The organism is Pseudomonas sp. DD1, from assembly GCF_044510355.1.
GTDB lineage: Bacteria > Pseudomonadota > Gammaproteobacteria > Pseudomonadales > Pseudomonadaceae > Aquipseudomonas > Aquipseudomonas shahriarae.
Genome location: NZ_MSAJ01000011.1, coordinates 1 through 115343, shown reverse-complemented (window position 1 = coordinate 115343; position 115343 = coordinate 1). Strand labels below are relative to the sequence as shown.

At 60.3% G+C, this 115343-nt stretch carries 89 protein-coding genes and 6 pseudogenes (1 of these 95 running past the window's edge); 32 read left to right on the top strand and 63 right to left on the bottom strand.

The window, feature by feature from the left end; all coding sequences use genetic code 11:
- Positions 1-326, top strand: the 3' portion of a protein-coding gene (locus tag PSFL_RS08475; protein WP_057438466.1) for an Lrp/AsnC family transcriptional regulator. 118 nt of this gene lie to the left of the window's left edge; only the last 326 of its 444 coding nucleotides appear in the window; the start codon falls outside the window, past its left edge; the stop codon is at positions 324-326.
- A 71-nt stretch (positions 327-397) separates the two neighbouring features.
- On the opposite strand, the gene PSFL_RS08470 is transcribed toward PSFL_RS08475, so the two are convergent.
- The 3 genes and pseudogenes from PSFL_RS08470 to PSFL_RS08460 all read right to left on the bottom strand — a co-directional run bounded on the left by PSFL_RS08470 (position 398) and on the right by PSFL_RS08460 (position 1391).
- A complete protein-coding gene (locus PSFL_RS08470; protein ID WP_258558623.1) occupies positions 398-529 on the bottom strand; it encodes a hypothetical protein in 132 nt (43 codons plus the stop codon).
- Positions 530-533: 4 nt separating this feature from the next.
- Positions 534-760: pseudogene (locus tag PSFL_RS08465) on the bottom strand (hypothetical protein).
- An 85-nt stretch (positions 761-845) separates the two neighbouring features.
- Positions 846-1391, bottom strand: coding sequence for a hypothetical protein (locus PSFL_RS08460; RefSeq protein WP_057438464.1), 546 nt, complete (start codon positions 1389-1391; stop codon positions 846-848).
- Positions 1392-1766: 375 nt separating this feature from the next.
- On the opposite strand from PSFL_RS08460, the gene PSFL_RS08455 reads away from it, so the two are divergent.
- From PSFL_RS08455 to PSFL_RS08445, 3 genes are all read left to right on the top strand, one after another.
- The gene (locus tag PSFL_RS08455; RefSeq protein ID WP_057959664.1) at positions 1767-3176 is read left to right on the top strand and encodes a circularly permuted type 2 ATP-grasp protein; all 1410 of its coding nucleotides are present in this window, start codon (positions 1767-1769) and stop codon (positions 3174-3176) included.
- A 2-nt stretch (positions 3177-3178) separates the two neighbouring features.
- Positions 3179-4129, top strand: a complete 951-nt coding sequence (locus PSFL_RS08450) for an alpha-E domain-containing protein (protein ID WP_029299950.1) — start codon at positions 3179-3181, stop codon at positions 4127-4129.
- A 621-nt stretch (positions 4130-4750) separates the two neighbouring features.
- Positions 4751-5182, top strand: a complete 432-nt coding sequence (locus tag PSFL_RS08445; protein WP_057444786.1) for a nuclear transport factor 2 family protein — start codon at positions 4751-4753, stop codon at positions 5180-5182.
- 3 nt (positions 5183-5185) lie between these two features.
- Here the strand turns inward: PSFL_RS08445 and PSFL_RS08440 are convergent, their stop codons facing one another.
- From PSFL_RS08440 to PSFL_RS08430, 3 genes are all read right to left on the bottom strand, one after another.
- Complete coding sequence (locus PSFL_RS08440; protein WP_397469900.1) at positions 5186-6121, bottom strand: alpha/beta fold hydrolase; 936 nt, start codon at positions 6119-6121, stop codon at positions 5186-5188.
- An 80-nt stretch (positions 6122-6201) separates the two neighbouring features.
- Positions 6202-8454 carry an ATP-dependent DNA helicase gene (locus tag PSFL_RS08435; protein ID WP_200657338.1) on the bottom strand — a complete coding sequence of 751 codons (2253 nt, stop codon included), beginning with the start codon at positions 8452-8454 and terminating at the stop codon, positions 6202-6204.
- On the bottom strand, positions 8451-10100 hold the full coding sequence (locus tag PSFL_RS08430) for a VRR-NUC domain-containing protein (RefSeq protein WP_170059122.1): 1650 nt from the start codon (positions 10098-10100) through the stop codon (positions 8451-8453). The genes PSFL_RS08435 and PSFL_RS08430 overlap by 4 nt, the downstream gene beginning before the upstream one ends.
- A 188-nt stretch (positions 10101-10288) precedes the next feature.
- Here PSFL_RS08430 and PSFL_RS08425 point away from each other — a divergent pair, with 188 nt between their 5' ends.
- A complete protein-coding gene (locus tag PSFL_RS08425; RefSeq protein WP_057438460.1) occupies positions 10289-10513 on the top strand; it encodes a YgdI/YgdR family lipoprotein in 225 nt (74 codons plus the stop codon).
- Positions 10514-10557: 44 nt separating this feature from the next.
- On the opposite strand, the gene PSFL_RS08420 is transcribed toward PSFL_RS08425, so the two are convergent.
- The 10 genes from PSFL_RS08420 to PSFL_RS08375 all read right to left on the bottom strand — a co-directional run bounded on the left by PSFL_RS08420 (position 10558) and on the right by PSFL_RS08375 (position 28036).
- The gene (locus tag PSFL_RS08420; protein ID WP_273870300.1) at positions 10558-12405 is read right to left on the bottom strand and encodes a polyurethanase; all 1848 of its coding nucleotides are present in this window, start codon (positions 12403-12405) and stop codon (positions 10558-10560) included.
- A gap of 101 nt (positions 12406-12506) precedes the next feature.
- Positions 12507-15638, bottom strand: coding sequence for an autotransporter domain-containing protein (locus PSFL_RS08415; RefSeq protein WP_397469899.1), 3132 nt, complete (start codon positions 15636-15638; stop codon positions 12507-12509).
- A 31-nt stretch (positions 15639-15669) separates the two neighbouring features.
- The gene (locus PSFL_RS08410; RefSeq protein ID WP_057438457.1) at positions 15670-18594 is read right to left on the bottom strand and encodes an autotransporter serine protease; all 2925 of its coding nucleotides are present in this window, start codon (positions 18592-18594) and stop codon (positions 15670-15672) included.
- A gap of 66 nt (positions 18595-18660) precedes the next feature.
- Complete coding sequence (locus PSFL_RS08405; protein WP_397469898.1) at positions 18661-19998, bottom strand: TolC family outer membrane protein; 1338 nt, start codon at positions 19996-19998, stop codon at positions 18661-18663.
- 2 nt (positions 19999-20000) lie between these two features.
- A complete protein-coding gene (locus PSFL_RS08400; protein WP_115128203.1) occupies positions 20001-21323 on the bottom strand; it encodes an HlyD family type I secretion periplasmic adaptor subunit in 1323 nt (440 codons plus the stop codon).
- Positions 21320-23071, bottom strand: a complete 1752-nt coding sequence (locus tag PSFL_RS08395; RefSeq protein ID WP_057959672.1) for a type I secretion system permease/ATPase — start codon at positions 23069-23071, stop codon at positions 21320-21322. Before PSFL_RS08395 ends, PSFL_RS08400 begins: the two co-directional genes overlap by 4 nt.
- 177 nt (positions 23072-23248) lie before the next feature.
- Complete coding sequence (locus PSFL_RS08390; RefSeq protein WP_390897840.1) at positions 23249-23617, bottom strand: AprI/Inh family metalloprotease inhibitor; 369 nt, start codon at positions 23615-23617, stop codon at positions 23249-23251.
- 72 nt (positions 23618-23689) lie between these two features.
- Complete coding sequence (locus PSFL_RS08385) at positions 23690-25138, bottom strand: serralysin family metalloprotease (RefSeq protein WP_397469897.1); 1449 nt, start codon at positions 25136-25138, stop codon at positions 23690-23692.
- A gap of 426 nt (positions 25139-25564) precedes the next feature.
- On the bottom strand, positions 25565-26662 hold the full coding sequence (locus PSFL_RS08380; RefSeq protein ID WP_170044900.1) for a P1 family peptidase: 1098 nt from the start codon (positions 26660-26662) through the stop codon (positions 25565-25567).
- Between the two features lie 9 nt (positions 26663-26671).
- Complete coding sequence (locus tag PSFL_RS08375) at positions 26672-28036, bottom strand: APC family permease (RefSeq protein ID WP_057444785.1); 1365 nt, start codon at positions 28034-28036, stop codon at positions 26672-26674.
- A gap of 212 nt (positions 28037-28248) precedes the next feature.
- Here PSFL_RS08375 and PSFL_RS08370 point away from each other — a divergent pair, with 212 nt between their 5' ends.
- Positions 28249-29043: a helix-turn-helix transcriptional regulator gene (locus PSFL_RS08370; RefSeq protein ID WP_057959676.1), complete on the top strand. Its 795-nt coding sequence runs from the start codon at positions 28249-28251 to the stop codon at positions 29041-29043.
- 214 nt (positions 29044-29257) lie between these two features.
- Here the strand turns inward: PSFL_RS08370 and PSFL_RS08365 are convergent, their stop codons facing one another.
- From PSFL_RS08365 to PSFL_RS08350, 4 genes are read right to left on the bottom strand one after another with little or no spacing between them, the layout of a single operon-like run.
- Complete coding sequence (locus PSFL_RS08365; RefSeq protein WP_057959677.1) at positions 29258-30337, bottom strand: polyamine ABC transporter substrate-binding protein; 1080 nt, start codon at positions 30335-30337, stop codon at positions 29258-29260.
- A gap of 60 nt (positions 30338-30397) precedes the next feature.
- Complete coding sequence (locus PSFL_RS08360; RefSeq protein ID WP_057438450.1) at positions 30398-30739, bottom strand: cupin domain-containing protein; 342 nt, start codon at positions 30737-30739, stop codon at positions 30398-30400.
- Between the two features lie 27 nt (positions 30740-30766).
- Entirely contained in the window at positions 30767-32173 is a 1407-nt protein-coding gene (locus tag PSFL_RS08355) for an FAD-binding oxidoreductase (protein WP_057444789.1), read from the bottom strand.
- 48 nt (positions 32174-32221) lie between these two features.
- Entirely contained in the window at positions 32222-33046 is an 825-nt protein-coding gene (locus PSFL_RS08350; RefSeq protein WP_057438449.1) for an AraC family transcriptional regulator, read from the bottom strand.
- Positions 33047-33303: 257 nt separating this feature from the next.
- Between PSFL_RS08350 and PSFL_RS08345 the strand changes: the two genes are divergently transcribed.
- Positions 33304-33576 carry a DUF1652 domain-containing protein gene (locus PSFL_RS08345; RefSeq protein WP_057438448.1) on the top strand — a complete coding sequence of 91 codons (273 nt, stop codon included), beginning with the start codon at positions 33304-33306 and terminating at the stop codon, positions 33574-33576.
- A gap of 47 nt (positions 33577-33623) precedes the next feature.
- Here PSFL_RS08345 and PSFL_RS08340 read toward each other — a convergent pair whose 3' ends face one another.
- Positions 33624-36089, bottom strand: coding sequence for a UvrD-helicase domain-containing protein (locus PSFL_RS08340; RefSeq protein ID WP_397469896.1), 2466 nt, complete (start codon positions 36087-36089; stop codon positions 33624-33626).
- A gap of 227 nt (positions 36090-36316) precedes the next feature.
- On the opposite strand from PSFL_RS08340, the gene PSFL_RS08335 reads away from it, so the two are divergent.
- On the top strand, positions 36317-37012 hold the full coding sequence (locus PSFL_RS08335) for a pirin family protein (RefSeq protein ID WP_057438447.1): 696 nt from the start codon (positions 36317-36319) through the stop codon (positions 37010-37012).
- Between the two features lie 130 nt (positions 37013-37142).
- Here PSFL_RS08335 and pgm read toward each other — a convergent pair whose 3' ends face one another.
- The 4 genes from pgm to PSFL_RS08315 form a co-directional block, all read right to left on the bottom strand.
- On the bottom strand, positions 37143-38789 hold the full coding sequence (pgm, locus tag PSFL_RS08330; protein WP_115128198.1) for a phosphoglucomutase (alpha-D-glucose-1,6-bisphosphate-dependent): 1647 nt from the start codon (positions 38787-38789) through the stop codon (positions 37143-37145).
- Positions 38790-38903: 114 nt separating this feature from the next.
- Positions 38904-40310 carry a PLP-dependent aminotransferase family protein gene (locus PSFL_RS08325; protein WP_397470069.1) on the bottom strand — a complete coding sequence of 469 codons (1407 nt, stop codon included), beginning with the start codon at positions 40308-40310 and terminating at the stop codon, positions 38904-38906.
- Positions 40311-40347: 37 nt separating this feature from the next.
- The gene (locus tag PSFL_RS08320) at positions 40348-41757 is read right to left on the bottom strand and encodes a hypothetical protein (protein WP_170044897.1); all 1410 of its coding nucleotides are present in this window, start codon (positions 41755-41757) and stop codon (positions 40348-40350) included.
- A gap of 701 nt (positions 41758-42458) precedes the next feature.
- Positions 42459-43481 carry a zinc-dependent alcohol dehydrogenase family protein gene (locus PSFL_RS08315; RefSeq protein WP_057438444.1) on the bottom strand — a complete coding sequence of 341 codons (1023 nt, stop codon included), beginning with the start codon at positions 43479-43481 and terminating at the stop codon, positions 42459-42461.
- A gap of 247 nt (positions 43482-43728) precedes the next feature.
- On the opposite strand from PSFL_RS08315, the gene PSFL_RS08310 reads away from it, so the two are divergent.
- Positions 43729-44643: a LysR family transcriptional regulator gene (locus PSFL_RS08310; protein WP_057959684.1), complete on the top strand. Its 915-nt coding sequence runs from the start codon at positions 43729-43731 to the stop codon at positions 44641-44643.
- 351 nt (positions 44644-44994) lie between these two features.
- Here the strand turns inward: PSFL_RS08310 and PSFL_RS08305 are convergent, their stop codons facing one another.
- The 8 genes from PSFL_RS08305 to PSFL_RS08270 all read right to left on the bottom strand — a co-directional run bounded on the left by PSFL_RS08305 (position 44995) and on the right by PSFL_RS08270 (position 55247).
- Positions 44995-47238: a TonB-dependent siderophore receptor gene (locus PSFL_RS08305; RefSeq protein WP_115128195.1), complete on the bottom strand. Its 2244-nt coding sequence runs from the start codon at positions 47236-47238 to the stop codon at positions 44995-44997.
- Between the two features lie 150 nt (positions 47239-47388).
- Entirely contained in the window at positions 47389-48372 is a 984-nt protein-coding gene (locus PSFL_RS08300; protein ID WP_115128194.1) for a siderophore ABC transporter substrate-binding protein, read from the bottom strand.
- Positions 48369-49151, bottom strand: coding sequence for an ABC transporter ATP-binding protein (locus tag PSFL_RS08295; protein ID WP_397469895.1), 783 nt, complete (start codon positions 49149-49151; stop codon positions 48369-48371). Before PSFL_RS08295 ends, PSFL_RS08300 begins: the two co-directional genes overlap by 4 nt.
- A complete protein-coding gene (locus PSFL_RS08290; protein ID WP_115128192.1) occupies positions 49148-50098 on the bottom strand; it encodes an iron chelate uptake ABC transporter family permease subunit in 951 nt (316 codons plus the stop codon). Before PSFL_RS08290 ends, PSFL_RS08295 begins: the two co-directional genes overlap by 4 nt.
- Positions 50095-51039, bottom strand: a complete 945-nt coding sequence (locus tag PSFL_RS08285; RefSeq protein WP_397469894.1) for an ABC transporter permease — start codon at positions 51037-51039, stop codon at positions 50095-50097. The genes PSFL_RS08290 and PSFL_RS08285 overlap by 4 nt, the downstream gene beginning before the upstream one ends.
- On the bottom strand, positions 51036-52805 hold the full coding sequence (locus PSFL_RS08280) for an ABC transporter ATP-binding protein (protein ID WP_198848746.1): 1770 nt from the start codon (positions 52803-52805) through the stop codon (positions 51036-51038). Before PSFL_RS08280 ends, PSFL_RS08285 begins: the two co-directional genes overlap by 4 nt.
- Positions 52799-54592 carry an ABC transporter ATP-binding protein gene (locus PSFL_RS08275; RefSeq protein WP_115128190.1) on the bottom strand — a complete coding sequence of 598 codons (1794 nt, stop codon included), beginning with the start codon at positions 54590-54592 and terminating at the stop codon, positions 52799-52801. Before PSFL_RS08275 ends, PSFL_RS08280 begins: the two co-directional genes overlap by 7 nt.
- 127 nt (positions 54593-54719) lie before the next feature.
- Entirely contained in the window at positions 54720-55247 is a 528-nt protein-coding gene (locus tag PSFL_RS08270) for a sigma-70 family RNA polymerase sigma factor (protein ID WP_170059115.1), read from the bottom strand.
- A 228-nt stretch (positions 55248-55475) separates the two neighbouring features.
- Here PSFL_RS08270 and PSFL_RS08265 point away from each other — a divergent pair, with 228 nt between their 5' ends.
- Positions 55476-57632 (top strand): condensation domain-containing protein, encoded by a 2157-nt coding sequence (locus PSFL_RS08265; protein WP_115128188.1) that lies wholly within the window; start codon positions 55476-55478, stop codon positions 57630-57632.
- A gap of 43 nt (positions 57633-57675) precedes the next feature.
- Here the strand turns inward: PSFL_RS08265 and basC are convergent, their stop codons facing one another.
- Both basC and PSFL_RS08255 read right to left on the bottom strand, forming a co-directional pair.
- The gene (gene basC / locus PSFL_RS08260; protein ID WP_315492670.1) at positions 57676-58992 is read right to left on the bottom strand and encodes a putative histamine N-monooxygenase; all 1317 of its coding nucleotides are present in this window, start codon (positions 58990-58992) and stop codon (positions 57676-57678) included.
- Between the two features lie 84 nt (positions 58993-59076).
- Positions 59077-63405: an amino acid adenylation domain-containing protein gene (locus PSFL_RS08255; protein WP_315492671.1), complete on the bottom strand. Its 4329-nt coding sequence runs from the start codon at positions 63403-63405 to the stop codon at positions 59077-59079.
- Between the two features lie 133 nt (positions 63406-63538).
- Here PSFL_RS08255 and PSFL_RS08250 point away from each other — a divergent pair, with 133 nt between their 5' ends.
- Genes PSFL_RS08250 through PSFL_RS08235 form a run of 4 tightly spaced genes read left to right on the top strand, consistent with a single transcriptional unit; the run spans position 63539 to position 68143 of the window.
- The gene (locus tag PSFL_RS08250) at positions 63539-64714 is read left to right on the top strand and encodes an isochorismate synthase MenF (RefSeq protein ID WP_115129396.1); all 1176 of its coding nucleotides are present in this window, start codon (positions 63539-63541) and stop codon (positions 64712-64714) included.
- A 26-nt stretch (positions 64715-64740) separates the two neighbouring features.
- A complete protein-coding gene (locus PSFL_RS08245; RefSeq protein WP_115128185.1) occupies positions 64741-66576 on the top strand; it encodes a (2,3-dihydroxybenzoyl)adenylate synthase in 1836 nt (611 codons plus the stop codon).
- A gap of 39 nt (positions 66577-66615) precedes the next feature.
- Positions 66616-67785, top strand: a complete 1170-nt coding sequence (locus tag PSFL_RS08240) for a histidine decarboxylase (protein ID WP_170059112.1) — start codon at positions 66616-66618, stop codon at positions 67783-67785.
- 34 nt (positions 67786-67819) lie between these two features.
- Positions 67820-68143 (top strand): isochorismate lyase, encoded by a 324-nt coding sequence (locus PSFL_RS08235; protein ID WP_115128183.1) that lies wholly within the window; start codon positions 67820-67822, stop codon positions 68141-68143.
- Between the two features lie 113 nt (positions 68144-68256).
- Here PSFL_RS08235 and PSFL_RS08230 read toward each other — a convergent pair whose 3' ends face one another.
- Entirely contained in the window at positions 68257-69036 is a 780-nt protein-coding gene (locus PSFL_RS08230; protein ID WP_397469893.1) for an AraC family transcriptional regulator, read from the bottom strand.
- Between the two features lie 98 nt (positions 69037-69134).
- On the opposite strand from PSFL_RS08230, the gene PSFL_RS08225 reads away from it, so the two are divergent.
- Positions 69135-69386, top strand: a complete 252-nt coding sequence (locus PSFL_RS08225; RefSeq protein WP_057438437.1) for a hypothetical protein — start codon at positions 69135-69137, stop codon at positions 69384-69386.
- Positions 69387-69527: 141 nt separating this feature from the next.
- Positions 69528-71018: an MFS transporter gene (locus PSFL_RS08220; protein ID WP_397469892.1), complete on the top strand. Its 1491-nt coding sequence runs from the start codon at positions 69528-69530 to the stop codon at positions 71016-71018.
- Between the two features lie 29 nt (positions 71019-71047).
- On the opposite strand, the gene PSFL_RS08215 is transcribed toward PSFL_RS08220, so the two are convergent.
- A complete protein-coding gene (locus PSFL_RS08215) occupies positions 71048-71662 on the bottom strand; it encodes a helix-turn-helix domain-containing protein (RefSeq protein WP_057959698.1) in 615 nt (204 codons plus the stop codon).
- Between the two features lie 181 nt (positions 71663-71843).
- On the opposite strand from PSFL_RS08215, the gene PSFL_RS08210 reads away from it, so the two are divergent.
- The 3 genes from PSFL_RS08210 (at position 71844) to PSFL_RS08200 (ending at position 74551) form a co-directional block, all read left to right on the top strand.
- Complete coding sequence (locus PSFL_RS08210; protein WP_170059304.1) at positions 71844-72980, top strand: FAD-binding oxidoreductase; 1137 nt, start codon at positions 71844-71846, stop codon at positions 72978-72980.
- Positions 72981-73006: 26 nt separating this feature from the next.
- Positions 73007-73387 carry a RidA family protein gene (locus tag PSFL_RS08205; RefSeq protein WP_057959700.1) on the top strand — a complete coding sequence of 127 codons (381 nt, stop codon included), beginning with the start codon at positions 73007-73009 and terminating at the stop codon, positions 73385-73387.
- A gap of 96 nt (positions 73388-73483) precedes the next feature.
- Positions 73484-74551 (top strand): hypothetical protein, encoded by a 1068-nt coding sequence (locus tag PSFL_RS08200; protein WP_397469891.1) that lies wholly within the window; start codon positions 73484-73486, stop codon positions 74549-74551.
- A 66-nt stretch (positions 74552-74617) separates the two neighbouring features.
- Here the strand turns inward: PSFL_RS08200 and PSFL_RS08195 are convergent, their stop codons facing one another.
- The 8 genes from PSFL_RS08195 to PSFL_RS08160 form a co-directional block, all read right to left on the bottom strand.
- Complete coding sequence (locus PSFL_RS08195) at positions 74618-75865, bottom strand: OprD family porin (RefSeq protein ID WP_397469890.1); 1248 nt, start codon at positions 75863-75865, stop codon at positions 74618-74620.
- A gap of 39 nt (positions 75866-75904) precedes the next feature.
- Entirely contained in the window at positions 75905-77239 is a 1335-nt protein-coding gene (locus PSFL_RS08190; RefSeq protein ID WP_273865615.1) for an MFS transporter, read from the bottom strand.
- A gap of 53 nt (positions 77240-77292) precedes the next feature.
- On the bottom strand, positions 77293-78054 hold the full coding sequence (locus tag PSFL_RS08185; RefSeq protein WP_169990109.1) for a 1,6-dihydroxycyclohexa-2,4-diene-1-carboxylate dehydrogenase: 762 nt from the start codon (positions 78052-78054) through the stop codon (positions 77293-77295).
- Positions 78055-78064: 10 nt separating this feature from the next.
- Complete coding sequence (gene benC / locus PSFL_RS08180; protein ID WP_397469889.1) at positions 78065-79087, bottom strand: benzoate 1,2-dioxygenase electron transfer component BenC; 1023 nt, start codon at positions 79085-79087, stop codon at positions 78065-78067.
- 10 nt (positions 79088-79097) lie between these two features.
- Entirely contained in the window at positions 79098-79586 is a 489-nt protein-coding gene (benB, locus tag PSFL_RS08175) for a benzoate 1,2-dioxygenase small subunit (protein ID WP_057444779.1), read from the bottom strand.
- Positions 79583-80959, bottom strand: a complete 1377-nt coding sequence (locus tag PSFL_RS08170; RefSeq protein WP_397469888.1) for a Rieske 2Fe-2S domain-containing protein — start codon at positions 80957-80959, stop codon at positions 79583-79585. Before PSFL_RS08170 ends, benB begins: the two co-directional genes overlap by 4 nt.
- A 107-nt stretch (positions 80960-81066) precedes the next feature.
- The gene (locus PSFL_RS08165; RefSeq protein ID WP_057959707.1) at positions 81067-82014 is read right to left on the bottom strand and encodes an AraC family transcriptional regulator; all 948 of its coding nucleotides are present in this window, start codon (positions 82012-82014) and stop codon (positions 81067-81069) included.
- Between the two features lie 294 nt (positions 82015-82308).
- A complete protein-coding gene (locus tag PSFL_RS08160; protein ID WP_169960286.1) occupies positions 82309-83763 on the bottom strand; it encodes a TrkH family potassium uptake protein in 1455 nt (484 codons plus the stop codon).
- Between the two features lie 424 nt (positions 83764-84187).
- Here PSFL_RS08160 and PSFL_RS08155 point away from each other — a divergent pair, with 424 nt between their 5' ends.
- Positions 84188-85954: a penicillin-binding protein 2 gene (locus PSFL_RS08155; RefSeq protein WP_315492678.1), complete on the top strand. Its 1767-nt coding sequence runs from the start codon at positions 84188-84190 to the stop codon at positions 85952-85954.
- Positions 85955-86095: 141 nt separating this feature from the next.
- Here PSFL_RS08155 and PSFL_RS08150 read toward each other — a convergent pair whose 3' ends face one another.
- Both PSFL_RS08150 and PSFL_RS08145 read right to left on the bottom strand, forming a co-directional pair.
- Entirely contained in the window at positions 86096-87751 is a 1656-nt protein-coding gene (locus tag PSFL_RS08150; protein WP_170045591.1) for a methyl-accepting chemotaxis protein, read from the bottom strand.
- 324 nt (positions 87752-88075) lie between these two features.
- Positions 88076-88960, bottom strand: a complete 885-nt coding sequence (locus PSFL_RS08145) for a LysR family transcriptional regulator (protein ID WP_273870261.1) — start codon at positions 88958-88960, stop codon at positions 88076-88078.
- Between the two features lie 113 nt (positions 88961-89073).
- Between PSFL_RS08145 and argC the strand changes: the two genes are divergently transcribed.
- Both argC and PSFL_RS08135 read left to right on the top strand, forming a co-directional pair.
- The gene (gene argC, locus PSFL_RS08140; protein ID WP_397469887.1) at positions 89074-90030 is read left to right on the top strand and encodes an N-acetyl-gamma-glutamyl-phosphate reductase; all 957 of its coding nucleotides are present in this window, start codon (positions 89074-89076) and stop codon (positions 90028-90030) included.
- 240 nt (positions 90031-90270) lie between these two features.
- Entirely contained in the window at positions 90271-90687 is a 417-nt protein-coding gene (locus tag PSFL_RS08135) for a hypothetical protein (RefSeq protein WP_170045593.1), read from the top strand.
- Positions 90688-90865: 178 nt separating this feature from the next.
- On the opposite strand, the gene PSFL_RS08130 is transcribed toward PSFL_RS08135, so the two are convergent.
- Positions 90866-91756, bottom strand: a complete 891-nt coding sequence (locus PSFL_RS08130; RefSeq protein ID WP_057438424.1) for a LysR family transcriptional regulator — start codon at positions 91754-91756, stop codon at positions 90866-90868.
- A 165-nt stretch (positions 91757-91921) separates the two neighbouring features.
- On the opposite strand from PSFL_RS08130, the gene PSFL_RS08125 reads away from it, so the two are divergent.
- The 4 genes from PSFL_RS08125 to PSFL_RS08110 all read left to right on the top strand — a co-directional run bounded on the left by PSFL_RS08125 (position 91922) and on the right by PSFL_RS08110 (position 97125).
- Positions 91922-93004 carry a 4-oxalomesaconate tautomerase gene (locus tag PSFL_RS08125; RefSeq protein ID WP_057959716.1) on the top strand — a complete coding sequence of 361 codons (1083 nt, stop codon included), beginning with the start codon at positions 91922-91924 and terminating at the stop codon, positions 93002-93004.
- Between the two features lie 43 nt (positions 93005-93047).
- Positions 93048-94355 carry a dicarboxylate/amino acid:cation symporter gene (locus PSFL_RS08120; protein ID WP_397470068.1) on the top strand — a complete coding sequence of 436 codons (1308 nt, stop codon included), beginning with the start codon at positions 93048-93050 and terminating at the stop codon, positions 94353-94355.
- A gap of 125 nt (positions 94356-94480) precedes the next feature.
- A complete protein-coding gene (locus PSFL_RS08115; protein ID WP_057438421.1) occupies positions 94481-95785 on the top strand; it encodes a CitMHS family transporter in 1305 nt (434 codons plus the stop codon).
- An 86-nt stretch (positions 95786-95871) separates the two neighbouring features.
- On the top strand, positions 95872-97125 hold the full coding sequence (locus PSFL_RS08110) for an OprD family porin (protein WP_271043482.1): 1254 nt from the start codon (positions 95872-95874) through the stop codon (positions 97123-97125).
- 87 nt (positions 97126-97212) lie between these two features.
- On the opposite strand, the gene PSFL_RS08105 is transcribed toward PSFL_RS08110, so the two are convergent.
- A complete protein-coding gene (locus PSFL_RS08105) occupies positions 97213-98457 on the bottom strand; it encodes a M20/M25/M40 family metallo-hydrolase (RefSeq protein WP_397469886.1) in 1245 nt (414 codons plus the stop codon).
- 322 nt (positions 98458-98779) lie between these two features.
- Between PSFL_RS08105 and PSFL_RS08100 the strand changes: the two are divergent.
- Positions 98780-98899: pseudogene (locus PSFL_RS08100) on the top strand (hypothetical protein); the annotation flags it as partial.
- Positions 98900-98908: 9 nt separating this feature from the next.
- Here PSFL_RS08100 and PSFL_RS08095 read toward each other — a convergent pair.
- The 4 genes from PSFL_RS08095 to PSFL_RS08080 form a co-directional block, all read right to left on the bottom strand.
- Positions 98909-100123 carry an aldose 1-epimerase family protein gene (locus PSFL_RS08095; protein WP_397469885.1) on the bottom strand — a complete coding sequence of 405 codons (1215 nt, stop codon included), beginning with the start codon at positions 100121-100123 and terminating at the stop codon, positions 98909-98911.
- A gap of 275 nt (positions 100124-100398) precedes the next feature.
- On the bottom strand, positions 100399-100878 hold the full coding sequence (locus PSFL_RS08090; protein ID WP_120733003.1) for a YbaK/prolyl-tRNA synthetase associated domain-containing protein: 480 nt from the start codon (positions 100876-100878) through the stop codon (positions 100399-100401).
- Positions 100879-100894: 16 nt separating this feature from the next.
- Positions 100895-101653 carry a TSUP family transporter gene (locus tag PSFL_RS08085; protein ID WP_032859412.1) on the bottom strand — a complete coding sequence of 253 codons (759 nt, stop codon included), beginning with the start codon at positions 101651-101653 and terminating at the stop codon, positions 100895-100897.
- A 4-nt stretch (positions 101654-101657) separates the two neighbouring features.
- Positions 101658-102743 carry a TauD/TfdA family dioxygenase gene (locus PSFL_RS08080; protein WP_397469884.1) on the bottom strand — a complete coding sequence of 362 codons (1086 nt, stop codon included), beginning with the start codon at positions 102741-102743 and terminating at the stop codon, positions 101658-101660.
- Between the two features lie 109 nt (positions 102744-102852).
- Here PSFL_RS08080 and PSFL_RS08075 point away from each other — a divergent pair, with 109 nt between their 5' ends.
- Positions 102853-103785: a LysR substrate-binding domain-containing protein gene (locus PSFL_RS08075; protein WP_397469883.1), complete on the top strand. Its 933-nt coding sequence runs from the start codon at positions 102853-102855 to the stop codon at positions 103783-103785.
- Positions 103786-103789: 4 nt separating this feature from the next.
- Here the strand turns inward: PSFL_RS08075 and PSFL_RS08070 are convergent.
- The 4 genes and pseudogenes from PSFL_RS08070 to PSFL_RS08055 form a co-directional block, all read right to left on the bottom strand.
- Positions 103790-104022 (bottom strand): annotated as a pseudogene (locus PSFL_RS08070) (transposase); the annotation flags it as partial.
- 87 nt (positions 104023-104109) lie between these two features.
- Positions 104110-104520, bottom strand: coding sequence for a VOC family protein (locus PSFL_RS08065; protein WP_169961036.1), 411 nt, complete (start codon positions 104518-104520; stop codon positions 104110-104112).
- Between the two features lie 124 nt (positions 104521-104644).
- Positions 104645-105088, bottom strand: coding sequence for a GNAT family N-acetyltransferase (locus PSFL_RS08060; RefSeq protein WP_169961035.1), 444 nt, complete (start codon positions 105086-105088; stop codon positions 104645-104647).
- Positions 105089-105500: 412 nt separating this feature from the next.
- Positions 105501-106394: a LysR substrate-binding domain-containing protein gene (locus PSFL_RS08055; RefSeq protein WP_057959722.1), complete on the bottom strand. Its 894-nt coding sequence runs from the start codon at positions 106392-106394 to the stop codon at positions 105501-105503.
- 94 nt (positions 106395-106488) lie between these two features.
- Between PSFL_RS08055 and PSFL_RS08050 the strand changes: the two genes are divergently transcribed.
- The gene (locus PSFL_RS08050) at positions 106489-107655 is read left to right on the top strand and encodes an MFS transporter (protein WP_397469882.1); all 1167 of its coding nucleotides are present in this window, start codon (positions 106489-106491) and stop codon (positions 107653-107655) included.
- Positions 107656-107706: 51 nt separating this feature from the next.
- Here the strand turns inward: PSFL_RS08050 and PSFL_RS08045 are convergent, their stop codons facing one another.
- Together PSFL_RS08045 and PSFL_RS08040 are read right to left on the bottom strand one after the other, a co-directional pair.
- Entirely contained in the window at positions 107707-108192 is a 486-nt protein-coding gene (locus tag PSFL_RS08045; protein WP_057959725.1) for an ATP-binding protein, read from the bottom strand.
- Positions 108193-108467: 275 nt separating this feature from the next.
- Positions 108468-109322, bottom strand: coding sequence for an EamA family transporter (locus tag PSFL_RS08040; protein ID WP_128593695.1), 855 nt, complete (start codon positions 109320-109322; stop codon positions 108468-108470).
- Between the two features lie 425 nt (positions 109323-109747).
- On the opposite strand from PSFL_RS08040, the pseudogene PSFL_RS08035 reads away from it, so the two are divergent.
- Positions 109748-109960, top strand: a pseudogene (locus PSFL_RS08035) (helix-turn-helix domain-containing protein); the annotation flags it as partial.
- On the opposite strand, the gene PSFL_RS08030 reads toward PSFL_RS08035, so the two are convergent.
- The 3 genes and pseudogenes from PSFL_RS08030 to PSFL_RS08020 all read right to left on the bottom strand — a co-directional run.
- Positions 109957-110538, bottom strand: coding sequence for an HD family hydrolase (locus PSFL_RS08030; protein ID WP_057959727.1), 582 nt, complete (start codon positions 110536-110538; stop codon positions 109957-109959). The pseudogene PSFL_RS08035 and the gene PSFL_RS08030 sit on opposite strands and share 4 nt — an antisense overlap.
- Before the next feature lie 107 nt (positions 110539-110645).
- A complete protein-coding gene (locus tag PSFL_RS08025; RefSeq protein ID WP_143110355.1) occupies positions 110646-111203 on the bottom strand; it encodes a helix-turn-helix transcriptional regulator in 558 nt (185 codons plus the stop codon).
- A 157-nt stretch (positions 111204-111360) separates the two neighbouring features.
- Positions 111361-112641 (bottom strand): annotated as a pseudogene (locus PSFL_RS08020) (methyl-accepting chemotaxis protein); the annotation flags it as partial.
- 502 nt (positions 112642-113143) lie between these two features.
- Here PSFL_RS08020 and PSFL_RS08015 point away from each other — a divergent pair.
- Positions 113144-113926, top strand: coding sequence for a nucleotidyltransferase domain-containing protein (locus PSFL_RS08015; RefSeq protein WP_397469881.1), 783 nt, complete (start codon positions 113144-113146; stop codon positions 113924-113926).
- Positions 113927-113966: 40 nt separating this feature from the next.
- On the opposite strand, the gene PSFL_RS08010 is transcribed toward PSFL_RS08015, so the two are convergent.
- A complete protein-coding gene (locus PSFL_RS08010; protein WP_397469880.1) occupies positions 113967-114506 on the bottom strand; it encodes an adenylate kinase in 540 nt (179 codons plus the stop codon).
- A 274-nt stretch (positions 114507-114780) separates the two neighbouring features.
- On the opposite strand from PSFL_RS08010, the pseudogene PSFL_RS08005 reads away from it, so the two are divergent.
- Positions 114781-115218, top strand: a pseudogene (locus PSFL_RS08005) (alpha/beta fold hydrolase); the annotation flags it as partial.
- Between the last annotated feature and the right edge of the window lie 125 nt (positions 115219-115343).

The following is a 115343-nucleotide window of genomic DNA, read 5'->3' as shown; positions in this document are numbered from 1 at the left end:
GCCGCCTGGAGGAGCGCGGGGTGCTCAAGGGCTATACCGTGGAGGTCGACCCCAAACATTTTGGCTACTTGCTGCAAGCCATCGTGCGCATCCGCCCCCTGCCCGGCCAATTGCAGGAGGTTGAACGGCAGATCCAGGCGATCCCGGAATTCACCGAGTGTGACAAGGTGACCGGCGACGACTGCTTTATCGCGCGGCTGCACGTGCGCACCATGGATCAGTTGGACACCTTGCTTGACCGCCTCAACGGCTATGCCGAAACCAACACCGCCATCGTCAAGAAAACCCCGGTCAAGCGCCGGCTGCCGCCGTTGGCAGGTGGGTGATGCCAGGGTTGATGCACGCTCCTCTCGCTTTGGATCACATAACAAGCTGGCTAGCTGATGCGGCGCTGACGCTAGGCACCAGCACTGCTCTCGTCCGCCACCTCATCCTCCTCAATCAGCGGCACTTGCGCATCATCCATCAACGATCCGGGGTCTTCATTGCCCGGATCATTGATCGGTTCCTCTTCGGCTGGAATGTGCATGGCCTTAGCCGCCCGGGGTATCAATATCAGCGTCGGTCTGCGGCTTGGGCTCGCGCTCTGGCTTGAAGTCCGGGCTGTACTCATTGTCCCTGGCCACCTTGTCGGTGCGGGTTGTGGGTCCTTGGGGGCGGCGGCTGCGGTGCCGGGAGCGGGCACTTGGTGAGTCTCGTCATCGATGGCCGGATCGTTCCTGCCGCTGACGTGTGGGTCTGGGCTGTGACGGGTGCTCATGGGAACCTCTTTATCCGATGGTGTAAGGTTAAGGTGCCGCACTGGTGGATGAAGTTCATTCCGGATGACCTGTACTGATCAATGGTCACGCCCCCGGATTGTCCACCTGGATATAGAACGCAAACGCCGCCAGCAGTATCCAGAACACCATGAACAGCCACGGCGTGCGCACCGAAAACAGCAAGGACTTGCGATAACCCTTGTGCGACGACTCGGTCTCGCAGAACAGCGGTGACTCATCGTAGGCCATGCCCATCACCGGCTCGCTGCGCAACAACTCGCTTTGCTTGAAGTGCCAGTGATCAATGATGTCGTAGGCTGCGCGGATGCCCGGCCAGGCATTGAGCGAGCTGAACACCCCGAGCATCGACAACAGCAGCGGAACCACCAGGGTAAACAGCTTGCCCCACTCCGGGTTGAGGTTGCCCATGCACGACACAAAGGCAATCACCAAAAACGACTGCGCCGTCAGGTAGGCATCGGTGCGGTTGGCGAGGATGGTGGTTTCGTACTGGATTTCCCGGCGATAGAAGTCCAGCCGGTCCTTGGGCGATCCGAAAATCTTGGCGTTGTGTTCGGTGTGGTCAGTCAGCGCCGATTCCGGGCTGTGCGGGGAGATGATTCTGGGCACAATCGTTGATCCTCAAAGTGCTTAATCTCCTTAGAAGAACCGCCCATGGCCGAAGTTCAGGTCAATCGCCCGCACCGTTATAGGGCGCAGACTGCGCATATCACGCACTGCACTTGCGCAGTCTGCTCCAGTAACGGGCTGATACACCGTGTAATCCCAATAAACGCGGTTCCGGCACAGCCATTGCTTTACTCCTGTAACCCCCTGCCTGCCCAGGTGAACACAGGAGCAACTGTTACCCCCCGACTCAGAGCCGACTCCAAAAGAAAGTAAGGACCCGGTCCGTTGGCGCCAAAAGCCACGGGCTCATAACAATGCGTTTTCTAAAGCGGCAGTGCCTGCAGCCTTTCACCCGGCACTGACAAGGTAATTGGAATGGCTCGATCTTTCTTTGATGAGATGAATGACGCAAACGGCGTATGCCGTGCGCACTACCAGGATTTTTCCCGCTGGCTGGCCAACACCCCGCCGGAACTGCTGGCCCAGCGCCGCCGTGAGGCCGACCTGCTGTTCCACCGCGCCGGCATCACCTTCACCCTGTACGGTGACGAGCAGGACACCGAGCGCCTGATCCCCTTCGATATCATCCCGCGCAGCATCCCCGCCAGTGAATGGAGCGTGATCGAACGCGGCTGTATCCAGCGGGTCAATGCGTTGAACATGTTCCTCGCCGATATCTACCACGACCAGCGCATTATCAAGGCCGGGATCATTCCCGCCGACCAGGTGCTGGGCAATGAAGGCTATCAGAAGGCCATGGTCGGCCTGGACCTGCACCGCAATATCTACTCCCATATCTCCGGTGTCGACCTGGTGCGCGATGGCGATGGCACCTACTACGTCCTCGAAGACAACCTGCGCACCCCCAGCGGCGTGAGCTACATGCTCGAAGACCGCAAGATGATGATGCGCCTGTTCCCGGAAGTGTTTGCCAAGCAGCGCATCGCGCCGGTGGATCACTACCCCAACCTGCTGCTCAAGACCCTGAAAAGCGCCAGCCGCCTGGACAACCCCAATGTCGTGGTGCTGACCCCGGGGCGCTTTAACAGCGCGTTCTTCGAACATGCGTTCCTGGCCCGGGAAATGGGGGTGGAGCTGGTCGAAGGCGCCGACCTGTTCGTGCACGACCTCAAGGTGTTCATGCGCACCACCGACGGCCCGAAAGCCGTGGATGTGATCTACCGGCGCATCGACGATGCCTTCCTCGACCCCCAGGCCTTCAACCCCGAATCCATGCTCGGCGTGCCTGGCCTGGTGGCCGCCTACTGCGCCGGCAATGTGGTACTGGCCAATGCCATCGGCACCGGGGTGGCCGACGACAAATCCATCTACCCCTATGTGCCGGAGATGATTCGCTTCTATCTGGATGAAGAACCGGTGTTGCAAAACGTGCCGACGTTCCAGTGCCGCAAGCCTGAAGAACTGTCCCATGTACTGGCGCACCTGCCCGAGCTGGTGGTCAAGGAAACCCAGGGCTCCGGCGGCTACGGCATGCTGGTGGGCCCAGCCGCCTCGGCGGCCGAGATCGAGGACTTCCGCCAACGCATCAAGGCCCGGCCCCATGCCTATATCGCCCAGCCAACCTTGAGCCTGTCGACCTGCCCGACCTTTGTCGAAAACGGCATCGCGCCACGGCATATCGACCTGCGTCCGTTTGTGCTGTCGGGCAAGGAAACCCGCCTGGTGCCAGGCGGCCTGACCCGGGTGGCATTGCGTGAAGGCTCATTGATCGTCAACTCGTCGCAAGGCGGCGGAACCAAGGACACCTGGGTGGTGGAGGGCTGAGTATGCTGAGTAGAACCGCCGCAGATCTGTATTGGATGTCGCGCTACCTGGAACGCGCGGAAAACCTGGCGCGCATGCTGGAGGTCAGCTACTCGCTGTCGCTGATGCCCCAGGCCGGGCGCAGTGATGGCCTGGACGAACTGGCGATGTCGCTGCTCAGCAGTGGCACCCTCGACAGCTACCTGGAGCGCCATCAACAACTGGACGCCGAGCGCATGTTGCACTTCTTCGCCCTCGACGAAGAAAACCCGGCCAGTATCTACAACTGCCTGCGCGCCGCCCGGGGCAATGCCCATGCGGTACGTGGGCGGATCACCGCCGACATGTGGGAAAACCTCAACGCCACCTGGCTGGAAATGCGCAGCATCGCCGCCGGCGGCCTGGCGCGCCATGGCATCAGCCACTTCTGTGACTGGGTCAAGCAACGCTCGCACCTGTTCCGAGGGGCCACGTCCGGCACCATCATGCGCAACGATGCCTATCGGTTTATCCGCCTGGGCACCTTTGTCGAGCGCGCCGACAACACCCTACGCCTGCTGGATGCACGCTACGAGATGTTTGGCGAAGAGTCCGAAGAAGTCAGCGACCTGTCCGCCCGCGGCTACTACCAGTGGAGCGCCCTGCTGCGTGCCTTGTCGTCGTTCGAGGCCTACACCGAGCTGTACCCCAATGCGCTGAATGCGCGTTCGGTGTCGGAACTGCTGCTGTTGCGCAGCGACGTACCGCGCTCGTTGCATGCATGTATCGAGGAGTTGAGCCATATCCTCGCCGACCTGCCGGGCAGTTACGGCCGTACGGCCCAGCGCTTGGCGGCCGAGTTTGAGGCGCGGCTGCGTTACACCGGTATTGATGAGATTCTCGAAGAAGGCTTGCACAGCCGGCTGACCGAATTTATCGACACCGTGCGCGAACTGGCGCGGGCGATCCACAGTTCCTACCTGGAGGTGGTTTGACCCCCCATATCCCGCTGTAGAGGTGGGCCCGTTATAGCCATAGGTATCTATTTTTTTAGTGTTTCTTGGGTTTGTGTACATATCCGTTGCTGCGGTTACGGCGGCTATTGGTTCCGCTCTTACAGCGGGTCACTTTTGGAAAAGAGCCCCAAAAGTAACCAAAAGGGCTCTTGCCCCACCACTCGGTGCCTCGCCTAGGCTCGGCATGCCCGCAGTCAGGCATTGCTCCGTGGGCCCGCCGCGATCGGCCATCCATGGCCGTGTCGCGGCTACCCCGGCATCCATGCCGGGGTGCCCACTGCGCAATACCTGCCTGCGGCCATCGTGGTTTAACGGGGCGCCTGAGATCAAGATCAAAAGCCAGATCAAAAGCAGAGCAACAGCAAAGCCGGGGTGCGAAGCTGCATTCCCCTGTGGGAGCTGGCTTGCCTGCGATGGCGGTGTATCAGTCGATAAATGTATTGGCCGGTACACCGCCATCGCAGCGATGCGGCGACCCCACAAGCCCGCTCCCACAGGTGTGGTGTTTGCTCCAGACATATAACTGTCAGTTTGGATCATTGATCCCACCTCGTGGCTGCTCTTATGGTTGTTCGACACTCATAAGAACAGGTACAGACCATGTCCGACGCTCTGCAATTAGCCACCCCGGCCGCCCATACCCTGAAACGCTGGCACACCATGCTGGCCACTGCCGATCTCAAAGCCCTGCCCGAACTGCTGGCGCCGGAGGCGGTGTTTCGCTCGCCCATGGCGCATACGCCCTACCCCGGCGCGCCCGTGGTGTCGATGATCCTCAACACCGTGTTTACAGTGTTTGAAGACTTCCAGTACCACCGCGAACTGGCCAGCGCCGACGGGCACAGTGTGGTGCTGGAGTTCAGCGCGCGGGTGGGCGACAAGCAGCTCAAGGGTATCGACCTGATCCGCTTCAACGAACAGGGGCAGATCATCGAGTTTGAGGTGATGGTCCGCCCCCTGAGCGGGCTACAGGCTCTCGGTGAAGAAATGGGCCGACGCCTGGCGCCGTTCCTGGCCAAGGCCAAGGGTTGATAGTCAACGCCAGAGGAATTCCAGCAACCGGGCGTTGACCTGCGCCCCTTGCTCCACCTGGATCCAGTGCCCGCAGTTGGCCAGTACCTGCTGTTCCAACTGCGGTACCACCTCGGGCATGCGCTTGAGCGTATGTGCCTCGAATACCCCCACCGGATCGCGGTCGCCGATCAGGAACAGCGTCGGTTGTAACACCTGCCGCCCGGCCAGGAACTCGGTGCGCTGCCAGTTGCGCTCGAAGTTGCGGTACCAGTTCAACGGCCCGCGAAAACCCTGGGCGAAGGTTTGCACATAGATCTCCAGGTCGTGCTGGCTGCACCAGGCCGGCAAGGCGCCCGGCAGCGCGACACCCTCGAGCAAGGTCGCCGTGGCCGGCTTTTGCTGCAGGAATACATCCTGGTCCTGCATAAACAGGCGCAAGGTGCGTTCGATGTCCGCTTCCAGCTCCTGTTCGGCCACGCCGGGCTCCTGGAAGTACAGGATGTAGTTGAACCGCTCGGCGTACAGCTCGCGCATGATCTCGATCACCGGCCTGCGGGAGCGACCGGCAAAGGGCACCGACATTGTGACCAGGGCGCAGATGCGCTGCGGTTCCAGCAAGGCCAGGTGCCAGGCCACCACGGCGCCCCAGTCATGGCCGACCATCGCCACCCGACGATGCCCGAACAGGTCCATGGCGCCCTGGATATCTGCGCACAGGGTCAGCAGGTCGTAGTCAGCAATGTCTGCAGGGGCACTGCTTGGCCCGTAGCCGCGCATCTGCGGGGCGAACACCCGATAGCCGGCTGCCGCCAGCGCCGGTATCTGCAGTCGCCAGGAGTGCCAACACTCGGGAAAGCCATGGAGCAACCACACCGGCGGGCCGGTCTCGGGGCCGGCGATATGCAGGCTCAATTGAATACCGTTGACCTGGATCGTCTGTTGCTCGATAGCACTCATCACGCGGCTCCATCAGAGGGACTGCTGCAGACTGCCCCAGCAGCACGGCCTGCGCCAGCATCATTGATCGGGCAAATACCTCAGGTCACCGACCACCAGCGCGGCAGCAGTGGCCGCACCTTGGGCTCGGCAAAACGGTCATCAATCAGCATCACTACCCCCTGGTCCTGCTGGGTGCGAATAACCCGGCCGGCCGCCTGCACCACCTTCTGGATCCCGGGATACAGGTAGGTGTAGTCATACCCCGAACCGAAGATCGCGCCCATGCGCAGCTTCATCTGCTCGTTGACCGGATTAAGCTGCGCCAGGCCCAGGGTGGCGATAAAGGCCCCGATCAGACGCGCCCCCGGCAGGTCGATACCCTCGCCGAACGCCCCGCCCAGCACGGCAAACCCCACGCCCTGGCTATGCTGGGTGAACTGCTCAAGGAAGGCCTGGCGCTCGGCTTCGGCCATGCCCCGTGATTGATGCCAGGTCGGGATCGCCGGATGCCGCTCGGCCAGTAATTGCGCCACTTGCTGCTGGTAATCGAAGCTGCTGAAAAACGCCAGGTAGTTGCCCGGGGTACGCGCAAATTGCTCGGCGATCAACGCCACGATGGGCTCCAGAGACGCCTGGCGATGCACAAACCGCGTGGAGATGCGATCGATGATGCGCACCTGCAACTGCGCGGCCTCGAACGGTGATTCGACGTCAATCCACGCGGTATCCGCCGGCAACCCCAGCAGGTCGGCGTAGTAATGCCGGGGGCTGAGGGTCGCGGAAAACAGCACGCTGCTGCGGGCTGCGGTCAAACGTGGGCGGATAAATTCGGCCGGAACCACGTTGCGCAGGCTCAAGCGCGAGAAGCGGCGCTTGGCCAGCGGGTCGCGCTGGCTGATATCAAAAATAAACTGCTCGTTGAACAACTCCGCCACCTTGGCGAACTGCAAGGCCTCGAAGTAAAAGCTTTGCAGTTCGCCCGTGAGCGCCTGCGGGTGGTCGTTGAAATACTCGCCCATGGCGCTGGTGCACAGGGCCAGGGCCTGCAACAGCTTTTCCGGTTTGCTGGCATAGGCCTGGTACACCGTGACCTGTTCCTTGTGCAGCGCATTCCATTCACGGTTGAGCCGCTGCAATGGCTTGTGCAAAGGCTCGGGGGCGCTATCGCGCACGCTCTTCAGGGCAAATTGATCAAGGTCGGCGCTGTACATCGCCCGGCCCCGCTCCACCAGGTTATGGGCCTCGTCCACCAGCACCGCGACCCGCCATTGGTTGAGTTGGGCGAGGCCAAACAGCATCGCGCCAAAATCGAAGTAATAGTTGTAGTCGGCGACCACCATGTCGCACCAACGCGCCATCTCCTGGCTCAGGTAATACGGGCACACCTCATGGGCCAGTGCCACCTCGCGCAGCGTGGGTTGATCCAGCAGGCGCACCTTGGCTGCGGCCTCGCGCGCGGCGGGCAGGCGATCATAAAAGCCTTTGGCCAGTGGGCAGGAATCACCGTGACAGGCTTTGTCCAGGTGTTCGCAGGCCTTGTCCCGCGCCACCAGCTCCAGCACCCGCAATGGCAGGTCGGCGCTGGCGTGCAGCACTCGCACCGCGTCCAGCGCCAGTTTGCGGCCGGGGGTCTTGGCCGTGAGAAAGAACAGCTTGTCCAACTGTTGTGGCGCCAGGGCCTTGAGCATCGGAAACACCGTGCCAATGGTTTTGCCGATCCCCGTGGGTGCCTGCGCCATCAGGCAGCGCCCGGTACTGACGGCCTTGTACACCGACTCGGCGAGGGTGCGCTGGCCCAGGCGAAAGTCCGCGTGGGGAAAAGCCAGGGCCCTGGCTGCGGTATCACGGGCCAGGCGCTGCTGCGCCTGCTGCTCGGCCCAGCCGAGAAACAACGCGCACTGCTGATTGAAGAACTTCTCCAGCTCATCCGCAGGGCACAGCTGGTTGATCACGGTTTCGCGCTCGCTGACGATATCGAAATACACCAGCGCCAGCCCGATCTCAGGCAACCCCAGCTTGCGGCACATCAGCCAGCCATAGACCTTGGCCTGGGCCCAGTGCAGTTGCCGGTGGTTGGCCGGCTGGGCATCCAGGTCGCCACGGTAGGTCTTGACCTCTTCCAGCACGTTGCGATCCGGATCATAACCATCGGCGCGGCCGCGCACGCTCAGCTGTTGGTAGCCCCCTTCCAGCGCCACCTCACTCTGGTAATGCGCGCTACGGCGGGACGCCACCGTGCGGTGGCCGAGCATGCCTTCCTGGGCACTGGGCGAAGGGGTAAACCGCAGGTCGAGGTCACCGACCTTGGCCGTGAACTCGCACAATGCCCGCACGGCGACCGTATAGCTCAAGCGCCCTGCTCCGCCCAGCGGACATAACAGACGGTGACCGGCATCTGGTGCTCGCCACAGAACTCCAGCCAGCGCAATTGGTTGTCCTGCAGGCGGTCGCCCGGGCCTTTGACTTCGATCATGCGATAGGTTTTTTGCGCCGGCCAGAACTGGATCAGGTCCGGCATCCCGGCGCGGTTGGCGCGGATATCCAGCAACAGGCGGTCGAACCAGTGCCGCAGGTGCTCGGCTGGCAGGCAATCGAGGGCCTGCTCGAGCAACTCTTCGCTCAATACATTCCAGAACACAAAGGGTGACTGGATCCCCCATTTTTCGGCGTAGCGCTGGCGGATCGTGGTTTTGTAGCGCTGGTCGTGCAGTTGATCCAGGCAGGCGGCAAACAGTTCGGCGCGGCGCTGCTGGAAGTCCTCACTGTGCAAGTCCACCGGCCCGCGCTGGAACGGGTGAAAAAACGAGCCGGGCAACGGCGCGAAGATCGCTGGCCAGCACAACAGGCCGAACAGCGAGTTGATCAGGGTGTTTTCGACGTAGTGCACCGGCCCCGCGTCATCTCCCAAGTGCGCCTGCACGCAGAACTCCACGGCGGCCAGCGGTTGCGGGAATGGCAGTTCCAGGTCCAGGCGCTGGATCACCGGGGGTTTGGCCTTGGGCAGCGCCGGTTCGCCCAGCTTGCGCCGCAACCGTGGCAGCACCCGCAACAGGTGCTGCTGCTCGGCCGCACTGTGGGGCGCTGCCTGCGCCTCCAGGGCCAGGTCCATGGCCTGGGCGAACGCCTCTTGACGCTCCAGCACCCGGATCAGCCGTGCACGCGCGCCGGGGTAGGCACAATCGCGGTAGATCGCCTCGGCCAGGGCCAGTTCGGCGACCCGTTCGCAATGCTGGCCGACCTGGAACAGCAGCTTGGCCCGGCGCTTTTCCAGCCAGGGGTTATCAGTGGTCAGCGTGGCGATCTGCGCCAGCACCTCCGCCAACGGTTCACCGGCCTCGAAGGCCTGCTGGCATTGGTGCAGGAACAGCAGGCCAGACACATCGTCGCGATGGCGCAGGCCACGGGATTCGGCACAGAACTCAACCTTTTCGTAGGTGTAGATCCCCAGGTCCGCCAGTACAAACTCCGACCAGTCCTGGTACAGGTTGCCGAAAAACATCAGCCGCAGGCGGTCACACAGGTCCATCACCGTAAGGCTGTACAGCCGGTCGTCCAACTGCGGGCACCACTGCGCAAACGTCCGCGGCTCGGTAAATTGGCTGGATAAACCGGGCAGCCAATCGGACTTCTTGCCCCTGGGCTGCTCGATCCACGGCTTGAACGCTTGCAGCACCTCGCCTTTTTGCAGTTGCCCCCACACCTCATCCAGCGCCAGCAGGCCCTGCTCATTCACCCAACCGTGAGCCAACAGTGGTTGCACGGCCACGTCGATCGGGCCGATCTCGAGGTAATTGAGCTTGCTCGCCCGAAAATGCAGGCCCTTGCGCATCACCATGCGCACCAGCAACGCCTGGGCCGGTTGCGGCAGCTGGGCGAACTGCGTAATAAAGCGCTGCTCTTCATCGTCCAGCACATCGGCATAGCGCTGCTCCAGCCAGTCGAGCACTTGCTGGAAGTTATGCAGGTAGTAAAACGGGTCTTCGAGGGGATTGGACATGACGGGCACTTGGGCAAACACTGGTTATGCATACAGATTGCCGCTGCCAGGCCTGCGTTGCAATCGCTAATAGATCAGTGGCGCACGCAACTTTTTGCATAAAAGTGATCAGATGGGGGTGGATCCGCGTAACATTTGTTGCCCGCAGCCGTTGAGCACGGGGTTTTCGAAGGATGAGAGTAAGGGTTATGAACATGAAGAACTGGGGCCTGCCGCTGGCTGCACTGACGTTTCTGGCATTGGCCGGTTGCTCGACGCCGACCGTCGTGACCTTGCAAAACGGTACGCAGTACCTGACCACAGACACGCCGAATGCCAAGACTCCCGATGGTTTCTACGAATTCACCGATATCGCCGGCAAACGCGTACGGGTCAAGGCGGCGGATGTCGCGACCGTGCGCAAGGAAGACTGACCGAATCACCGTAGGAGCCGGCAAGCCGGCGCCTACGGTTTGTTTCAGGTAATCACGAACGCCTCCGCCGACAGGCTGCCCAGCCCTACCCCCACCAGCGTCACCGAGTTATCGCCGAAGGTCAGCAGCGTATCGCTGCCCACTGCCTTGGCATGGTCGAGGTAGTTGTACTGCCCGTCCACCCCCGCCACGCCCATAAATACCAATTTGTCCGTCGACTGGTAACCCAGGATCCGGTCCTGGCCGAAGTCGCCGTCGAACAGGAAGGTATTGCGCCCGCCACCCGCTTCCAGCAGGTCATTGCCGGCCCCGCCCACCAGAACATCGTTGCCTTTACCGCCGATCAGGTGGTCATTGCCGTCCAGGCCAAACAGCCACTGCCCGCTATCGCCGGCCTTGAGCAGATTGGCGCCGGCATCGCCCTTGAGCGACGCCGCATAGGCGGTCAGGTCCTTGCCCGCCAGCAACCCCTTGTCGGTCACGCTGTGGGTCACCTCTTTGCTGAACAGCAACAGATAGCTTTCCTTGCTCACTATCGCGCCCATATCGCGGGTCATGCTGATACCGCCTTGGCCGTCGCGGATGTACAGGGTGCCTGCGCCATCGTTGGCCACTTCGACGTTTTTCAGCGACTGCTGCAAGTCCAGGGTGTTGAACCCCTTGCCGCCCAGCAGGATGTTGTAGCCGCCGCCATCACGGAAGGTATCGTTGCCGGCGCGACCTTCCAGGTAGTCGTTGCCCCGGCCACCCTGGATCAGGTCATTGCCGTCGCTGCCGATAATGAACGTACTGCCCTGGTGGGCTTCGGCGTTGCGGTTGAGGTCCTGCACCCAGGTGTTGGCGCGCGCCGGGTCCGACAGATTGGCGACGATGATCGTCGAATCACGGCTGGTCAGGTCATAGAACTTGGATTCGAGGATGCGGCTCATGCCATCGCCATAACCCGTGGGTAAATGGGAAATCCACGTCGGCAGGTTGAGGATGGAAAACGGCAGGATGTTCCAGAGCGTCGAGGCGTAGTGGTCGTTGAAGCTGACGATGTTATCGGCGCTGGAGGCATGCGGTTGGTCATGCACCCCGAGGGACGACAGATTGAACGACGAACCGTCGAGGGCGCGATAGACCGGGTCGTTTTCATAACCGATGTTCAACACCTTGTCGCCGCTGCTCTGGGTCGGCGAGGCATAGGCCACGTAGTTGGCGTCCTTATAGAAACCCGCCCAGGTGGTGTTGCTCAAGTCGGCCATGCTGTTGACCGCCAGGCCACCGAGGCTATGGCCGCTGACCAGTACATCCTGGCCACTGAGCCCCTGCGCGCCGGCATACGCGGCGACTTTGCCGAGCAAGTCGCCAAACGCCTGGCCCGCGTAGTTTTTCGCATAGTCCGCAGGGCCGAAGGCTGCCAGCAAGTCGCTGATCACATCGCCGATTGAATCGACAATCAGGTTCTCCCTGGGCCCCGAGGTGCCACGGAAGGCGATGCCGATTTCCAGCAGTTTGCCGGCGTCATCGTATTTGCCCAGGACTTCCACCTGGGCACTGGTATAGCCGGTTTTCTCACCAAAGAAGGTGCCCCGGGCATCGACCTTGCCGCCGTAGTCGAGGGTGCTGGCGCTGATGGGGGTCCAACCGGCCTTTTGCACCGCGTCGAGGGCGGCCTTTTCCGAGTCGGGGTTCCATGGGATACCGGGGATCACGCCCTGGGAGTCGGCGCTGCCCAGCAACGCCTGCACCAGGGTCACCGGCAAGCCAAGCCCCAGGCCATGCTGCTGGTAGCCCACGGCAAAGCCGTTATCCAGGTTGTGGTAGGAGTACAACGTGATCGCCATGGCATCGGCGAACAGTGCTTTGGAGTCCTCAGTAGTAAGGTTTTTGTAGTCGTAGACACCCATGGTATTGCCTCTCTTTTGTTGGAATTGTCGAGAAAGCCAAAACGGTTGGAATGCTGTAACTGTGGGAGCAAACCTGCTCCCACAGTTTGGAGCTGCGGTGTTTAGAAGGCCCAGTCCAGGCTCAAGCCCACACCGTGGATTTTCTCCTTGCTGGCCAGCAGGCCGTTGTAGTCAAAGTTCAGCCGCGCATCCTTGGTCAGCGCCAGGCTGGCCCGCGCACCGACCAACGCCGCATCGCGCACCATCGGCGAGCTTTCCACGGCAAACGCAGTGCTACCCGAAGCAAACGCCAGGTGGCGCTCGGAATCAGTGGCGCTGAGGTTGTGCTGCCAGCCCAGGGTGCCGGAAACGTCGAGGGCCTGATGGTCGGTGACGTTGAAGGTCTTCAAGGCCCGTACGCCCAGGGTGCTGAGCACCAGGTCGCGGGTGTCATCGCCGCCCTTGAGCGCCGCTGCATCGCCTTTCTCGCTGAAGCCATCGCTGTCCAGATGCACATAGGCCAGGTTGGCGAATGGCTCCAGCGCCAGCGGTTGCAGGTTCAGGCGGTAAGCCGCTTCGGTAAAGACCTGGGTGCTGCGGGCATCGACCTTGGCTTTCTGCTTGCCGGCGACTTCGCCGTATTGCAGCTCACGCGTCACATCAGCACGGTGCCAGCTGTAGGTTGCCCCGCCGCTCAGGCGCCAGGCGCCGATGTCGTGACCGGCATAGGCGCCAAAGTGGTAACTGTCCACCGATGCCCGCGAATGGGTGCCATCGCCCATGTTCAGCGAGGTATCGCTGTAGCCGGCGACCAGGCCCAGGCGCGTGTCGTCATCCAGCGCACCGTCCACACCCGCCAGCAGGCCGCCGATGGAGGTGGTGTAGCCCGCCGTATCGCTGGCGCTGTTGGTTTTACCCCAGGCGCCGAGGGCCTTGATCCAGACGTTGCCACGCGAGTCGAGGGTTTGCGCTGAAGTGCCCATTTCCCCCTGCTGCAGGCGCTCGCCTACGGCTTCACGCAGGTAGCGGTTGTCGTTGACCAGCGCGGTTTCCAGGGCGGGGTAGATTTCCCCCGACAACTGTTGGAACGCCCCTTGCGCCGAGGCCGCACTCGGCGCCAGCAGCAGGCTTTCATACACCCCGTTACCTGCACCCAGTTGCTCGGCAGCCGCCGCCACCGCACGTTGGTTATCGGTCGCTGCGACGCTGGCAAAGCTATTGGCCGTGCGCGCAACATCCAGTTGCACGCCGTTGGCGCCATAGTTCAGGTTGCCGCCGACAAACAGGTAATTGGGCAGTACCGAGGCAAAACTACCGGTAATCCCCCCGGCCGCCTGCAGAATATTGTACTGGCGACCAATCAGGCTTTGCGCTTCGGGCTGGCTAAGCAAGGTCGGGCTGTTCTCCAGGGCCAGGGTCACAGTGCCGCCGTTGAGGGTCGCCTTGCCACCGGCGACGATGCGGTCGCTGCTGGTCGTGGACAGCTCTACCGCATAGGTGGAGCCCGCATCGAAATTGACATCCCCAGCCACATTCAAGGTGCCGATGGAGTTGCCCGGCGCGACCGTACCGCCGCTTTTCGCGTTTAGCGCGCCGATGCTACCGGCCCCGCCCAAGACCCCGCTGTTGCTGACAGTGACCTGTGATGTAAGCGAGCCATTGACCGCCAGCAAGCCTTGATTGACCAGGGTCGGCCCGCTGTAGGTGTTGCTGCCGGTCAGCACCAGTGTGCCGATGCCCTGCTTGGTCAGGCCGCCGTGACCGGAAATGTTGTTGCTCCACACGTCCCGCCCGCAGTGCACATCGGTGCACAGGCGCTCGGTGGGCTTGCCGGCATCGACCACCGCCCCAACCCCGGGCAAGTCCGCGACAAACTGGCCGCTGCCATAGCCACCGTCGATGCGAAACTCGGCCGGAATATCCTCGGCGGTGATAAACATCCCCGGGCCGTTGACCGCCTTGCCCAGGTTGATCATGCCCCAACCGTACAGGGAGTCGATGCCCGGTGCACCAAGGTCGGTGGCGGTAGTCTTGAGCAGCGTGGAAATCTGCTCGCCGCTCATATACGGGAAACGCTCCATCAACACCGCGGCCGCGCCCGCCACATGGGGCGCGGCCATGGAGGTACCGCTTTTATTGTTCCAGCCCAGGTTCATGTTATCGACGGTGGTGCCGACCATCACCGAGCTGTAGATCGCCGTGCCCGGTGCCGATACGCAGATGCTCGCGGCATACCCGCAACGCGAGGAGAAGGTGCTGATCACATAGGGGTTAGGGCTGTTGACGTCCGGGTTGCGCTGCAACGCCGCCACCGACAGCCAATTGGGCGCGATCTCGGGGACGAAATACGCCAGGCCGGAAATCGCATCGGGGTTGTTCAGGTTGTAGTCGTTGCCGGCGGCAAAGATTGTCAGCACGCCGCTACGCGCCGCATTGATCGCGCCCGAATAAGCGCCCCCTGCAGCGGTGCCCAGCAAGGGTTTGATCTGGTCGAACTGCGCCTGCGCCTCGCTGAGGCCGAAATGGGGGGACGCCGGGTCCTTGCCGCCCTGGGCAAACTGATCGCCAATGCCGATGCCCCAGCTGTTGTTGATGATGCGCGCACCATTGGCCACCAGGCTGTCCCAGCCGGCCTGGTACACCGCGCCGTCGTTGCCCAGGATGATCCCGTCTTCGGGGCCGGGGTCACCGTTCTCGGCGCTGAGGATCTGTGCGTTGTAGGCCACGCCGTGCATCGGCCCACCGTTACGGTCGCCGGCGGCAATGCCACCGACATGGGTGCCGTGGTCGCCCAGCTTGCCATTGGAGCCCTGGGACGGTGTGCCGTCATAGCGGAACGGGTCACCGGCCTTTACCGGGATGTACGGGTCGGTGTACTGGCGGATCCCTTCAGTGACCAGGGTCTGCACCTTGCCCGGGCTGGAGAACTCAGGGTGCAAGGCGTACACCGGCTGGTCGAAAATCCCCAGCTTCACGCCCTTGCCGCTGTAACCGGCGGCATACGCCACATCGGCATTCACCGCCCCCAGGCCCCAGTCGGCCTTGAACTCATTGCTGCGCCAACTGGCGACATCCCCCAGCTTGCCGGTTTCGACGTAGGGTGCGGCCTGGGCGGTACCCAGGCTGGCCAGGCAACACAGCAACGCGCCGTATGGCACGCGACTCAGGGCCTTGAGCGGGTAGCCCGGGCCTGTTGGGATGGCGGAGTGAAACCCTCGTTGTTTTACGTTCACGGTGACCTTCCTTAGTTTCATTGCGTTTGTTGTTCTTTTTGTTGGCGCCGCTTCAGAACTGCCAGTCGAGGCTCAGGCCCACGCCCTGGTTGTTCTCCTTCGCACCCAATTGGCCGCTGTAATCGAGGTTGACCCGCGTGGTCTCGCTCAATGCCAGGCTGGCCTTCAAGCCCACCAGCGCGGCGTTGCGCTGCAACGGCGTGCTTTGCACGGCAAACGATGGGCCTCCGGCAACAAAGGCCAGGTGCTCCTCGGATTCAACCGGTGTCAGGCTGTGCTGCCAGCCGAGCGAGCCGGAGAGTTCCAGTTGCTGGCGGTCATTCAGCGGCACTGTTTTAAGGGCGCGCAGGCCCAGGGTGCTCAGGGTCGCGTCGCGGCGATCACTGCCGCGCTGCAGGGCGGCGGCATCGCCTTTTTCATGGAAGCTTTCGCTGTCCAGGTGCACATAGGCCAGGTTGGCAAACGGTTCCAGGGCCAGCGCTTGCAGGTTCAAGCGGTAGGCCGCCTCGGTGAACACCTGCAGGCTGCGTGCATCCAGCTTGGCCTTTTGCTTGGCGCTGACGTCGCTGTATTGCAGGTCGCGCTGCACATCGCCGCGATGCCAGCTGTAGGCGCCGCCCACACTCACGCGCCAGTTGCCCAGCTCACGCCCGGCATAGGTGCCCAGGTGGTAGCTGTCGACATCGGCCGACGAGTGCGTGCCATCGCCCATGTTCAGCGAGCTGTCGCTGTAGCCCGCCATCACGCCGACGCGGGTCTGTTCGTCCCACTGGCCATCGACCCCCAGCAGCATTCCGCCGATAGAGCGGGTGTACCCCGCGTATTCGCTGCTGCTGTCGGCCTTGCCCCAGGCGCCGAGGGCCTTGATCCAGAGGTTGCTTTCGCCGGTCGCCGGCACATGGCGCAGGCGCTCACCGACGGCCTCGCGCACATGGCGGCTGTCGTTGATCAGCATCGCGCCCACCGCAGGGTAGATTTCGCCAGACAACTGCTGGAAGGCCTGGCGCGCGACCACTGCGGAGTCGGCACTCAGCACGCTTTCATACACCGGGTTGCCGGCCCCCAACTGCTCGGCAGCGGAAGCCACGGCAAGCTGGTTGCGGGTCGCCGCGACGCTGGCAAAGCTTGCGTCATTGCGCGCGATAGCCAGTTGCACGCCGTTAGTGCCGTAATCGAGGTTGCCGCCCAGAAACAGATAGTTGGGCAATACCGCAGCAAAACTGCCGGTCACTCCGCCCGCCGCCTGCAAGATGTTGTACTGGCGGCCGATCAGGCTTTGCGCCTGGGGCTGGCTGAGCAGGGTCGGGCTGTTTTCCAGGGCCAGGGTCACAGTGCCGCCGTTGAGGGTGGCCTTGCCGCCCGCGACGATACGATCGCTGCTGGCGTCCGACAGCTCCACCGCATAGGTGGAACCGGCGTCGAAGCGCACATCCCCGGTCACGTTCAAGGTGCCGATGGAATTGCCCGGCGCAATCACACTGCCGCTGTTGGCCTGCAATGCGCCGATGCGCCCGGAACCGCCCAGGGTCCCGCCAGGGTTGACCGTGACCGCCGAGGTCAACGAACCATCGACCTTCAAAACACCGCCATTGACCGTGGTCGGGCCGCGATAGGTGCTGTCGCCACTGAGCAGCAGGCTACCGGCGCCGGACTTGATCAGGCTGCCTTGGTAAATGCGCTGGGCCGCCGCCGCATCCCGGGCCATGCCTACCGCGTAGTCGGTCTGCTCCTGCTGGCTGGCGCCGGCGCCAGGACCATTTTCCCAGCCCTTGTCCTGCACGGTCTGTTGCCATGCCAGGTGTTCGGCGCTGTCTTCCGCCTGGCGCTGCAGCAGCGCCTTGTCGGAAATGCCATTGCTCCACACATCGCCCTGCCCGGCCGCCAGATTGACGTCCATGGTGCCCAGTAACTGCCCCGGTCCATGCATCGCCCGGCCAAGGTCCGGCACGCCCCAGCCGACCTTGGCGTTCGGCGCGTCGGTCACCGAACCGTCCAGTTGCGTGGCCGTCGTCAGCAACACCTGCAAGGCCTGCTCGTTGTTCAAGTACGGGTAGCGCTCCATCACCAGCGCCAAGGCGCCTGTGGCATGGGGCGCCGACATCGAGGTGCCGGACTTGACCGCATAACCGCCGCCCGGGATGGTGCTGTCGATCTTCGCGCCGGGGGTGGAGATGCACCAGTACTTGGCGATGCCGCACTGGTTGTACTTCTGGTTATTGGCCTGGTCCAGGCCCGACACCGCCAGCCAGTGGCCTTCCAGCGCCGGCTCAAAGTACGGTAAGGCCGAGCGCACGCTGGCGTTGGCATACCCGCTGTTGCCGGCGCTGAACACGTTGATCACCCCGGCGCGGGCCACATCGGCGGCGGCGTCCAGCCAGGTGCCCTGGTTGAAGTGTTGCGCGTAGGCGGCGTGTAGATCACCCAGGGTCTGGTAGCTGACATCCTTGGGCTGGCTGCCCCAGCTGTTATTGATCACGCGTACCCCGGAATCGACCATGGCGCTGTACACCGCCTTGAAGTACTTGGGGTCGGGCGTCGGGCCAAACAGGAAGCTGTCGTTGGCGTTGGTATTGCCCACATAGATCTGCGCGTTGTAGGCCACGCCATGCATACCGTTGCCGTCCCGCGCAGCCGCCATGGTGCCGGTGACGTGGGTGCCATGGGAGTCGTTGTTGGGATTCAGCGCGCCGGTGGTGGAAAACGGGCTGCCATCCACGTAAGTGCCGCTGGCGGTCACCGGGTGAAAACGCTGCGGGGAGGCTTCCGGGTGGCTGGCATCAAAACCCGAGTCCAGCGCGCCGATCTTCACCCCGGCACCGCTGATCCCGGCGGCATAGGCTTGATCAGCCTGCATGCGGCCCAGGCCCCAGTCCCTTTGGTATTCCGCCGAGCGCCAACTGGCGGGGTCGCCCAGCTTGCCGGCCTCTACATAGGGCGCGGCCTGGGCAGTGCCCAGGCTGGCCAGCCCACACAGCATGACGCAGTGATAGCCTCGTTGTTTCGCGTTCACGGTGACCGTCCTCACTTTTATTGTGTTTTTTATTCAGCGCGGGCCTGGGCCAAAGGCTTCGTCGACCTTGGCCAGGTCGGTGTCGCGCAGGTTGCCCGCGTAGTAATGCAATTTGGTCCAGGCCATCAGGTAGTCGTAACGGGCCTGGGCCAGGTCGCGACGGGTGCTGTACAGCTGCTGCTCGGCGTTGAGGGCATCGAGGTTGACGCGCTCGCCGCCAAGGATGCTTTGCTTGGTCGACACCACCAGCGCTTCAGCCGAGGCCAGGGCCTTTTGATAGGCGCGCAGCTTGCTGACCCCCGACAGGCAGGCACTGAACTGGCGCCGCAGCTCGATCAGGGTCTCGCGGGTCTTGCCCTCCAGCTCGTACTCGGCCTGCTCCATGGAGCGACTGGCCTGGCGGGTGGACGCCGAGACTCCCCCCCCGGCATACAACGGCACGCTGACTTCAATGCCGATGGTGTTGGTGTCGTAGCGCTGGTTGTAGGTGTTGCCACTGTCGGACTCCTGCTGGCGCGAACTGGCATACGCGGTGATGCGTGGCAGATGCCCGGCGCGGTTGCGTTCCACCTCATAGCGCGCCACTTCCACGGCCTGGCGCTGGGAGGCCAGGGTCGGGTTGTTGGTCAATGCCAGTTCGTGCCAGCTGTCGTAGTTGGCCGGGGCCAGGGTCAAGGCGGCGAAGTCCTGGTTCAGTGGCGCGAGGTCGGCAATGTCGACGCTCTGTACGCCAAGCAAAGCCCCCAGTTCGCGCAGTGACGCGTCCTGCTCGTCGAGCGCCTGGATCTCTTCGGCCGTCGCCAGTTCATAACGGGACTCGGCCTCCAGAATGTCGGTGCGGGTGCCCTCGCCTTGCTGGAACAGGTGCTGGTTCTGCTGGAACTGTTGCTCGTAGGCCTTCTTTTTGGCCCGGGCGATGTCGATCTGGTCCTGGGCGAACAGGGCCTGGGTGTAATAGGTCAGCACCCGCACCAACAGCGCCTGGCTCTTGTCGCGAAAGCTCTCATCGGCAAACAGCGCCTGGGCCACGCCCTTGCGGTAATTGGCATAGGCTTCGTAGTCGAACAGCGGCTGTTGCAGGGTGAAGGTCGAACCGAAACTGTTGTAGTTGCGGTCGTCGTGATAGTGGCCGCCACGGCCATCGGGCAGGTTGGCCTGGGAGTTGTTGCGGCCCTTGTTGTAGTTGTACGACAGCCGGGGCAACAGGCCGGCGCGGCCGATGGTGCGGTTTTCCAGGCCGGCGTCACGCTCCTTGATTGCGCCAAGGAAGGCTGGATCGTTACGCAGGGCCTGTTCATACACATCGAACGGGCCCATGGCTGCCTGGGCGCTGGTGCAGGCGAGAAACAAGGCGATGAACACAGGCTTCATGCTCATTCCTCGGTCAACGCTGAGCCGGCACGGTCGAGCAGCGGCTTGAACAGGTAGTTGAGCAGCGAGCGCTCGCCGGTGCGCACGAACATCTCGGCGGGCATGCCCGGCTTGATCACCAGGCCCTGGAGTTTTTCCAGGGCGTCATCGCTGACCGTGGTGCGCAGCACGTAATACGGCACACCGGTTTTTTCGTCGAGCAACTGGTCGGCGGAGATCAGGCTCACCTCCCCCGGCACCCGGGGCGTGCGGCTCTGGTTGAAGGCGGTGAACAGGATATCCACCGGCAGATCGGTGCCGACCTTGTCCACCAGGTTCACCGGCAGCCGCCCTTCGACTTCCAGGCGCGTGCCCTGGGGCACGATTTCCAGCAGGGTTTCCCCGGCCCGCACCACCGCACCGATGGTGTGCACGCCGAGGTTGACCGCAATGCCATCGGCCGGCGCGTTGATTTCACTGTGTTGCAGGTCAAAGCCGGCGGAGGTCAGTTGCTGCTCCAGGGTCAGGCTGCGCAGTTGCGCGTCGGCCAATTGGCTGCGGACTTCCTTCTGGTACTCCTCGCTGTGCTGTTGCAACTTGAGGCGCGATTCGAGGATGCCCTGCTCCAGGCGCCCGCTTTCGCCGCTGTTCTGCGCCAGGTCCTGTTGCACCTGGGACAGTTGGCGCTGGTACTCCAGCAGGCGGTTGCGCGGGATATAGCCGTTGTCTGCCAAAGGTTGCAGGTTGGCCAGTTGATCACGCAGCGATTGCGCCTGGGCGCTGAGGTCCGTGCGGGCGCGGCGCATGCCGTTGAGCTGGGCGCTGGCGCCTTCGATATTGGCGCGGATCCCCGATTGCTCGCGGGCAAAGGCCTCGCGCCGGCTGCTGAACAGTTGGCGCTGGCCTTCAAGTACCAGGGCTAGCGCAGGATCGGGGTTGGCACTCAGTTCAGCGGGAAAGGCCACGGCAGGCAAGCTGTCGCGCTCGCTCTGCCAACGGGCGACGCTGGCCCAGGCCATGCGGTACTGGGCTTGCAGGGAATGCACATCGGCCTGGCTTTGGGTCTGGTCGAGGCGAAACAACGGCTGGCCCTGTTTGACCACCTCGCCTTCGCGCACCAGGATCCGGCTGACCACGCCGGGGCTCAGGGTTTGCACGGCCTTGCGCTTGCCGGACACCACCACCGTGCCCTGCACCGGGATCCCCTGGTCCAGCGGCGCAAGGCTGGCCCAGAGGAAGAATCCCCCAGCGCCAACCACCGTCATCAGCCAGCCCATGCGGGAGAAAAAGCGCGCATCGCGCTCGGGAAAGGTCTGCTCGAGTGGCAGGCTGTTATCGGTACTCATTGGCCTGGATTCCTTGCCGCAGGATATTGACGGTTCAAGCTGACGCCGGCCTTTTCACGGGGGGGCTCCGTGTGGCCGGACAGTGCCCGCAGCACCTCCTGGCTGGGGCCAAAGGCTTGCAGGCGGCCTTCATTGAGGACCAGCAATTTGTCGGCCTGGGCCAGGGCCGAGGAGCGATGGGTCACCAGGATCACGCTGCTGCCCTGGGCTTTCATCTGCATGATGGCGCTGGCCAGGGCGGCTTCGCCTACGGTGTCGAGGTTGGAGTTGGGTTCGTCGAGCACGATCAGGCGCGGCCCGCCATACAACGCGCGGGCCAGGGCCACCCGCTGTTTCTGCCCGCCGGACAAGCCGCTGCCGTCGTCGCCCAACACCGTGTCGTAGCCCTGGGGCAAGCGCAGGATCAGGTCATGCACCCCGGCTTGCTGGGCGGCCTGCACCACCCGCTCGGGGTCAGCCTGGCGAAAACGTGCAATGTTGTCGGCGATGCTGCCGCTGAATAGTTCGATGTCCTGGGGCAAGTAGCCGATATGGGGGCCGAGGTCGTCGCGGTCCCAGCGATGGATATCGGCGCCGTCCAGGCGCACCGTGCCGGCCAGGGTTGGCCACACCCCCACCAGCACCCGTGCCAGGGTCGACTTGCCGGAGCCGGAGGCACCCAACACCCCCAGCACCTCACCGGCCGCCAGCTTGAAGCTGACCTGATGCAAGGTCGCCGCCCGCCGCCCCGGCGGCCCGGCGCTGACCTGCTCGAAACTCACCTGGCCCTGAGGCGCCGGCAACGCCATGGCCTGCGCCCCAGGCGGGAACTCCTGCAACAGCTCATCAAGGCGTTGATAGGCCAGCTTGGCCGAACTCCATTGCTTCCACACGGCGATCAACTGGTCAATCGGGCTCAGCACCCGGCCCATCAGAATGGTGCCGGCAATCATCATCCCGGCCGTCATCTGCCCCTTGATCACCAGCAAGGCGCCCAAGCCCAGCACGAGGGATTGCAGGAGCAGGCGCAGGGATTTACTCAAGGAGCTGATCACCGAACCGGTGTCGCTGGCCCGGTTTTGCAGGCCGAGGAATTGCGAATGCACCTGGAACCAGCGACTGCGCAACGCCCCCAGCATGCCCATGGCCTGGATGGTCTCGGCGTTGTGCAAGTGGCTGGTGGCCAGTTGGGTGGACTGCTGGGAGTAGCCGCTGGCTTCGCGCAACGGCTTTTTGGTCAGGTATTCGTTAAGGCACGCCAGGCCGATCAACAGCACCGCACCCGCCGTGGCCAGCACGCCCAGCCACACGTTGAACAGGAAGATCACCAGCAAGTAGATCGGGAACCACGGCGCATCGAAGAACGCAAACAACGCCGGCCCCGTGAGGAACTGGCGGATATGGGTCAAATCCCCGAGCGATTGCCCGGCGTGCCCCTCACCCCGTTGCAGGTTGCGTTCGAAGGCGGCCTTGTACACCTGCAGGTTGAACCGCCGCTCCAACTGGCTGCCGATACGAATCACGATAAAGCTGCGGACGATTTCCAGGGTGCCGATAAAGGCAAAGAAGCCCACCACCATCAGGGTCAACATCACCAGGGTGGTTTCATTCTGCGAGGACAGTACCCGGTCATACACTTGCAGCATGTAAATGGACGGCACCAGCATCAGCAGATTGATCAGCGCGGTAAAGCAACCGACGCTGATCAGGATACTTTTATAATCGCCGAGGGCTTTAAACAGTGGTGCAGTGGGAGTGGTCTTCGCCATGTTGCCTGATCTTCCCTGGACTGAAATACGCGCAATAGTCTGCCGAGCGCCCCAAACAATGGGGCGGGCAACTATTTCAATAGTGTTTAATGCGTTGGAAGTGACAGGTCGATAAAGGTCACGACCAACAAATACCTCTATACCCGGCAGTTATAAGCATATAACCGCAATACTTAATTAGTGTGTGCGTCGCAGTAACAGCTCTACTCCAGAAGCAGAACGCGCGGTGTATTCGCCTTCTTTCTGTCGATTCAAATGGGTAATACCGGTGCCCTCGGTATTCATCAGCCAAATGCCATCCGGGGTGGGCAGCCAGGTCAGGGGTTTTTGCCCCAGCCACTGTTGCGCGCACTCAATATCACCGGCCAGGCTATTGGGTTCGGCGATCAGATCCAGCTCGCACACCTGCTCCTGCTGGCGCAGTTGCCAGTGCCCCGCCAATTGCGCGGTGCTGGGTAAAACAAGACTGCTTGCCATTGCGTTGGCTCCTGCCGACACGAGCAATGCCAGGATCAACCAGGCGATTGCGTTGCGAAAATTAGTCATCACCATTACCCGTTTACGGGGCTGTTGCAAGGGAAGAGCAGCGCCGGGGCGCCACCCTTCGTTACGCCTTGATCAAGCCACGATGTCGCTATACATCGCCTGGCCTACGGTGGTGACGAGGAAATCCGCCACGCCGTGCCCGGAGAAGTCCACCGCCAAGGTGCCCAGGTTGGTACCCGAGGCATAAGTCAGCACGGCATCACCGATAGCGCCGGTAAAGGCGTTGACGAAATGCAGGCCGCTGCCGTTGGTGATGCCGGTCAGGTCGATCTTGTCCGAACCCGAGGTGAAATCAAGAATCTGATCCGCTGCACCCGGCTTGGAGTCAGAGCTGGCACCGAACACAAAGGTGTCCGAACCCGCGCCGCCCCACAGTTTGTCGGCACCGCCACCGCCGTAGATCAGGTCATTGCCGGCGCCACCCTTGAGGGTGTTGGCCACGGCGTTGCCGATCAGCAGGTCGTTGCCCGAGCCACCAAAGGCGTTTTCCATGGTCACGCCCTGGGCGATCGACACGTTACCCACCAGGCCACCCACATCGGAGAACGAAGTCGCGTTGAGGTTGATTTTCTGGTTCTGGGTAAAGCCGGAGAAGTCCAGGGTGTCGTTGCCGCCACCGTCCCATACCGAGAATACCAGCTTGTCGGCGTTGGACGTGGCGCTGAGGTGATCGCGCCCGGTGTTGGAGTTGAAGCCGTAGGTGGTGTCACCGGCACGGGTGTTGTAGTTGGCACCGTAGAGCTTCTGGATCGCCGCAATATCGTCGATCAGCGGGCCGGACGCATAGGCCTCGACCCCGCCTTTGGTGAAGTTCAGGTTGGTGTTGTTTTCGCCCCAGTAGCTCATGACGCTGTAGCCACGGGTGTCCTGGCCGTAGTCCGCGTCTTTGTAAGACGGGTTGCCGGTCCCGGCGTTGTAGTCGCCAGGGTGATCCAGGCCCAGGGTATGGCCGATCTCGTGGGTCAGGGTCTGACGCCCGTAGTTGTTCAGGCCAGGGTTGATGTTGGCGGTGTAGCTGTTGTTGATCAGGTACCACGAGGTGCCATCCGTGCCACTCGTGTGGTACTTCTCATTGGTGCCAGGCAGGTAGGCAAACGCCGCGGCGCCGTCCTGGCCTGCGCTGTAGTTGCCGAAGGTCATGTGGAAGTCGCCGCCCGAGGCTTTCTCGGTGAAGGTGACATTGGCCACATCGGCCCAGGATTGCATGGCCAGAACGGCCTGGCCTTTTTGCAGGTTGCTGAACTGGCTGAACCCGGAGATACCATGCTTGTTCATGGTCGCCGAGGAAGCCGAGGTCAGGAAGGTGTAGGTCAAGTCGATCCTGCCGTTACCGTCAACGTCCCGGTATGCCGCGTTTTCGCGCAGCAAATGGTCGGCTGCCTGGTCGACAGAGAACGAGGGTTTGCCATTGACCGTGAGATTGCCGCCACGGTCATACAAATGGCTAAAGCTATCGACTTGTGAATAGGCACTACTTGCTTGAGCTGCCGAGACAATAGCTTTGTCTTTTACTTTCGACATAAACGTACTTCCTTGTTTGCAAGTGGAACAGTTTTTGTCCGATAGCGACGCTCTCGGGCGAGATCGTCCTATCACTCGCCTCTTATGAAGGCGAAAAGAAACTGACACAATTCGAAATCACACGTCCAGTATTTTTTTTGTTGGAAAAGTGCGTGGACGGAATAACGACTGCAAACATTGGGAATCAAGTGTTTATATTCTTTGTTTTGGGCTGGATGGCGGCAAGCGGGCTATTTAAATATTAAATAGTGCTAAATAGTTAAATGCCAGACACGTCACACTTTAGTGCTAAGTGGATCCAATATATTGAGTGGGGTGCACTTTTAAAGTGCCACCGTGTCATTGGTAAATATTAAATAGCCACTGTTTAAATATCGACAGCTTGCGGCCGCTATCACCGGCAAGCCGGCGATAGCGAGGTCAAGACTAGCCACGCCACCCCGTTTGGCGCAGGGCCTCCAGCAGCGTCTGCCCCTCCAGCCCCGGTACCAGCACGCCATCGGCGGTGGTCATGTCCTCCCCGGCGAGGATCGCGTTGATGATCGCCTCTTCCACCGCCTCGGCCGCGGCGCTGAACAAGGGCGAAATATGATCGTTATTGACCATGCTCAACGTTGTGCTCAGGGGCAGGTCCTTGCGCCCGTAATCCGCCGGCGGGAGGTCGTGGTTGCCGGTGGCAAACGCGAGGAACAGATCACCACTGGAGTCCTCGGTGCCACCGCCGGTGCGGGCAATGCCGATGGAGGCGCGTTGCGCCAGGCGCTGGCACTGGTGCGGCAGCAGCGGCGCATCGGTGGCGATAATCACCACGATGGAACCCATGCCCGGCGTACCACGCTCGGCAAATGGCGAGGCGATTTCCATCAGGTGCCGCCCCACCGGGTAGCCATCCACCCGCAGCTCCTGGCGCTTGCCGTGGTTGGCCTGCACCAGCACGCCGACAGTCCAGCCGCCCTGCTCCGCCGCCAGCTTGCGCGAGGCGCTGCCGATGCCGCCCTTGAATTCATGGCAGATCATCCCGGTGCCACCGCCCAGGGCGCCCTCCTGTACCGGGCCGGATTCCGCGTTGGCCACGGCCTGCAGCACATGCTCGGGGCCGATATGCTGGCCCCAGATATCGTTGAGCAGGCCGTCGTAGGTTTCCATCACCACCGGCATGCACCAGTACACCGCCGGGTCCGCCAGGCTGTCGCGCTCCAGGGCAATCAGGGTGTCGCGCACAATGCCGATACTGTGGGTGTTGGTGATCGCCAGGGGCGTGGTCAGCAGCCCCGCTTCGCCGATCCACTCAAGGCCGGTGGCGTCGCCGTTGCCGTTGAGCACGTGGTACCCGGCAAAACACGGCTGCAGCCGCGCTGCACCGGCCCGCGGCTGGATCAGTGTGACCCCGGTGCGCACCTGTTTGCCGTCGATCTGCTCCTTGAGCGTGCTGTGGCCGACCCGAATCCCGGGGACGTCGGTAATCGCATTCAATTCGCCGGGCGTACCCAGCCCCAACGTGATGCCCAATTGACGTGCGCGCATAACCACTCCTTACAGTTTCTGAAACGCCGGACTCGACCGGCCGCTGATGCAGTACAGGATCACCGACAAGGCCAGCAGGCCGATGATAATCATGATGTCGCGCATGGACGCCGCGCTAAACAAGGTAAACAACAGATAACCCGCGCCCGCCACGGCCAGCAGTGCCGGCACCGGCCACAGGGGCATGCGGTACGGGTGCTCGCGGTCGCGCAACAGCACCCGGCTCATCAGCGCGCTCAGGGCGACGATCAGGTACACCAGCATGATCAACAACACGCTGAAGGACGTCAGGTCTGCCAGGTTGGAGCTGAAGCTGAGCAGTGCCGATGGGATCGCCAGAAACAGCGTGGCCAGCCATGGCGAATCCCAGCGTGGGTGGATGCGGGTGAAGAGTTTATTGATGGTCGGCGTCCACAGCGCATCACGGCCGCTGCTGAACACCACCCGGCCGATCTGGATCACGATGGCAACGATGGCGTTGAACACCGAGAGGAAGATCCCGGCGCTGACCAGGCGTGACAGGGTTTCATTACCATGGCTGGTCAGCAGGTAGCCGATGGGGTCCGGGCTGCTGATCATCTCGCTCAGGGAGGGCGCGCCGATCAACAGCGCGGTGATTGGCACCAACTCGATCACCACCACCAGGCCCAGGGACCACAGCACCGCCTTGTGCACGCCCTTGCCGCCGCACTTCATGTCTTCGGCCAGCAACACCGCCGGGCCGTAGCCGTTGAACGAGAACAGGCCGATGCCCACCGCGCCGATCACCAGGGCCCAGGGCGCCAGGTGCAGCACGCCGTTTTCGACGATCTGCGGTTGGAACAGCACACTGGCCGGCTGTACCGGGTTGCCAAAGCCGATAAACACAATCACCAGCAACGCCGCCACTTCCAACAGCAGGCAAGTGCCGGTGATCCAGGCGTTGAGCTTGATATTGAGAATGCCCAGGGCGTAACTGCACACCACAATCACCAGGGCCACGGTTTGTGAATCGAATTTCGTGCCCAGGGCGTTATTGAGGTAGGTCGCGGCGCCGGTGGCCAGGACTGGCGGGATAAACAGCAGCATCACCAGTACCGTGAGGAACGTCGCGTAGCCGGCCATGCCGCCAAACACGCGCTTGGCGTACACGTATTCGCCACCGGCACTGTTATGGGCACGCCCCAGTTCCGCGTAGCAAAAGGCAAACATCAGCGCCAGTAGCCCAGCCATCACAAATGCCAGGAACACCCCGCTGCCCGCTTGCTGGATCGCGAACGGTGCAATAACAAATACGGAACTGGCCGGGGTTACCGCCGAAACGGTAATGGCCACCACATCGAACACACTCAAGGTAGGTTTCAGCACGCCGTCGGGTGCGGGGGTTGCGCTCATGTCGTTATCCTCGTGGTTATTCTTTTTATTGGAAAGCTGGTTGAGGCAGGAACGAAAAGGGAATGCGTGTGCGGGATATGTTTCCCGCTGAATGCCAGGGAATCTAGGCGCTGCGCCGGCACCCGCCAATTCCCCTATTGGAGTACTCCCCTTGACGGGCTCGTGCAAAAGCCGAACCCTTGGCCGATCTTTCAGCCATCGGAACCCATCACATGAGCCTGTTCAGGGAAATCGGCATGCATGCGGGGCTGGGTCGGACGGTGTCGCAAATTGGCACCGAGCGTTTCTGGAAGCAACTGGTGTTGCTGCTGCACCAGAACCTGGCGTTCGATAACGCCCTGGCAATCTTCTACCCGCTGGATGGCCCGCCCCAGGCGCTGGAGGAGTACGACGCGCAGCCCACCAGCAAACCGGCGTCGATGCTGGTGTACCTCAATGGTTTGTACTTGCTCGACCCGTTCTTCCAGGCCTGCCGCGAAGGCTATGCCAGCGGCGTGTATCGCCTGGAAGAGGTGGCGCCGGACCATTTCCGCCAGAGCGAGTACTTCCTCAATTACTTTCACGACAATGTGCTGGAGGATGAGGTGCAGTTCATCCTGCAACTGCCGGGGGTGGGCACCTTGTCGTTGTCCCTGGGGATGCAGCGGGTGTTTACCGCGTCTGAAACCGGGCTGCTGACCCTGCTGGCGGCGTGGGTGCTGCCACTGATGCAGCAGCACTGGCAGCAGAGCACCCGGCGCGCACCGGCCGGCGAGGCCATGGCCAGCCAGATTCGCGATGCGTTGAGCCATTTTGGCAGTGGGGTGTTGTCCGAGCGCGAACTGGAAATCGCCCGCCTGGTATTGCGCGGGTTCTCATCCAAGGCCATGGCCGAACGCCTGAGCATCTCGCCGGACACGGTCAAGGTGCATCGCCGGCACCTGTACGCCAAGCTGGATATCTCGTCGCAGCCGGAGTTGTTTTCGTTGTTTATCCAGTCGTTGGGGCATGACCTGGATAACCCATAGGGCAGGCACGCGGGAGTGGTGGATCCAGTAAGGATGTGTCGACTGGCCTACCGCCATCGCAGGCCAGCCAGCTCCCACATTTGACTTGTGGTGTAGCCACAATTTTCTGCTCGCCGAGTTCCCCCTGTGGGAGCGGGCTTGCCCGCGATGGCGGTGTGTCAGTCGCATTTATCTAACCTGACACTCCAGCCCCCACCAGGGTAAGCCTGCTGCCTTAGCGCCCGGTACGGATGGTGTTCCAGATCCGCGTGCGAACACGGTCGATCTTCATCGGCATGGCTTCGAGGGCGAAGAGCTTGCCCATCATTTCCTCGCTCGGGTACACCTTGGTGTCGCTCTTGATCACCGGGTCTACCAGGCTGTCGGCGGCGCTGTTGCCGTTGGCGTAGTGCACGAAGTTGGTGATGTCGGCCATCACGTCCGGGCGCAGCAGGTAGTTCATAAAGGCATAGCCGGCCTTCTCATCCGGGGCGTCGGCAGGCATGGCGACCATGTCGAACCAGATCGCGGCGCCTTCCTTGGGGATGTTGTAGCCGATCTTCACGCCATTCTTGGCTTCCTTGGCGCGGCTTTCGGCCTGCAGCACGTCACCCGAAAAACCCACTGCCACGCAGATGTCGCCATTGGCCAAGTCACCGGTGTATTTCGAGGAGTGGAAGTAGGCAATGTACGGCCGCACTTTGATCAGCAGCGCCTCGGCCTTTTTATAGTCTTCGGGGTTCTTGCTGTGGTGCGGCAAGCCCAGGTAATTCAGGGCAATGGGCAGCAGTTCCGGACCGTTGTCGAGAATCGCCACCCCGCACTTACTGAGTTTTTCCATGTATTCGGGCTTGAAGATCAAGTCCCAGGAGTTGACCGGCGCGTCGTCGCCCAGCACTGCCTTGACCTTGTCGATGTTGTAGCCGATGCCGGTGCTGCCCCACAGGTACGGGAAGCCGTGTTCATTGCCCGGGTCGTTGGTTTGCAGGGCCTTGAGCAGCACCGGGTTGAGGTTTTTCCAGTTCGGCAGCTGGCTCTTGTCGAGTTTTTTCAGGGCCCCGCCCTGGATCTGCCGGGCCATGAAGTGGTTGGACGGGAACACCACGTCGTAGCCCGAGTTACCGGTCATCAACTTGCCGTCCAGGGTCTCGTTGCTGTCGTACACGTCGTAGCTGAAACCGATCCCGGTTTCCTTCTGGAAGTTCTTGGTGGTGTCCGGCGCGATGTAGCTCGACCAGTTGTAGATTTTCACCGTTTCGGCGGCCTGGGTCAGGGACGCCACCAACATCAAGGGCAACAGGGCAATGGGTCTCATGGTTCGATTTCCTGGCGGTTATAGGGCTGTTTTTATGGCAGGCGATCAAGGATCAAAAGATTAGAGGATCAACACATAGGTCTTGCGCACGGTCTCCTGGATATCCCAGATGCCGGTGCTGTTGGCCGGCAACATCAGTGCATCGCCGGCTTCGATATGCAGGGTTTCGCCGTCATCGGGAGTGAAGGTGCAGCGGCCCTGGATAAAGTGGCAGAACTCCTGGGCCACGATCTGGCGCCGCCAGCGGCCCGGGGTGCATTCCCAGATACCGGTTTCGACGCCGTCGTTGCGCTCAACGCTGAGGGTGGAGGCCACGGCAACCGGAGTGCCCAGGGGCACGGCGACCGGGTTTGAGTCCGGCAAGTGGCGGTTAAGGGTGTCTTTGAATTGGGTAATGCTCATGGTCATACCTGTGGTGATTGAAGCGACTTAATGCATGAAACCTTCCATGAAACCGGCAATCCCGCTGGCCAGCTTGCGCCGCCAGGGCGCGGTGTTCGGGTCGGCCAGGGTCTGGTCCTCATGGACAAAACTGCGAATTATGGCGTTGTAGCCCAACCAGCGGCACGGCTCCGGCTCCCAGCCCCGGAGGGTATTCAGGCCGCCGTCGCGCAACACCCATGGCTGCTGGACCAACGGCGTGTCGCGCCCCAGGATCAGGTCGGCCAGGGTCCGGCCACCCAGGTTGCTGGCGCCCACGCCCTCCCCGCCATACCCGCCGGACAAGGCGATGCCACTCTGTTGGTCGCACAGCATGTGCGGCCGGAAACGCCGCGACATGCCGAGGTTACCGCCCCAGGAGTGGGTGACCCGCACATGCTTGAGTTGCGGGAACAGCTCGCAGAACAGGTAGCGGCGCAGTTCCACTTCGCTGTCGGTGAGGTCGAAGTTGTGGCGCAGCTTGCCGGCAAACTGATAGCCGCCGCGGGCCCCGAACACCAGGCGGTTATCGGCGGTACGCTGGCCGTAGGTGACCTGGCGGCTGCTTTCACCGAAGGCCTGGCCCTGATTCAGGCCGATTTCCTCCCAGGTACTGGCCGGCAGGGGTTCGGTGGCGACGATCAGGCTCTGCACCGGCAGTTGATAGCGGCCCAGGGGCTTGAGCGTCGGCGCATAGCCCTCCACCGCCGGCACCACCCACGAGGCACGGACCTGGGCCTGCTCGGTGCGCAGGCTGCCGGACTGCCAGTGGGTGACCGGGCTGTTCTCGTAGATCGCCACGCCCATGGCCTCGACCACCCGCGCCAACCCGCGCACCAGCTTGGCCGGGTGGATCGTCGCGACGTGGGGGGTGTAGACCGCACCATAGGCCGAGGCGATGCGGATCTGCCCGGCCAGTTGTTCGGGGCTGAGCCAGCGGTAGTCGTCGTCGGTCAGGCCTTGGCCATGCAGTTTGGCCAGGTATTCGCGCAGGCTGGCTTCCTGCTCGGGGTACCGGGCGGCGCAGTGCAACGCCCCGCCTTTGCGGTAGTCGCAGTCGATACCTTCGCGCTGCAACACCTGCCCGACTTCATCGGGGATGCCGTGCAGCAGGTCAAACGAGGCCCGGCGCTGCTCGGCGGGCAGCCCTGCCAGCAAGCGATCTTCGCCCAGCAGATTGCCCATCAGCCAGCCACCGTTGCGCCCGGAAGCGCCAAAACCGGCGGTCTGCGCCTCGATGATCACCACCTTGAGCTGCGGCGCGTGGCGCTTGAGGTAATAGGCGGTCCACAACCCGGTGTAGCCGGCGCCAATAATGGCCACATCGACATCCAGGTCCTGCCCGAGGGACGCACGCGCCTCCAGCGGCTCTTGCAGCTGGTCCATCCATAAACTGATCTTGCGCCATGCCGGCATGCCGAACTCCACCACCAAACGTCGATGGCGTGATCCTAGTGCCTGGCTTCAGTCGTCGTCTTGCGCGCGTGCACGCAGGGAAATTTGTTTGACGTAGGCCTTGGGCGACAAGCCAGTGTGCTGGCGGAAACAGCTGTAGAACGCCGACAAGGAATTGAAACCGGCGGCAAACGCCAGCTCGTCGATACGGATCGGCGGCGTGGCGCCGTCCAGCGCCGCCAGTAAATGCTGCAGGCGGGCCTGGTTGACGTAGCGGTAAAAGCTCTGCCCCAGCACCTGGTTGAGCAGATAGGAAATCTGGTTGCGGCTGTAACCACATTCCTTGGCCACCCGCTGCAGGTCCAGTTCCGGGTCGAGATAGGGTTGCTGGCGCTGGAAGTACTGCTGCAGATCGTTGGCCAGGTAACTCAGTTGCTGGGGCGACAGGCCCAGGCGGCTGACGGTCGGCCGCGTGGCCTGGGACTGGGAGCGGCTGGTGGCGGGCTCGTGCACCAGGGACGCGTATTCGTTGACGCGCCAGATCAGCCCGTCGCGCACGGTGATCGCCTCACTGGTGCGAAACGACACCAGGCCCTGGCCGCCACGCAAGGTCACGCGATACTGGATAAAGGCGGTATCGCCGTCGGTGCGAATGCGGTCGGTGTGTTCAATGCCTTCGTCGGGGTCGCGGGGCATGCTGGCTTGCAGGTACTCGCGCAACTGGTCGAAGCACACCACGCGGTTCTGGAAGAAATCGTGGTACTGGATATCCGGGTGATAGTGCGCCATCACCCCGTCCAGGTCCCGGTGTTTCCAGCAAAGATGATGGCGCAACACCACCTCGGCAGTCGCTTGCGTCTGTTGCGGGCTATCGGCCGGGGCGGTCTGTGGCATACAACGCTCGAAAACGGCTAAAGCCTGGAGCTTGCACAACTTTACCAAGGGCTTCAATGGCAACGTGACAGTTTTAAGTAGTGGCCTTTTGCCTAAGCATTCGTAAGACATGACCCACATCAAACTTCTTGCAAGCAACTGCCGAACGGATAGAAAAAACTCCGGTGTTCACTGCGAGTGAGTGCTATTTTTTAAGCTTCACGGTCAGCGCCATTGATGGTTCTGACGCCCTTGCCGCGAGCTAAAGGAAGCGCTCAATGAACAAGGTGGGCCACATGAACAAAGTGACGTTCCCCAACGCATGTCAGTTGATGCGCTGGCATTTTCATCCGGTCGGTTTTGAAGGCAGCATGGACGCACCCGGCAGCCTGATTGCGCGCCTGTTTGACCGAGAGAGTGGTGAAACCCTGATTGCCATCGCTGGCATTCCCTGCGCCACGGTGATGAATGCCACGGATGTGGAGCGGATTATCGAGGCGATCGAGGCTGAGCTGGAATCGTTTGTGCGGCCAAAGTTGCTACAGGCCTGAAGGGTGTGGGAGCTATCTCGCCCGGCGAGACAGCTGCCACATTTGATTTATTGCGCTTTAATGGCGCGGCGATCATCAAAGAACGCCTTGCCCCCCGCCACCCGATCCGACGCCCTGGGCGCATGCCCCACCTGGCCATCCTGCCCCTCGACATACCAATAGCAATGGCTCACCGCCCGGGTAATCCCGACATAGGCCAGGCGCAGCACTTCGTCTTTTTGCGCATTGTCGTAAGGCTCGGCATCCCCGTCCTTGCCAAGGCCGGCCATGCGGTACACCTGGTTCTTGTAGGGCGAACGGGTCAGGTGCTGGCAGTCGCCGAGCAAAAACACAGCATCCGCCTGTAGCCCCTTGGCGCTGTGGTAGGTCAGTTGCTTAAAGCGGCGCATGCCCGGCGGCAAGCTAGAATCAAGGTTAACTACAGACTGAATATGTTCCTGAATCAATAGCTTATCGCTGCTTTTTCGATACAACATCAACACCGACTCGCCCCGTTGATAGTGCGCCAGCAACCGCTGCGCCAGGCCCGCCTCGTCACGATCCAGCACCTGTACCGGCACCAGCGCCCTGGCTGCGCCGCTGGCCTTGGCCTTCTTGCCGCTGATTGCCGGTGCGGCTTTAACGATATGTTCGGCCGCATCAATGATGTGCTGATGACTGCGGAAGTTCTCCCCGAGCATCACCCGCGTGGTGGTCGGCGACGGGAACTCCTTGTTGAACTCCATGAAGTACTTGGGCGAACTGCCGCGCCAGCCATAGATCGACTGCCAGTCATCACCGACACAGAGCAGCGAAGAATGCTGGGCCGCGCGCCCCACATGCAGCGCCGGCCCACGGCTGCGGATCTCGCGCAGGCTGGCGCGGATCCACGACACGATCTGTGGCGAGACATCCTGGAATTCGTCGATCATCAAGTGCGACAGCGGGCGCAACAGCCCGTCGCTGAGCAGCTTGAGGTTTTCTGGCGTGTTCTCGCCAAACAGCGAAAACATGCGGTTGTAGGTCATGATCGGCGGCGACTGGTCCAGCAGATGATCTTCCAGGGCCTTCCAGAAAATACTCAGGGCCTCGAAGAAGCCGCGGTCCGGGTCATCCTTGGCAAAGCTCATCTGGCCCACCGCCGTGGGCACGTCCAGGCCGAGGTTCTCGATAAAGCCGGCGGCGCTCACAAAACAGTCCAGCAATGGCGCTGAAGCCAACTCACCTTTGACCTTGTAATCAAACCCGGGGCCGGAGCTGGCATCCCCCGCCAGGCTGCTCAACAGGCGCTTGGATGATTCGTAGTTATCCAACCAAATCAATGGCTTGCGGCAGAATGCTTGAAACAGGGTGCGTTTTACCGCCCATTCAGCCCGCACCGACAGCTTGGCCCCAGGGCGGGCGATCTGTGGGTTTTCCCTGGCGTCGAAGCCCAGCACCACCCAGGCATCCAGCTCGGCGCTGTAGCCATGGCAATGGAACGACGCACCATTGATTTCAACACGCTGGCGGTTCGGCTCGATGCCCTTGATCGGCCATGCGCCGGCCCGGAACCACAGATCCTCGATCACATCGCACAATTCTTCATCGCGCTTGGCCGCCAACTCGGTGACGGCCACGCGTTTTTGCACATCCGGGTGGTCGCGTTCCAGCTCCTTGAGCTGCAAGGCATGGCGGGCCATCGGTGCAATCAACTCGCGAAAACGTGCATGCCGGCCGTAGAGGCCGTGGTAGCAGGCATTGAGCTGCTGGCGTTGGGCATCGTTGATGCGCAGATCGAAGGGGTTGCTGTCGGCCTCGTCATCGTAGAGGCCGCTGCGCAGGTTTTCGAAGGCCTGCAACCGCTCAAAGCCCGGAAGGCTACGAACCATAGGCAGGATGCGCGAGTGAAAGGTGCGCACTACCGCCTGGGCTTCTTTCAAAGCAAGGGGTTGGCCCCACAGGTGGAGAATCTCCATGAGCTTGCGGATAAAGTCCTGGCGCGACTCGCGGGTGAAGGTCACCACGGTCATGGCGCTCAGCTCAAAGCCCAGGTAATGGGTCAACAGCAGGATCCGCAGGACCAGCGAGGTAGATTTGCCAGCCCCGGCCCCGGCAATCACCGAAGTTGAAGGGGTATCGCTGAAGATCATCTTCCACTGCGCCGTGCTGGGCTGCGCATGGGCCGGCAGCAGGCGCGCCACATCGGCTTTGATGCGTTTTTTCAGTTCGGGGGTCAGTGGCAGGCGCCAATCGTCGAACAGGCTGTCGTCCACGCCCGGGGCGCGGTGCTCATCGCTACGGAAGTCGCGAATCAACAGAACCTGACGGCCCTCCTCGATGCCATCGCGCCGGCCTTCCTGGTAGCCATACTCCACGCCGGCCTCATGCCCGCTGCGAAAGCCATCGGCCTGACCGTGCAACCACGAAAAACGATGCTGGGCCCGCAGGCGCGTCAACCCATGGCCAAACAGCCGCGCAGCCAGGCGTTTGAACAGCGGCATTTGCGCCAGGGGGCGCAGTTCGGGAGGCAGATCGGGGGTGTGTTGCGGCACGCGGACTCCTGCGGGGGCTTGAGCGAACAGAGGCCCTATGGTCGCCGGAATCCCTCGACAGTTCCAGCCAATTGCTTTGGCTTCATGCAGTTAGGCGATGAACTGAAGCTGGGGTCTAGTTCTGGGGCTGGAAAAACAATCGAATAATCTGATAAGAATCAGGCATTTTTTACGCTTTTTGTCGATGATGCCCTGGCGGATGATACGCCCATCAACAGGAGACGATCATGCTTGAACTTCGACCTTTTACCTCCCTGGGCGGCGCCAATCACGGTTGGCTGGATGCTCATCACCACTTCTCGTTCGCCGAGTACCATGACCCTCAACGTATGCATTGGGGCAACCTGCGGGTGTGGAACGACGACATCATCGCGCCGGGCACCGGCTTTCCGCAGCATCCGCACCGGGACATGGAAATCATCACCTATGTGCGTGAAGGTGCCATCAGCCACGCCGACAACCTTGGCAACAAGGGCCGCACCGAGGCGGGCGACGTGCAGGTGATGAGCGCCGGTACCGGGATCGCCCATAGCGAATACAACCTTGAAGCCACGGCGACCAAAATTTTCCAGATCTGGATCATTCCCAATGAAGCGGGCTTGCCCCCTTCCTGGGGCGCCAAACCTTTTCCCAAGGGTGAGCGCGAAGGGTTCGTGACCTTGGCCAGCGGCAAGCACGGTGACCATGAAAGCTTGCGGATCCGTGCCGACGCACGCCTGGTGGCGGCCAATCTGAAGGCTGGGGAAAGTGCCGAGTATCACCTGGATGCAGGCCGCCGGGCGTACCTGGTGCCGGCGACCGGGGTGATCGAGGTCAATGGTCTGCGAGCGCAGGCGCGTGACGGCGTTGCAGTGCAGGATGAGCGGGTGTTGCGGGTAACGGCGGTCGAAGACAGCGAAGTGGTGCTGGTGGACCTGGCCTGATCTCGAGCCAGACTCAAAAACCAATGTGGGAGCGGGCTTGCCCGCGATGACGATGGGTCAGTCACACATGTATTGACTGATCCACCGCCATCGCGAGCACGCCCGCTCCCACATTTTTTACAACTGTGTGTCAGTTCGCGGTGATGGCGCCATCCACCAACACCTGAGCCTCTTCCACCAGGCGCTTGAGGTGATCTTCGCCAATAAAGCTCTCGGCGTAGATCTTGTAGATGTCCTCGGTGCCCGACGGCCGTGCGGCAAACCAGCCGTTTTCGGTCATGACTTTCAGCCCGCCAATCGCCTGGTCATTCCCCGGCGCATGGCTGAGGATTTGCTGGATGCTCTCCCCGGCCAATTGCGTGGACGTGACCTGCTCCGGTGCCAGTTTGCCCAGCAGCGCCTTCTGCGCCGGCGTGGCCTTGGCATCCACCCGAATGGCGAACGGCTCGCCCAGGGCGTCGGTCAGGCCACGGTAGATCTGGCTGGGGTCCTGGCCTTTGCGCGAGGTCATTTCTGCGGCCAGCAAGGCCGGGATCAGACCGTCCTTGTCAGTACTCCACACGCTGCCGTCCTTGCGCAGGAACGAAGCGCCCGCGCTTTCTTCGCCGCCAAACCCCAGGGAGCCGTCGAACAGGCCGTCGGCAAACCATTTGAAGCCTACCGGCACTTCGTACAGGCGGCGGCCGATGCGTGCGGCCACGCGGTCGATCAAACCACTGCTGACCACGGTTTTACCCACGGCAGCATCCGCCCGCCATTGGGGACGGTTCTGGAACAGGTAGTCGATCGACACCGCCAGGTAGTTGTTCGGCGCCAACAGCCCGCCCGACGGAGTGACGATGCCGTGGCGGTCGTGGTCGGGGTCGCAGGCAAAGGCTACATCGAAGCGTTCTTTAAGGCCGATCAGGCCTTGCATCGCGTAGCTGGAGGACGGGTCCATGCGGATCTGGCCATCCCAATCCACGCTCATGAAACGGAAGGTCGGGTCGACTTCGGTATTCACCACGTCCAGGTTCAGACGGTAATGCTCGGCGATGGCCGACCAGTAGCGCACCCCTGCTCCACCCAGTGGGTCCACGCCCAGGCGCAGATCGGCGCTGCGGATGGCGTCCATGTCGATGACATTCACCAGATCGGCCACATAGGTGTTGAGGTAGTCATGGCGATGGGTGGTGTCGGCTTTCAGCGCCTGCGCGTGGGTGATGCGCTTGACCCCGGCCAGCTTGGCCGCCAGCAGTTCGTTGGCCTTGGCCTCGATCCATTTGGTGACGTGGGTATCGGCCGGGCCGCCGTTGGGCGGGTTGTACTTGTAGCCGCCGCTCTGGGGCGGGTTATGGGAGGGCGTGATGACAATGCCGTCGGCCAGCCCGCTGGTACGGCCACGGTTGTAGCAGAGGATGGCGTGGGAAATCGCCGGGGTCGGCGTGTATTCATCGCCTTCGGCGAGCATCACATGCACACCGTTGGCGGCCAGCACTTCCAGGGCGCTGGCGCCGGCCGGCGTGGACAGCGCGTGGGTGTCGAGGCCGACAAACAGCGGGCCATTGATGCCTTGCGCCTCACGGTACAGGCAAATGGCCTGGCTGATGGCCAATACGTGCCACTCATTGAAGCTCAAGTCAAAAGAACTGCCACGGTGCCCGGAGGTACCAAAAGCCACGCGCTGAGTGGAGATCGCTGCATCGGGCTGGCCGGTGTAATAGGCCGTCACCAGTCGCGGGATGTCCACCAGCAATTGAGCTGGCGCCGGTTTGCCCGCAAAAGGACTGAGAGTCATGCAAAAACCTCTGAAAAGAAGGATTCGGAAAAGGAATGCAGTTTACTGGGTGTTCGACCGCCACGCGACGGTATCTATCCCACAATAATCAGTGATATTTCCCACAAAACCAATTCATCCGTGCTGCCCCTGCTTGAGGGCCTGGGCCAACTCCTCCAACACCAGGTCCAGGCTGTGATGAGTGCTGACCACATGGCTCAAGCGAAAGTGCTGCTGGTACAGGCCCGTCACGCTGAATAACTCGCCCGGGGCGATCACCACCTGGCGCGCCAGCATGTTCTGGAACACCCGGCGCATATCCACGGCCTCGGTCGAACGCAACCAGAAGGTGGCGCCAGCCTGCGGCGCCCGGTACGTCACGCGCTCGCCCAGATGCTGGGCCAGGCGTGCCTGCATCGCTGCAGCGTGTTCCTTGAGCACTATGCGCAAATCATCCAGGTGCTGGTCAAAGCGGCCACTGTGGTACAGCCGGGCAATCGCACGCTGGCGAATGGACGATAAACGAAACGCACGCAACAGGAACTGACGCTGCAAGGGCGTGCTCAGGTGTCGCGAGAGTAGATAACCGTAGGGCGCCTCCGGGCCCATGGCTTTCTCGAAACTGGAAAACACCATCAGCCGCTCGGGGTTCACCAGGTCCCGCAGGTAGCGGGTGCACGCCTCAAACGCCAGCCCGCCATGGGTGTCGTTTTCCAGCAGCCAGCAGTCATATTGCTCCAGTAACCCGGCCACCTGCGCCTGATCCGCCACACTCAAGGCGTTACCCGTGGCAAGGCCTGGGGTCGAGGACAGCAGCGCCAGTTGCACCCCCTCGGTCCGCAGTTGCTGCTCCAGATACCCAGGATCGAGCCTGCCCTGCTCGTTGCATGGCCACTCGATCACACGCACTCCGGCATCTTGCAACAGGCGCAGGATAAGCCAGTCACACGGCGACTCCACCAACACCGTCGCCCCTTTGAGCGCCAGCACCTCGATCAGAATGGCCAGGACACCTCGCAGGTCCGCGCCGATGTACACGTCATCCGCCTGCCAGCAACGTGTGGGCGAACGGGTATAGCGCGCCGCCAGTGCCGCACGCAGTTCCCAGATACCACACGGCTGGGAATAGGGTTGCAACTGGCGCGGATACTGGCGCACCAGTTCACGCTCCAGTTGCAGCAGCGGCGCGTCCAGGGACAACAGCTGTGCCGGCTCATCGGCACTGAGTACCAACATCCCCGGCCTGCGTGCCCCTACATACAAGCGCTCCAGCAAATCCCCCGTGGTACAGCACGCAGTGCTACCGGCAATGGGCAAGGCGTAGTAGCCGGACTTGGCTACCGAGTACACCCTGCCCTCCTTTTCCAGGAGCGAGTAGGCGTACTGAATGGTGGAAATCGACACATTCAACCGCTCTGCCAGGTGTCGCAAGGACGGCAGCTTGACCCGGCCCTCGGTGCCCACTTCATTGATCAGGTTGATCATGTAGCGATACACCGCCTGATAGGCGAAGTCTGCCTGTTTATCGTCCCTCATGAGGATTCCTGCCCGAGCAACGGCTGCCGTCGCGCAACCACCCTCAGTACCCTGTTACGCCGCACGGTCCTGTGGCCGGCTCCTCGACATTGATACAGGCCGCATTGGCCGCAACATGGGTGCCGTACAAATGCTGCAAAAGCGCCAGGGGCAAACCGCTGGTATCGACAATCCAATGCTGGATCAGCTCTGCCGACGCCTTGCCCTCAAGAGCTTTGTGCAGTTCGGGCAGCGCCACCAGCATGCCCGGGTGACAGCGACGCAAGAAGGCTTCCAGCCGCTGTCCTTGCTGGATAAACGGTGAAAACAACAGGCACACCAGTTGGCTCTCCTCCAGGCCAAAGAACTCGCGGGCGTAGGTCGCCGCCAGCATGCGCCCATCCTTGGTGCCGGCTTGGGCAATCAGCAATTCGGGGATTTTTTTACGGCGCATAAAGCCGCTGGCGTGTTCGATAAAGCGCGTGACGCCCTCTCGATAATCAAGGCCCAGCAGCACTTCGGCCTGCAGGCCATGCATATGCGCCATCAGCAAGGGGTTGGCGTAGGCCGGGGTGCTGAACTGAAAGGCGAATTCATCCTGTTTGTAACCCATAAAATCGTAAAGCAGTGCCGTGAAATCCTGCCCGGCCGCGCGTAACAGATCGGCCACGCCGATATAGGTCAGGTGACGATGCACCTCTTTGGAAGCGTTATCCTCCGACGCGTAATGTTCGCCATAGACATCGCGGTAATAGCCGGCGCTGCAATCATCCATCCGGCAAAACAGGGCATTGAGCGCCAGTGGCTGGCCGGCGTGGCCTTTCATGCCAGCAGCGCGGGTGGTCCTGAACAGCCACGCCAGGTATTGGTTCTGCTGGCGCGGCGAATCACTGCTGACCAGGGCGTGCACCCCGCCGTCCCATGCCGTGATACGGCGATAGAAATCCCCCAGGGACAAGTATCTGTCGTTGCACACGCTGGCGCGGATATCCCCTGAACGCTTATGCCCGATCATCAACATGTTGCGCCGGCCGATATCCTGGCCCGCTGCTGAAGCGGGGCGCAGGTGGTTGAAGGGCAGAACTTCCTGGTTTTCCACCATCAGCAGCTCGACCCTGGGGTCGTCGTGGAAAAACAACGCACTGTAGCCCCGATGAATGCTGTCCAGCGCCGCTTGCGTCATCCCGGTATGGCGCAGGGTTGCGACTCGCAATTGAAAACTCCTCGGCGCCCGGCCGGCGATGGTCAATTGGGCGGCGCGCAAGAAGGCCAGTGCGTAACTGCTGCCTTTGCCGCCCCCGTGGGTGACCAGTACTTTGTAGTCGCCGATCTGCTCGATGCCACCTGCCGCTACAATCAACCGCTGAATCAATAACTGAAGTGCGGTGCGCTCCGCTCGCGAGAAGTAGCCCTGCAACCGTTGCAATACCTGCTGGTAAACATAATTCATGGCTTGTTCGTGAATAGCGCTCATAGCTTTACTACCTGAGGTTAACTGTCAGTTCCGAGCAAGCAGTTGCGCGTGCCTGTCCGACCTGCTGTTTGCTTAGAGTTGACGTCTGTTGCGATTAAAGCTGATAGCTAAATGTTAGCACCGCACAACAAAACGCCAGTTGGAACATCCCGACGAAGATGCCACCACCTGCTGAAGAAAGCCCCTACAGCGGCCCAATGACCACCTTAGGAACGGTCTTACAACTTCCTACTAGTCTTTAACTCAAACATTAAAGAATGATCTGACATATGCAGTGCAGGGCAAAGTCGGGATTCAGTTCGCGCGCACTTTAAGCCTCTCTCTACAGGCCAACGTCCTTGAGCCGGTATACAAGACGACTTATTAGTTACAGCGAACCGCTGTTTGGATTTGATTTCTGCAATCATTGCTCAGTCCTTGAGATGAAAGTGACTGGGCAATTATCAGCGCTTGTTTGATGATTAAAAGATACAGACTCGGCGCGAAAACCAGTGCAGTTTGGCGAGCCGGTGTTTACCGCAGTGCCCATGTAAAACGCCGCTGCTCTGGGATTCAGGGCAGCGGCGGCATTAAAGGCAGGTTTTGCAGGGGAAGAATCCCGGCGGCAGATTCAGCAGGCGCGGAGATCCTGTCCTTCTAAATGGCGTATTTGCCCCATGGCAAACACCGGCGAAATGTCCGTTTACGAACATTCCCACAGATCAAACAGCTTCAACCTGCAACGCCACCCGCTCGCGGCATGGGCATTCGTCCATATAGCGATGGGCTTCGACGAACTGGCTGAACGCAAACACCCGGGTCTTGAGCGGCACCAGCATGCCGTCGGCGGTCAACTGGTTGATCTCGCGCAGGGCCCGTTGCAATGCGGCCTGGTCCTGGGCAATGCCCAACTCCGGCTTGCCGGTGAAGTTGCCGATGCAGTGCACAAAGAACTGGATGTTTTTCTGGAACGCGGCACAGGCCGGGAACGGGGTCTGGTTGCCACCTTGCAGGCCATACAACACCAGACTGCCACGGGGTGCGAGAACATCGCCCAACAGTGACATCTGGGGGCCACCGAGGCCGTCGAACACCACATCCACACCGCGTCCATCGGTGAACTTGTTGATTTGCATCAGCAAGTCCTGCTCTTCAGTGACGATGACCTTTTCCGCGCCCAGGGACAGCAGGTATTCACGCTCGTCCGGCGACTTGGTGGCGGCAATCACCCGCGCCCCCAGGGCCTTGCCCAATTGTACGAACGAAGGCCCGGCACAATGGCTGGCATCCGTGACCAGGGCGAATTGCCCGGGCTTGACCCGCGCCAGGTCGACATAGGCAAAGTAGGCAATCAACAACGGCGTGTAATGCACGCTGGCCTGCACCGGGCTCAAGACATCCGGGTAACGGGTCAGGGCTGAACGGGGCAGGACAATCAGTTCGCCGTACACTGGATAGTCATTCGGGCTTTCGGCCGGAAAACTGGCAACCTTGTCGCCAATGGCCAGGTCTTCAACGCCCTCGCCCACAGCCACCACCACACCGGCCATTTCATGGCCAAGGCCCGACGGCAAGCGCGCATGGGAAGACGCCAGGTTCTGCCGCCAGAGAATGTCGTACCAGCTGATGCCAATCGCTTCGACACGCACCTGCACTTCGCCCGGTGCGGGCAACGTGGCTTCATGCTCTTCGCACTTGAGCACCTCGGCCGGACCAAACTTGTGAAAACGGATCGTGCGGGACATCGCAAACCTCGCCAAAGTAACCTCTAATGCCATGAACTTTATCTGGGCTTTCGGGGCAAGGCCACCAGTCGCCATTAATAGTCGTCATGTCTGTCATTGATTCCGCCCCTTCGGAAAATACCCCAGGCAGCGTAGGAAATCTGAATTAGCCGGTGCAGAGTACCAGCCTTTCCCCGTAAGATTCATGCCGGCCATTGTTATCATGTGGCCGCTCACGTCAAGTTCGCTGAATCTGCCAGGACACAAGATGAACCGTAACGACCTGCGTCGTGTCGACCTGAACCTGTTGATCGTATTCGAAACCTTGATGCATGAGCGCAGTGTGACCCGCGCTGCCGAGAAGTTGTTCCTCGGCCAGCCGGCCATCAGCGCCGCCTTGTCGCGCCTGCGCGGGTTGTTCGATGATCCGCTGTTCGTGCGCACCGGGCGCAGCATGGAACCCTCGGCCCGGGCGGTGGAGATTTTCGCCCTGCTCTCGCCGGCCCTGGATTCGATTTCCACCGCCGTCAGCCGCGCCGCCGAATTCGATCCGGCCACCAGCACCGCAGTGTTTCGCATCGGCCTGTCGGACGATGTAGAGTTCGCCTTGCTGCCACCCCTGCTCAAGCGCCTGCGCGCCGAAGCGCCGGGCATTGTGCTGGTGATCCGCCGCGTCAATTACATCCTGATGCCAGGCCTGCTGGCTTCCGGGGAAATCTCCATCGGCGTCAGCTACACCGCCGACCTGCCGGCCAACGCCAAGCGCAAGCTGCTGCGCCGCAGCCTGCCCAAACTGCTGCGCGCCGACAGCGTGCCCGGCTCCCTGAGCCTGGACGACTTCTGCGCCCGCCCCCACGCCCTGGTCTCGTTTGCCGGCGACCTCAGCGGGTTTATTGATGAAGAGTTGGAAAAACTCGATCGCAAGCGCCATGTGGTGCTGGCCGTCCCGCAATTCAACGGCCTGGGCACCCTGCTGGCGGGCACCGACATCCTCGCAACCGTGCCCGACTACACCGCCGAAGCCCTGACCGCCGCAGGCGGCCTGCGGGCTGAAGACCCGCCGTTGCCTGTGCGCAGTTTTGAATTGCATATGGCATGGCGTGGTTCACAGGACAATGATCCGGGGGAGCGCTGGTTGCGGTCGCGGATACAGATGTTTTTTGGGGATCCTGAGAGTCTTTAGGCGTTGTCGGGCAGGCTGTTTAGCTGATCATTTCTGGCTTTTCATAGGCCATGGAGATCCATTCACTTCCAGTGGATTGCTACATTGGGGGCACATCGAGGGCATGCTTTGGATGGTTTGAAAAGGATGCCCCCCAGCCTGAGGATCATGGCCCCCTTTTTCAAAACATCACCCGTTGCGGTTCCCAAAAACGCCGCCGAGCGCTACCCGATCATTGAAGTCGAGCGATCGCCAATGATGATGCGCAGGGAAAACGTCAACCTGATCGGTACCGCTCGGCGTTACGCGCCACAGGCAAAAAAAACGCCTGCATCGCTGCAGGCGTCTTTGTATGCGTTGCTCCAGGCACCGTCAGAAATCTACGGTACCCGAGACCAGCAAGGTACGCGGTGCACCCAAACCACCGGAAAGGCCGCTGCCGTCACCGCCGTTCCACGAGCCGAGCCAGTACGCCTTGTTGGTGACGTTCTGCACGGTGGCGCGCAGGGTCACCGGCTTGGTCTCGACCTTGAACGCATAACGCGCGCCCACATCGTAGGTGGTGTAAGCGTCCAGCGAGACCCGATGGTCGTTGGTCGCGTATTGCTTACCGGTATGGTTGACGTTACCGGTCAAGGTCAGCCCAGGCACGTCAAGCAGGTCGTATTCGGTGCCCAGCTTGGCGATCACCTTAGGTACGCCGGTGACTTGCTCGCCTTTGACGCCGCCGGCGACCACCTTGGTCATTTCCGCCTGGGTATAGGTCGCGCCCCCCATCAGGCGCAGGCGCGGTAGCGGCTCACCGAAGAACGACCACTCCACACCACGGTTACGTTGCTCGCCGTAGACGCCGAAGATATTGGTGGCCGGATTGGTAAAGGCACTCGGCTTCTCGATCTGGAACAGGCTGGCGGTGTGGGCGAACGTGCCCAGGTCGACCTTGGCCCCCACCTCGTATTGCTTGGTCTGGTAAGGCTGCATGACTGCACCGCGATTCGCTGCCGTATCAGGTGCCGTAGCGCCCTGGCTCAGGCCTTCGATGTAGTTGCCATAGAGCGACACCTTGTCCGTCACTTTGACCAACAGGGCAGTGGCCGGCGAGACGCGGCTTTCGTCGTAGCTGACTTTCGACGCCCAGTCACCGAAGTTCTCGGTGGTGTTCTCCACGCGCTGGCGGCGGGCGCCCACGGTCCATTGCACGCGGTCATCGGCGAAAGACAGGGTATCGGCCAGCGCATAACTGCCCAGGGTCGCGCGGGTCTGCGAGGTGGTCACGCCATAACCCGGGAAGGTCGGTGTGTCGCCAAAGTCCAGGTTGTCGAAATGGGTGGTACCGGGAATACCGGCCCTGGCGTCCTTGAAGCTGTTGTCGGAGGTGAAACGGGTGGTGGCGAGGGTCCAGGTGTGGCCCACAGGCCCGGTCTGGAATTTGCCCTTCAGGCCTAGTTCACCGGATTGCTGGGTGCCGCTGCGGGTCGAGCGAATCGCCGAAGAACTGATGTCACCCACATTGTTGATCAGGGTACTGGAGTTGATCAGCGCGTTGTAACCCCCATCGCGCTGCCCCCATGCCGCGTAGGCCGTGACGGAATCTGACAGGTCGTACTCACCGCGTACCATGGTGGTAGTGGTGTTGTTGATCGTGTAGGCCCAGTCTGGCGCCAGTGAATGGTCGCCCTTCTTCGGGCTTGGCAGGTGGGTCACGTTGGTGCCGATCGTATTGATACCGAAGTAGTTGAGGCCGTCGACACGCTCGCGTTGCTTGTAGAAGTCGAGCGAGATGCGCGCACGCTCGCCGCGCCAATCCAGGCCCAGGGACGACAGCGCCATTTTGTGCTGCTGGTTATCCACGGGCGTGTCGCCGTCACGGTAGACACCGTTGAAACGGATACCGAACTGTTTCTTGTCACCGAAACGTTGCCCCAGGTCCGCATGCACGCCGCCCAAACCACGGGATTCATACGTGGTAGTCAAGCGTGCAAGAGGCTCATCGCCCGCGCGCTTGGGCACCAGGTTGATGCTGCCGCCGACGGTGCCGCTGGGTGGCATGCCGTTGAGCAACGCCGATGGCCCCTTGAGCACCTCGATACGCTCGGCCAGTTCGGTGGAACCGCGCATGTTCGGCGCCATGCCGACCAGGCCGTTGTAGGTGATGTCATCGGCGTTACTGTAGAAGCCGCGAATAAAGAAGGTTTCAAAGTTGCTGCGCTTGGTTGGCACATATACCGAAGGGTCGGTGGCGCCGATCAATGAACCGATGTCCTGAGCCTGGCGGTTCTGAATGTACTCATCGGTGTAGCTGATGATGTTGAACGGCGTCTCCATGAAGTCCTTGTTGCCCAGCAGCCCGACACGACTGCCCGAGGCGACCTGCCCACCCGCATACACCGGCGGCAAGTCGTCGGCGGAGTCCATGCTGCCTTCCACCAGCGTTTCGCCCAGTTCCAGCGTTTGCTGTTTTGACGGCTCGGCAGGTGGCGCAGCGACCGCCCCCATGGAGGTGGTGCCCAACCCCAGCAATAGCGCCATGTGAACGGCAGTGAATGTGCGATTGAAGGTAAAGCGTTGCGCAGCCTGCAGTAAATCAGGAGTGGCGTGGCGACAGCGTTCCGACATGCTGGATTCCTTTCAAGGCGGAGAGTTAGTGGATATTCACTAGGTACTCCGAACCAGAAGGTCAAACCCTCAATAGCAATCATTAGCATTTGGATATTTTTCAAAGAACGCGGATGCCTGAACGGCACCCGCCCTTTTTTGCCGCAGCGATTAGCCCTTGTAGCCCTGGACCACCTCGTCAGCCATGCGATCGAGGCACGTCACGCTGGCGGTACACAGGTACCAGGTCTGGGCATCGACAAAGATCACACGCCCACTGCTCCAGGCCTTGGTCTTGCGCAGCAGCGGGTTATCCAGGCTCTTCAAGTCCAGCGCCGGCCGGCGTTCCATCACCGCCGTGCGGTCGATCACATAGAGGATGTCGGGGTCGGCCTGCTGGATGAATTCATTGGAAATCGGCTGGCCATGCAAACCGGCCTCGATGTCACTGCTGGCCGGCTTCACGCCCAGGGTGTCGAACACAAAACCGTAGCGCGACTTCACGCCATAGGAGGTGAACGCGCCATTGTTATGCAGCACGATCAACGCTTTCTCCGGACGCCCTTCGGTGACGCGGCGAGTCTGCTCGACCTTGGCGTCCATTTGCGCAACCTTTTGGCGAGCCAGTTCTTCCTTGCCGAAGATGCGCCCCAGGCTGGTCAAATGGTTTTTGGCCGTGGTGATGAAATTGCCGTGCTGGTTGGTCAGGTCCACGTCGTCATAGACCGTCGGCGCGATCTGGCTCAGCTCCGCGTAGCTTTGTGCCTGGAGCGGCGAGATCAGGATCAGGTCGGGCTTGAGGGCATGCAGGCGTTCGAGGTTGGGCTGGATCGTGGTGCCGACGTCCATGATGTTCGGGTCGTCGCGGTACTTGACCAGGAAACTGGCGACGTAATCCTTGGCAATACCCACCACCGGCGCGCCCAACTGGTCGAGGGTGTCCAGTTCACTCATGTCAAAGGCCACCACCCGCTCGGGCAGCTTGCTAATCAGCGTCGTACCCAATGGGTGTTCGATCTTGATCGGTTGGTAATGCGCCTGGGCCGTCGCAGCCGGCGTGGCTTGTGCTGCCGGTTTGTCACAGCCTTGCAGCCCCGCCGCTATCGCGATTGCCAGCAGTGCTCCACAGCATCTTGTTGCGTTACCGGTACTCATATCAGCTCCCTTGACGGTGTTGGATTGAAGTAATTGCAGATGAACCTTTGCTCGCTGTGCAGGATCTCGAAATCCAGGTCGAACAGCTCCCGCAGGCGCGCCTCGGTGACGACTTGCCTGACCGGGCCACGGCAATGCACCGCGCCGTTTTTCATGGCCACGATGTGGTCGGAATAGTTGGCGGCGAAGTTGATGTCGTGCACCACCAGAATCACCGTGCGCCCCTGTTCGTCACACAAGCGCCGCAGGGCGCGCATGATCTGTACGGCGTGCTTCATGTCGAGGTTGTTGAGCGGCTCGTCCAGCAGCAGGTAATCGGTTTGCTGGGCGATGGTCATCGCCAGAAACGCCATCTGCCGTTGCCCGCCGCTGAGTTCGTCGATGTAAGCCAGGCGCAGCCGCTGCAACGACAGGAACTCGATAGCGTCATCAATAGCCTGGCGGTCCTGAGCGGTGAGCGCGCCACGGCTGTAGGGGAAACGTCCGAAAGCCACCAGTTCCTCGACGGTCAGGCGCAGGTTGAAATCCGGCGATTGGCGCAAGGTGGCCACGCGCTTGGCGTAGTCGCGGATCGGCACTTCAAGGAGATTGCGGCCGCCAATCAACAGTTCGCCGCGCGTTGGCGCCAGCAGGCGTGCGATCAGCATCAGCAGCGTGCTTTTGCCGGCGCCGTTGGGGCCTATCAGCGAGGTGACCTGCCCCTGGGGAAACTGCACGCTGACGTCACTCAGGACGTGCTTGTTGCCATAGGCCTTGTAGACGTGACTGAGGGAAATCATGGTGCGCCTCGGGTTCGAACCATCAGCGCGAGAAAATACCCGCCACACACCAGGTTGATGAGAATGCTGACGGAGGTGTTGTAGTTGAACAGCTGCTCGACCAGGTACTGGGCGACGATGAAGATGCCGATGGCGATGGCGCAGCTCATCGGCAGCGTGACCCGATGCCGGGCGGTTCGCGCCAGCGCATAGGTGATGTTCGCGACGAACACGCCCATGAACGCGGTCGGCCCGACAAGGCTGGTGGACACCGCCACCAGAATCGCGATCAGCGCCAGTTGCAGGCGCACACTGCGCTGATAGTCGACCCCCAGGGAGATCGCCTGGTCACGCCCCAGGGACAGGACGTCGAGCGTCGGCAGGCTGCGCTGGGCGATCAGGCACACCGTCGCCACCAACAGGCCCGAGTAGATCACTTGCGCCGGTTGCGCCTTGTTGAAAGAGGCATAGTTGAAGCCCTGGAAAATCGAGAACTCGCCGGGGCTGATTTTCAGCTGGATAAATTGGGTAAATGTCGCCATCACCATGCTCAGCACCAGCCCCAACAGAAGCAGCAGGTAGACGTTGTTGCGCCCGTCGCGAAACAGCCAGCGATGGATCTGCCACGAATAGCCGAGCATCAACAGCACCGACAGCAACACATTGCCGTTACGCCCCAGCAGCACCAGGCTCTGGGTGCCCAGCCACAGGATCAGCAGGGCCTGGAACAACAGGTAGATAGCTTCATAGCCCATGATCGCCGGGGTGAGGATCCGGTTGCCGGCGATGGTCTGGAAAATCACCGAGGAATAGGCAATGCAGACCCCGGTTATGCCCATCGCCGCCAAGCGAGTGAGCCGCTTGGGAATGACGTACGCGAAGTCAAACCCCGAGCCCAGCAACAAGAATGCAAGCGCCAGGGCCAGGACCACCAGCCAGACGCCGAAGCGGGTTGCCATAGCGTTCATGTGTACTTCCTGATCAGCAATACAAGGAACAGCACCCCGCCCACACTGCCCGCCGTCAGGCCTATGGGTACTTCGAAGGGATAGATCAGCAGCCGGCCGAGGATGTCGCAGGCCAATAGCAACGACGCGCCGCACACCGCAACGATGGGCAAGGTTCGCTCCAGGTTCTCGCCATAATGCAGCGCCACCAGGTTGGGAATCACCAGCCCCACAAAGGGAATCGCGCCCACGGTGATTACCGTGGCGGAGACGGTGACCGCCACCAGTATCAGCCCCAGCGCGGCGTTGGCCGCGTAGTTCAAGCCGAGGCTGCTGGACATGCCCTCGCCCATGCCCATCACAGTGAAGCGATGGGCGAAGAGGTAGGTGAGGACCACGATCGGCAGGATCAGGTAGATGATTTCGTAGTTGCCCTGGACGATCTTCGAGAAGTCGCCGAGCATCCAGCCCTGCATGCCCTGCAGCATGTTGTGCCGGTAGGCATAGAACTCGGCGATGGCGCTCAACACGCTGCCGTACATCAGGCCGATGACGGGCACCATCACGGTGTTCTTGAACTTGATACGGCGGATGATCGCGACATACAGCAGGCTCGCCCCGAAGCAGAACGCCAGGGCAAACAGCATCCTGCCGGCCGCCCCCGTGGCAGGCGCCACTGTCAGCGAAATCAGAATGCCCAGCTTCGCCGCATCGAGGCCGCCGGAGGTGGCGGGCTCGACGAAGCGATTGCGCACGATTTGTTGCAGGATCACGCCGCAGATGGCCAGCCCTACGCCGGTCAGGATCAACGCCGCCAGACGCGGCAAGCGGCTGGCCGTGAGGGTCAGCCAGGCATCATCGGAGAAGGTCAGCAGCGCGGTCCACGAGACCTGCTTGACGCCCACCATCAGCGACAGGCAACACAGCGCGGCAAACAGTAGCAATAAAGCTGCACGACTCAAGAACCGCCCTCACTGTCCAACGCTCCGGCAATCCGCCAGCCTTTCGCGGCCCGGCGTTGCGCGAGGAAATGCGCGTAGAGCCCAGGCTCGGTACTCAGTGCCGAGTGGGCACCGCGCTCGCTGATGCGGCCTTGGTCGAGCACCACGATCTGGTCGGCCATGGCTACCGTGGACAGTTGGTGGGCAATCACGATCAGCGTGCGGGTGCCACGCAGACGTGCCAACGCATCGGCAATGGCGGCCTGGTTTTCGGCATCGAGGGCCGCGGTGGCTTCGTCGACCAACAGAATCGGCGCGTCCTTGATCAGCGCACGGGCGATGGAAATTCGCTGGCGCTCTCCGCCGGACAGCCGCGCGCCGCCCTCACCCACCGCTGTCTCCAGGCCCTGTGGCAAGCGTTCGATGATCTCGATGACACCGGCCTGCCGTGCCGCCTCCAGCACCTGGGCATCGTTGGCATCGGGTTTGCCGATGCGGATATTGTCGGCAATGCTGCCCTGGAACAGGTAGGCATCCTGGAAAATCTGACTGATCTGGCCGGCCAGTTGCTCACTGGACATCTGCCGAACATCCACACCGCCCAGGATCACGCTGCCCTGCGTCACGTCGAAAAACCGCGCAATCAGGCGCACCAGGGTGGTCTTGCCGGAACCTGAGGCACCCACCAGCGCGGTCATGCTGCCCGGTTCGATACGCAGGCTAATATCGCGCAGAACCTCAGGCTGATCCTCGGCGTAACGAAAGCTCACGTTGCGCAGTTCGACCGAGCCATCCACCGGCGCTTGCGGCGCCGCTGGCTGTGGCAGTGGCTGGACCGCAAAGATCCCGCGCACCGCCTCCAATTGGCCACGCGCACCCCGTAGCACTTCGCTGTAACCGGCGACTTCGAGCAGCGGATCAATGAAGCGGCTGACCAGCAGCAACGACACGATCACGGCAATCACCGAACCCGCTTGCAGGTTGGCGCCCACCTGCTCGCCCAGCGACAGCGTGGCGGCGACCAGCAAGGCGGCGAAACCGGCCTGCACCGCCCAGGCATTGAACACCACGGACATCGCCGAGACATGAATCAGGCGCTTGGCCGACTGCTGCTGGCGTGCGATGGCCTGTTCCAGAAACTGAGTGCCGCCGTCCTCGCCGTTGAAAGCGCGCAGCACCGATTGCGCCTGGGCGAACTCGACCATGCGCTGGCTGGTGAGGGCCGCATTGTGCTGGAAGCTTTGATCGGCACGCTGGCCCAGGTGAGCGGTAAGCACGAAGACACCAAACAGGATCGGCAGCGTCACCAGCGCGATCAGCCCCATCTGCACATTCAATGCAAACAGCGCGACAAGGATCACCAGCGGCGTGACCACGCCGGTGATCAGAGGGGTGAACACGTGGGCGGGCAACTGGGCCATTTCCATCATGCCCTGGGACGCCACATGACTCAGCCGCGCGGTGTTTTGCGCGCTGAACCAGCCTACCGGCAGGCGCGCCACATGGTCGCCGAGCCGATGACGGCCACCTTGCAGGACGGCGATGCCGACCCGGATACCGGCCTTCTCCACCGTGCGCCGCAGCGCCCAGCACAGCGCCACGCCGATCACCAGCACCACCAGCCATTGCGCCGCCGAACGCAGCTCGCTACCCAACAGGTGGGTGAGTACCGGCACCAGGGTGACTATCGTCAGCCCGCAAAGCAGGCCATAGACCAGCGTCATCCACAGGTAGCGGCGCAGTACCGGGGCCTCTTCGCCCAGCAGTTGAATAAAGGTGTTCAGCATGACGATACCGCCTGTTCAGAGCCTTGTTCATAGCCGCCCAGCGCCCACAGTCGGGCGTATCGGCCGTTGCGCGCGAGCAGTTCGTGATGACGGCCCTGCTCGCAGATCGTGCCGTTGTCGATCAGGATGATCTGATCGGCATGCATCACCGTATCGAGACGGTGAGCGATCACCATCAAGGTGCGGCCCTGGGCGAATCGCGACAGCGCTTGCTGCAGCTTCACCTCGTTTTCGGCATCGGCTGCCGCCGTGGCTTCGTCGAGCACCAGCACGGGCGGGTCGAGCAACACTGCACGGGCAATGCTCACGCGCTGCAGCTCGCCACCGGAGAGCTGCACGTCCTCGCCGATCACCGAGTCGTAGCCCCGTGGCAACGCAAGGATGCGTTCGTGAATGTTGGCGGTGCGCGCGGCGTCTTCGATTTCCTGCTGGCTGGCCGAAGGACGGCCCAGGGCGATGTTGTCGCGCAGACTGGCATGGATAAGGCGTACTTCCTGCAGCACAAAGCCGATGCGCCGATACAACTGCGCGCTCTCGATCTGCCGCAGGTCGACGCCCCCCAGGGTGATACGTCCCTCGCTCGGATCGAAGAACCGCAACAGCAGACGCGCCAGGGTCGACTTGCCGGAGCCGGACGCGCCGACAATCGCCGTGACAGTGCCGGGCTTGAGCGTGAAGCTGACGTCGCTGAGTACCGGGTGCTCTGCGTCGTAGCTGTAGCCGACGTGTTCGACGCGTATTTCAACCCGTTCAGGTAACGTTGTTGCCTCGCCCGCCAGGGTTTGCAGCACCGGGGTTTGCAGTAACTTGTGTACGCGCTGGGCGGCGCCGGTGGCGTTGTTCAAGTCGTGGGTGATGTAGCTCAGCAGCAACAGCGGCGCACAAATGCCCGGCGCCACCAAGGCGAAGGGCAACACCTCCACTGGCGTGATCCAGCCCAGGCTCACGAACAACGTGCCAAAGGCCAACACCACACCGAGCACCGCCACCGGGGCGATCATCGCGTGGGCGTTGGCCATTGCGCTGACCAGGGGCCGGGTGAAGTCGGTGAACGCGTCGGCAAACCCATCCACCGCTTCACGGTAACTGCCGTGGGCCTTGCCCTCGACGCCAAAGGCCTTGACCACGGGGATGCCGTTGACGAACTCGACCACCGCATTGTTGATACGCGCCATGCCGGCGCCAAACGACTGCATGTTCGCCCCGCTGGCTTTGGTGGCCCTGGAGAAAAACAGGAAAAACAGCGGGAACGGCAGCAGCGAGACAATCGCCATGCGCCAGTTCATGGCAAACAGGTAAATCATCGAGATGAGAATCGCGCCGAGGGTGCGGCCCAGGGTGGTGTAGAAATGTGCCGTCAGGCTGTGCAGCGTACCGATGTCATCCTGCATCGCCTGCTTGACCTCGCCCGATGCCCGGCTGGTAAACCAGCCCAGTGGTACCTTGGCCAACCGGCGGGTAATCGCCAGGCGCAAACGCCCGGTGATGTGATTGTCGGCCAGGTGCGCAACCATTTCGCCCATCGAGATCAGCGTCAGCCCCAGGAACAGACACCCCAGGCTGATGATCACCACGCGCCAGACGGGGCCCTGCATCTGCGCCCAGGCCGTGGCCAGTTCTGCCTGGCCCATCGCGAACTGGGCAATGTGCGCGATGCCGGCCAGGGGCACCATCGTCAGCATGGTGCCGATGGCGGCCAGCAGGCCCGCAACGATCAGTCGTCCGCGTATGGGATTGAGGACCTGGGACACCGAGCCGTTGGCTGCGGATGGTTCGTTAACACTCATGAGCTCTCCTGAATAACCACTGCAGGCAACCTGAGGGCATGCCTGACTTCCTTTGCGCTCGAAGGCTTTACGCACTGCGTACCTTGTATTCCGGACAGCAGCGCAAAATCCTCAAGCGAAACGTTCATTAATCGGTGAGGGGGCACGCCCCGGAAAGAAACGGAGAGCAGGCCCGCAGACCACTGGCGATGTACTTTTCGACGGAAGACACCGACACCTTCAACTCGGTGGCGATGTCGCGATGGCCCATGCCATGCAGCTTGCACAGCAGCAGTGCCTGGCGGGTCTTGACGGGTTTGCGGTGCAGCGCGCGATCGATCTGGGTTAGGGTTTCCGTGGCCAGGGCGCGGACTTCTTCAGAAGGCGCCAACGGCTCTGCCTGCAGCTTGAGCCTTTCGAGGTGGCACGCTTCAAGGCGACGGCGGCGGTAGAGGTCGATCACCATGCCCTTTGCGATTTGGGTCAAGTGACAGCGCGAGTCTTCGATCGAGGGCACGCAGCCTTTTTTGATGAGGTTGAGATAGACGTCTTGGGCGAGGTCCGCAGCATCGACCGGGTTGCCCAGCTTGCGCCGCAACAGGCTGCACAGCCAACTGTGATGGTCGATATACAGCCTTTCAAATTGCTGCTTAAACGCGAACGCTCCGTTGTCCACTTCACCTCTCCTGAGACGCTGATATTCGCGATCAGCTTTTGACTAATGCGAATAGGTATGATTATTATTTGAATCATACGGCGTTCATAGAGCCCCTGCAATGCAACGTGCCTGCGCCTCTTCTTGTGCCCGGAATCCCGGGCGTTACCCCAGACTCCGGATGGGTCTGTCGGCACTCGGTGCCATCTCTACTTCTGACTGTTCAGTTTGATAAGGCGGGAAATTTCCATGATGGAATCCAATCCAGATACGTTTTCGAAACTATCTGCCACACGTTACGAAGAGCATATCTGGCTCTTGCAGCAGCAATATCCCGAACGCATTCTCAAACACTTCAGCGCCTGGCAGCTCGACGCGGACATCGATGTTCCAAAGCTTGAGCTGGCGATCAAGACTGTTATCGAACACTTGCCTGATCTGAACGCGCGCTATCAGTTCAACGACGACGGTGAAGTGGACAAAGTTCACGCCATTGACTGGCAAGCCTGCGTTGAGCTCATTGGCTCACACTCCGAGGCCGACGCCACCGGGCAATTGCTCGCGCAGCAGGCGGCGCCCTGGAATGCGCAGACCCAGCCACCGCTCAAGGTGCTGATTATTCAAACCGGGCAGCACGTGATCCTGGCGTTCGTGGTGCACCAGATCCTCGACCAGACTTGCCAGGTCATCGATCTGTATCGAGGGGTGCTGAACGCCTATGTCGGGTACTCGGCCAGCGACACACCGTGGTTGCAGCACCAAGCGGATGGCACTATCGGTGCACCTACCGTCAGCGCCCTGCCAACGACTGTCAACCATGACGTCGAGGCCATTATTCTTGGCGAATTCCGTGGCGCACTGGCCGAGCCCGACATGCAACTGACGGACGATTTTTTTGATTTCGGCGGCCATTCCCTGCTGGCGACCCGCATCATCGGCAAGCTGTTGAGCAACCACGGCATTGAAGTCCAGTTCAATGACTTCTTCAGTGCTCCGTCTGCAGCGGCCCTGGCCTCACGGGCCAACGTCATCGCGCAGAACGCTGGGGTGACGACTGCCGGGAACGTGCCGCAAGATGTGCAAAAAGCACCGTTCGCCCTCGCCCAGGCGTCCCTCGGCCGAGCCTATGCGGCCTATGAGTTCGGGACGATTTTCAACCTGCCGTTTGCCCTGGACTTTCTCGACGATGTGGACGAGGCGCTGTTCGAGCAGGCCTTCAGCGACCTGCTCAAGCGCCACGCGAGCCTGCGTACCACCTTCCACTTTGAGGGCGATGAGGCTTACCAGCAGATCGTGCCTATCGCACAACTGTCGGACTACAAGTGGTTCTGGTCCAGTCATGAAAGCCTGCGGGCGACGCTGGAAAGCGAGGCCACTTATCAATTCGACCTGTCCCGCGAACTGCCCCTGAGGGTTCGCTTTATTTACGACGTAGAACGCCAGCGCCAGACCCTGTCACTGCTGGTACATCACATGGCCATTGATGAGTGGTCACTCAATGTCATGATGGAAGAGCTGGCACAGGCCTACCTCGCCCGCGCCGCCGACAAGACACCCACCTGGGCAACACCCGCACGCTCATTCCATGAGTTTGCATGGCGCGAGCAGGCCACCGGCATCAATCAACACCATCTCGACTATTGGACGGGTATGTTGCGCGATGCCACCCGTGGCTTGACACTGCCCTCCCCTGGCTCCCAGGCGAGCGCGCCCATTACGGTGTCGTCGAAAGCCCAGTGGTTTGAGATCAAGCCGGACCAGGCGCTCACCGACAACCTCTACACCTTCGCCAGGCAGAACAATTCGTCTTTGTTCGGTGTGGTCTATACCGCCATTGCGTTGTCCCTGCACAAGCTGGGTGACTTGAAAGAGCTGGTGATCGGCACCTCGGCCTCCGGCCGGACCGACCCCGGCTTCTACGAAACGGTGGGCTACTTCACCACGATGGTCGCACATCGGGTGCAGTTCGATCCCCAACAAGCCATTGGCGCCCTGGTTGAAAACGTCACCCACCTGATCAACGACTCCATGGCCTATGCCGACGTGCCCCTGGAACTGATTCAACAGGCCCTGGGCATGACGCCCGCCGACGGCCTGCTGTTTGACGTGTACATCCAGATCCACGCCAACAATGCCTTGAACGGTGCCCTGCAAACCCCCGACGCCAGGACGATCCGCTACCGCCAGATTGACCCGGACAAGAGCCAGTCGATGTTCGGGATTCAGTTCGAGATCATGGAAAACATGATTGATGGCAAACGCTCGTTGCGCCTGGTGACTACTTACCTGTCAGACCGCTACAGCGCCGAACAGATGGCGCGCCTGAGCGCGACGATTGATCAGGTGTTCACGCTGTTCACCACACCCGATGCCGCCGGCGTCGTGGTCGATCACATCCGCGTATAACCCTCCAGCCGGGTCTTGTAAACAAGACCCGGCATTTCAACTTCTACCCTTCATGCATCCCGTAACGCTGGAACGATGAGCGCTTGGGCAAGCGGTAGTGCGGCTGGCCCAGCAACTGGTTGGCAATCGTCGCATTGCGAATGGCAGAAATCCCCAGGTCCGGTGAACCCACGCCATGCTGGAAGATTTCCGCGTTCTGCACAAAAATGCGACCCGCGCCTGCATCGCAGCGACGCGCCGTAAAATCCTCGTCGACGATGCAGTCACCGTACTCATCGGTTTGCAGCACACTGCCCTTCAGCCGTTCAAACCACTGCGGCCAGACATGCCCGTACCCCGTGGCCGCCACAATCGCATCGGCTTCGAAGGTGCTGACCTGGTCCAGTTCGCGGTGCCGGTAGGCAATGCGCAGCGTGCCGTCGACATCCTCCACGGTCTCCACCTCGCAATTGGAAAGCAGCGTCAGGCCCGGGTCACTACCGCCAATCGAACGCTCGTAGATCAGGTCGTAGATGTCGGCGATGGTCGAGAAACTGATGCCCTTGTACAGCAAGCCCTGCCCCGCCACGATGTCTCGGCGGCGCTCGCGGGGAATGCTGTGGAAGTACTCCATATAGGACGGCGTAAAGCACTCCTGACCAAGCTTTGAATACTCCATGGGGTGAAAGCCCGGCGAACGGGTGACCCAGCGAATCGAAGCGCCCGCCGCGATGCGTTCCGGGGTCAGTTCGTTGAAAAGCGCCAGCACGCACTCCGCCGCACTCTGGCCGGACCCGATCACTGTGACCCGCTGACACTGCGCCAGTTGCGCCTGCCGTTTACCGAATTCCGCCGAATGCATCACCGGCGCCGTGCTCTTCACCTGCGCCCACTTCGGCAACAACGGTACGGTGCCTATGCCAATGGCCAGGTCGCGGCTGTAGTAATGACGTTTGAAGCCCGACACCGACTGGCTCTCGATGAGGAACCGGTCGACGCTGGCGTCATAGCTCACCTCGCAGATGTCTTCACCGAAGTGGCAGTCCGGCAGTTGCTGCGACGCCCAGCGGCAGTAATGGTCATATTCGCGGCGAGGCACCTGGAAGTTTTCGTAGTAATAAAACGGGTAGAGGCGATCGTGCTGATGCAGGTAGTTCAAATAACTCAGTGGGTGCGTGGGGTCGGCCATCGTCACCAGATCCGCCAGAAACGGGACCTGCAGCGTGGTACCGGGTAACAGAAGCCCTTCGTGCCAGCGAAACTCTGCTTTGCGATCGAGGAAAATACTTGTCACGCCAGGATGTCTGGACAGTAACGCGGCCAGCCCCAGATTGAAGGGCCCGATGCCGACTCCGGCAATATCAACATGTGGTGTATCCATCATCCCATCCATCTCCATAGGTACTGGTTGGCAGTGGCACGGCGTTCAGACGCCCACTGCGCTCATATCAAATCCGCTACCGGCTCAGGCGCCCTCGGCCATGAGCAGGCGTTCAACGTCTTGTGCATTGCGGCAACGCAAGAGTTGCCCGGGTGACAGTGCGACCGAAAAGTCTTCGCGCACCCGCGCCGAAATAGCCTTCAGATGCTGGGGACGCAAGCCCAGGCTGATGAAGTCCACCCCGTCATTGGCGCCGTCTTCCAGCGGCCGGCCCAGCACGCTCAGGTAAATATCCAGCACCTTGTTGCGCGGGGTCGCGCTAGGTTCGGCGGCGTCATTAGTTGTTGCGCTGAGCAGGTTGCGCGCCCGCTGGCGATCCGGCTTGCCGTTTTGCGACAGCGGCAACGCATCCACCCTCAGGAACCGCCTCGGTACGTGGGACTGCGGCAGATGCTGACGGGCATATTTACGCAACGCGGCGGTCGTCAGCTCGGCAGCGTCCGGATGTGCGACATACAGCGCACCAATGCCGACCTCGCCCTGGCGCTGCTCGCCAACATCGACCACCAGCACGTGTCGGACCCCGGGGTGATTGATCAGCTCGATCTCGATATCCGGCAGCGATACGCGCACACCGCGCACTTTCACATAGCCATTGACGCGGCTGTCGAAGATCAGGGTGCCGTCGCGGCGGTAGCGCCCGCAGTCGCCGGTGCGAAAGGTACGAACGGGCTGACCGCACTCATCGAGCACTGTCACGAACTCGCTCTGGGCCAGCGCGCCGTTTTCCAGGTAGCCCAGCGCGAGGTTGACGCCGGCGGTGTGGATTCGGCCCACCACGCCCGCGGGGCAATGCGCGCCCTGAGGGTCGAGAACGAAGTAGCGGTTACCGGGCAACGGCCTGCCATAAGGGATCAGCGCACGGTCGTGAGCCGAGATGTCGTGCCAGATGCTCCAGATCGTGGTTTCCGTCGGCCCGCCCAGGGAAATCAGACGTGCAGACGGCAGCAACTCGCGCAACTCGGCAATCACGCCGGGCTTGATGTAGTCACCGCCCTGGGCAATCAGGCGCAGGCTCTTCAAATCATGAGTCGCACGGCAAGACAGGAGCATCTCCAGGATCGCCGGCACCGAGCACCACAGTGTCACCTGATGCCGGGCGATCAACTGGTTCCAGCGCACGGCGTCCTTGTCTTCGCCGGGCTCCGGAAGCACCAGTGTCGCCCCTGCCGTCAGGCAGCCCAACACGTCGAACACCGACATGTCATGGTGCAGCGGCGTCACGGACATAAACACATCACGCTCGGTCACGGCCCAGTGTTCGAGGGTGCTGCCGATCACGTTGGCCGTGGCGCGGTTGCTCAGCACCACGCACTTGGGCTTGCCGGTGGTGCCCGAGGTATAGAGGTAATACGCCGGTGCTTCGCTCAACGACAGGTCATCCAGCGCGGGCGCGGGCACTGCCGGCCCCGCCAGCAGTTCGTCCGGTGTGGCGAAGGGATGCGCGACCGGCTCGCCTTGCGCAATCACCACCAGGTCGGGTTGACAGTTTTCCAAGAGGTACTGCCGTCGCTCGCCAGGTGCCGAGGCATCAATCGGCACCCAGATCAGGCCGGTCAAGGCGCAGGCCAGGGTCACTATCGTGTGTTGCGGGCTGCGCGACAAGCAGATCGCGACCACCTGGCCGCGAGACAGTCCGCGCATTTTCAAGGCCGCAATGACTCTGCCGACAGCGTCGCCGAGTTCGGCGTACGTGAGGTGCTGGTCCCCGGCGATGAGGGCGGTTCGGGTGTTTGCGGGATCAAAGATGTGGCTCGCGATTCGTTCGAGAAAACCCGTTCGCGACGCATCACTGACCGGGCTGTTCAACCGGTAGTGGCGGCTGTCGATAATCGTCGAGGTATCCAGAGCGAACACTGCGCTTGCAGTGACAAGGCTGATGGCCTTTTCGAGCGCACTCAAGATATCGCTGACCATCGCAGCGTCCATCACCTCCCGTGCGTAATCGATGTCGAACACCAAAGCCCCGTCGGCATTAGCCGAGAAGCGGATATCCATCGCCACTTGAGGCGTTTGAGTCAGCCCGCCACACAGGCTCATGGGGCTGTCCAGCGACGTGGCCGGCCAGGAAAACCCGTTGGTGATCACCACCGGCAGCACGGGACCCGGGCCATGGGATTCAAACAGCAATCGCGCCAGGTCCACACCGGAAAATGCCAGATGCTGCAGCCCTTCCAGCACGTCCACTTGCAACTGGGTCGCCCGCTGCGCAAAACCGCCTGGCTCGGCGCGCCAATTGATCGCGATAAAGCTTGAACGGTTGGCGAATGCACCTGTGGTTTGCGGCGCAACAGGTACCGCGACACACAAGTCGCCCTCATCGACCCAGTGGGACAGCACTTCCAGCACCAGCGCCATCAGGGTGGAGTTCTTGAACAGTCGCTGCCGCGCACCCAGTTTGCACAACGCACTGAACGCTGGCTTTGGCACCAGCTGGCTCTGTCGCTCATAACGCGAAGTACCCACCTTGTCCAGCGGTGTAGTCCATGGCAAGCGTGGCGCACCGCTGACGGCGGCGAGTTTGGCTTTCCAGTAAACGGCATCCGCCTTGCGTTGGTCGGTGAGGTCTTGCGGCTCGGACGCACTCTCTGCGATGGGCTCTTCGTCTGTTGCACCGTCGAACAGCTCGACCATCAGCCTGGCGATTGAGCGCCCATCGAGGATCAACGCATCCAGGCGTACAAAGACGTGCAGCTGGTCTTGCGGCAGCTTGAACAGCGTGACGTTCCAGGGCGAACGGTCGAGCTCGAACAGCCCGTGCGCATATGCCTCGCGCAATGCTGCAATGTGCTCCAGCGCATCTTCCGGCGACCTGTCGGTGAGATCGACTTCATCCAGGTTCAACTCCCCTACCTCACTGACACGCTGCACGAGCTTCTGCGCATCGATGCGTGTCCGCAGGCTAGGGTGACGCTGCACCCTCTCGGCCAAACGACCGCGCAGCAGCGCAGGGTCCATGGCGCCGCGGTACTCGCGAAACTCTTGCATGGCCACGCCACCGAGCGGCATCTGTGCGCTGCGTCCCAGCAGATAAGCTTGCTGAAGCGAGGTCAATGGCTGTTCGACAACCGCCTGACGCAAGGGTTGATCCAGCACCGAGGCGCATACCGCAACCTCGCGCACGATTGCCACGAAACGGTCGAACAGGTCCGACACCCATGCCTGCGGCAGCGCATCCAGACGGATGTCCCAATTGATCAGAATGCCGCCGTCAGCGCAGGCGATCTGCGCATCAAGTGCCACTTGCGGCCCCTGGGAAATAACCCAGTTCATGGGCCCGAACACACGCCGCACGCGCGCTGAAAGAAGATCGCCACCGGGCATGTCCAGCGCCGCCGTAAATACCACCGGTGCCAGTTGCGGCGTGCCATGGTGGCGAGACAGGTCGCGCATCAGGTTCACCCCTGGATAGGCGCAATGTTCGAGCAGTTCGACCATCTTGCCCGCCAGTTGCGTACACAGCATGGCCGGGCTGCGGGCGGCCGCGATATCCACGTCGAGTATCAGCACGTTGGCAAAATCGCCGATCACACGCTCCACATCATCAACCAGCGGCGGGCGCCAGAACGTCGGGACGTTGAGGCGAAAGACGCGGTCGCCGGTGTGCGTCCCAAGGGTCGTTGCAAACAGCCCCATCATTAAGGTGGACAGAGTGATTCTGCGCTCGCGGGCTATCTGCTGCAGCGCGTGACGCTCGTCGGCGCCGAGCCAAGTACTGAGACGATGACTTCGCGCCTGATCCGGCTGCACGTCGAGAAACGGCAACGTCGGCGCGGGGGCGACATCCGCCAGCCGAGCACGCCACCAGAGACGGTCGCGCTCGCGGGCTATTTTCAGTGATGGGTCGGTGCGCGCCTTGTCGTACCAATCGAAGAAGGACGGCGTAGGCAGCGCGGCGCCTTCGGGGTCCTCGTAGAACTGTGCGAGGTCCTCTAGCAGCGTGCGGAAACTCGATGGGGCGATGGCGATCATGTCGGTATCGACATGCAGGCGGAACGCATCGTCTGCCAACAGGCTTACGGAAAATCGGGCCCCGCCCTCCTGGCTCAGATCCAACTGCTGGTGGGTCCATTGTTCACGCTTGGATAGCAGATGCTGCGTCACTTCCTGCTCGGTCAGCGCACGCAGGTCTTCGACCTCAAGCGGCGGTGACGCGTCTGGCGCGGCAATGGATTGCAGTCCTTCGGCATTCACTCTAACCCGCAGCATTGGGTGCAGCAGGCAGACCCGTTCAAGTGCTTTGCGCAGCCGCTCAAGATCAATGGCGAGGCCATCGAACTCGGCATACAGATGAGCCGAAACTCTCCCTAAAGACGCATGAGCAGTGCGCCCGATCCAACAGGCGGCTTGCATTGAAGTTAACTCTCTCATGGCTCACTCATATGATTGACAAATCTAAATGATTAGCGTCCCCTATTAGAAACGATAATGATTATATTTCAACATTTAATTTTTTGACTCAATGGCCACGGAGGCTTTCCCCAAAATGAGAACGGGTACCCTTAGAACGAACGCGATAGATGAGGTGCAAGTCTTTGATGAAAAACGAAGTTTTTCATTCACTTCCGGCGACCGTGAGCTAGCGGTCACCGGGACACTGCAGAGAATCGAAACACCGGCCATCGGCGGCGATGACGCCAATAGCCTGTTTCAAAAAACCATTGCGCAGGCCTTCAAGCGGGCGCGCAAGGCCGGCCAGAGCAACCCTATTATCGTCGGTGCAATCCCCTTCGATCCCTGCGAAGCCTCTTGCCTCTACATCCCCGAGCATGCGCACTGGCAACCCCGCAACACCCTCGCGCCCATTAACACGGCCACGTTGCCTGAACTCATCGAACAGAAAAATATGCCGGACGAGCACGCCTTTAAGCGCGCGGTGGAACACGCCATCGTCAACTTCCGCCTGAGCGACGTACGCAAGGCTGTGCTGTCTGTGCAGCGCGAATTGGTCTTCGCCCAGGATGTGGACGTGAATGCCATGCAAACCAACCTGCGGGCGCAGAACCCCTGCGGCTATCACTTCCGTGTACCGATGCCCGATGGTTCTACGCTGATCGGCGTCAGCCCCGAGTTGCTGGTGCGCAAGGAAGGCCTGAGTTTCCTGTCCAACCCGCTGGCAGGATCGGCCAAGCGCATGGCCGACCCGCAAGCCGACCGCCGCAACGCCGACTGGCTGTCAACCTCGGACAAGGATCATTACGAACACGGTTTTGTGACGCAGGACATCGTCAGCCAACTTGGCGAGCTGTGCACCCAACTACACGTGCCACCGCGCCCCTCCCTCATCAGCACGCCTGCACTCTGGCACCTCTCCACCCGCATCGAAGGCACGTTGGCCGACCCAAGCGTGTCAGCCTTGCAGCTTGCCTGCCGCCTACACCCGACGCCCGCCGTCTGCGGCTTTCCCACTGAGCGCGCGCGACGCCTGATCCGCTTTGTCGAGCCCTTTGAGCGCGGCCTTTTCACCGGCACGGTCGGCTGGTGCGACGCCCAGGGCAATGGCGAATGGGTTGTGACGATCCGTTGCGGCACCGTCAAGCGCAACAGCGTTCGCCTGTTCGCCGGCGCCGGCATCGTCGAAGCGTCCAGCCCCGACGCCGAATGGACAGAAGTCCAGACCAAACTCGGCACCATGTTGCGCGCCTGTGGATTGGCCCACTAACTCGAACTTTCTGACCTGTGAACACTATGACTATTGAATTTAACCACTGGCCCCTGGACAGAGCGCAACGCTATCGGGACGAGGGCTACTGGATCGACAAACCGCTGACCCACATTCTCCAAACCCGCAGCCAGTCGCAACCCCACGCACTGGCGATCGTTTGCGGTGAGCGCCGCTTCAGCTACGCCGAGCTGGATCAACTCTCCTCCAACCTGGCCACCCGACTGGCCGCTAGCGGGCTAGGCAAAGGCGACACCGCCCTGGTGCAACTGCCCAACATCGCAGAGTTCTACATTGTCCTGTTTGCCCTGCTAAAGGCAGGGATCGCGCCCCTCAACGCGCTCTACTGCCACCGAAAACTGGAGCTCAAGAGCTACGCCAGACAAATCGTGCCACGGCTGCTGATCGCCTCCCGCGAGCACGAAGTGTTCCGCAACGACAGCTATATCGCCGACTTTAAGGAGGTCGGTACCAACCCTGAGATCACCTTGCTGCTGGGTGAATCACGTCACGAAAACAATCTGGCTGAGTGGATTGAAACCTCAGGCCGACGCGCCGCGAACTTCTCCCCCACCGAGCCCGGTGAAGTGGCGTTGTTCCAACTGTCGGGCGGCAGCACGGGCACACCCAAACTTATCCCGCGTACGCATAACGACTATCACTACAACGCCCGGGCGAGTGCGCAAGTCTGCGAGCTCACAGCACAGACGCGCTTTCTGTGCGCCCTCCCCGCAGCGCATAACTTCCTGCTCAGCTCGCCCGGCGCTCTGGGCGTCCTCTATGCCGGCGGCGCTATCATCATGGCCCCCAGCCCGGAGCCGCTGACCTGCTTTGCGCTCATCCAGCGTCATGAAGTGAATACAGTGGCCCTGGTGCCCAGCGCCGTCGCGTTGTGGTTGCAGGCAGCGCCGGAACATCGGGAACAGTTGCACTCCCTGGAATTCCTCCAGGTCGGTGGCGCCTGCTTTGCCGACTCGCTGGCCCAGCAGGTTCCCGGCGTACTCGGTTGCAAGCTGCAACAGGTGTTTGGCATGGCTGAGGGATTGATCAACTACACCCGCCTGGACGACTCCGACGAACAGATCTTCACCACCCAAGGCCGGCCCATCAGCCCTGGCGACGAAATCAAAATCGTCGACGAACAAGGCATCCCCGTCGCCGACGGTGAGCCCGGCATGCTCGCCACCCGTGGCCCCTATACCTTCTGCGGCTACTACCGCAGCCCCGAGCAGAACGCCCAGGCATTCGACAATGAGGGTTACTACTACTCCGGCGATCTCGTCCAGCTCACGCCCACCGGCGATTTACGCGTGGTCGGCAGGGTCAAGGACCAAATCAACCGTGGCGGTGAAAAAGTTGCCTCGGAGGAAATCGAAAACCTCATCGTTCTGCACCCGGACGTGACCCACGCCGGGTTGGTGGCCATGCCCGACGACCGCCTGGGGGAGAAGAGCTGCGCCTTCGTCGTGTCGCGCAACCCCAACCTGAAACCGCCCACGCTGCGCCGTCACTTGATGGAACTGGGCATCGCCGAATACAAGCTGCCGGACCGCATCCGGCTCATCGAAACCATGCCACTGACGGCCGTGGGCAAGATCGACAAAAAGTACCTGCGCCAGCTCCTGGCAGCGGAAACCACGCGCACCTGGTTGCAAACCCGCGTGCTGCAACTGGTCGAAGACTGCGAAGACCTGGACCCGGAAGAAAACCTGATTTTCTACGGTCTCGACTCCCTGCAAGTGATGAAACTCGCCGCCGAACTCAAAGAGCGTGGCATCGCCGTCAGCTTCGAAGAGCTGGCTGACTCACCCACGCTCGCCAGTTGGTGGTCGCTGGTAGACACACGGCAGAAAGCCGCCTGATCGAGCGGCTTCGCCCAGTCAATTTAAAAGGAGTTGAAAATGACCTTGTCCACTGCCGACCAACGTAAGCTTGAGAGCTTCTGGCAGCACTGCGTGACGAACCAATATTTCAATATCGGCTACCCCGAATCCGCCGACTTCGACTATTCGCAGCTGCATCGCTTCCTGCAGTTCTCGATCAACAACTGCGGGGACTGGAACGAGTACAGCAACTACCTGCTGAACTCGTTCGACTTTGAGAAGGACGTCATGACCTACTTCTGCGAACTGTTCAACATCGCACTCGAAGACAGCTGGGGCTACGTCACCAACGGTGGCACCGAAGGCAACATGTTCGGCTGTTACCTGGCCCGCGAACTGTTCCCGGACGGCACCCTGTACTACTCCAAAGACACCCATTACTCCGTGGCGAAAATCGTCAAACTGCTGCGCATCAAATGCCGTGCCGTCGAGTCCCTGCCCAATGGCGAAATCGACTACAACGACCTGATGGTCAAAATAGCCGCTGACCAGGAACGCCACCCGATCATCTTCGCCAATATCGGCACCACCCTGCGGGGCGCCGTCGATAACATCGCGCTCATCCAACAACGCCTGCAACAGGCGGGAATTGCCCGTCACGATTACTACCTGCACGCCGACGCCGCGCTGAGCGGGATGATCCTGCCTTTCGTCGAGCACCCGCAACCCTTCTCGTTCGCCGACGGGATCGACTCCATCTGCGTCTCCGGCCACAAGATGATCGGCTCGCCCATTCCCTGCGGAATCGTCGTGGCCAAACGCAAAAACGTCGCGCGTATTACGGTGGAGGTGGACTACATCCTGGCTCACGACAAAACCATCAGCGGCTCGCGCAATGGCCACACCCCGCTGATGATGTGGGCGGCGCTGCGCAGTCAGTCACTGGCCGATTGGCGCCACCGGATCAAGCGCAGCCTGGACGCCGCGCAATATTCGGTCGAGCGCTTCCAGGCTGCGGGGATTGATGCCTGGCGCAACAAAAACTCCATCACTGTGGTGTTCCCCTGCCCGTCAGAGCAAATCGTCAAGAAATACTGCCTGGCCACCTCCGGCAATACGGCCCACCTGATCACCACGCCCCATCATCACGACAACAGCATGATTGATGCCTTGATTGATGAGGTGATTGCCGAGACCCAACTGACAGCCTGGCAATCCGGGAAAACATCCAAACGAGCCATCGGTTAAAGACGGCTCACTCATCTATTGATAGAGACACACCATGCAGCCACTCAAAGCACCTGACGCGTGCGAAAACCTCAACGACATTCGAGCAGGCATCGACTTCTTCGATCGCCAGATCCTCGAATCACTGCAAAAACGCCTGCGCTATGTAAAAGCTGCCGCACAATTCAAAGCCAATGAACAAGACATCCCGGCCCCGGAGCGGGTGGCGGCGATGCTGCAAGAGCGGCGGGAATGGGCAATGGAAGCGGGGTTCGACGTAGCGTTTGTAGAAAAACTCTACGAGCAGATTATTCACTGGAACATTCAGGAGCAGATTCTGCACTGGCGCGCGACCTATCCCGAGAGGGCCCAAGCATAAAGCCCGATCAAGCGGCCAAGGCGCGGGGGGCACAGCAATCCCCCGCCCCGAGCTTTACATACAATTGACCGCTGCCCGTATGGGACCGGATCCCGGCTAGGGCGCGCCCGGCCTCAAAGGTAGTTTGCAAAGTAGCGACCCGGTGTAACACCGAACGTGCGACGAAACAGTGCAATAAAAGCGCTGACGTTTTCGTAGCCCAATTCCAGGGCCACACGGGTGACCGACATGTCCGCCGCAAGCATTTCCAGGGCCCTTAGCAGGCGCACCCGCTGACGCCATTCGGTAAAGCTGAAACCGGTCTCCACCACAAAGCGCCGTGTCAGCGTGCGCGGTGCCATCCCCACCCAGGTCGCCCAGGCCTGCAGGCCGCGCTCGTCATCGGGGTGATCCGACAGCGCCTGGGCAATCTTGCGCAACCGGGCGTCCTGAGGTATCGGCAAACCCAGGGCCACCCGGGGCAGAGTCTGTATTTCATCAAGCACTACACCGGCCAAACGCGACTGCGCCTGGTCCAGAGGCTTGGCTCCCCACCCCGCAGCACGGGCAACTACTTCTCGCAGAAGCCCGGACACTGCAAGGATGCATGGCGTTTCAGGTAAATCAATGCACGCCAGTTCGCGCACGTAAACGCTCCAACCGGCAAACGGCCCATGGGAACGCACGCCGTGGGGGACATTGGGCGGGATCCACACGGCATGTGTCGCAGGCACCACCCACTGACTGGTACCGGCATCCACCGAAAGCAGGCCCGACGTTGCGCCAAGCAACTGGCCCCGCGCATGGCCGTGGCGCTCGGTAACCCGTGGTTCACGCTCCTTGCGGATCACTGCAACAATCAACGGATCCTCGGCCGAGGACGCCTCGGCGGGGGAAATCAAGGCAGCTGGCATGAGTGGCCTCATTGGGATATTGATTGTCTTCAATAACGTAAATCAGCCAACACTACGCCCTTATAGTCAAGGTCTTCAACACCTAGCGAGGAAACACCATGCGCGCAGAAGATATGCTGCCCGATGACAAAAACCAGGTACAACGCAACGGCGTCATGATTCGTAAAGGCAGCGTTGGCGCCTTCCTGATCAACGCCAGAGTGTGGACCGCCCCTACCTCCACGCCCGCGGCGCGCAGCGCTGCCGAGCAGGACCTGATCGACAGCCTGCCGGCCCTGCGTGCCCTGGGACTATTTGAAGTGCTTGCGATCCGTGATGGCGCCTTGCAGCGTCTGGTGGATGCACATTGATGGGCTTTTGCCCACAGCGCTATCCCTTGCAAGGTCTTTTGAAGGGCCAGTTGTATTTGGAGATGGAGGCTGACCCGTGTCTTGACCTTAACCTTACTTGAGGTTTTATAAGGAGTGCCTGAATCGCAACGTGGCCTCCCTATGAATACCCACCACACCTCACCAGATCAACTTTCGCAACCGGTACCAGAGGTCGATGATCCTCCAAATGCAGGTTGGGCCACCCTCCTTTCTGGCGCCAATGGCGTGCGCTCCCTGGCGTTGGCAGGGGGCGTCGTGCTCCACGCGATCAACGTCTACATTGCGACTACGATCCTGCCCTCAGTTGTCCGGGACATTGGCGGTATCGACTACTACGCGTGGAACACCACACTGTTCGTCACCGCCTCGATCCTTGGCTCAGCATTGTCAGCCAGGCTCCTGGTCGGCTTGGGGGCACGCGGCGCCTACACCCTCGCCACGCTGGTGTTTGCAGCCGGTGCGCTGATCTGTGCGTTTGCCCCATCCATGCCCGTGATGCTGGCCGGCCGTCTGATCCAGGGGTTGGGTGGCGGTTTTCTGTTCGCGCTCTCTTACGCGATGATCCGCCTGGTGTTCCATGAAACCTTGTGGCCGCGAGCGATGGCGTTGGTCTCGGGCATGTGGGGAGTGGCCACGCTGATCGGCCCGGCGGTCGGTGGCGTCTTCGCTGAACTCGGCGTATGGCGCGCGGCTTTTTGGTCGCTCATCCCTGTCGCCGGGTTGTTCGCTCTGTTGGCTGCCGTGGTGTTACCCAAACGCAACGCCATCAGATCACAACGCTTGCCGCTCCCTCTGGCCCAGTTGGTGTTCCTGACGTCGGCCGTGCTCGCTGTTTCAGCCGCCAGCGTCTCGTCAACACTCGCCTGGAACATCGCCGGCCTGGGTGCCGCCGCGCTCCTGACTGGCCTGCTGATAGTCACAGAAAGCCGCGCCCGCCATCGACTGCTGCCAACGGGCGCCTTCAGGATCACCTCCGCGCTAGGAGTGCTGTATGCAACCCTGTCCTTGCTTGCGGTGGCCGTTACCAGTGGCGAGATCTTCGTGCCACTTTTCCTCCAGGTCCTGCACCATCAATCGCCGCTCGCCGCCGGCTACCTCGCGGCGCTTATGGCGGGCGGATGGACGCTGGGCTCAATCGCAAGTTCCGGGGCGCGCGGCAAAGGCATCAGGCGCGCGATCCTTGCCGGCCCGATCCTTGGCTTGACGGGCATGGCTGCGCTGGCCGTTTTGATTCGCGTCGAAAGTAGCGGTGGTTGGCTGACGGTCACGCCGATCTGCCTGGCGCTCGTCGCCGTCGGGTTTGGCGTCGGGCTGGCGTGGCCGCATTTGCTGACCCGGGTATTTCAGGTGACGCCTGCCAGCGAGCAGGACTTGGCAGGCGCGTCGATTACTACTGTGCAACTGTTCGCCACCGCCCTCGGTGCGGCCCTCGCCGGCATGGTGGCAAACCTTGCCGGCCTTACGCATCCCGCAGGCATCGCCGGCACGGCCAATGCTGCCGGCTGGCTGTTCGGTGTGTTTGCGGTCGCGCCCGGCGTTGCCATTTTTACCGCCCTGCGGGTGATCCGGTGTTACTCCAAAGACCACGCAATCACTGCAGGGCACCGGTAGAGGTCACTGCCCAAAAACGCCTTGGCGCCTCAGGACTCCGACATCACCACCATCACTTCGGCGGCGGTGCCATCCTCGCCTTCCGCCAGGTAAATATGGCCGATTGCACTATTGAAATAGGCCGTCTCACGACAGCCGATGCTAAGGGATTCACCGGTTTCAAATTGAATGCGCACGCGGCCTGACAGGACGACCGCGAACTCTTGCCCCGGGTGCCGGATGTAGTCTTCGAATTGACCCAGTTCCCGCGCATAGATCCGCGCATACATGGGCGTCATGCTGCGCCCGGGGAAATCCCCGGCCATCGGGTGATAGTCATAATTGCCCGTGCTGTAGCCGGCCGCACCGTCGATGGCGGTGCTGACCACCGTAGGCTGTTGGGCGCTGACACCTTGTCTGGTCGGGCTGAACAGCTGGGCAATATCTATATTCAGGGCCCGCGCCGCAGCCGCCAGTTTTTCATAACTGACCGACACCTGCGCCAGTTCCATCTTCGACAAGGTCGACAAAGCCACGCCTGAGCGCTCGGACAGTTGTTTGAGCGTCAACTTCTGGTGCTTGCGGATCACACGCAGGCGGGCGCCAACCTGGGCGCGATCTATCAAGGGATGGGTTGTGGAACCCGAGGCGCAATCGGAACTCATGCAGGCTCTCTGTCGTACAAAAAACGGTGCCTGGAGCTGAGCCAGGGCATGGGCAGGAATAATACCTCATGGTTGTGGGTTGACTGGAAAATTCTCATATCTTACATTTCTCTTATCTGAGAATTATAAAAACACAGGAAAGGGCATGTCGTCCCTTCCCCAGAGACAGGAGGTACTCGCAGTGCCCAACAGCGAATGTTTCGATTTCGCCATCATCGGCGGTGGTATTGCGGGGGCCTCCCTGGCTTATCGCCTGGCCGGCCAGGCCAGTGTCGTGGTGCTCGAACGTGAAAGCCAGCCGGGTTACCACGCCACCGGGCGCTCTGCTGCAATGTTCATGGAGAGCTATGGCACGCCACAGATCCAGGCCCTGACCCGCGCCAGCCGAGGCTTCTATGAGCAGCCGCCCGCCGCGTTCACCGAACATGCACTCCTGGAGCCGCGCGGCTGCCTGTACATCGCCGGCCAAGAGCAGCAATCCCTGCTGCAACAAGCCTTCGCCACCAGCCGGGCGCAGGCCGGCAACGTGTCATTGATTGATACCGAGCAGGCCCTGGCATTGGTGCCGTGCCTGCGCCCCGAGGCGGTTGCCGGGGCGATGCTCGAGACCGATGCCCGCGACCTCGACGTGCATGCGCTGCACCAGGGCTTTTTGCGGGCCATGCGGCGGGCCGGCGGGGTGCTGCACTGCGATGCCCAACTGAATGTCGCCACCCGCGAAGGCCTTCAATGGCACCTGGTACTGGCCGACGGCCGCCAACTGCGCGCGCGCCACCTGGTCAATGCCGCAGGCGCCTGGGCCGATCAGGTCGCACAGCAGTGCGGCGTGCCGCCCGTTGGGTTGCAACCGTGCCGACGCTCCGCCTTTACCTTCGACGGCCCCGAAAACACGGACTTCTCCCGCTGGCCGGCGGTGATCGGTATCGACGAAAGCTTCTACTTCAAACCCGACGCTGGCCAATTGCTGGGCTCACCGGCCAATGCCGATCCTGTCCCACCACAAGATGTAATGCCCGAAGAGCTGGATATCGCCACCGGCATCTATCACATCGAGGCCGCCACCTCCTTGACCATTCGCCGCCCACGCCATAGCTGGGCCGGCCTGCGCTCATTCGTCGGCGACGGTGACCTGGTGGTCGGCTGGGACAATCATTGCGAAGGCTTCTTCTGGCTGGCGGCACAGGGCGGTTACGGCATCCAGTCTGCAGCCGGTGTATCGCAACTGGCCTGCAGCCAATTACTCGATCTTCCCCTTCCCGAGACCCTGCGCCACCAGGGCGTCGAGCCACAACGCCTGGCCCCTGGCCGCTTGCGTTAATTCATCCCCCCAACGAGGTGCATAGCATGTCTGACACTTTCCAGCGTTACCCCAGCCACCTGCCCTACCCGTTCTCCAAGGCCATTCGGGTCGGTGATTTCCTGTACCTCTCCGGGCAAGTCCCCATGAACCCTCTGGGCGAAGTGGTGCTCGGTGATATCCGCGAGCAGACCGAGGCGGCCATGGCCCGCATCGGCGAAACCCTTGCCGAATGCGGAGCAAGTTTCGAGCAGGTGATCAAGGCCACCGTGTGGCTGTCGGACATGCAGCATTTCGCGGGTTTCAACGACGTGTATAAGCGCCACTTCGACGGTGGCTTCCCGGTGCGCTCCACGGTCGGCGGCGCCCAATTGGCCTTGGGCGTCGATGTCGAGATCGAAGTCCAGGCATGGGTCGGCGCCCGTTGATCCACCCCTGCCGTTTGCCAGAGCGATGCCCCGGTAGGCCATGAGCAGTGGCCTTCCCCCCTGAGCGATAACAACAATAATTTGAGGGAAGTCGTCATGAAAGAAAGTCTGAAAATAGCCGGCGCATTTGTCGGCGTCATTGTCGGTGCAGGGTTCGCCTCCGGTCGGGAGCTGCTACTGATGTTCGTGGATTTCGGCGTCTGGGGGCTGCTGGGTTCGGTGGTCAGCGCCGCGCTCTTCATCTTTCTCGGCATGGCGTTGGCGGGCATGGGCAGCCGGCTGCGGGCAAAGTCCCACAAGGACGTAGTGCATGCATTGTGCGGACGCTACCTGGGGACCTTTGTCGACCTGATGATCACCTTTTTCATGTTTGCGGTAACGGTGGTCATGCTGGCCGGGGGTGGCGCCCTGCTGGAACAGCAGTTCGGCATTCCCGCCCTGTTCGGCAGCGCTGGGGTGACGCTGATCGTGGTCGCCATCGTGTGCCTGGATGTGAAGAAGGTCATTGGCATGATCGGCGCCGTCACGCCGCTGCTGGTCCTGACAGCGGCAGGCGTGGCCCTGTATGGCGTCGCCACCCGGGGACTGAGTTTCGGTGAACTCAACCAACTGGCCAGCCAGCAAGACTCTGGCGCGAGCCATTGGCTGCTGGGCGCGTTGTTGTATGTGTCCTACAACATCGTGGCCGGGGTGCCGTTTCTGGCGATCATGGGCGGCGCCGCCAAATCCGAGAAACAGGCGATCTGGGGTGGCATTTTCGGCGGATCATTACTGGGGCTGTTGATGTTGGTAATGAGCCTGGGTCTGCTGTCACGCCTGGACAGCGTGGCGGACCTGCCCATGCCCATGCTGTCCATCGCCACTGAGGTTTCGCCGGCCCTCGGCCTGCTGATGGCGTTGATCATTTTCCTGATGATCGTCAATACGGCCGTGGGTACCTTGTATTCCTTTTCGGCCCGATTGCTGCCGGCAGGCACACGTACATTCCGCATTGGCTCGGCAGCCTTCGGTGCATTGGCATTCGCTGGCAGCCTGGTGGGATTTGTCAGCCTGGTGGGCCAGGTCTATCCACTGTTCGGTTACCTGGGCTTTTTGCTGATTGGTGCAGTGGTCGTGGGTTGGCTACGCGTAGGGGGATTGTGGCTGGCCAGTAACGGTAGATGATTCGGTACACCTGCGCCGCACACAAAAGCTAACCGAGCAAGGCCTGGGGCCCTGCTCGGTCAGGGTCTAAAGCAGCGTCCAGGTGTAACTGAGGATCAACCGGTTCTCATTGATATCACTGCGGTAGTTTGAGCGCGCCATCACATTGCGTACCCGAATCCCCAGGCCACTGAGTACGCCGCTTTGCACGGCATACCCGATATCCAGGTCACGCTCGCGGTCCCGGCCCTCGTAGCCGCCGCCGGTGCTGACATTGTCGCCGGTGATATAGCGCACCGTGGTAGTCAGCCCCGGCACCCCGAATGCCGCGAAGTTGTAGTCATAGCGCACCTGCCAGGAGCGCTCGTCGGTATACGCAAACTCGTAGGTGGGGACTTCGTTGCCCAATGGCGTGACATTGGCAAATACCCGGGGGAAGGCGCTGTCGCCGTACATCGCCTGGTACCCCACGTAAAAGGTATGGCCACCGCGCCTGGCCGACAGCAGCGAGAAAAACGCCTGGTTGTCGATCTTGCCGAGTAACTGCTCACCCTCCTCGCGCGCTGTGTAGTAACCCAGGTTGGCGCCCAGCACCCACGTCCCGAACGGCTGGCTATGCTTGAGGCCGATAAAGTCCTGGGTGTAGATGTCCTGCAACTGGCCATGCCAGAGGCTGACACTGGTGCGTTCGCGATTAAAGGCGTAGTCGCCGCCGACATAATTGAAGGCGTCGCTCTGAGCCCCGCGCTGCGGCACATGGCCGAGCATGGCGATCATCTTGCCGTCACCGGCCTCGTTGCGCAGGCTGGTGGTGCTCAGGTGCCCCGCCTGCAGGGTCAGCCCCGTGATTTCATTGGAGCTGAGACTGAGCCCCTGATAACTCGGCGGCAGCAAGCGTATGTCACTGAACGCCAGCACCGGCAGGTTCGGCTGCAATTCCCCAACCTTCAGTTCGCTACTGGACAACCGCGCTTTGAAGGTCAAGCCCAGGCGGCTGTAGTCGTCGGCAGCGCGGCCGTCGCCCTTGACCGGCAACAAGCCGCTATTGACCCGGTCCGGACTGCTGTCGAGCTTGAGGCCCAGGGTGCCCAGCGCATCCAGGCCAAAGCCAATGGGGCCGGGGGTATACCCGGATTTGTAAGTCAGGATAAACCCCTGACCCCACTCCTGGGCCTGGGACTGTTGGTTGGCGCCGACAATATCGGAGAAGTCGCGGCTGAAGTAATAGTTGCGGGCCTGCAAGGTAGCCGTGGAACCCGCAAAAAAACCACCCTCGCCCGCCGTTGCCGCAAGGGGCAGCCCTAGCAGGGAAAGCCAGATACGTTGTGTGTGCATGTCGTTGCTCTTTGTTTTTATTATCGACAGGTCGGACAGTTACAGCGCCTGGGCGGCGGGCAACCGGATAGCGGTGCGCCGCTCATTCAAGGCGAACATCGTCATGGCCAGGGCCGCAATGGCACCGGGCACGGCAAAGGCCATGAAGTTCAGTTGCAGCGGCAGCTCGATCGCCATCAGCGCGCCGCCTAACAGTGGGCCGACGATGGCGCCATTGCGCCCGATGCCGGAGGCCCAGCCCAGGCCAGTGGCGCGAATCGACAAGCCATAGAGTTGCGCCGCCCCCGCATACAGGAGGATTTGCGTACCGATGGTGGTGGCGCCTGCAATAAAGATCAGCAGGTACAAGACCGGCATCGGGCTGTTGATGCCCAGCAGGCTGATGGAGACCACGGCGGCAACAAAGAAGCAGATCACCACTTTCACCAGGTTCAGCCGATCCCCCAATCGCCCGCCAATCAACGCCCCGGCCATACCGCCCAGGTTCAGGGCAATCAGGAACGACAAGCTCGACCCGAGGCTGTAGCCAGCCCCGGCCATCAGCTTGGGCAGCCACGAACTCAAGGCATAGACCATCAACAGGCAGCAGAAAAACGCGGTCCAGATCATCGCCGTACGCATGGCCAGGCCATGGCGGAACAACTCCACCACCGACGCGCCCTTGCTCTTGACGTCCGCGATTACCAGTTCATCCCCGGCGTTGATCGGGGTGTCTGGCGACAGGCGATTAAGCAGCACTCGGGCCTGCTCTACACGGCCCTGGCGGATCAGAAAGCCAATGGATTCGGGCAACCACAGCACAATCACCGGCAACAGCAGCAGTGGGATGACGGCGACAAAAAACATCGACGACCAGCCATAGGCCGGCAGCATGAAAATCCCCACACTGGCGGCGAGCATGCCACCCAGGGAATAGCCGCTGAACATGAAGGCCATCAAGGTGCTGCGCACTTTTTTCGGCGCATATTCGTTGATCAGCGCCGCCGCGTTGGGCATCAGCCCACCACAGCCAAGCCCGGCGATAAACCGGCAGATGCCGAACTCCGTAGGGCTGCTGGCAAAGCCGTTGATCACCGTGGCAATGCTGAACAACGCAAAGCAAAAGACGATGCCTTTCTTGCGCCCGAAGCGGTCCGCCAGGGTGCCGAAGATCAGCGCGCCGAACATCATGCCGAACAGCGCATAACTGCCCAGGGCGCCGGCCTGCAGGGGCGTCAGCCCCCACTCGCGCATGATCGATGGCAAGACCACGCCATAGATAAACAAGTCATAGCCATCAAAGATCAACAGCAAGGCACACAGGCTGACAACCAGCCAGTGGAAGCGATTGAAAGGGGCATTGTCGATAATCGAATGAACGTCATGGGTACGCATGGCAGTGCTCTCTTTATTGTTGTTGTGAGTCAATGTCTGCAGGTAACGGTGAATCAGCCGAGGTCGCCACCTCCTACCGGCAAGGTCACGCCGGTGATATAGGAGGCCTCGTCAGAGGCCAGAAATAGAATCGCGCCCGCTTGCTCGTCGATGCTGCCGTAGCGTTTCATCGGGCTGCTGTCGAGGGTCTGGTCGACGATCTGCTGGTACCACACGCGCTCCTGCTCGCTTTGCGGCTGGCTGTTGCGTGGGATGCGCCGCGGTGGGGCCTCGGTGCCGCCCGGTGCGGTGGCATTGACACGGATGCCGCTGCCGGCAGTCTCCAGGGCCAGGCACGCGGTCAGGGCATTGACCCCGCCCTTGGCCGCACCATAGGGCACCCGATTGACCCCGCGTGTGGCGACCGAAGACACATTGACGATGGCCCCACTGCCCTGCTCCAGCATGTAGGGCAGCACGCAATGGCAACACCACAACGTGGGGAACAACGAGCGGCGCACTTCGGCTTCGATTTGCGCTACCGCGTAAAACTCAAAGGGCTTGGCCCAGATAGTCCCGCCGACGTTGTTGATCAGAATGTCGATGCGCCCAAACCGCACCTTGGCGGCGGCCATGACCTCGGCACACGCGGCATGTTGCTCAAGGTCGGCGGTCAGGGTCAGCAGCCGTGCATGCTGCAACTCATGCACCAGCTCCGAGCGATCGACCGCGACCACCCAGGCGCCCTCCGCCAGCAACCGCTCGGCCACGCGCCGGCCGATGCCCTGGGCGGCGCCGGTAACCAGCGCTACCTTGGTGTCAAAACGTGGATTCATGCTGATCTCCTCACGCGGCGTCAGAACTTGCGACGGCATTGGCGGTGAATTTCTCGTAATGGAAGCTGGCCGGGCTCACGCCTTGGTGCTTGAAGTGTTGGCGCACCGCATCGACCATCGGCGGCGGCCCGCACAGGTAGACATCGACATCACCGTCGTGGAGCGCCTCGCGGCCCATATGCTGGGTGACATACCCCTGGCGCGGGTGCGCGGTCTGCGGGTCGGCCACGCACGTGACAATCGTGAGCTGGGGCAAGCGCGCGGCGAAAGCCTCCAGGGCCTCAAGCAGGACCAGGTCCTGATCCCGCGTTACCCCATAGATCAGTGTGATCGGCCGGGCTTCCCCGCGCTGTGCCAACACCTCAAGCATCGACAGAAACGGCGCCAGACCGGTGCCGCCGGCCAGTAACAACAGGGGCCGCACCACCTCGCGCAGGTAAAAACTGCCCAGTGGTCCAGTCATCGGCACGCGATCGCCCGGCTGGGCGCGTTCCAGCCAGCTGCTCATCAAACCGCCCGGCACATGCTTGATCAGGAAACTCGCGTGCGTATCGCCAGGGCGGCTGCTGAATGAATAGGAGCGCGTCTGCCCACTGTCGGGCACACCGATATTCACGTACTGGCCGGGTAAAAATACCGGCGCCTGGTCCAATCCAAAGCTCACCTCCAGCGCGGCATCGGCGTGGCGGGTAATGTTCGCCAGCGTCGCGGCAAACTGCGTGGTGCCGGTCTTGCACGCACTGGACGGCAGCGGCACGGCAATCACGCAATCGGATTGCGGCACCATCTGGCAGGTCAGCACCTGGCGTTCCCGGGCTTCGTCGGCGCTCAGGGCGTCGTCGATATAGTCGTCACCCAAGTCGTAGGCGCCGGTTTCACAATGGCATTTGCAGGTACCGCACACCCCGTCGGAGCAGTCCATGGGCAGGTTGATGCGTTGGCGAAAGGCGGCGTCGAGGACCTTCTCCCCCACCTTGCAGTCGATGAAGCGGGTCACCCCATCTTCGAAGTTCAGGGCAATGGCATAGCTCATGGCGGTGTCCTCAGATGTGGTAGATGTCGATGACCTGGTGGATGTAATCGTTTTTCAGCACCACCTTCTTGCGCGTGATCAGCGGCTGCTCGCCACTGATATCCAGGCCATAGAAGGACGTCCCGAAATAGCTGTCCGTGGTCTTGTAGCGGTGGCTGAGGGTGTGCCAGTTGAAACGCAGCTCTACGTGCGCGCCATCGTCGGCCAGCACTTCGAGGTTGCCGAGCAGGTGCACCGTGCGCGGCTCGGGCGTGCTGGCGCTGGATCGCTCGGTCTTGATCCGGAAGATCCGGTCTTCCAGGCCATCGCGGCTGGGGTAGTAGATCAGTGAGATTTCGCTGTGCGGGTCTTCGGTGAGGGTGTCGTAGTCGTCCCAGGCGGGCATCCAGAACTCCACTTTTGGCGAGTAACACGCCAGCCATTCATCCCACTGGCGATCATCCAGCAGGCGCGCTTCGCGGTAGAGAAAATCCAGCAGGCGGTCACGGGACAGGCTCATGGCTGCAGCTCCCGGTCGCTGGCGATCAGGCCCTGCTGTTCGCGCTCGATTGCGCGCTGCAGGCTTGCGGCCCAATGCGCATGCTGGCGCACGAACAAGCCTTCGTCTTCGGTCTTCACCCCGCTCAGTTGCGGGTGCATGCCCATGGCCCTGGCGTTGTCGTCGGCCCCCTCCACCCACTGTTTGGCGCCACGGCTCAGGTCATTCCACAGGGTGGTCGCCCCCTGGTAACCGGTCTGGCAGGCGCGGAACTCCTCCAGGTCATCCGGGGTACCCATGCCGCTGACGTTAAAGAAGTCTTCGTACTGGCGAATCCGCGTCGCCCGCTCCTGGGCACTTTCGCCGATCGGCGCCATGCAATAGATGGTCACTTCGGTCTTGTCCACCGCGAGGGGCCGCACCACACGGATCTGCGTGGAGAACTGGTCCATCAGGTACACATTGGGGTAGAGGCACAGGTTGCGGGTCTGGTCGACGATAAAGTCCGCACGCGCCTGGCCCAGGCGCTCGGCCAATGCTTCGCGGTGGGCATGCACCGGACGCACCTCGGGGTTGAGCAGGCGCGTCCACAGCAGGATATGCCCGTGATCGAAGGCGTAGACCCCGCCCAGGCTTTTCGACCAGCCATTGGCATCGACCGTGCGCGTGCCTTCGGCCTCGTAATTGCGCCGGCCCATGGTCGCCGAGTAGTTCCAGTGCACGGAACTGACGTGGTAACCGTCGGCACCGTTCTCGATCTGCAGCTTCCAGTTGCCGTCGTAGACATAGGATGAACTGCCGCGCAGCACCTCCAGGCCCTGGGGAGCCTGGTCGACCATCTGGTCGATGATGACGCGGGTCTCGCCCAGGTAATCACTCAGTTCCGGCACCGCGTCGCTGAGGCTGCCGAACAGAAAACCGCGGTAGTTTTCAAAGCGCGCCAGGCGCTTGAGGTCGTGGGAACCGTCACAGTCGAAGCTGTCCGGGTAGGCCCCGGTCTTGCCATCCTTGACCTTGAGCAGCTTGCCGGCGTTGCTGAAGGTCCAGCCGTGGAATGGGCAGGTGAATGAGCCCTTGTTGCCCTGCTTGCGCCGGCACAACATGGCGCCGCGATGGGCGCAGGCATTGACCAGGCCATGCAGGGTGCCCTGTTTGTCGCGGGTGATCACCACCGGCTGGCGGCCAATCCAGGTGGTGTAGTAGTCGTTGATTTCCGGCACCTGGCTTTCATGGGCCAGGTACAGCCACCCGCCTTCGAAGATGTGCTTGATCTCCAGGGCAAACAGCTCGGGGTCGGTAAAGATGTCGCGGCGGCAGCGGAACACCCCGGTAGCGGGATCTTCCTGAACGGACTCGCGCAGTTGTGCAGCGAGGCGCTCGAGTGTACTGGTCATGGGGCAGGCCCTCCGTTGTTCTTGTATCAGGCGCCCTCACCGTACGTGTTCGTCCTGTTCCTCAATATCCGCTTCCTGCAAATCAGTATCCGGCTGGCGCAAGCCGCTTAGCGATGGCGCTTCCAGGTCTGCGAAGGCAGCTCACCAAAGCGTTTGCGATAGGCCTCGGAGAAGCGCCCCAGGTGCATAAAGCCATGGTCCAGTGCCACCTCCGTCACACTGCGCGCGGTAGTCAGTTGCAAACGCGCATGCACCCGCTCCAGCTTGCGCTGGCGTACATAATCACGGGGCGACAGGCCCACCTGGCGTTCGAACAGGCTATACAGCGAACGCTCACTGACCTTGGCCACCGCCATCAACTGCTCGATGCTGATGTCCTCGCCCAGATGTCCCTCGATAAACTCGCGCACGGCCTCAAAACCGCCGCCTTGCGCCGCCTGGGGAACCACCCGCAGCACATTGCTGGCCAGCAGCGCCAGCAGCTTATTGGCCACAATCCGCTCATACAGGCCCTGTACCTCAGGTTCGGCGGCGTTTTCCGCCTCATGGCAGATCAGCCCCAGTAACTGCAGAAAACCGTCCATCTCACTCAGCGCCCGGCGTGCATCCGCAAAGCGAATACCCGGCTGCGGCAGCGTCCAGTGCTGCGCCAGGCAAGCGTTTTCCAACAGACGCACCGGCAACTTGATGATGAATTTTTCGCAGTCGGCGGAATAGGTCAGGTCCACCGGGTCATCCGGGTTGATCAGCAAGATCTCCCCCGGCCCGAAGACCTGCTCCCCGCCCCGGGAATTGGAGCGGCAGTGGCCTGTCAGCAGGATCTGCAAGTGATAAATGGTTTCCAGCGCTACCGACGTGACCCTGACCGGCGCGCCATAGCTGATACGGCACAAGTCCAGGCTGGAAAAGGTCCGGTGACTGATACTCGCCATGGGCCGGCCCTTGGGCGGCAGGCGGATACAGTGGCTGCCCACATGCTGGTTGACATAGTCCGACACGGCATAGGCATCGGCGCCCTGGAAAATCTGGCTGCGCTCACTCAATAGCACGGTCATGGTGCGCCTCTTTATCGTTATTGGCCTCAGGCTGAGGCGTGATGCCGCGACCGTCCAATATGGATAAGGTCTGACGGGATACCTTGGAGGTATGGTCGGCTTTGCGTGGGGCGATAATCCGCACTAGGCCGGGCATCATGCGGCGCACGACCGCTTGGGGGGCGACATGTCTTGATACGTGTTCCGTAGCGCCTTAGATCATAAGTGCGCTCATGGGACGTGCTGCCACTTTTTATAAACGGGCGCGGGTTGCGGCCTTCGAGGTGGATTAGTCCCGGCCCTCGACAAGCGGGGTCAATATCTCCAGAAAACCGGAGTTACGAGTACCAACACCGTCAGGATTTCCAACCTTCCCAGAAGCATGCCAACGGTCAGTAGCCATTTTGCGGCATCCGGTAATGATGAGAAGTTACCGGCCGGGCCAATGATTGTGCCAAGCCCCGGCCCGACGTTACACACCGCAGTAGCGGCACCGCTCAACGCGGTTGTCCAATCAAGCCCGATGAGAGCCAGGCCCAAGGCAATCGCGGCAATCGTGATGGTGAAGAAAAACGAGAAGGTCAATAGCGAGCGCACGATCTCTTCGTCGATGGGATGGCCGTTGTATTTTTTCTGAATCACGGCTCGAGGGTGGATCAACTGCTTCAAGCTACTGACCAGTAGAGCGGCAGCCACCTGAAAACGGAAGATTTTAAGCCCGCCTGCAGTGGAGCCGGAACAACCACCCACGAACGTCAGATAGAAAAACAGCAAGACCGCGAAGCTGCCCCACAAGGTGTAGTCGCCAACAGCAATTCCAGTGGTCGTGACCACCGAGGTCACGTTGACTGCCACGATACGAAACGCATCCCACCACCCGTAATCGCTGTGAAAATACAGCCAGGTGCCCACGGCCAGCGATGTGACAAGCAAGAATCCAATAAATCCGCGTACCTGGTGATCCTTGATCAGCGCACGCCGATTACCCCGCAATGTGGCGACGTACAAGGTGAACGGCATACTGCCCAGAATCATGATGGCCACTGCCACCCAGTGAATCGTTGGTTGTGTCCAATGCCCGAGTGAGGCATCGGAAGTTGAGAACCCGCCGGTAGAGATCAACGACATTGCGTGGTTGATCGCGTCAAATGGCGTCATTCCAGCGAGCCAGAGCGCGATTGCGCCGATGCCAGTAAGCCCGCAATAGAGCAGCAGGATGTACTTGGCGCCCACATGGGAACGCGGCGTCATTTTCTCTGACCAGTCTGAGGACTCTGTCTGGAACAGCCGCATGCCACCCACTCGTAACAGTGGAAGGATCGCCACCGCCATGCCAATAAATCCTATGCCTCCCAACCAATGCAGCATAGAGCGCCAGATCAACAAGCCGGGAGATGAGGTGTCCAGGCCACTGAGTACAGTCGAGCCGGTGGTTGTGATACCAGACATCGTTTCAAAAAACGCGTCGGTGTAACTGATGTCAGTGATGAACAGCATTGGCAACGCTGCGAAGGTGCACACCACCACCCAACTGCCCGTCGTCAGCAGGTACATATCTCTCGGGCGAAGCTGACCAGTATCCGGGCGCCCCCGGACGACCAACAGGAGGCCACAGATGAGGGTAATCAAACTCGACCAGAGAAATGCCGACAGGTCGTCGCTACGGCCGTAGACCACCAGCGTGATCATGGGAATAGCCATGCTTATGGCCAGCGTGACCAGAAAAATGCCTAAGATAAATCCAATAAGCCGAATTGCTGCGAGGGACATGAGGAGCGTTCCAAATTATCACCGCGCAGTATTCGATGCCGAACCTGGAAGCTCCGTAAATTTTGCGTAAAATTTTCACGAGCAAGCCGTCAGACTGCGTGCGTCAAAGGCAGCTTTTGGCCCAGAGCAATTCAACCAGCAGCCTGCTGCCAAACCGGTATGACCTCATCACGTAGACGGGTACCCGACTCGCTTAAAGCATCTGCATTTCAGTCGCCATTATTATTTCCCCATTTAATAACGAGAAAGCTCGCTGTAAAGATAAAAAATTATCTGTATTGCCAACATTCAAAACTAGAATCGACCATCCAATTCGCTAGAGGCGAATAGATCGAGGAAAGACATTTCTTAATATTACAGAGCGAAGCACGAATAATTTAGTTAGGCTGGTCTTGTTTTGAACGTATACAACAGGATGTGCCGTGTGAAGCCCCTAGCGACAAACCCAAGATTCGCCATTGTCTTAGCTGTTTTTTATACACTATCAATGGTTCTTGCGGCCAAAGTAACTTACCTGATGATTTTTTCCCATGAGTTCCTGGCCAGCGAAGGCCGCAAACGAACAACGCGAATGATTGAAACGATCCCCGTTCGCGGGACTATATTCGACAGATTCAGTCAGCCGTTGGCAGTTTCCACACCGGTGAGCACCTTGTGGGTAAACCCTAAACAGTTTGACCCAACAAATCAGCAAGCAGCCTTACTCAAAGAACATCTTGACATCAATGAATCACTAACAAAAAACCTAACACTAAACACTCAAAACAAATCCTTTGCCTATTTGGCCAGGAGGATTGATCCCCAGCTGGCGAACACGATAATGGAACTATCTATTCCTGGCGTTTATGAACGCCAGGAATACAAGAGATACTACCCTCAATCCTCGATGCTTGCTCAGTCAATAGGCTTCACCAATATTGACCAGAAAGGTATCGAAGGTATTGAATTAATGTATAACCATAAACTTTCTGGCCTGCCTGGCATAGAAGAGCACACGTTAAACCTACACAAGCGAGCCACTCGTGAAATCGTTGTGCACAAACCCTTTACTCCGGGAGACAATCTGCATTTGACGATTGACTCCACACTTCAACATTACGTTGAAAAAGCACTACTGAAAGCCCTCATGAAAAATGCAGCCAAGTCTGCAAGTGCGATCCTTATACACGCTAAAACAGGTGAGATATTAGCACTCTCTACAATGCCCTCCTTCAATCCCAATGCACGCAAAAGCTTCAACGCGGAGCTTATTCGAAATCGCGTTTTCACTGATGTGTATGAGCCCGGCTCAGTGATAAAACCATTCAGTATGGCAGCCGTTCTGACGGCTAAAATAATTGACAAAGACGCCATTATTCAAATAGCACCAGGATTCGTAAAGATAAATGGATATACCATTAGGGATGTAGGCAGAGACAGCCAATTGGATTTGGCGGGAATTATCCGCCGCTCTTCAAATGTTGGCATGAGCAAGGTCGCGATTCCGACAGGTGGAGCAGTCATCTCGCAATTGCTTACTGAGTTGGGATTCGGAATCAACACAGCTATCTACTTCCCCGGAGAAAGCGTCGGGACTGTTCCAGTCAACCGGGTGTGGTCCGACATTGCTACAGCGAGCCTCTCATACGGATACAGCTTGTCTGTCAACTTGGCACAACTGGCTCAAGCCTATACCGTCTTTGCGAATGACGGGAATCTAGTTCCACTATCAATAATCAAAGGCGAGGCAAAGCCGTCACGCAACGTCATAAGTCCGGAGGTCGCCAACAGTGTTCTAAGCATGATGGTGCAGGCCGTGGATGGCCCTGGAGCAGGTGGAAAGCGCGCAGCCATCGACGGTTATACAATTGCAGGCAAAAGCGGCACGTCACGCAAGGCATCCAGCGGCGGATATCAAAACAATAAATATAGAGCCATGTTCGTAGGTATCGCTCCGGCCAACGCGCCGGAATTCATAATGGCCATAATCGTAGATGAACCCACTGCCGGAGGCTATTTCGGGGGAGCTATTGCGGCACCGATTTTTAAGGAGGTCCTTGAAGACGCTCTTCGGATCAGAAATATTCCGAGTGATGAGCGTCGTTCCACTCGCGCCACGCCTGGGCGTGCTGGGGCCCCATCGCCCGCGACGTTTACGACGCCTATACACTCGCAGCCACCATTGCGAGCCCATATACCCGCAACGGGTTGAACGCTCAGTCTGAACTGGGCAGTAAGCTGGGTTCCCAATGATGAGTTGGATGTGGGCCAGCTTTCCGAGTGCAACTCAATGATCATTGCTAGGGAGCCATTTCTCGCAGCAACGCGGCTCGCGATGAAACGGCAACAGCCCCTAGAGCTGAAAGCGCGAGATGTTCTCTCGCAATGTCACGCTGGTGCGTGCCAATCCTTCGCTTTCCTGCTGAGCGCTGCGGAAGGCTGCAGCGGATTGCTCGGCGCTTTCGCTGACGGTCACGATGCCCCGGCTGATCTGCTCGGCAACGGTACTCTGCTGCTCGGCGGCAGCGGCGATTTGATGGTTCATGCCGTTGATCCGCTCGATCATGGTGACGATCGTGCTTACCGCGTCACCGGCCTCGGAAACGCCGGACACCGACTGCGCACTGGAGTGCTTGCAGCGTTGCATATGCTGCGAGGTCTCATCGGCAATTTTCTGCAGACTGGCGATCAGCCCCTCAATCTCTGAGGTGGCCTTCTGGGTACGCTGTGCCAGGCTGCGCACCTCGTCGGCTACCACCGCGAAGCCGCGTCCGGCCTCACCAGCACGGGCAGCCTCGATGGCAGCGTTGAGCGCCAGCAGGTTGGTCTGGTCGGCCACCGACTTGATCACTTCAAGCACGCCGCCGATATTGCCGGTTTCATTCTTCAGCCGGCCCATGGCCATGTTGGACTGTTCGATTGTCTCGGCCAGTTCGCCGATCATGTTCACGGCATCTTTGGCCTTCTGCTGGCTGTACAGGGCCGCGCTATCGGCCTCGCTGGCGGCACTGGCGGCGGATTCGGCATTGCGCGCGACATCCTGCACGGTGGCGGCCATTTGGTGAACGGCGGTGACGATCTGCTCGACCTCGCACTGTGCCACGGCCACGCTTTCGGCGTTTCTCAGGCTCGACTGGCTAAGCTCCTGGCTGGATTCGGCCACGGTCTGTGAGGACAGGTTTATGCCCTTGGTCATGTCCCGCAGGTTCTCCTGCATGCTCAGCAAGGCGGCCATGATGCTGGCTTGTGGTGGCTCAATCGTGCGCTCGCTAGCGCGCAAATCGCCCTGGGCAACCCGCTGGGCGAGCTGGTTGAGTTCACTCGGTTCGGCACCCAGTGCGCGCAGCAGGTTGCGGCTGATGACGTAGCCCAGTACCGCTGCTAGCAAGACGGCCAGCGCCGTAATGGCGAGCAGCAGGTTGCGTTGTGACAGATAATTTGCGTCATTTTCGCTGACCTGCAGGTCTGCCTTCTGGTTGGTGTAGCGCAGGTATTCGCCAATTGCCCGGGTCAGCTCGGCCAGCAATGGTGTGCACTGCTCGCTGACCATGCGCATGGCCTCATCGTTTTCACCCTTGAACAGGTGTTCGGCAATGGTGTGCGCTACCGGTTTGTAGCGGCTCTCGACCTGCTCGATGGTTGAGAACAGCTCACGTGATCTGGGCGACACATCATCATGGGTATCAATTGCCTGGCGTAGCGCGGCGAGGCTGCTGGCCACCGTTTGTTCGTTAAGGGCAATCGCGCCCCGCTGCTGTCCTCTCGCAGTGACATTGCTGTTCAAGGCGATGTTACGCAGGGCAATCGCGCGCTGGGCGGCGGCGTCGTTCAGTGTGTTGGCCAGGCGGGTACGTGCATCAACGCCATTAACGTAGAGAAAAAAATCCTTATTGCTGTTAGCCAGGGCGTACAGCGAGATCGCGGCGATCAGCAACATAAACGCGACCAGGCTGGCATAGCCGGCATAGAGACTGGTGCGTGTAGAGAACCGGAGAGTGTGCGATGGCATGATGTACCTGCGTAATGAGAGGAGCAATTAAGGGACACCTGCAAGGGTATGTATTCGCCCCTGGTCCGCATCCTGCGCAGGTATTCTTTTGTTCATCGGCAACGAGTAGCGGCGTTGTTTCCTGGCCAGCGATACTTGTACAAGAATTTATTCCTGTACAACTCTTGTACAGATATATTTGGATGATGTCGTCATGACATCACTCCATCCCGATGAACGGTTAGTCACCTCCGGTTTCTGACAGGCGCGAGAAATAGAGGCCGGGCTGACTGTCGCCAACGTCAGCGATAGCTCGAAAGCGCTCCTTTTTCTGACAACATCGCCCTAGCCCGCGCTCAACCCCCACAACACATCCAGCACATGCTGCGTCGGCCGCTCGACGTCCCCACCACGGTGGGCAATACCCAGTTGACGCCACAATAAAGGCTGTAATGGCCGCATGACGATCCGGGTATCGGGCAATGGTGTGGAGGCTTCATGGGGCAACAACGTCGCGCCGTAACCGGCCGCCACCAGGCTTTTGATCGCATCGTTGTAGTTCAGTTGAATACGCGGCATGGGCTGGCGTCCATCACTGGCGAACCACTCCGAGGTCAAGCGCGAAAGCCGAGTAGTGTTGTCATTCAGAATCAATGGCTGAGCGGCCAGCCAACCAGGGCTCACAACCTCCGGGCATTCCCAGCGTGCCGGCAAGAAAGCCATGACCGGGTCCCGCCGCCATGGTTCGATCCGCAATGCCTTCACCGGGGTCTGTGGCAGCGCGACCAGACCGATCTCCAAAGAGCCCTCGGCAAGCTTCTTCAAGGTTTCCTGCGACGTGAGCACCGCGACCTGCACATCGATAGCGGGATGGCGTTGGCTCAAGGTCTCCAACGCTTGCGGCAACAACTGCGCGATAGCCCCTGTGGAGGCACCCAGCCGCACACGCCCGGCCAAGCCCTGCACCTGACGCTCCACATCCTCAAGCGCCTGCTCGGCATCCGCCAACAGGCGCCGCGCGCGGTCCACCAGGGTTCCTCCAATCGCCGTAGGCTGCACGCGCCCACGCGTGCGCGACAACAGCTTGCCGCCAACCCGCGACTCCAGGTCGGCGATATGCAAACTCACCGTGGGGGGCGCCAGGTGTAGCGCACGGGCCGCCTCGGCAAACGAACCCAGGTCGGCAATGGCCACCAACGTGCGCAGACGGTCCAGGCTGATTTCGCGCATGATCACTCATCCTTCAGAAAAACTGAATCTCATCGTTTGGAAATTCAACTTTTCCTATCTTAACCCCGCGCTGAAGATTGGAACTCCTGATTTCCTATGTCCGAGAGCATTCCATGGCAAGCCCCCTTGTATTCATCGACGGCGACCAAGGCACCACCGGGTTGCAAATCCATCAACGTCTACGCGACCGGACCGATCTGCGGCTCATCACGCTCAGCCCCGAACACCGCAAGGACCCGCAACGTCGCGCCGAAATCATCAACGCCTGCGACATCGCGATTCTCTGCTTGCCCGACCAAGCCGCACGCGACGCTGTAGCGAGCATCGAAAACCCCGCCGTTCGGGTGATCGATGCGAGTTCGGCGCACCGCACTCATCCAGACTGGACCTATGGTTTTGCGGAGATGAACTCACAGCAGGCCCAGCACATCGCCCTGGCGCGGCGGGTCAGCAACCCCGGTTGCTATCCCACGGGGGCGATAGGGTTGCTGCGCCCATTGCTGGAGGCCGGGTTGCTGCCCAGGGACTTCCCGACGAACATTCATGCGGTGTCGGGCTATTCCGGAAAAGGCCGCGTCGGCGTGCAAGAGCATGAGGGAGAAGGCGCATCACAGGCGCCGTCGTTTCAGGTTTATGGCCTGGGGCTGGCACACAAACATATTCCGGAAATTCAGCAGCAAAGCGGCCTGACGGAACGGCCGATGTTTGTGCCGGCCTATGGGGCTTTTCGTCAGGGGATCGTGCTGACCATACCGCTGCAACTTCGGTTGTTAGCGCCGGGCGTGGATGCGCTGCAGTTGCATGCGTGCCTTATGCAGCACTACATCGGTGCGGAGCATGTACAGGTGATGTCGATGCAAGAGTCTAAAGAGTTGACGCACCTTGATCCTCAGGCGCTTAACGGGACGGACAGTTTGCGCTTGGTGGTGTGTGAAAATGATGAGATGGGGCAGGTTTTGTTGGCTGCGGTGTTTGACAATCTTGGGAAGGGAGCCGCTGGAGCGGCGGTGCAGAATCTGGACTTGATGGTTGCAGGAAGCCGTTTGCAATCCAGTCGGGCTTGGGGTTAAACGGTCGTCCACGACAGGTAGCAATCGGCCCATAGCTGCCCGTCAGCGGCGGCAGAATTCAGCCAATAGGTTGTACGGACCGCCCTCCCTATTCAGGGCGAATCAGATGGGGAGGGTCACGTAAACTTCGATATCGAATCTGGCAGAGGTGGCCACGAGGATAAGGGGTCTGCAGGCGCTACAACAACTGAGGAGCTCAAGTTCGCGAGGCCAGTTTCGATCAAGAACAGCTGGTCCCGCGTGATTCGTAGATCAACGCTTTATGGCATCACACTTGTTACGCAAATTACTATCTTGAATGTTGCCGCAGCTTTGGCCATTGACTTTGGCATTGCAGAAAGCACGTTGATCGTTGTCACTAATATTGCCGCAACTTTGACCGTTCATTTCCGCCGAGCAACTAGCCCGAAGGTCGTTGTCGTGGATATTACCGCAGCTTTGGCCATTGACTTTGGCATTGCAGTAAGCACGTTGATCGTTGTCACTAATATTGCCGCAACTTTGACCTTTCATTTCCGCCGAGCAACTAGCCCGAAGGTCGTTGTCGTGGATATTGCCGCAACTTTGACCATTGGTTTTGGCCTCGCAATACGCGCGTTGATCGCTGTCGCCGATGTTGCCGCAACCGGCATGAGCGTAGGTACTCAACATCAATAACAACGCAATGATAACTCTCATCACTCTCTCCATGTGTGTCAGGAAATAGCCTGACGCTGACTGATCAAAAATGATCTGTGAACGGCCCCGGGTTTCGTAGACGCTCTTGGTGTCCGTTTTTGGCCGGTAGAGGTCGCCCGTGAGCGGCAGCTATCAGCGAAACGCAGCCGTTCACTGCCTATTGCGGCCATTGCTCAAGCAATATCGAGACGAATTTTTCCGCCGCTGGCGAAAGTGATGATCCGCGGCGGTAGACCAAGCCCAAAGAGCGGTTCACAACCGGTTCGATCAACGGGACGCTGACCAAGGTGGGATGATCTTCCGCCGGCATGGACAGGCTCGGCATCGCCGAAACCCCCAGGCCGGCCTCCACCAGGCCCAGAGAAGTGGAGAGATGCTGCACTTCGTAGAACCATTGCGGCCGCCAACTCAAGCCAGAAAGGGCGTGATCGAGCAGCATGCGGTTCCCGCTCAGGCGCCCTACCCCAATAAGACGGTAATCGCTCAGTTCAGACCAAGTGACCGCACTGCGCCCAGCCAATTCATGATCGCGCCGGCACGCCAGTACAAAAGGTTCGCTGACCAATGGCACGAACTCAATGTCCGGATGCTGCCCACTCATCATGTTGATACCGAAGTCGGCCTCCCCCCGCAGTACCGCCTCAAGCCCCTCATTGGCACTCAAATCCAGCAGACGGATCCGGATTTTTGGGTAGCGCTCGTTGTACAGCCGAATGACTGAAGGCAAGAAATAGAATGCGGCAGTTGGGATACACGCCAGGGTTACCCGGCCAATCTGGCGCTCGGCCAGTTCACGGATATTGAGAATCGACTCATCGAAGTCATCCAGCAACCGACGCGCCTTTGGAAGAAAGTCGCGGCCGACGCTCGTGAGGCTGACCTTGCGTGTGGTGCGATCCAGTAAAGAGGTGCCCAACCCCTCCTCCAGTTTTTTTATCCGCCGACTGAGTGCAGGTTGAGACAGATGCAAGGCATCAGCTGCTTCGTGAAAACTGCCAAGTTCGGCAATTTTAACGAAAGATCGAATGTCGTTCAGCTCATAGTCCATGTCTTATCTCATCAGCAGCAGGCACCAGAAGAAAACCCAGCGTAAATTTATCATTCGCAAAACGCAATAATCTCTTCAATCTTTGCATTTGATAGATCTTTTAAAGCTTGAGACTCTTGCCCCAAGAACATCAATTGCGTCGATTGATTAACAAGAGTCAGCATCATGCAAAGAATTCCCTGTGTGCTTATGCGCGGTGGCACCTCTAAAGGCCCGGTTTTTCTTGACTGGGACTTACCGGCAGCCATTGAGGCCCGTGACGAACTGCTGCTCAACCTGATGGGCTCCGGCCACGAGCTGGAGATCGACGGAATCGGCGGTGGCAGCCCGCAAACCAGCAAGGTGGCGATTGTCAGCCCTTCGCTGCACCCGGACGCAGACGTTGACTACCTGTTCGTTCAAGTGATGGTTTCGCAACGCCGGGTCGACAGCGCGCCCAACTGCGGCAACATGCTGTGCGCCGTCGGCCCGTTCGCCATCGAACAGGGCCTGGTCAAAGGCACACCGGGCCGCACCCGTGTGCGCATTCGCAACGTAAACACAGGGACTTTTATCAACGCCGACGTGTACACACCGGATGCCAAGGTCAGTTACGAGGGCGACACCGCCATCGATGGTGTGCCGGGTACGGCAGCGCCGGTGCAACTGACGTTCCTCGATGCGGCTGGCAGCAAGACCGGCAAACTTTTCCCTACCGGCAATAGGCAAGACGTGATCGACGGCATTGCAGTGACCTGCATCGATATGGCCATGCCCATGGTGCTGATCGAGGCCAGTCAACTGGGCAAGCGTGGCGATGAAAGCCCGGCAGAACTGGACGCCGATAAAGACTTCCTGCGGCGCCTTGAGTCATTGCGGCTTAAGGCAGGCCTGGCCATGGGCCTGGGTGATGTCAGCGACAAAGTGATTCCAAAGCCGGTGCTGGTTTCGCCCGCCAAAGCCGGCGGTACGATCCAGGTTCGCTATTTCATGCCACATAACTGCCACCGCGCCCTGGCCATTACCGGCTCGATTGGGTTGGCCACCGCATGCGTGATAGAGGGCAGCATCGTCGCGCAGATGCTCGGCGGGATCAGTACGCCGCGCCTTGAAGCGGTGCGTATCGAACATCCGAGCGGCGGGATTGATGTCGTATTGTCCTACACCGGCGTCAACGATGAGACAATTCAAGCGTCCGTAGTACGCACTGCGCGCAGGCTTTTCTCTGGTTATGTCTACGCCACAAACGCTCAACGCCTGGCCGGGTAATTCCGGTGGTCGTTGGCGCTTTTGCATCCGCACAATTCTAAAAATGGGTGATGCCATGAAAGTTGTTAAATCGCTCTACTTCCAGATTCTCTGCGCCGTGGTGCTGGGCATCATGGTTGGGCATTTCTGGGCTCAGCAGGCCATCGCGCTCAAACCACTGGGTGATGCGTTCATCAAGCTCATCAAAATGATGATTGCCCCCGTGGTGTTCTGCACCATCGTCACCGGCATCGCCGGGATGAGCGACAAACGCTCGCTCGGCCGCCTGCTCAGCAAAACCATGCTGCTGTTTTTCGGCCTCACGGTGATCAGCCTGGTGATCGGCCTGGTGGCGGTGTACGTGTTCCAGCCAGGTGGCGGCATGAACATCGATCCCAGCCAACTGAGCACCAAGGGCCTGGCCCAGTACACGGAGTCGGCCGCGAAGCTTGGGGTTGTGGAGTTTTTCATGCACATCATCCCGGACACTTTTATCGGTGCCTTCAGTAAAGGGGAAGTGCTGCCGGTGCTGTTTATCGCGGTGTTGTCCGGCTTCGCCCTGTCATCCCTGGGCGAGCGTGGCAAGCCAGTACTCGACGTGCTCGAATCGGCTTCGCAAATGGTGTTCAAGATCTTCGCTTACCTGATGCGTTTTGCTCCGATCGGCGCCTTTGGCGCCTTGGCGTTCACCGTCGGCCAGTACGGCATCACTTCGCTGGGTTCTCTGGCGAAACTGATCATGACCTTGTACATCGCCTGCGGCTTCTTCGTGTTCGTCGTATTGGGCAGTATCTGCCGGGCCAACGGTTTCAGCCTGTGGAAACTGCTGCGCTACTTGCGCGAGGAGTTTCTGGTGGTACTCGGCACCTCTTCCACAGAACCCGTCATGCCGCGCATGTTGGAGAAACTCGAAGCACTGGGTTGCAAAAAAGGCGTCGTGGGCCTGGTACTGCCCACAGGCTACTCGTTCAACTTGGACGGCACGGCCATCTACCTGTCATTGGCGGCGATTTTCATTGCCCAGGCCTGCAACATTGACCTGAGCTTTACGCAAATCGTCACCATGCTGGCGATCATGCTGCTGTCCTCCAAAGGCGCGGCCGGCGTGACCGGCAGCGGGTTCGTGGCACTGGCCTCGACCCTGACGGTCATTCACGACATCCCGTTGGCCGGCCTGGCGTTGCTGATCGGCGTTGACCGCTTCATGTCTGAAGCGCGGGCCCTGACCAGCCTGGCCAGCAACGCGGTCGCGACCGTGGTGATTTCGATGTCTGAAAATGCCTGCCACCGCGAAACGCTGACGCGGATGCTCGACGCAAAACCCGATGAGGCAACAGCCTGGGAAGACCTGAAGGTCGCCAAACGCGTCTAGCGCAAACCGCAAACACCTGACTTGACTGCCCCCTCCCCGCCAGGCGCCATTGTGCCGCCTGGCGGGTCAGGGCTCGTGCGCCTCGGCGTCAGCCATTCTTACGATAACAACAAGAGAATCGTCCTATGCTCGCTTTCCTTGGCTTGGCCATGGTGGTCGTATTCACCTTCCTCATCATGACCAAGCGCTTGTCGCCAATCGTCGCGCTCACCGTGGTGCCTATCGTCTTCGCCGTGATTGGCGGTTTCGGCGGCACCACCGGCAAAATGATGCTCGACGGCCTGAAAATGGTTGCACCGTCTGCCGCGTTGCTGCTGTTTGCCATCCTGTTCTTTGGCCTGATGATCGACGCGGGGTTGTTCGACCCGCTGATCCGCAAGATCCTCAAACGCGTCAATGGCGACCCGATGAAAATCGCAGTGGGCACGGCCCTGCTGTCCTTGCTGGTCGCGCTCGACGGCGACGGCACCACCACCTACATGATTACCTGCGCGGCGATGTTGCCGCTGTATAAACGCATCGGCATGAACCCGATGATCCTGGCGACCATCTCCATGCTGTCGTTGAGCATCATGAGCGGCATGACCCCTTGGGGCGGCCCCGCGACACGGGCCATCGCCGCGCTGGGCCTGGATGCCGGGGAATACTTCGTGCCGTTGCTGCCGACCATGATCGGCGGCGCCATGTGGGTAGTCTTCACCGCCTTCCTACTGGGGCGAGCCGAGCGCAAGCGTATCGGCAACGTGCAACTGCAAAGCGGTGGCGGCGATTGCTACATCAACGCGATTCTTGAGGACACCCCTCACAAGCGTCCGAAGCTGGCCTACGTCAACCTGGTGCTGGTGATTGCGGTGATGGTCGCCCTGGTGCTGGGCCTGATGCATTCGGCGATCCTGTTCCTGATCGGCTTTGTGCTCGCGCTGATGATCAACTACCCGCAATTGGACATTCAGAAAGAACGCATCCTGGCGCACTCGGGCAATGCCATGACGGTGGTGCTGCTGGTATTTGCCGCAGGGATCTTTGCCGGGATTTTTTCCGGCACCAAGATGGTCGACGCCCTGGCGCAGACCCTGGTCGACTGGATCCCACCCTCCTGGGGCCACCTGTTCCCGCTGGTGGTTGCGATCACCAGCATGCCGCTGACCTTCGTGCTGTCCAACGACGCCTACTACTTTGGCGTGGTACCGATCCTGGCCAATGCCGCCGCGGCATACGGCATCGACCCGGTGGAAATCGCGCGGGCCTCGATCCTCGGGCAACCGGTGCACCTGATGAGCCCGCTGGTCGCCTCGACCCTGTTGCTGGTGGGCATGGTCGACCGTGACATCGGCGACTTCCAGAAAGCCACCGTCAAATGGGCGGTGCTGACCTCCCTGGTCGTTACCGCCCTGGCCTTGCTGACTGGGGCCATCAGCCTGTTTACCTGATTCATCTTCCTGCTGCCGTTCAACGCGCCTCGCTCACGGGGCGCGTGCTGCCCTGCACCCCGAATAACAACAATGAGACGTTTGCCATGAACCTTATGTATTCCCGTCGGGCCCTTTTTTGCGCGTTCGGCCTGGTCCCCCTCGCCGGTGCCAATGCCGAAGGCTTTATTGACGACAGCAAACTCAAGCTGCAACTGCGCAATGTGTATTTCAACGAGAACTTTCGCGATGAGCACGGCATGAGCGCACGCGCCGCGAGAACGGCCAAAAGCGAGCGCACCGAGTGGGCCCAGGGATTCCTGCTGGACTATCAGTCCGGGTTCACCGCCGGCACCCTCGGCCTGGGCATGGATGCCCTGGGGCTCTATGGCGTGAAACTCGACTCAGGCCGCGGGCGCAGCGGCACGGGGCTGCTGCCGGTTCACGATGACGGCCGCGCAGCCGGTGAATTTGCCAGTGCCGGTGCCACCGCAAAAGCCAGGTTCGCCAAAACCATCGTCAAGTACGGCACCTTGCTGCCCAAGACGCCGGTGCTGATTTACAACGACGCACGCTTGTTGCCCCAGACCTACCAGGGCACCCAGGTCAGCAGCAACGACATCGAGAACCTGACCGTCACCGGTGGGCACCTGGACCGTTTCAAATTACGCGACTCCACCGACAGCGTACCGATCGTGCCGGATGGCTACAGCGGCGAAAAATCTGGGGATTTCAACTACGCCGGTGCTGAATACAAATGGGGCAAGAACACCCGGCTGAGCTATTTCTACGGTGAATTGGAAAACTTTTACCGACAGAATTTCGCCGGCATCCAGCACGATCTGCCGTTGGCCGGAGGCGTGCTGACCGGCGACCTGCGTTACTTCAACAGCGTTGATGGCGGCTCGGCCTACGCCGGCAAAATCGACAATGACATGCTCAGCGGCCAATTGTCCTACGCGATCGCAGGCCATACGTTCGGCGGCGGCTACCAGACCCTGCGCGGCGATGCCGGTTTGCCCTACATCAGCGGCGCCACCGTGTACTCGTTCAGCAACGCCGGTATCGGCAAGTTCATCGAGGAAGATGAGAACACCTGGATGCTCAACTACGGCTACAACTTCGCCGCCGCTGGCGTGCCGGGCCTGACCTTCTCCACGCGCTACCTGAGCGGCAATGACGGCAAGTCCACGAGCACGGTCAAGGAATGGGAGCGTGACGCCGAGCTGGCCTATGTTGTGCAAACCGGCACGTTCAAGGGCCTGGGCATGCGCATGCGCAACTACGTCTACCGCTCCGAGTTCTCCCGGGGCCGTGACAGCAACCGCCTCTACTTCACCTACGACATCGCACTCTGGTAGGTCGTTGGGCATTCGTCTTTGCCAAAAACGGAGCTTCCCGACCGGCCACAAGCATTTTGTCGCCTGTGGCTGCGGAAACCGTCGTGGTTACGGTGCTACGTCAGCGCCGGACAGCTGGGTAATCAGTGCCACCGTAAGGTAAAGCCTCGGAGCAATGCTCGACAGCTCGATGTATTCGTCATCGGCGTGCAATCCGGCACCGACGACACCCATCGTCTCCAGCACAGCCGGTTTCGCGCTCCCTGGCATGTATGCGTAGCCCGCATCGGTGCCAAAGCGCATGGCGATAGGCTCAATGTTGCGGCCTATTTTTTTGTAAAGCGCTTGTGCGGCTTTCGCCAGTTGTTCGGAGCCCGGATTCTTGGCCAGCGGTGGGCGACCCTTTTCCAGGCGCAATGTCACTTCAGTGCCATCGATGAGTTTATTCGCAGCGATGCGTTGGGCGTCGGCGAGTACGCGGTCAGTTTCACTCAGATCGGCGTAACGCATATCTGCCTCGGCCGAGGCGCTGGAAGGAATGATGTTGCGTTTCTCGCCGCCTTTTATCAACGTCCAGTTGACCGTGGTGCCTTTGGCCGGATCGCCAAGGTCCTTGAGTTGCAACATCTGGTGCGCGAGTTCCATGGCCGCGTTGTGCCCGGCTTCAGGGGCAGAACCAGCATGCGAAGACTTGCCCTTCACGTCGAGAAACACGCCGTTTATGCCGTTGGTAGCGACGGTTACCGCGTCCCTGTCCGGTGGCTCGTACGAGAACACATAGTCCTGATGACGAGCGAGCTCGGCGATGATTTTTTTCGAACCCGCAGAGCCGGTTTCTTCATCGGGATTGAACAGCACTGTTAGGGTACCGAAATCCTTAAACTTCTGGTCCTGCAGTATCTGCAATGAATGCAGAATCATGGCGACGCCACCTTTGGCGTCAGCAACACCGGGACCATAGGCGCGCTCGCCGTCGAGCTTAAACGGACGTTTCGCCGCTGTACCTGGCCCGAACACCGTGTCGTAGTGGACCATCAGCAGAAAGTTCTTGCTGCCAGTGCCTTTGAGCGTGCCCACGATGTTGTCGCCTGCGGAGGGGGTCGCAGGTGTCGTGGTGACTTCAGCACCCAACCCCTTGAGCCGCTCAACTAACATCGCGCTGACGGTTTTCAGGCCGAGCCCATGGCCGGTTCCGGTATCAATGTCCACCAGCTCTTTGACGGTGGCAAGATAGGATTTTTGTTCGGCCTCGGCTTTTTTCAGCAACTGGGGGGCCAAATCCGTAGCAAACGCGGTACAGGATAAGAATGAACACGCGAGCGCGGCGGCGATGGATGAACGTCGGATAAACATGCTGTCTCCTTCAGATCATTGCTAATTGAAGCCCCATCTTTACCCCATAAGTTTCGTCAACGCCACCTATCGCTGCGGGCGTTCCCGCAGGCAATGCCGGTTACCAGCAATATAGTTTGTCTATGAATGCCAACACAGAATTGACCCATGTGCTGACGCAAGACTAACCCACCTCCCTATCGGTACAAATCCATTAAGGGCAATGTTTTTCGAGGCGTTAGACCGGGTCAGCAGTATCTCGGCAACTGGGTCAATTCGACTTCGGTGCCAACACGAAGTCGACTTTTTCAACAGAATCGGCCAAGAGCCGACAGTAACCGAATCGTTGCGAGCAGCCCATCGACTGCTCAAGGTCGCACGCTCGCTTACGGACCTTGAACAAACCGACGGGATCAGACACAAACACTTGGCCGAGGGGCTGCAATATCGGCCGACAATGCTCCAGCCGGTCTCACCCCTTGCTCAGATCAACCAACGGCGTCTGCCGCACCTCAGTCTCCCGCCCATCCTGAATCGCCCTCACCTGCTTCAAGGCCTTATCCACCGCCGCCTTATCCGCCAACAAGCTGTAGCTGATGCGGAACTGCTTGTGTTCCTTGGGCCCAATTGTCGGTACCAGGTTCAGTGGCCGCTGATAACGGCGGTTGTAGGAAAAACTTGTCCCCGGCTCCAGCCCCGTGACATAGCCCTGGCCTTGGGTATCGGTGTTTTTCCACAGGGAAAACACGGGCAGTGTCTGGGTGTTGAAGCCGACCGAAACGCCCAGGCTGCCGGCCTTGTTGTGCAACACGGTCAACGTGTCGCCCTTGGCATCGGCATACGGCACCACGTTGTAAACCGTTTCGTCGTAGTCCCTGGTCGGTGCGCGGTAGGTTTGCCAGTCGGGCAGATCGCCCTTGGCCTTGTCGTTGAACGGCGACACCTGTTTCACCGGCGCGGCAAAACGGGCGCCCTGCTCCAGGAACGGGGTGCTGAAGTTGCTGTGATACAGCGCCTGGTATTCCTTCGGATAGTCGCCGTTGTTGGTCAGGGTGTCGTTGAGGGTGAACACGACGCTGCCGGGTTCGGTGACCAGTTCGGTCGCGACCGAGAAATCGACCTTCTTGAACGCCTGCTCTTTCAGTTCGCCACGTAGGGTGATGGCGTACGGTGGTTTTTCATCGATATGCAGGGTGACTTTGTTCGCAGGAATGTTGGCGGCCCGACCGTGCAGGGTCAGCAGTTCGCCGTTGTCGATGCCTGGGTGGCCGACCCATTCGTATCCGCAGCGGGTGACCAGCTCATTGAAACCTTCCAACCAGCCCAGACCACCGCGGCCATTGAGCTCGATGAAGGACGGATTGACCACTTCCTTGACCGGCGAATCCCAGCCCATGCGCACATTGCCGACCGAGGCCTGCAAGACGTTCATTCCGCGAGTCGGCACTACCGAGAGTTTCATCGTGCCGTTATCGATGTCGACGATGCTGACGCCCTCCTGCCGACCGCCGTGCAAGGTGCGCAGGGTAACGCTGAAGGGTTTGTCGGTTTTTAGTCCGAGTTGCTGACTGGTGATCTGCCAGTTCTGGGCAGCTTTGTCGGTGTCGAGCAGAACGTAATCCCAAGCCACGGCGTGGGAGGCAGCGGACAGTGCGCTGAGGGCAACAAAGAGTTTGAGCGGGGTCATGGCGGCAGCCTTTCTTGGAGTTGTGCCATTTTTATAAACTTGATGAAACGCTTCAGCAAGCTAAAAATCGACCCAACGCCGACGAAGTTGGCAATGCAGCGGCCAGTGCAGTTTGAGATCACTGAGCAAACACGGTCAGCTCTCGTGGCCTGCATACCGCAGCCCCTCTACCCACTCTTCAATACACTCGTATCGGCAAAGGCTGGGTGAAGGCCATAGGCCTTGATATAGATCTGTCCCCTTTTTCTTTTTTGCGGCGTTGTGAAAACGTCTGCTCAGGCCTGGCTGATATTCAGCAATCGAGGCATGGCAATCGCCAGATAATCCTGCGTATCGAGCACCATCGACGCATCCAGCCGCCCCGCGTTGAAGGCTATTTCAGCGTAGCCTGTGGTCAAGGCCGGATCGACGATCAATTGAATTCGCTCATCGAAGACAAAAGGAGGGATGGCGCCGATCCGGCACCCGGTCAGTTCCATGGCGGTTTCGGCCTTCACCAGCTCGGCTTTTTTGCCGCCCAGGGCCGCTCCGACTTTCTTCATGTCCAGCTTCTGGTCGCCCGGCAGTATCACCAGTGCATAGGGTCCGGCCTGCCCCTTGAGGGAGCAAAGCATGGCCTTCGCGCCCTGGCCGGGCTCGGTGCCACGGATTTCGGCGACGCGCGCCGACTGGCCCTCGGCATCGTGCATCAACACCCGGTAGGAGGCTGAGCGGGCATCGAGTAGTGCCACGAGGCGATCGAACATGGGATGCATGGAGTTTTCCTCTGGTTTACAGGAGCAGGTCGTAGGACAGTTTGCTGATCAGAATCACCAGCAACACCAGGAATAGAGCCCGGACAAAGGGCACGCCTTTATGAACCGCCAGCCAGGTGCCAGTGAGCGCGCCCAGAATGTTGAATGCCGCCATGGGGATTGCGATCAGGTAGAGCACGTTACCCGTCGGAATGAAGAACATCAGTGCCGCTACGTTGGTCGCGATGTTCACTAGCTTGGCCGATGCCGAGGCATGAAGAAAGTCGAAGGCGAAACAGCGGATAAACAGGAAGATCAGGAAGCTGCCAGTGCCGGGACCGAACAGACCATCGTAGAAACCGATGGCACCGCCGATGACGATCGCCAGCAGTTTTTCCTTGGTACCGATACGCATGGGTTTATGCAGGGCGCCGAAATCTTTTTTCCAGAAGGTGTAGATCGCCATCAGTACAATCAACACCAGCACCGCCGGCCGGATCATCGACTGCGGTACGAACGACACCGTGGCGGCTCCAAAGAAGGCCATGACAAAAGCCGCGCAGGCCGCGGGGATCACAAGCCCCCAGTCAATCACCACCTTGCGCACGAAGGACCGAGCCGCGAATGCCGTGCCGCAGGCGGCCGCAACCTTATTGGTACCCAGCAACGCCGCCGGTTGAGCGCTGGGTAGCACGTTGAACAGCGCGGGAATCTGGATCAGTCCGCCGCCGCCCACCGCCGCGTCGATCAGGCCGGCGGCGAAGGCGAACACGCAAAGAATGACAATATCGACCATGAAATCAGGCTCTGACTATGTAGGGTTGATGAGGGTCCAGCGGCACCACGCGTGCCGGATCATTGACCCCGAAGACACGCAACATCCAGCGATCACGGCCGTCGTAACGGGGTGTAAAACCATCCCGGGCATGCAGGGTTTGCTGGTTCTTGAAGATCAGCATGTCCCCTGGTTGCAGCAGTATGTGGTGCACGACATCGGGATGATTGGCAGCGGCGGCGAACAGCTGGAGGGCAAACTGCGCATTGGCGCAGGTCGTTTCGACACTCGCTTTGTTGTAGCGGCAATACAGGCCATCGTTTGCGCTTCTGTACAGCAAGGGGACGTTTTCCAGCACATTCCCCTGTTTGCCGAAGGAGGCCGGTCGGCGAACGGTGAAGTTCGGTCGTGACAATTCTTCTTCGACGCAGGCCGGCAGAATGGCCAGCACCTCGTCAATTGCGACGATGCGCGTCGGCACGTCGAGCTCGCAGCGCAGGCCGGTCAGGGACAGGTACTCCGGACAGGCCGACAACTGCGAGACGGGCTCGCAGGTCAAAGGCAAGTGAGGGTTGTCGACATGCATGTCCAGATCCGCGCGCGAGCCATAGGAGCTCTTTTCGGTCTCTCGCTTATGCTTGGGCGATACGTGACGGAACACCGTGTCGTTGCTCTCACCGTCGTACGCCAGCGGACAGGTTTGCAGAGTTTGCAGCACGGACAAAATAGCCCCGGCCAGCGTCGGCACGTTCTCGATACCCTGCTCCAGGTCATAGGGCGTGGCGGGCAGTTGCGGGTCCAGCGGCAGCCCCCTGATGATCATCGCCACTTCAGGGGCCTGTGGAAAGTTGCGCAGCTGCTGGATTTTCTCGGTGCACAGGACACTTTCCAGCAACAACCCCAGGACCGGCATGTGGCGGATACCCGAGGCGCTATCGGTCACGTCCAGCGATGCCAGACCGGCCTGAAGTGTGCGTTGTTCTTCGAGCGACAGATGAATTTGCGGTATCTCCCGTCGGGTCGACGTCACTGAATTTTTTTCCTGCCATTCATGAATTACTTCATCAACACCCGCTGCGGCTTTCCCGATTACTTCTTCCAGCTTCGACACGTCCTTGCGCTCCTGTTTGCCCCATCCTTGTGGGTTGAACGGGAAGGTTAACGGAAGGGCCTTTTTTGTGTTGCAATGCCGCGTTGTGAAAAATGCAATGAGGTGGAGAGTGGCATTGAATATGTTGGGGGAACTTGAAGCCTTCGCGACTGTGGCTCGCAAGCGCAGCTTCGTCGCCGCGGCACGGACTCTGGGGCGCTCCCCCAGCGCACTGACCCGTGCCGTTCAAGCCCTGGAGGAAAGTGTGGGGCTCAAGTTGTTCCATCGCTCGTCCAACGCCGTGACCTTGACCGAAGCGGGTGAATGCTTATTGCCCCACGCGTACAAAATGCTCGATCTGCAACGTGAGGTGGATGAAGACCTGGCCGGTCTCAGCGGCCTGGCCTCCGGATGGATCCGTTTTTCCGCCCCCGAGGTTCTCGGGCACGGAGTATTGCCCCGGTTGATCGCGCAATACTGTGAGCGTTATCCGGACGTTAACATCGATGTGATTTTCACCGATGAGATCATCGACCCGGCCAAGAGCAAGCTGGACTTCTCGATTCGCGGTGCCTTCCCACAATCCAGCGACTTGATCGGCTTTGCGCTCTGGAGTTACTCACGTTATCTGTATGCCAGCCCCGACTACCTGGAGCGCAACGGCATGCCCGACTCCATCGAGGCACTGGAGTCGCATTCGCTGATCCTGCATACGGCGCCACGGATTCTCAAGGAGTGGAATTTTCGCAGTGAGGAGCAGGCCATCAGCTTTCGGGTGCATCCAAAATTTCGTTTCAGCTCCGGTCTGGCGGTATTCCAGGCAGCCCTGGCGGGCGTCGGGATCGCCCGCTTGGCAGATTGGATGGCGGAGCCCGAAGTGGATGCGGGACGCCTGTTTCGGGTTTGTCCTGAGTACAAGCTCACCTCCAGCAGCGGTGAGAGCCCACAGATGCACGCGGTGTACCCGGCCGGAAATTTGCCAATGCGGGTGAAGGCCTTGATGGAGATGATCCGCGGCTTAGGTGAAAGCCTCGAATGTAAACGCGGCTCAGCACTAATATGAGGTTACGGGGCGATTCACTAATGCCATAGCAGTAACCCACGACCAGCATGCGGATCATCAGTTCAGGATCAATTGAAGGGCGCCCAATGGGCTATAGAACTCGGTGAGATAATGGCGCTGGCCGCCCAGATCGAGACACCGATCAATGCTGCGCAGAAGATGATTTGCTGGGATGTGATCTTCAAGGTTGAACGAGTAAGACAGTCGATCCTGCCCACTCAATAACTGTCCCATCATGCTGCTTACTCTCCCGCTGGCCGATGCGAATGTTTTGCTGCGAGCCCGGTAGGAGAGCTACTTGTTCAATAAATCGATCGAAAACTGTCAGTCAAAGAACTGCATACCTGCGTATGGATAGCGCCGACATTGCTCAAGCCGCGAAGCCAGACTTCCGACATGCACTTCCAGTCGGTGCCCGTCGGGGTCTGAGAAATAAAACGAGTCACCCTCGCTCGAATTGGTTTTCCACTCGATAACGTTCCGTAACCGCAAGCAAATAGTTAAATTTTCAAAATCGTCCTGCCCCACCGAAAACGCATAGTGAGTGTAATCAGGATGCTTTTCTGAGGCACAGTTCTCATCGAAAGACAAACAAAGCCAGAGATCGCCAAGGGTAAGATAGGCCCCCGTTTCCCAGCGAGCAGCCAGCCTAAAGCCGAGTAGCCCCACATAAAATTCGATACTGCGAGGAAGGTTCGCAGTCGCCAACGTAAGGTGATTCAAGCCAGTCAACATGAGCACCTATCCAGAACAAGTCGATGAGAGGGGTTAAGCATACCAACGTCGACTTTTTTCAACACAATCAGCCAGAAGCAGTCGTTCAACCGCTTTAGAATTGAAGCAGAAAGTCTGCGATGATTCAGCTAGGCCGCTCGTATCGAAGGTAGCCATGTGAACCTGTCCCCATACAGATGAAACCTGCTCGCTCATACATGAGCCCAGCTGGGTTATCAGGATGCACGCTTAAGCTCAGACGGGTGAAACCCCTTTGCTTTGCTGTGGCTGCATAGGCGTCCAGCAGTGTTCGTCCAATACCGTTTCGCCTGCAGATCTGACTGACGTTGATTGTGCAAAGCTCCGCGTAATCCTGCTCTGGGACCCATAACGAGTACCCAGCGAACTGGTTATCTTTTATTGCTACCGTCAATCGATCAAAGTTCTCTACCCAACGGGTAAGGTGTCGCTCCAACTGTAGCCGCCATGCATCTTCGTGATCAGGTTCCCAACGCCGTATGTAGTCCTGCTCGCCCCTGTATATCGAAGGAATATCGGCAACGCAGGCTTGCCTTAATATGAGCGCCATCCTGGGACCTCATGGGAATGAATTGGGACATGCACCCTATGATATGACGAGGAGGTCAACCCCGGTCAACGGTCTGGGTGTGATCGGCCGCTTCGGCCGGTTGCAGTCCATCATGAGAGGCCGCAATCGGCCGGTTCTGTTGAGAAAGTCGGCTTCGAATTCCACTGCAAAAAAGTACGCGCCTGAGATTGAAACTGAATTTCTGGCAGAAGGCTCAGGACTTGGATTTCACGTAGCGGCGTGCAACAGACGTGTTTTCATCCATCAATATTCGAGTGTCTTAGGAAAACCGATTTTTTCAACAGAATCGGCCGCAAGCAGCCCCTCTCCCATCAGGCAGACCACACTACCGCGTTTGTCACGACTTGCCCTCTGCGCCCCCTCCCCCGGAAAGCTGATCTGCCACCACCGCCTAGATCCGATGATGCTCCAGCAAAAAGTCCACAAACAACCGCACCCGCGCAGGCATTGCCGATCCGCCTACGAACACCGCATGAATCGGTTCCCGGTCGCCGGGGTTCCAGGCTTGCAGCAGTGGTATCAGGTCGCCGCGCTGCAGATCCTCGTTTACGGTGAATTCGCCGATACGCGCAATGCCGGCACCGACTCGCGCAAGTTGTGCCAGCGCTTCACCGCTGCTGCATTCGATATTGCCGCTGACCTTCAGGGAAAATTCTTTCCCGTCGCGGATGAACGGCCAGTTGGGCTCGGCACGCCGGAAGTTGAAACCCAGGCAGTTGTGCCGGAGCAGGTCTTCCGGTTCCTGGGGGGTGCCGTGGCGCTGTAGATACTCGGGCGATGCCACCACGACCTCACCGGTGTCGCCGAGCCTGCGTGCGGTCAGCGGGCTGTCGGGCAGATGGCCAAAGCGTATTGCTACGTCAGCTTGGCCGCCAAGAATGTCGACCACTTCGTCGCCAAGGTTGAGGTCGACGACGATGTTCGGGTACTGCGCGCTGAATGCCGCCACCAAGGGAACGATGGTCTGCCGCCCATGGCCAAGGGCGGCGCTGACCCGTAATCGGCCCCTCGGCACGCCCTGGTCGGCGATGGCCTCTTCCATCTCGTTCATGTCCGCCAGGATACGTCGGGCACCGCGCAGGAACGCCTCGCCCTCGGCGGTGAAGATGATCGCGCGAGTGGTGCGCAACAGCAGCCGGGTGCCAAGGCGTAGTTCGGTACGCGCGATGATCCGGCTGACCGCCGAGGGTGTCAGCCCCAATGCACGGGCGGCCGCCGAGAGGCTGCCCTCCTGCGCCACGCTGGCGAACACAAGCATTTCACCGGATCTGCCGTTGAAGTCCATTTGTGCCTCTTACGCAAAGGTGATTGCCAAAAATGCTATCTACCGCCTCAGAAGGCTGGATCGTAGCATTGGCGGCATAGATAAGGAGCCTTTCATGCGTATCAATCCACCCCTCGTTGCACTCGCCATGGGTGCCTTTGGCATCGGCGTTACCGAGTTCGCCCCCATGGGCATGTTGCCGAACATTGCGGCGGACCTCGGCGTTTCGATTCCTGCTGCGGGCCTGCTGGTGAGCGCTTACGCCCTGGGCGTACTGCTCGGCGCGCCACTGATGACCCTGACCACCGGCAGGATTCCCCGGCGACACCTGCTGATAGGGCTTATGGCGATTTTCACCCTGGGCAATCTGATGTCAGCCCTGGCGACCGATTACTACAGCCTCATGGTCGCCAGGGTGGTGACCTCACTGAACCACGGCGCGTTTTTTGGCGTGGGCTCCATCGTCGCCGCCAGCGTGGTCGCCCCAGAGAAACGCGCCGGCGCGGTGGCTGCAATGTTTATGGGCCTCACCCTGGCGACCATCGGCGGTGTGCCGCTGGCTGCCTGGTTTGGCGAACTGTTCGGTTGGCGCACCGCGTTCTGGGGCATTACCGGCCTCGGCGTGGTGGCCATGGCCGCATTGTGGTTCGCCCTGCCCAACCTGAAGGCGCCGCCAAGCGTGGGAGTAATGGCCGAAATTCGCGTACTGGGCCGTGGCCCGGTGCTGGGTGCGTTGGCCCTCACCGTCGTCGGCTCGGGTGCCATGTTTACCGTCTTCACCTACATCGCGCCGATCCTCAGCAGCGAGACCCACGCGTCCACCGCCTACATCACCGCGATGCTGGTGCTGTTCGGCGTGGGGCTGACACTGGGCAACATGTGGGGTGGCAAGGCTGCCGACCGCTCGATAGATCGCACCCTGATCGTATCGTTGAGCGTGCTGATTGCCGTCTTGCTGGCGTTCACCGTACTGATGCGCTGGCCGTTGCCAGCTGCCGTGGCCATCCTGATATGGGGCATCGCCAGCTTCGCCCTGGTACCGCCGCTGCAGATGCGCGTGATGGAAGCCGCCAAGGACGCCCCCAACCTGGCCTCGGCGGTGAACATCGGCGCCTTCAACTTCGGCAACGCGATTGGTGCGGCACTGGGCGGCGCGGTGATCAACGCCGGGTTGGGTTATCCGGCGATTTCCCTGGCTGGAGCCGCAATGGCGGGCCTGGGGTTGTTGATGGTGCTGGGGTTTGCCTGGCGGTCGAGGGCGGTGGCGGCAGCGGTGGTGTGAGGAGGATGTGAGCCATCCCCGGAGGATGCCATCCCTAGGCGCCGCTACCCGTCAAAGACGGTGGATTTTAATCTGGAGTCCTTCATCCTCGTCCGGGGCCCGAAAGTAGCTAGTGATCAGATCGAACTCAGCATCTGTCGCCGCAAACTCATGGTCGGCGCGGCGGTTGCGGATATGCAACCTGCCTCGACAGGTCTCATCGTCCACCTCAAGGTAGTGGACACAATGGGCAACCCCGGCTGAGTCAGCGAGGCCGCGCAACCATTGTCGATCTTCAGGGGTGTTGGCGGGAAAATCCAAGACCACCGTCACGCCAGTATTCAGCACATCGACGACGAGCGGGCCCACCACCTCTCTAATCTGGCGCGACAGGCGCACGTAATCGGTTACTGACTTGATCTGATTAGGGTAAAGCCGTGACAGCCAATGATCCTCACTCAGCAGAATCGCCGACTGTTCGGCTGCCAAACTTTTGGCCAGCGTTGATTTGCCGGATGCAATCTTGCCTGAGATCAGATGAAGCACGGGTTTGGGCACAGGGGACGTCTCCTTGTCGAACCCTGATGATGCTCATACAAAAGCGTCGAAGCAACCACAGATACCTCACCTTCCGCTTCGGGTCGAATCGGCTAGTCGCCAGCATCGGCCAGAGTGCCGTATTCGGTGCGGCGAAGACGCACTGCGCTTATCTCTTGGCCATCCGTTACAGATCGGGTACGGCAAATACAGGATGCCGTCGACGGGCTGAACCACACACCGTCGGTCATGTGAACGTGTGTTGGATATACGCTTACTTTTTTTGAGCGCAAATATCAGGTTTTCAGGTGCAGCACAAATGCACCGCCCAGTACCAGAACAACGCCCAGCACCTGCACCTTTCCCAGTCGTTCCTTGAAAAACACATAACCCAAAATTGCCGCGATACCGCCCGACAATGTGCTGATTACTGTCACCACCGAAACTGATCCCGACACCGCGCCATAAGCGAACGCCGAAAAACCACCTAGGTTCATCAGGCTCACACCCGTTAGCGCCATGCAGTTTTTTAAGGGCGGAAATTTCAACCCTTCCTTGATCTTCAAAACCATAACGAACATTACAATCAGCCCGACCAGATAGGCCAGCCAAAGCATGGTCACTGGTCCAAGGACGGGGAGAACGAAATGCCCCTGCAACCAAAAACTGGTGCCGAAGAACACTGCCGCCAGTAACGCAAAGGAAATTGAACTACTGGCCTGCGTAGTGTGTGGCACTTTCGAGTCAGAGTGAATGCTGGAGAGAATTACTCCGAGCACGCACAAGGCGATGCACAGCAACTGGATTAGACTGATCTGCTCACCGCCAGCCCATGACAGCAATGTCGTAACCACACCGTAGGACGTCACCAGCGGCGCAACGATAGAAGCTTTGCCAAGTGCGAACGCTTTGGACAGGGCCAAGGCGCCGAACACAGTCAAAACGGCAGCGGCGATGCCGATGAGCCAAATATCGAATGGTGCTGCCATGGATTTAAGAATGAAGGTCGGGAAAACGATCAGCAGCATGCTCATGATGGCAAAACCCATCGTCTGACCGAAAAACACGGCGCGTTTGACGCCGACTGCGCGAGCGTTTAGGCCCACTAAAAAATCTGTACCGCCCCAGAGTAAGGCAGCCAGCAACCCCATCAGTACATCCACGTTTTGTCCTTATAGATGCTCGCTTTGCACATCGAGAGTCCTTCAGACTCCTAAGTGTTCCTGCGTTGGGCCCTCATGGCCTTGTAGAGTATGCCGATGGTCATCGGGATATTGGCCCTACTTTTGAGCAACAGATCATAGCCTTCAGGTTGTAAGTAGCGATAGGTATCGTAGCCCCCCCAAAAAATCGAATGCAAACATTTCTACCAATCCTTTCATCAAATACCTCGCCTCGGCCCCGTCGGAGACCACTTCGAAGATCGAGGCTTTGTTGTTCTCTACACCGCTTCAACCACTTTGTGACATGGCCACCTGCAACGCATCACTGAACTTGGCGGGATGCTTGATATTTGGCGTTGTTAGCGGTGTGCGCCCAATGGCGATGACCGTCACCTGTCGGCTTTCGGGATCTAGGAATTGCCGGCGCAAAGATGCGTGGGGTTTACAGAGGCCGCAAGAAAAAACCGTCCAACAATCTGGTGGTAAGCTTAATTGACCGCGCCTGCGCTGGAGAAAGTAAATCTAAACTAGCGCGCGACTTTGAAATCAGTCGCCAGACACTTTATCGGTACTTGAGATCTACTCAGGGGACTCCTCAGTCACATCCCGAATCGGCACCCACTTAGTGATTTTTAGAATTCGCCAGTATGTGTTCTTTGGTGTCCTGGTCGATGATAGTGCGCAGCACCTCAAACAACGGCGCGGCATCTGTGTATTTTTTGCCATAGGCAAGATTGAATTCGTAATCGAAGCCCGTTGGGTTCTTGCCTTGGTTGTGCTGCAGCATCGTCTCCAACTTATCCAGCGCCTTGACGGCTACGGCCTCTGGCGACGAAGCATTTTCATAGTCATCCCAAAGCGCCAGTATCTCGGCCTTTAACGGTTCATCCAGGGCACTGGTCAAGAGCAGGAGATCGTTTCTCTCTTGCTCGCTCTTGTTGGGAAACGCATCTTGATTAATGGCGGGAACATCTCCGTTAATGGCCTCCCCCAAGTCGTGGATAACACACATCTTGAGCATTTTCAGCCGATCGAGATCAGTCAGGTAGTCCCCAAAGACAATGGCCATCAGGCAAAGGCGCCAGCTATGCTCCGCCGTGCTTTCGGTGCGCCCGCAAGAGGTGTGCGCGCTTCTAAGCACGTCTTTGAGCTTTTCCGCCTCGCGTAGAAATTCGAGGCGCCCTTTGATTTTTTCGATGTCCATGAAAACCTCTGATTCAGTCGGCGAACCGAATACCGCTCACCTTGTTCACGCCAGACTAAATCTCAAGATGTTCAGCGTCCACGCATAAAATATGCAGGGCGATGCCGTCAGAGCGACTCGACCAAGCGCGCTGTTGTTCCGTCGCACAGGGGCATACGCGTCCAACGACACAGGCTTTGGCTAATCGGAACGATGGACGAATTGTTGTGGCCCGTCAGAAACTCCAGCGCGGGTGGCGCAAACGCTTCCCGCCAACCCAATTTATCCAGGGCGAGCTCGGTGCTGATGATATTGGGCGTAGCGAAGCGCCATAGCGAGCGACCCAGCAGTTCACTGACCGGACTCGTGAACTGGGCGGCGCGCGAAGGAGAACAAGCAAGCAGACGGTGCGTCAAATCACACATGAGATGAACAGGACGCGAGCTTTCCCGCACCATTCGTCCCAGCGCTTGATCCGCCGCGGTGGTGAGACGAGCGGCCAGCAATTGCTCAAGTTTTTTGTGCGCGAGAGGATCCAACTCGAGTACGCCACTCTCCCAGCGAGAGATAGTCGATTGAGTGACGTTAAACAGCTCCGCGGCATGGGATTGTTTGACCCGGTGTAACAGGCGCCATCGCCTGAGCATAACGCCGGGTAAGACAGGGCTTAGCAACATGTCAGACATTTCGTATTACGGAAAAGTGGAAGGTCTCGCAAGTTTGCTCTGTGCGAGACCTGCATGCAAATGGGCTAAAGAGTGATCGCTTCACCTCGAAAACAGCCGCTCTGCAGCCCTCTCCTGGCGTATGACACCAATCCCCGACCCAGAGCGTCTCAGCCCATCAAAGTCGAAACCGCCCCACCGACTGCGCCAACTGCCCCGCCAGCGCCGACAACTCATCCGTAGTCCCGGCCGTCTGGCCAATCACCCGTGTATTGCCTTCCGACATCCCGGCAATCATCTCGACCTGATGCGCGATCTCATTACTTGCCAGGCTCTGCTCACCAATCGTGCGGGTAATGTCGTTAACCAGCTGCGTAGTATTCAACGTCGCGTCAAGAATCTCACGGATCGCCCGCTCCACATCGGCCGTGACGGCCATGCCTTTATCCACCTGGGCCACCCCCTCTTCCATGCTGGTGACAGCCTCGCGGGTGCTTTGCTGGATGCGCGTGACCATGCTGGCGATTTCCTGGGTGGAGGCGCTGGTGCGCCCTGCCAGGCTGCGCACTTCGTCAGCCACCACGGCAAAGCCGCGCCCCTGCTCGCCGGCGCGGGCGGCTTCAATGGCGGCATTGAGGGCCAGCAGGTTGGTCTGGTCGGCAATGCCCTTGATTACCTGGATAATGCTGTAGATGCCTTCGGACTCCTTGTCCAGGGTGCGGATCACCTGGGCCGAGTGTTGCGCCGAGCGAGCGATGGCGTCCATGTCGCTGACGACTTGGTGAATAACTTGCCCACCGTTTTTGGCCAGGGTTTGCGCCTGGTTGGCCATTTCCAGGGCGTGCTCGGCATGCCGGGTGATTTCTTCGATGCTGGCGGTCATTTGGCTGGTGGCGGCCGACATGGTCCCCGCTGCAGAACTCTGCTGCTGACTGCTGGCAGCCACTTCATGGCATCCGTTGCTCAGTTGTTGGCTCATGCGCGTAACGCCCTGGGCATTGCTGCGCACCACATCGATCATGCCGCGCAGGTCATGCTGCATAACAGCCAGGCTGCGAATCAGCATGCTTGCCTCATCGCGGCTGGCGGGTTCGGGAATCGCTTCGCTAAGGTTGCCATGGGCAATGCTCTCGGCAATCTGCCGCGCCAGTTGCAGCGGCCGCATGATGCTGCGGGTGACCCAGTAGCCCTGGGCAACCAGCAACAGCAGGCACAGCACCAGCACCACCGCGAGGGTAAAATTGGCGCTGCGCACGGTTTGACGGGTCTGCTCGCCAGTGGCCTTGGAGTTGTTTTCGATCAGTTCACTGAGGCTGGCCATCCGGCCTTCCAACTGGGTGAAGGCGTCGCTGAAGGTGCCCAGTTCTTGTTGGGCCGCAACCGGATCGTTCATCGCCACGCCGACAATCCGCTCCCCCAGGGCGATGTAATTGTCGAGGCTGGGCTTGATGTCACTCAGCGCGGTTTCGAGGGTCGGGTTGAGCGGCAGCGCCACGTTATTGCCCAGCGCCTCGCGAAAGTGCGCGGTATGGTCGGTGACGGCTTCAAGTACTTCATCCCGACTGCTGACACTTTTGCCCAGCCCCACCAGCATTGCCGACAGCACATCGGCGCGCAGCGCGTCGTGCATCATGTCGGCCTCCAGATGATTGCTCAGGGCGGTCATGCTGACCTCACTGTCAATCATCGCCGCCTCCATCCGCGCATTCCCCAGGTAGTTCACCAGGCTGATGACCAGCACGGTAAGCACACTGGTGCCGATCAGCAAAAACAGACGAAGTTTTATCGACATCCCTAAGCCCTCTGCGGTTATGGCCTAAAACAAGGTATTGATAGCTGTCGTTTAAAACCCATCGACGCGTTCGTTACCACTGATTTAAGCCTACTTGCAGGTTTTCGCTCATAGGGCATGCCTAAACGATTACGATGAGATGCACCAGAAGCCACTAACGGACAGTTTTATGGAACGACGCCAACCTGTTGGCATTGATACGGACGGCTATATCCTCACCGTGTCCAACGTCGAGGTGCAGCCGCCATTTCAAGATTTGCTGGTTGACGTTTGCATGACCCTCCCTGGGGCGGAGCCTGTGCTGGACGGGATTTATCTGTATGGCAGCGTCGCGAGAGGCGACGCTGTGCCGGGCGGTTCCGACCTAGACCTGACCCTGGTTCTGCGCAGCCCTCCTACATCGCAGGATCTGCAAAGGCTTGAAGCGAAAAGGCAGGCACTGGAAAGTCGGCACAACGAAGTCATCAAAATCGACTTCGACATCGGCAGCCGTTTGCAGGTATTGGCCGCTGAAAGTCGTTTGAGTTGGGGGTACTGGCTCAAGCATCACTGTCGTTGCGTATGGGGGAACGATTTGAGTCAGCGGTTTGATCGGCTCAAACCGTCGCGCGATATTGCCATTGCCGTGAACGCTGACTTTGAGCCTGTACTGGCGCGGTATGCAGACCTTATCAATCAGGCTCCCCCAGCAGCGCAAACGGCACGTTTGCAACGCGAGGCCTCGCGCAAACTCATCCGTTCAACCCAGGTGCTTCGTGCGGAACGGGACTTGATGTGGCCGCAAACCCTCGAAGAGCATGTAGAGCTGTTTGCCCAGCATTACCCGCACATGAACGAGCAGATCTGTTTTTTCTTGTCACAGGCACACAAACCGAACGCTAAGCCAAAAGCGTTTACGGCTCAGCTCCATCACTTTTTGACCTGGATGGTTTCACAGGCCAGTCAGGTCTGACAGGGGCGGCATTGGCGCTCGTTTTGTTCTACAGCGCCCCTCACCTTATGTGCGATACCGCCTGCATGGCGTGCGCAACCATTTGCTCAGCGGTGTGTTCCCCGTCAATGCGCAAGACCGGCACCGTCTGCCTGGAAATCCACGCCTCATGCCGCGCGCGGTTGCGCCCGGAACAGCACGGATCGTCATACTGCGAGGCCCATTCGCGAAAGGCGACATGTATCTCGTGCATATCGCCCCCGGGGGCAATGCGCTCGCCAAAGAGGCGCTTTTCACGCAGGTCCAACCGCTGGAGGCGCACAGGTGTTGGCGTTATCACGAACACGATCAGGTCCACATGCACCATAAGCGCTTCGCCCCAGCCATCAGAAGAGCCGGTCAGCACCCAGCCTTGTTCACCGAGCGCTTGCTTGATCAAACACACGCGCTCATTGGGTGGCCGCTTGGTGGTGAACGGTGGGTGGGTGGGCAGCCAGTAAAAGTCATCCACATCAACGTGTGGTAGGCCCAACTGCGTTGCGAGGGCCTGCCCCAGCGTCGTTACGCCTGCACACGAAGCTCCTGTGATGTAGATGTGCAATGTTCTCTCCATGAAGACTAGCCGGCGTTGGATTCTACAAGGGCAAAACGGGGGTAGTCCGCTTTGTTATGTTTGTTAACACCCCAGGCCGCTGATTTTCGCCAGTTCGCCTATTCTCATATTCCACCCCACAACACCATTGACCTTGAACCTAAGTGATTTGGCGACCAAGCGGCGCAGGCGCGACACTTGGATGGGCTGCACTTGTTCAATACAGGGCATGATCAGCACAGGCTTCTGGTCGTCGCCTCCATTTCACCCAGGAGACGCGAATATGGGGTATGTCACGACGCAGGACGGTGTTGAGATCTTTTATAAAGACTGGGGCCCACGGGACGCCCAGGTGATCTTCTTTCATCATGGCTGGCCACTCAGTGCCGACGACTGGGATGCGCAGATGCTGTTTTTCCTTGACCACGGCTACCGGGTCATTGCCCACGACCGACGTGGCCATGGGCGATCGAGCCAGGTTTGGGATGGGCACGATATGGATCACTATGCCGATGACGTCGCCGCAGTCGTCGACCATCTCGGCGTGCAGGGTGCGGTGCATGTGGGGCATTCCACCGGTGGCGGCGAGGTCATCCATTACCTTGCGCGCCACGGCGAAGACCGCGTGTCGAAGGCCGTTATCATCAGCGCCGTACCTCCGTTGATGGTGCAAACCCCAAGCAATCCTGGTGGTTTGCCCAAGTCTGTGTTCGATGACATGAATCGCTCCGGGTTTCGTAGACACCTCTTTGCCTTAAACTGAGGCCTATTAGGAGGTGCCATGAGCAACCCGCGTTACCCCGAAGAATTCAAAATCCAAGCAGTCAATCAAGTGACCGAAAAGAG

Bases quoted from the DNA above. Each gene is read 5' to 3' on its own strand.
- PSFL_RS08090 (WP_120733003.1), bottom strand. From the start codon at position 100,878: ATGCATCCCATGTTCGATCGCCTCGTGGCACTACTCGATGCCCGCTCA.
- PSFL_RS08250 (WP_115129396.1), top strand. From the start codon at position 63,539: ATGAGAACGGGTACCCTTAGAACGAACGCGATAGATGAGGTGCAAGTC.
- PSFL_RS08245 (WP_115128185.1), top strand. From the start codon at position 64,741: ATGACTATTGAATTTAACCACTGGCCCCTGGACAGAGCGCAACGCTAT.
- PSFL_RS08160 (WP_169960286.1), bottom strand. From the start codon at position 83,763: ATGTCCCTCGCAGCAATTCGGCTTATTGGATTTATCTTAGGCATTTTT.
- PSFL_RS08255 (WP_315492671.1), bottom strand. From the start codon at position 63,405: ATGCAAGCCGCCTGTTGGATCGGGCGCACTGCTCATGCGTCTTTAGGG.
- PSFL_RS08065 (WP_169961036.1), bottom strand. From the start codon at position 104,520: ATGTTGACTGGCTTGAATCACCTTACGTTGGCGACTGCGAACCTTCCT.
- PSFL_RS08345 (WP_057438448.1), top strand. From the start codon at position 33,304: ATGAACAAGGTGGGCCACATGAACAAAGTGACGTTCCCCAACGCATGT.
- PSFL_RS08265 (WP_115128188.1), top strand. From the start codon at position 55,476: ATGATGGAATCCAATCCAGATACGTTTTCGAAACTATCTGCCACACGT.
- PSFL_RS08095 (WP_397469885.1), bottom strand. From the start codon at position 100,123: ATGACCCCGCTCAAACTCTTTGTTGCCCTCAGCGCACTGTCCGCTGCC.
- PSFL_RS08295 (WP_397469895.1), bottom strand. From the start codon at position 49,151: ATGATTTCCCTCAGTCACGTCTACAAGGCCTATGGCAACAAGCACGTC.
- PSFL_RS08225 (WP_057438437.1), top strand. From the start codon at position 69,135: ATGCGCGCAGAAGATATGCTGCCCGATGACAAAAACCAGGTACAACGC.
- PSFL_RS08375 (WP_057444785.1), bottom strand. From the start codon at position 28,036: ATGAGCGCAACCCCCGCACCCGACGGCGTGCTGAAACCTACCTTGAGT.
- PSFL_RS08350 (WP_057438449.1), bottom strand. From the start codon at position 33,046: ATGCCACAGACCGCCCCGGCCGATAGCCCGCAACAGACGCAAGCGACT.
- PSFL_RS08390 (WP_390897840.1), bottom strand. From the start codon at position 23,617: ATGACTAATTTTCGCAACGCAATCGCCTGGTTGATCCTGGCATTGCTC.
- PSFL_RS08025 (WP_143110355.1), bottom strand. From the start codon at position 111,203: ATGTCTGACATGTTGCTAAGCCCTGTCTTACCCGGCGTTATGCTCAGG.
- PSFL_RS08195 (WP_397469890.1), bottom strand. From the start codon at position 75,865: ATGCACACACAACGTATCTGGCTTTCCCTGCTAGGGCTGCCCCTTGCG.
- PSFL_RS08300 (WP_115128194.1), bottom strand. From the start codon at position 48,372: ATGAGTACCGGTAACGCAACAAGATGCTGTGGAGCACTGCTGGCAATC.
- PSFL_RS08240 (WP_170059112.1), top strand. From the start codon at position 66,616: ATGACCTTGTCCACTGCCGACCAACGTAAGCTTGAGAGCTTCTGGCAG.
- PSFL_RS08200 (WP_397469891.1), top strand. From the start codon at position 73,484: ATGAAAGAAAGTCTGAAAATAGCCGGCGCATTTGTCGGCGTCATTGTC.
- PSFL_RS08015 (WP_397469881.1), top strand. From the start codon at position 113,144: ATGGAACGACGCCAACCTGTTGGCATTGATACGGACGGCTATATCCTC.
- PSFL_RS08305 (WP_115128195.1), bottom strand. From the start codon at position 47,238: ATGTCGGAACGCTGTCGCCACGCCACTCCTGATTTACTGCAGGCTGCG.
- PSFL_RS08355 (WP_057444789.1), bottom strand. From the start codon at position 32,173: ATGCCGGCATGGCGCAAGATCAGTTTATGGATGGACCAGCTGCAAGAG.
- PSFL_RS08315 (WP_057438444.1), bottom strand. From the start codon at position 43,481: ATGTCCCGCACGATCCGTTTTCACAAGTTTGGTCCGGCCGAGGTGCTC.
- PSFL_RS08125 (WP_057959716.1), top strand. From the start codon at position 91,922: ATGCAAAGAATTCCCTGTGTGCTTATGCGCGGTGGCACCTCTAAAGGC.
- argC (WP_397469887.1), top strand. From the start codon at position 89,074: ATGGCAAGCCCCCTTGTATTCATCGACGGCGACCAAGGCACCACCGGG.
- PSFL_RS08470 (WP_258558623.1), bottom strand. From the start codon at position 529: ATGCACATTCCAGCCGAAGAGGAACCGATCAATGATCCGGGCAATGAA.
- PSFL_RS08430 (WP_170059122.1), bottom strand. From the start codon at position 10,100: ATGTCCAATCCCCTCGAAGACCCGTTTTACTACCTGCATAACTTCCAG.
- PSFL_RS08415 (WP_397469899.1), bottom strand. From the start codon at position 15,638: ATGAAACTAAGGAAGGTCACCGTGAACGTAAAACAACGAGGGTTTCAC.
- PSFL_RS08220 (WP_397469892.1), top strand. From the start codon at position 69,528: ATGAATACCCACCACACCTCACCAGATCAACTTTCGCAACCGGTACCA.
- PSFL_RS08205 (WP_057959700.1), top strand. From the start codon at position 73,007: ATGTCTGACACTTTCCAGCGTTACCCCAGCCACCTGCCCTACCCGTTC.
- PSFL_RS08290 (WP_115128192.1), bottom strand. From the start codon at position 50,098: ATGAACGCTATGGCAACCCGCTTCGGCGTCTGGCTGGTGGTCCTGGCC.
- PSFL_RS08380 (WP_170044900.1), bottom strand. From the start codon at position 26,662: ATGCGCGCACGTCAATTGGGCATCACGTTGGGGCTGGGTACGCCCGGC.
- PSFL_RS08145 (WP_273870261.1), bottom strand. From the start codon at position 88,960: ATGCGCGAAATCAGCCTGGACCGTCTGCGCACGTTGGTGGCCATTGCC.
- PSFL_RS08405 (WP_397469898.1), bottom strand. From the start codon at position 19,998: ATGAAGCCTGTGTTCATCGCCTTGTTTCTCGCCTGCACCAGCGCCCAG.
- PSFL_RS08190 (WP_273865615.1), bottom strand. From the start codon at position 77,239: ATGCGTACCCATGACGTTCATTCGATTATCGACAATGCCCCTTTCAAT.
- PSFL_RS08115 (WP_057438421.1), top strand. From the start codon at position 94,481: ATGCTCGCTTTCCTTGGCTTGGCCATGGTGGTCGTATTCACCTTCCTC.
- PSFL_RS08420 (WP_273870300.1), bottom strand. From the start codon at position 12,405: ATGGGTGTCTACGACTACAAAAACCTTACTACTGAGGACTCCAAAGCA.
- PSFL_RS08425 (WP_057438460.1), top strand. From the start codon at position 10,289: ATGAACATGAAGAACTGGGGCCTGCCGCTGGCTGCACTGACGTTTCTG.
- PSFL_RS08440 (WP_397469900.1), bottom strand. From the start codon at position 6,121: ATGAGTGCTATCGAGCAACAGACGATCCAGGTCAACGGTATTCAATTG.
- PSFL_RS08230 (WP_397469893.1), bottom strand. From the start codon at position 69,036: ATGCCAGCTGCCTTGATTTCCCCCGCCGAGGCGTCCTCGGCCGAGGAT.
- PSFL_RS08040 (WP_128593695.1), bottom strand. From the start codon at position 109,322: ATGGGGTTGCTGGCTGCCTTACTCTGGGGCGGTACAGATTTTTTAGTG.
- PSFL_RS08385 (WP_397469897.1), bottom strand. From the start codon at position 25,138: ATGTCGAAAGTAAAAGACAAAGCTATTGTCTCGGCAGCTCAAGCAAGT.
- PSFL_RS08395 (WP_057959672.1), bottom strand. From the start codon at position 23,071: ATGGCGAAGACCACTCCCACTGCACCACTGTTTAAAGCCCTCGGCGAT.
- PSFL_RS08185 (WP_169990109.1), bottom strand. From the start codon at position 78,054: ATGAATCCACGTTTTGACACCAAGGTAGCGCTGGTTACCGGCGCCGCC.
- PSFL_RS08410 (WP_057438457.1), bottom strand. From the start codon at position 18,594: ATGCTGTGTGGGCTGGCCAGCCTGGGCACTGCCCAGGCCGCGCCCTAT.
- benC (WP_397469889.1), bottom strand. From the start codon at position 79,087: ATGAGCTATGCCATTGCCCTGAACTTCGAAGATGGGGTGACCCGCTTC.
- PSFL_RS08370 (WP_057959676.1), top strand. From the start codon at position 28,249: ATGAGCCTGTTCAGGGAAATCGGCATGCATGCGGGGCTGGGTCGGACG.
- PSFL_RS08335 (WP_057438447.1), top strand. From the start codon at position 36,317: ATGCTTGAACTTCGACCTTTTACCTCCCTGGGCGGCGCCAATCACGGT.
- PSFL_RS08320 (WP_170044897.1), bottom strand. From the start codon at position 41,757: ATGAGCGCTATTCACGAACAAGCCATGAATTATGTTTACCAGCAGGTA.
- PSFL_RS08055 (WP_057959722.1), bottom strand. From the start codon at position 106,394: ATGGACTTCAACGGCAGATCCGGTGAAATGCTTGTGTTCGCCAGCGTG.
- PSFL_RS08110 (WP_271043482.1), top strand. From the start codon at position 95,872: ATGAACCTTATGTATTCCCGTCGGGCCCTTTTTTGCGCGTTCGGCCTG.
- PSFL_RS08130 (WP_057438424.1), bottom strand. From the start codon at position 91,756: ATGGACTATGAGCTGAACGACATTCGATCTTTCGTTAAAATTGCCGAA.
- PSFL_RS08150 (WP_170045591.1), bottom strand. From the start codon at position 87,751: ATGCCATCGCACACTCTCCGGTTCTCTACACGCACCAGTCTCTATGCC.
- PSFL_RS08280 (WP_198848746.1), bottom strand. From the start codon at position 52,805: ATGCTGAACACCTTTATTCAACTGCTGGGCGAAGAGGCCCCGGTACTG.
- PSFL_RS08060 (WP_169961035.1), bottom strand. From the start codon at position 105,088: ATGGCGCTCATATTAAGGCAAGCCTGCGTTGCCGATATTCCTTCGATA.
- PSFL_RS08360 (WP_057438450.1), bottom strand. From the start codon at position 30,739: ATGAGCATTACCCAATTCAAAGACACCCTTAACCGCCACTTGCCGGAC.
- PSFL_RS08400 (WP_115128203.1), bottom strand. From the start codon at position 21,323: ATGAGTACCGATAACAGCCTGCCACTCGAGCAGACCTTTCCCGAGCGC.
- pgm (WP_115128198.1), bottom strand. From the start codon at position 38,789: ATGACTCTCAGTCCTTTTGCGGGCAAACCGGCGCCAGCTCAATTGCTG.
- PSFL_RS08085 (WP_032859412.1), bottom strand. From the start codon at position 101,653: ATGGTCGATATTGTCATTCTTTGCGTGTTCGCCTTCGCCGCCGGCCTG.
- PSFL_RS08170 (WP_397469888.1), bottom strand. From the start codon at position 80,959: ATGACCAGTACACTCGAGCGCCTCGCTGCACAACTGCGCGAGTCCGTT.
- basC (WP_315492670.1), bottom strand. From the start codon at position 58,992: ATGGATACACCACATGTTGATATTGCCGGAGTCGGCATCGGGCCCTTC.
- PSFL_RS08310 (WP_057959684.1), top strand. From the start codon at position 43,729: ATGAACCGTAACGACCTGCGTCGTGTCGACCTGAACCTGTTGATCGTA.
- PSFL_RS08365 (WP_057959677.1), bottom strand. From the start codon at position 30,337: ATGAGACCCATTGCCCTGTTGCCCTTGATGTTGGTGGCGTCCCTGACC.
- PSFL_RS08105 (WP_397469886.1), bottom strand. From the start codon at position 98,457: ATGTTTATCCGACGTTCATCCATCGCCGCCGCGCTCGCGTGTTCATTC.
- PSFL_RS08030 (WP_057959727.1), bottom strand. From the start codon at position 110,538: ATGGACATCGAAAAAATCAAAGGGCGCCTCGAATTTCTACGCGAGGCG.
- PSFL_RS08165 (WP_057959707.1), bottom strand. From the start codon at position 82,014: ATGACCGTGCTATTGAGTGAGCGCAGCCAGATTTTCCAGGGCGCCGAT.
- PSFL_RS08445 (WP_057444786.1), top strand. From the start codon at position 4,751: ATGTCCGACGCTCTGCAATTAGCCACCCCGGCCGCCCATACCCTGAAA.
- PSFL_RS08120 (WP_397470068.1), top strand. From the start codon at position 93,048: ATGGGTGATGCCATGAAAGTTGTTAAATCGCTCTACTTCCAGATTCTC.
- PSFL_RS08050 (WP_397469882.1), top strand. From the start codon at position 106,489: ATGCGTATCAATCCACCCCTCGTTGCACTCGCCATGGGTGCCTTTGGC.
- PSFL_RS08455 (WP_057959664.1), top strand. From the start codon at position 1,767: ATGGCTCGATCTTTCTTTGATGAGATGAATGACGCAAACGGCGTATGC.
- PSFL_RS08275 (WP_115128190.1), bottom strand. From the start codon at position 54,592: ATGAGTGTTAACGAACCATCCGCAGCCAACGGCTCGGTGTCCCAGGTC.
- PSFL_RS08215 (WP_057959698.1), bottom strand. From the start codon at position 71,662: ATGAGTTCCGATTGCGCCTCGGGTTCCACAACCCATCCCTTGATAGAT.
- PSFL_RS08235 (WP_115128183.1), top strand. From the start codon at position 67,820: ATGCAGCCACTCAAAGCACCTGACGCGTGCGAAAACCTCAACGACATT.
- benB (WP_057444779.1), bottom strand. From the start codon at position 79,586: ATGAGCCTGTCCCGTGACCGCCTGCTGGATTTTCTCTACCGCGAAGCG.
- PSFL_RS08450 (WP_029299950.1), top strand. From the start codon at position 3,179: ATGCTGAGTAGAACCGCCGCAGATCTGTATTGGATGTCGCGCTACCTG.